This is a genomic window from Streptomyces sp. NPDC059861, from assembly GCF_042731435.1.
Classification (GTDB): Bacteria; Actinomycetota; Actinomycetes; order Streptomycetales; family Streptomycetaceae; genus Streptomyces.
The window spans coordinates 55728-166726 of record NZ_JBHWJQ010000004.1 but is presented as its reverse complement, the minus strand read 5'-3'; the positions used below and the strand labels follow the sequence as shown (position 1 = coordinate 166726).

Annotated in this window: 108 protein-coding genes and 1 pseudogene (2 of these 109 cut by a window edge); 66 read left to right on the top strand and 43 right to left on the bottom strand. The window is 72.1% G+C overall.

Features of this window, described 5'->3' with window-relative positions:
• The 9 genes from ACFV6X_RS05345 to ACFV6X_RS05305 all read right to left on the bottom strand — a co-directional run.
• A protein-coding gene (locus ACFV6X_RS05345) for a hypothetical protein (protein ID WP_385377943.1) crosses the window boundary here: on the bottom strand, positions 1-361 show its 5' portion. Its footprint begins 290 nt before the window's first position; the window shows 361 of its 651 coding nt (coding positions 1-361); its start codon is at positions 359-361; its stop codon lies beyond the left edge, outside the window.
• 100 nt (positions 362-461) lie between these two features.
• Positions 462-2060 (bottom strand): polyamine aminopropyltransferase, encoded by a 1599-nt coding sequence (locus tag ACFV6X_RS05340; protein ID WP_385377940.1) that lies wholly within the window; start codon positions 2058-2060, stop codon positions 462-464.
• 10 nt (positions 2061-2070) lie between these two features.
• Positions 2071-2508 carry a DUF350 domain-containing protein gene (locus ACFV6X_RS05335; RefSeq protein ID WP_365450312.1) on the bottom strand — a complete coding sequence of 146 codons (438 nt, stop codon included), beginning with the start codon at positions 2506-2508 and terminating at the stop codon, positions 2071-2073.
• A gap of 79 nt (positions 2509-2587) precedes the next feature.
• Entirely contained in the window at positions 2588-2989 is a 402-nt protein-coding gene (locus tag ACFV6X_RS05330; RefSeq protein WP_385377936.1) for a DUF4247 domain-containing protein, read from the bottom strand.
• Positions 2986-3480, bottom strand: a complete 495-nt coding sequence (locus tag ACFV6X_RS05325) for a DUF2617 family protein (RefSeq protein WP_385377935.1) — start codon at positions 3478-3480, stop codon at positions 2986-2988. Before ACFV6X_RS05325 ends, ACFV6X_RS05330 begins: the two co-directional genes overlap by 4 nt.
• 180 nt (positions 3481-3660) lie before the next feature.
• Complete coding sequence (locus ACFV6X_RS05320) at positions 3661-3978, bottom strand: hypothetical protein (RefSeq protein ID WP_385377932.1); 318 nt, start codon at positions 3976-3978, stop codon at positions 3661-3663.
• An 82-nt stretch (positions 3979-4060) separates the two neighbouring features.
• Positions 4061-4666 carry a hypothetical protein gene (locus ACFV6X_RS05315; RefSeq protein WP_385377930.1) on the bottom strand — a complete coding sequence of 202 codons (606 nt, stop codon included), beginning with the start codon at positions 4664-4666 and terminating at the stop codon, positions 4061-4063.
• A 139-nt stretch (positions 4667-4805) separates the two neighbouring features.
• A complete protein-coding gene (locus ACFV6X_RS05310) occupies positions 4806-5270 on the bottom strand; it encodes an SRPBCC family protein (protein ID WP_385377927.1) in 465 nt (154 codons plus the stop codon).
• A 133-nt stretch (positions 5271-5403) separates the two neighbouring features.
• Positions 5404-5646 (bottom strand): DUF6411 family protein, encoded by a 243-nt coding sequence (locus ACFV6X_RS05305; RefSeq protein ID WP_385377924.1) that lies wholly within the window; start codon positions 5644-5646, stop codon positions 5404-5406.
• Positions 5647-5870: 224 nt separating this feature from the next.
• On the opposite strand from ACFV6X_RS05305, the gene ACFV6X_RS05300 reads away from it, so the two are divergent.
• Positions 5871-6161, top strand: a complete 291-nt coding sequence (locus tag ACFV6X_RS05300; RefSeq protein ID WP_385377921.1) for a zinc-ribbon domain-containing protein — start codon at positions 5871-5873, stop codon at positions 6159-6161.
• A 14-nt stretch (positions 6162-6175) separates the two neighbouring features.
• On the opposite strand, the gene ACFV6X_RS05295 is transcribed toward ACFV6X_RS05300, so the two are convergent.
• Positions 6176-6568 carry a nuclear transport factor 2 family protein gene (locus ACFV6X_RS05295; protein ID WP_385377918.1) on the bottom strand — a complete coding sequence of 131 codons (393 nt, stop codon included), beginning with the start codon at positions 6566-6568 and terminating at the stop codon, positions 6176-6178.
• Between the two features lie 145 nt (positions 6569-6713).
• Here ACFV6X_RS05295 and ACFV6X_RS05290 point away from each other — a divergent pair, with 145 nt between their 5' ends.
• The 8 genes from ACFV6X_RS05290 to ACFV6X_RS05255 all read left to right on the top strand — a co-directional run bounded on the left by ACFV6X_RS05290 (position 6714) and on the right by ACFV6X_RS05255 (position 14717).
• Positions 6714-7277 carry a PadR family transcriptional regulator gene (locus ACFV6X_RS05290; protein ID WP_385377915.1) on the top strand — a complete coding sequence of 188 codons (564 nt, stop codon included), beginning with the start codon at positions 6714-6716 and terminating at the stop codon, positions 7275-7277.
• 372 nt (positions 7278-7649) lie between these two features.
• On the top strand, positions 7650-8105 hold the full coding sequence (locus ACFV6X_RS05285; RefSeq protein ID WP_385377913.1) for a hypothetical protein: 456 nt from the start codon (positions 7650-7652) through the stop codon (positions 8103-8105).
• 37 nt (positions 8106-8142) lie between these two features.
• Positions 8143-8394, top strand: coding sequence for a hypothetical protein (locus tag ACFV6X_RS05280; protein WP_385377910.1), 252 nt, complete (start codon positions 8143-8145; stop codon positions 8392-8394).
• A gap of 88 nt (positions 8395-8482) precedes the next feature.
• Entirely contained in the window at positions 8483-9331 is an 849-nt protein-coding gene (locus tag ACFV6X_RS05275) for an aldo/keto reductase (protein ID WP_385377907.1), read from the top strand.
• A gap of 127 nt (positions 9332-9458) precedes the next feature.
• Positions 9459-12164, top strand: a complete 2706-nt coding sequence (locus tag ACFV6X_RS05270; protein WP_385377905.1) for a LuxR C-terminal-related transcriptional regulator — start codon at positions 9459-9461, stop codon at positions 12162-12164.
• An 87-nt stretch (positions 12165-12251) separates the two neighbouring features.
• Complete coding sequence (locus ACFV6X_RS05265) at positions 12252-13883, top strand: MFS transporter (protein ID WP_385377902.1); 1632 nt, start codon at positions 12252-12254, stop codon at positions 13881-13883.
• The gene (locus ACFV6X_RS05260) at positions 13883-14404 is read left to right on the top strand and encodes a hypothetical protein (RefSeq protein WP_385377900.1); all 522 of its coding nucleotides are present in this window, start codon (positions 13883-13885) and stop codon (positions 14402-14404) included. The genes ACFV6X_RS05265 and ACFV6X_RS05260 overlap by 1 nt, the downstream gene beginning before the upstream one ends.
• A gap of 115 nt (positions 14405-14519) precedes the next feature.
• A complete protein-coding gene (locus tag ACFV6X_RS05255) occupies positions 14520-14717 on the top strand; it encodes a hypothetical protein (protein WP_365450287.1) in 198 nt (65 codons plus the stop codon).
• A 3-nt stretch (positions 14718-14720) separates the two neighbouring features.
• Here the strand turns inward: ACFV6X_RS05255 and ACFV6X_RS05250 are convergent, their stop codons facing one another.
• A complete protein-coding gene (locus tag ACFV6X_RS05250; RefSeq protein WP_385377897.1) occupies positions 14721-16130 on the bottom strand; it encodes a DUF2252 domain-containing protein in 1410 nt (469 codons plus the stop codon).
• Positions 16127-16675, bottom strand: a complete 549-nt coding sequence (locus ACFV6X_RS05245; protein ID WP_365450283.1) for a potassium channel family protein — start codon at positions 16673-16675, stop codon at positions 16127-16129. Before ACFV6X_RS05245 ends, ACFV6X_RS05250 begins: the two co-directional genes overlap by 4 nt.
• A gap of 202 nt (positions 16676-16877) precedes the next feature.
• On the opposite strand from ACFV6X_RS05245, the gene ACFV6X_RS05240 reads away from it, so the two are divergent.
• The 10 genes from ACFV6X_RS05240 (at position 16878) to ACFV6X_RS05195 (ending at position 26249) form a co-directional block, all read left to right on the top strand.
• The gene (locus ACFV6X_RS05240; RefSeq protein ID WP_385377894.1) at positions 16878-17537 is read left to right on the top strand and encodes an HdeD family acid-resistance protein; all 660 of its coding nucleotides are present in this window, start codon (positions 16878-16880) and stop codon (positions 17535-17537) included.
• 12 nt (positions 17538-17549) lie between these two features.
• Entirely contained in the window at positions 17550-18884 is a 1335-nt protein-coding gene (locus ACFV6X_RS05235) for a hypothetical protein (RefSeq protein ID WP_385377891.1), read from the top strand.
• 109 nt (positions 18885-18993) lie between these two features.
• On the top strand, positions 18994-19458 hold the full coding sequence (locus ACFV6X_RS05230) for an SHOCT domain-containing protein (RefSeq protein ID WP_385377888.1): 465 nt from the start codon (positions 18994-18996) through the stop codon (positions 19456-19458).
• A gap of 47 nt (positions 19459-19505) precedes the next feature.
• Entirely contained in the window at positions 19506-19967 is a 462-nt protein-coding gene (locus ACFV6X_RS05225) for a hypothetical protein (protein ID WP_385377886.1), read from the top strand.
• 322 nt (positions 19968-20289) lie between these two features.
• A complete protein-coding gene (locus ACFV6X_RS05220; RefSeq protein ID WP_385377883.1) occupies positions 20290-21258 on the top strand; it encodes a RimK family alpha-L-glutamate ligase in 969 nt (322 codons plus the stop codon).
• Positions 21259-21328: 70 nt separating this feature from the next.
• A complete protein-coding gene (locus ACFV6X_RS05215) occupies positions 21329-21733 on the top strand; it encodes a luciferase family protein (RefSeq protein ID WP_385377880.1) in 405 nt (134 codons plus the stop codon).
• A gap of 148 nt (positions 21734-21881) precedes the next feature.
• Positions 21882-24251, top strand: a complete 2370-nt coding sequence (locus tag ACFV6X_RS05210) for a glycoside hydrolase family 65 protein (RefSeq protein ID WP_385377877.1) — start codon at positions 21882-21884, stop codon at positions 24249-24251.
• Positions 24252-24392: 141 nt separating this feature from the next.
• Positions 24393-25283 (top strand): NAD(P)-dependent oxidoreductase, encoded by an 891-nt coding sequence (locus ACFV6X_RS05205; protein WP_385377875.1) that lies wholly within the window; start codon positions 24393-24395, stop codon positions 25281-25283.
• A 61-nt stretch (positions 25284-25344) separates the two neighbouring features.
• Positions 25345-25767, top strand: coding sequence for a PPOX class F420-dependent oxidoreductase (locus tag ACFV6X_RS05200; RefSeq protein WP_385377872.1), 423 nt, complete (start codon positions 25345-25347; stop codon positions 25765-25767).
• Between the two features lie 26 nt (positions 25768-25793).
• Positions 25794-26249: an RpiB/LacA/LacB family sugar-phosphate isomerase gene (locus tag ACFV6X_RS05195; RefSeq protein WP_385377870.1), complete on the top strand. Its 456-nt coding sequence runs from the start codon at positions 25794-25796 to the stop codon at positions 26247-26249.
• A gap of 110 nt (positions 26250-26359) precedes the next feature.
• On the opposite strand, the gene ACFV6X_RS05190 is transcribed toward ACFV6X_RS05195, so the two are convergent.
• A complete protein-coding gene (locus tag ACFV6X_RS05190) occupies positions 26360-26725 on the bottom strand; it encodes a DUF6479 family protein (protein WP_365455026.1) in 366 nt (121 codons plus the stop codon).
• 99 nt (positions 26726-26824) lie between these two features.
• Between ACFV6X_RS05190 and ACFV6X_RS05185 the strand changes: the two genes are divergently transcribed.
• Complete coding sequence (locus ACFV6X_RS05185) at positions 26825-27199, top strand: ferredoxin (RefSeq protein WP_385377867.1); 375 nt, start codon at positions 26825-26827, stop codon at positions 27197-27199.
• Positions 27200-27328: 129 nt separating this feature from the next.
• Positions 27329-28507, top strand: coding sequence for an acyl-CoA dehydrogenase family protein (locus ACFV6X_RS05180; RefSeq protein WP_385377864.1), 1179 nt, complete (start codon positions 27329-27331; stop codon positions 28505-28507).
• Positions 28508-28529: 22 nt separating this feature from the next.
• Here the strand turns inward: ACFV6X_RS05180 and ACFV6X_RS05175 are convergent, their stop codons facing one another.
• Both ACFV6X_RS05175 and ACFV6X_RS05170 read right to left on the bottom strand, forming a co-directional pair.
• On the bottom strand, positions 28530-29288 hold the full coding sequence (locus tag ACFV6X_RS05175) for an SDR family oxidoreductase (RefSeq protein WP_385377861.1): 759 nt from the start codon (positions 29286-29288) through the stop codon (positions 28530-28532).
• Between the two features lie 49 nt (positions 29289-29337).
• The gene (locus tag ACFV6X_RS05170; RefSeq protein WP_385377858.1) at positions 29338-30024 is read right to left on the bottom strand and encodes an SDR family oxidoreductase; all 687 of its coding nucleotides are present in this window, start codon (positions 30022-30024) and stop codon (positions 29338-29340) included.
• A gap of 434 nt (positions 30025-30458) precedes the next feature.
• Here ACFV6X_RS05170 and ACFV6X_RS05165 point away from each other — a divergent pair, with 434 nt between their 5' ends.
• The 3 genes from ACFV6X_RS05165 (at position 30459) to ACFV6X_RS05155 (ending at position 35169) form a co-directional block, all read left to right on the top strand.
• The gene (locus tag ACFV6X_RS05165; protein ID WP_385378148.1) at positions 30459-31256 is read left to right on the top strand and encodes an oxygenase MpaB family protein; all 798 of its coding nucleotides are present in this window, start codon (positions 30459-30461) and stop codon (positions 31254-31256) included.
• Positions 31257-31318: 62 nt separating this feature from the next.
• Positions 31319-33535, top strand: coding sequence for a tetratricopeptide repeat protein (locus ACFV6X_RS05160; protein ID WP_385377855.1), 2217 nt, complete (start codon positions 31319-31321; stop codon positions 33533-33535).
• A 56-nt stretch (positions 33536-33591) separates the two neighbouring features.
• The gene (locus ACFV6X_RS05155) at positions 33592-35169 is read left to right on the top strand and encodes a phytoene desaturase family protein (protein ID WP_385377852.1); all 1578 of its coding nucleotides are present in this window, start codon (positions 33592-33594) and stop codon (positions 35167-35169) included.
• Between the two features lie 261 nt (positions 35170-35430).
• Here the strand turns inward: ACFV6X_RS05155 and ACFV6X_RS05150 are convergent, their stop codons facing one another.
• Positions 35431-37209: a serine hydrolase gene (locus ACFV6X_RS05150; protein ID WP_385377849.1), complete on the bottom strand. Its 1779-nt coding sequence runs from the start codon at positions 37207-37209 to the stop codon at positions 35431-35433.
• Positions 37210-37391: 182 nt separating this feature from the next.
• Between ACFV6X_RS05150 and ACFV6X_RS05145 the strand changes: the two genes are divergently transcribed.
• Both ACFV6X_RS05145 and ACFV6X_RS05140 read left to right on the top strand, forming a co-directional pair.
• Positions 37392-38504: an NAD(P)H-dependent flavin oxidoreductase gene (locus ACFV6X_RS05145; protein WP_385377847.1), complete on the top strand. Its 1113-nt coding sequence runs from the start codon at positions 37392-37394 to the stop codon at positions 38502-38504.
• Positions 38501-40048 (top strand): acyl-CoA synthetase, encoded by a 1548-nt coding sequence (locus ACFV6X_RS05140; RefSeq protein ID WP_385377844.1) that lies wholly within the window; start codon positions 38501-38503, stop codon positions 40046-40048. The genes ACFV6X_RS05145 and ACFV6X_RS05140 overlap by 4 nt, the downstream gene beginning before the upstream one ends.
• Positions 40049-40253: 205 nt before the next feature.
• Here the strand turns inward: ACFV6X_RS05140 and ACFV6X_RS05135 are convergent, their stop codons facing one another.
• The gene (locus ACFV6X_RS05135) at positions 40254-42662 is read right to left on the bottom strand and encodes a penicillin acylase family protein (RefSeq protein ID WP_385377841.1); all 2409 of its coding nucleotides are present in this window, start codon (positions 42660-42662) and stop codon (positions 40254-40256) included.
• Positions 42663-42772: 110 nt separating this feature from the next.
• Here ACFV6X_RS05135 and ACFV6X_RS05130 point away from each other — a divergent pair, with 110 nt between their 5' ends.
• Entirely contained in the window at positions 42773-44305 is a 1533-nt protein-coding gene (locus ACFV6X_RS05130) for an acyl-CoA synthetase (protein ID WP_385377838.1), read from the top strand.
• On the opposite strand, the gene paaK is transcribed toward ACFV6X_RS05130, so the two are convergent.
• A complete protein-coding gene (gene paaK, locus ACFV6X_RS05125) occupies positions 44274-45569 on the bottom strand; it encodes a phenylacetate--CoA ligase PaaK (RefSeq protein ID WP_385377835.1) in 1296 nt (431 codons plus the stop codon). The genes ACFV6X_RS05130 and paaK overlap by 32 nt on opposite strands.
• 170 nt (positions 45570-45739) lie before the next feature.
• On the opposite strand from paaK, the gene ACFV6X_RS05120 reads away from it, so the two are divergent.
• Entirely contained in the window at positions 45740-46582 is an 843-nt protein-coding gene (locus tag ACFV6X_RS05120) for an alpha/beta fold hydrolase (RefSeq protein WP_385377833.1), read from the top strand.
• On the opposite strand, the gene ACFV6X_RS05115 is transcribed toward ACFV6X_RS05120, so the two are convergent.
• A complete protein-coding gene (locus tag ACFV6X_RS05115) occupies positions 46579-48183 on the bottom strand; it encodes an acyl-CoA synthetase (protein WP_385377830.1) in 1605 nt (534 codons plus the stop codon). The two genes, ACFV6X_RS05120 and ACFV6X_RS05115, sit on opposite strands and share 4 nt — an antisense overlap.
• 185 nt (positions 48184-48368) lie before the next feature.
• Between ACFV6X_RS05115 and ACFV6X_RS05110 the strand changes: the two genes are divergently transcribed.
• From ACFV6X_RS05110 to ACFV6X_RS05075, 8 genes are all read left to right on the top strand, one after another.
• Positions 48369-49169 carry a crotonase/enoyl-CoA hydratase family protein gene (locus ACFV6X_RS05110; RefSeq protein WP_385377827.1) on the top strand — a complete coding sequence of 267 codons (801 nt, stop codon included), beginning with the start codon at positions 48369-48371 and terminating at the stop codon, positions 49167-49169.
• 18 nt (positions 49170-49187) lie between these two features.
• Positions 49188-50138, top strand: a complete 951-nt coding sequence (locus ACFV6X_RS05105) for a Zn-ribbon domain-containing OB-fold protein (RefSeq protein ID WP_385377825.1) — start codon at positions 49188-49190, stop codon at positions 50136-50138.
• Positions 50135-51184 carry a thiolase domain-containing protein gene (locus ACFV6X_RS05100; RefSeq protein ID WP_385377822.1) on the top strand — a complete coding sequence of 350 codons (1050 nt, stop codon included), beginning with the start codon at positions 50135-50137 and terminating at the stop codon, positions 51182-51184. Before ACFV6X_RS05105 ends, ACFV6X_RS05100 begins: the two co-directional genes overlap by 4 nt.
• Complete coding sequence (locus ACFV6X_RS05095) at positions 51181-52347, top strand: thiolase domain-containing protein (RefSeq protein ID WP_385377819.1); 1167 nt, start codon at positions 51181-51183, stop codon at positions 52345-52347. The genes ACFV6X_RS05100 and ACFV6X_RS05095 overlap by 4 nt, the downstream gene beginning before the upstream one ends.
• Before the next feature lie 82 nt (positions 52348-52429).
• A complete protein-coding gene (locus ACFV6X_RS05090; protein ID WP_365457125.1) occupies positions 52430-52672 on the top strand; it encodes a DUF397 domain-containing protein in 243 nt (80 codons plus the stop codon).
• Positions 52673-52826: 154 nt separating this feature from the next.
• A complete protein-coding gene (locus ACFV6X_RS05085) occupies positions 52827-53723 on the top strand; it encodes a universal stress protein (RefSeq protein ID WP_385377816.1) in 897 nt (298 codons plus the stop codon).
• A 69-nt stretch (positions 53724-53792) separates the two neighbouring features.
• On the top strand, positions 53793-54392 hold the full coding sequence (locus ACFV6X_RS05080; RefSeq protein WP_385377813.1) for a CGNR zinc finger domain-containing protein: 600 nt from the start codon (positions 53793-53795) through the stop codon (positions 54390-54392).
• Between the two features lie 192 nt (positions 54393-54584).
• On the top strand, positions 54585-55082 hold the full coding sequence (locus tag ACFV6X_RS05075; protein WP_385377810.1) for a hypothetical protein: 498 nt from the start codon (positions 54585-54587) through the stop codon (positions 55080-55082).
• Here ACFV6X_RS05075 and ACFV6X_RS05070 read toward each other — a convergent pair.
• Both ACFV6X_RS05070 and ACFV6X_RS05065 read right to left on the bottom strand, forming a co-directional pair.
• Complete coding sequence (locus tag ACFV6X_RS05070) at positions 55021-57060, bottom strand: N-acetylmuramoyl-L-alanine amidase (protein WP_385377807.1); 2040 nt, start codon at positions 57058-57060, stop codon at positions 55021-55023. The genes ACFV6X_RS05075 and ACFV6X_RS05070 overlap by 62 nt on opposite strands.
• Positions 57061-57327: 267 nt before the next feature.
• Positions 57328-58509 carry an aminoglycoside phosphotransferase family protein gene (locus ACFV6X_RS05065; RefSeq protein WP_385377803.1) on the bottom strand — a complete coding sequence of 394 codons (1182 nt, stop codon included), beginning with the start codon at positions 58507-58509 and terminating at the stop codon, positions 57328-57330.
• Positions 58510-58754: 245 nt separating this feature from the next.
• Between ACFV6X_RS05065 and ACFV6X_RS05060 the strand changes: the two genes are divergently transcribed.
• On the top strand, positions 58755-60245 hold the full coding sequence (locus tag ACFV6X_RS05060; protein WP_385377799.1) for a hypothetical protein: 1491 nt from the start codon (positions 58755-58757) through the stop codon (positions 60243-60245).
• A gap of 47 nt (positions 60246-60292) precedes the next feature.
• Here ACFV6X_RS05060 and ACFV6X_RS05055 read toward each other — a convergent pair whose 3' ends face one another.
• A complete protein-coding gene (locus tag ACFV6X_RS05055) occupies positions 60293-61738 on the bottom strand; it encodes a PP2C family protein-serine/threonine phosphatase (RefSeq protein ID WP_385377796.1) in 1446 nt (481 codons plus the stop codon).
• Positions 61739-62085: 347 nt separating this feature from the next.
• Between ACFV6X_RS05055 and ACFV6X_RS05050 the strand changes: the two genes are divergently transcribed.
• Entirely contained in the window at positions 62086-62499 is a 414-nt protein-coding gene (locus ACFV6X_RS05050) for an SsgA family sporulation/cell division regulator (protein WP_385377793.1), read from the top strand.
• A gap of 24 nt (positions 62500-62523) precedes the next feature.
• On the opposite strand, the gene ACFV6X_RS05045 is transcribed toward ACFV6X_RS05050, so the two are convergent.
• From ACFV6X_RS05045 to ACFV6X_RS05035, 3 genes are all read right to left on the bottom strand, one after another.
• Positions 62524-63549 carry a Gfo/Idh/MocA family protein gene (locus ACFV6X_RS05045; protein WP_385377790.1) on the bottom strand — a complete coding sequence of 342 codons (1026 nt, stop codon included), beginning with the start codon at positions 63547-63549 and terminating at the stop codon, positions 62524-62526.
• A gap of 61 nt (positions 63550-63610) precedes the next feature.
• Complete coding sequence (locus ACFV6X_RS05040) at positions 63611-64705, bottom strand: chemotaxis protein (RefSeq protein WP_385377787.1); 1095 nt, start codon at positions 64703-64705, stop codon at positions 63611-63613.
• 52 nt (positions 64706-64757) lie between these two features.
• Positions 64758-66371: an alpha/beta hydrolase gene (locus ACFV6X_RS05035; protein ID WP_385377784.1), complete on the bottom strand. Its 1614-nt coding sequence runs from the start codon at positions 66369-66371 to the stop codon at positions 64758-64760.
• A 302-nt stretch (positions 66372-66673) separates the two neighbouring features.
• Between ACFV6X_RS05035 and ACFV6X_RS05030 the strand changes: the two genes are divergently transcribed.
• Positions 66674-67333 carry a chaplin family protein gene (locus ACFV6X_RS05030; RefSeq protein ID WP_385377781.1) on the top strand — a complete coding sequence of 220 codons (660 nt, stop codon included), beginning with the start codon at positions 66674-66676 and terminating at the stop codon, positions 67331-67333.
• 475 nt (positions 67334-67808) lie between these two features.
• Here the strand turns inward: ACFV6X_RS05030 and ACFV6X_RS05025 are convergent, their stop codons facing one another.
• Positions 67809-68291, bottom strand: coding sequence for a nucleoside deaminase (locus ACFV6X_RS05025; protein WP_385377778.1), 483 nt, complete (start codon positions 68289-68291; stop codon positions 67809-67811).
• Positions 68292-68440: 149 nt separating this feature from the next.
• Here ACFV6X_RS05025 and ACFV6X_RS05020 point away from each other — a divergent pair, with 149 nt between their 5' ends.
• Positions 68441-69208, top strand: a complete 768-nt coding sequence (locus ACFV6X_RS05020; protein ID WP_385378145.1) for an ArsR/SmtB family transcription factor — start codon at positions 68441-68443, stop codon at positions 69206-69208.
• 79 nt (positions 69209-69287) lie between these two features.
• Here the strand turns inward: ACFV6X_RS05020 and ACFV6X_RS05015 are convergent, their stop codons facing one another.
• Positions 69288-69728, bottom strand: coding sequence for an SPW repeat protein (locus ACFV6X_RS05015; protein ID WP_385377775.1), 441 nt, complete (start codon positions 69726-69728; stop codon positions 69288-69290).
• Positions 69729-69841: 113 nt separating this feature from the next.
• Here ACFV6X_RS05015 and ACFV6X_RS05010 point away from each other — a divergent pair, with 113 nt between their 5' ends.
• The 4 genes from ACFV6X_RS05010 (at position 69842) to ssuE (ending at position 71804) form a co-directional block, all read left to right on the top strand.
• A complete protein-coding gene (locus ACFV6X_RS05010) occupies positions 69842-70351 on the top strand; it encodes a MarR family winged helix-turn-helix transcriptional regulator (protein ID WP_385378142.1) in 510 nt (169 codons plus the stop codon).
• Between the two features lie 165 nt (positions 70352-70516).
• The gene (locus ACFV6X_RS05005) at positions 70517-70684 is read left to right on the top strand and encodes a hypothetical protein (RefSeq protein WP_385377773.1); all 168 of its coding nucleotides are present in this window, start codon (positions 70517-70519) and stop codon (positions 70682-70684) included.
• Positions 70685-70942: 258 nt separating this feature from the next.
• The gene (locus ACFV6X_RS05000; RefSeq protein ID WP_353693630.1) at positions 70943-71026 is read left to right on the top strand and encodes a putative leader peptide; all 84 of its coding nucleotides are present in this window, start codon (positions 70943-70945) and stop codon (positions 71024-71026) included.
• A gap of 223 nt (positions 71027-71249) precedes the next feature.
• The gene (ssuE, locus tag ACFV6X_RS04995) at positions 71250-71804 is read left to right on the top strand and encodes an NADPH-dependent FMN reductase (RefSeq protein WP_385377769.1); all 555 of its coding nucleotides are present in this window, start codon (positions 71250-71252) and stop codon (positions 71802-71804) included.
• 91 nt (positions 71805-71895) lie between these two features.
• Here the strand turns inward: ssuE and ACFV6X_RS04990 are convergent, their stop codons facing one another.
• Positions 71896-72927 carry an acyl-CoA dehydrogenase family protein gene (locus ACFV6X_RS04990; RefSeq protein WP_385377766.1) on the bottom strand — a complete coding sequence of 344 codons (1032 nt, stop codon included), beginning with the start codon at positions 72925-72927 and terminating at the stop codon, positions 71896-71898.
• Between the two features lie 139 nt (positions 72928-73066).
• Here ACFV6X_RS04990 and polX point away from each other — a divergent pair, with 139 nt between their 5' ends.
• The 3 genes from polX to ACFV6X_RS04975 all read left to right on the top strand — a co-directional run bounded on the left by polX (position 73067) and on the right by ACFV6X_RS04975 (position 77277).
• Positions 73067-74821 (top strand): DNA polymerase/3'-5' exonuclease PolX, encoded by a 1755-nt coding sequence (gene polX, locus ACFV6X_RS04985; protein ID WP_385377763.1) that lies wholly within the window; start codon positions 73067-73069, stop codon positions 74819-74821.
• Positions 74822-75123: 302 nt separating this feature from the next.
• Positions 75124-75840, top strand: a complete 717-nt coding sequence (locus ACFV6X_RS04980) for a chitinase (protein ID WP_385377760.1) — start codon at positions 75124-75126, stop codon at positions 75838-75840.
• Positions 75841-75903: 63 nt separating this feature from the next.
• Positions 75904-77277 carry a phospholipase gene (locus tag ACFV6X_RS04975; protein WP_385377758.1) on the top strand — a complete coding sequence of 458 codons (1374 nt, stop codon included), beginning with the start codon at positions 75904-75906 and terminating at the stop codon, positions 77275-77277.
• 42 nt (positions 77278-77319) lie between these two features.
• On the opposite strand, the pseudogene ACFV6X_RS04970 reads toward ACFV6X_RS04975, so the two are convergent.
• Positions 77320-77984, bottom strand: a pseudogene (locus ACFV6X_RS04970) (sphingomyelin phosphodiesterase); the annotation flags it as partial.
• Between the two features lie 357 nt (positions 77985-78341).
• Between ACFV6X_RS04970 and ACFV6X_RS04965 the strand changes: the two are divergent.
• Positions 78342-79172, top strand: a complete 831-nt coding sequence (locus ACFV6X_RS04965; protein WP_385377755.1) for an alpha/beta fold hydrolase — start codon at positions 78342-78344, stop codon at positions 79170-79172.
• Between the two features lie 46 nt (positions 79173-79218).
• Here the strand turns inward: ACFV6X_RS04965 and ACFV6X_RS04960 are convergent, their stop codons facing one another.
• Complete coding sequence (locus ACFV6X_RS04960) at positions 79219-79788, bottom strand: antibiotic biosynthesis monooxygenase (protein ID WP_385377752.1); 570 nt, start codon at positions 79786-79788, stop codon at positions 79219-79221.
• Between the two features lie 73 nt (positions 79789-79861).
• Here ACFV6X_RS04960 and ACFV6X_RS04955 point away from each other — a divergent pair, with 73 nt between their 5' ends.
• The 6 genes from ACFV6X_RS04955 to ACFV6X_RS04930 all read left to right on the top strand — a co-directional run bounded on the left by ACFV6X_RS04955 (position 79862) and on the right by ACFV6X_RS04930 (position 87165).
• On the top strand, positions 79862-80386 hold the full coding sequence (locus ACFV6X_RS04955) for a (2Fe-2S)-binding protein (protein ID WP_385377749.1): 525 nt from the start codon (positions 79862-79864) through the stop codon (positions 80384-80386).
• A 10-nt stretch (positions 80387-80396) separates the two neighbouring features.
• Positions 80397-81419 (top strand): FAD binding domain-containing protein, encoded by a 1023-nt coding sequence (locus ACFV6X_RS04950; protein ID WP_385377745.1) that lies wholly within the window; start codon positions 80397-80399, stop codon positions 81417-81419.
• A complete protein-coding gene (locus ACFV6X_RS04945) occupies positions 81416-83650 on the top strand; it encodes a xanthine dehydrogenase family protein molybdopterin-binding subunit (protein ID WP_385377742.1) in 2235 nt (744 codons plus the stop codon). The genes ACFV6X_RS04950 and ACFV6X_RS04945 overlap by 4 nt, the downstream gene beginning before the upstream one ends.
• A 73-nt stretch (positions 83651-83723) precedes the next feature.
• Positions 83724-85493, top strand: coding sequence for a SpoIIE family protein phosphatase (locus ACFV6X_RS04940; protein ID WP_385377739.1), 1770 nt, complete (start codon positions 83724-83726; stop codon positions 85491-85493).
• A 137-nt stretch (positions 85494-85630) separates the two neighbouring features.
• Complete coding sequence (locus tag ACFV6X_RS04935; protein WP_385377736.1) at positions 85631-86023, top strand: VOC family protein; 393 nt, start codon at positions 85631-85633, stop codon at positions 86021-86023.
• Positions 86024-86091: 68 nt separating this feature from the next.
• On the top strand, positions 86092-87165 hold the full coding sequence (locus tag ACFV6X_RS04930) for an adenosine deaminase (RefSeq protein WP_385377734.1): 1074 nt from the start codon (positions 86092-86094) through the stop codon (positions 87163-87165).
• Here the strand turns inward: ACFV6X_RS04930 and ACFV6X_RS04925 are convergent.
• Both ACFV6X_RS04925 and ACFV6X_RS04920 read right to left on the bottom strand, forming a co-directional pair.
• Positions 87153-87662 (bottom strand): DinB family protein, encoded by a 510-nt coding sequence (locus tag ACFV6X_RS04925; protein ID WP_385377731.1) that lies wholly within the window; start codon positions 87660-87662, stop codon positions 87153-87155. The genes ACFV6X_RS04930 and ACFV6X_RS04925 overlap by 13 nt on opposite strands.
• Positions 87663-87804: 142 nt before the next feature.
• Complete coding sequence (locus ACFV6X_RS04920) at positions 87805-88692, bottom strand: LysR substrate-binding domain-containing protein (RefSeq protein WP_385377728.1); 888 nt, start codon at positions 88690-88692, stop codon at positions 87805-87807.
• A 115-nt stretch (positions 88693-88807) separates the two neighbouring features.
• Between ACFV6X_RS04920 and mgrA the strand changes: the two genes are divergently transcribed.
• Entirely contained in the window at positions 88808-89797 is a 990-nt protein-coding gene (gene mgrA, locus ACFV6X_RS04915) for an L-glyceraldehyde 3-phosphate reductase (protein ID WP_385377724.1), read from the top strand.
• A gap of 200 nt (positions 89798-89997) precedes the next feature.
• Here the strand turns inward: mgrA and ACFV6X_RS04910 are convergent, their stop codons facing one another.
• Positions 89998-90285: a DUF1905 domain-containing protein gene (locus ACFV6X_RS04910; RefSeq protein ID WP_385377721.1), complete on the bottom strand. Its 288-nt coding sequence runs from the start codon at positions 90283-90285 to the stop codon at positions 89998-90000.
• A 305-nt stretch (positions 90286-90590) separates the two neighbouring features.
• Here ACFV6X_RS04910 and ACFV6X_RS04905 point away from each other — a divergent pair, with 305 nt between their 5' ends.
• The 4 genes from ACFV6X_RS04905 to ACFV6X_RS04890 all read left to right on the top strand — a co-directional run bounded on the left by ACFV6X_RS04905 (position 90591) and on the right by ACFV6X_RS04890 (position 95162).
• The gene (locus ACFV6X_RS04905; protein ID WP_385377718.1) at positions 90591-91001 is read left to right on the top strand and encodes a hypothetical protein; all 411 of its coding nucleotides are present in this window, start codon (positions 90591-90593) and stop codon (positions 90999-91001) included.
• Positions 91002-91094: 93 nt separating this feature from the next.
• The gene (locus ACFV6X_RS04900; RefSeq protein WP_385377715.1) at positions 91095-93008 is read left to right on the top strand and encodes a glycoside hydrolase family 5 protein; all 1914 of its coding nucleotides are present in this window, start codon (positions 91095-91097) and stop codon (positions 93006-93008) included.
• A gap of 102 nt (positions 93009-93110) precedes the next feature.
• The gene (locus ACFV6X_RS04895) at positions 93111-93710 is read left to right on the top strand and encodes a hypothetical protein (RefSeq protein WP_385377712.1); all 600 of its coding nucleotides are present in this window, start codon (positions 93111-93113) and stop codon (positions 93708-93710) included.
• A 210-nt stretch (positions 93711-93920) separates the two neighbouring features.
• Positions 93921-95162: an IS701 family transposase gene (locus tag ACFV6X_RS04890; protein ID WP_385378139.1), complete on the top strand. Its 1242-nt coding sequence runs from the start codon at positions 93921-93923 to the stop codon at positions 95160-95162.
• Between the two features lie 21 nt (positions 95163-95183).
• On the opposite strand, the gene ACFV6X_RS04885 is transcribed toward ACFV6X_RS04890, so the two are convergent.
• Positions 95184-96488 (bottom strand): streptophobe family protein, encoded by a 1305-nt coding sequence (locus ACFV6X_RS04885; RefSeq protein ID WP_385377709.1) that lies wholly within the window; start codon positions 96486-96488, stop codon positions 95184-95186.
• Between the two features lie 278 nt (positions 96489-96766).
• Between ACFV6X_RS04885 and ACFV6X_RS04880 the strand changes: the two genes are divergently transcribed.
• The gene (locus ACFV6X_RS04880; RefSeq protein WP_385377706.1) at positions 96767-97225 is read left to right on the top strand and encodes an ATP-binding protein; all 459 of its coding nucleotides are present in this window, start codon (positions 96767-96769) and stop codon (positions 97223-97225) included.
• Between the two features lie 80 nt (positions 97226-97305).
• Here the strand turns inward: ACFV6X_RS04880 and ACFV6X_RS04875 are convergent, their stop codons facing one another.
• Positions 97306-98193, bottom strand: a complete 888-nt coding sequence (locus ACFV6X_RS04875; protein ID WP_385378135.1) for an RNA polymerase sigma factor SigF — start codon at positions 98191-98193, stop codon at positions 97306-97308.
• A gap of 359 nt (positions 98194-98552) precedes the next feature.
• Here ACFV6X_RS04875 and ACFV6X_RS04870 point away from each other — a divergent pair, with 359 nt between their 5' ends.
• On the top strand, positions 98553-98987 hold the full coding sequence (locus ACFV6X_RS04870; RefSeq protein WP_385377703.1) for a helix-turn-helix domain-containing protein: 435 nt from the start codon (positions 98553-98555) through the stop codon (positions 98985-98987).
• A 15-nt stretch (positions 98988-99002) separates the two neighbouring features.
• Here ACFV6X_RS04870 and ACFV6X_RS04865 read toward each other — a convergent pair whose 3' ends face one another.
• The 3 genes from ACFV6X_RS04865 to ACFV6X_RS04855 all read right to left on the bottom strand — a co-directional run bounded on the left by ACFV6X_RS04865 (position 99003) and on the right by ACFV6X_RS04855 (position 101639).
• Positions 99003-99605, bottom strand: a complete 603-nt coding sequence (locus ACFV6X_RS04865) for a ClpP family protease (protein ID WP_385377700.1) — start codon at positions 99603-99605, stop codon at positions 99003-99005.
• A gap of 2 nt (positions 99606-99607) precedes the next feature.
• Complete coding sequence (locus tag ACFV6X_RS04860; RefSeq protein ID WP_385377697.1) at positions 99608-100249, bottom strand: ATP-dependent Clp protease proteolytic subunit; 642 nt, start codon at positions 100247-100249, stop codon at positions 99608-99610.
• A 175-nt stretch (positions 100250-100424) separates the two neighbouring features.
• Positions 100425-101639 (bottom strand): epoxide hydrolase family protein, encoded by a 1215-nt coding sequence (locus ACFV6X_RS04855; protein WP_385377694.1) that lies wholly within the window; start codon positions 101637-101639, stop codon positions 100425-100427.
• A 122-nt stretch (positions 101640-101761) separates the two neighbouring features.
• Between ACFV6X_RS04855 and ACFV6X_RS04850 the strand changes: the two genes are divergently transcribed.
• Entirely contained in the window at positions 101762-102244 is a 483-nt protein-coding gene (locus ACFV6X_RS04850) for a VOC family protein (RefSeq protein WP_385377691.1), read from the top strand.
• Between the two features lie 73 nt (positions 102245-102317).
• Here the strand turns inward: ACFV6X_RS04850 and ACFV6X_RS04845 are convergent, their stop codons facing one another.
• Together ACFV6X_RS04845 and ACFV6X_RS04840 are read right to left on the bottom strand one after the other, a co-directional pair.
• Complete coding sequence (locus ACFV6X_RS04845; protein ID WP_385377688.1) at positions 102318-103193, bottom strand: aminoglycoside phosphotransferase family protein; 876 nt, start codon at positions 103191-103193, stop codon at positions 102318-102320.
• A gap of 110 nt (positions 103194-103303) precedes the next feature.
• On the bottom strand, positions 103304-104206 hold the full coding sequence (locus ACFV6X_RS04840) for an SGNH/GDSL hydrolase family protein (protein ID WP_385377686.1): 903 nt from the start codon (positions 104204-104206) through the stop codon (positions 103304-103306).
• Positions 104207-104368: 162 nt separating this feature from the next.
• Between ACFV6X_RS04840 and ACFV6X_RS04835 the strand changes: the two genes are divergently transcribed.
• Positions 104369-105568: an esterase-like activity of phytase family protein gene (locus ACFV6X_RS04835; RefSeq protein ID WP_385377683.1), complete on the top strand. Its 1200-nt coding sequence runs from the start codon at positions 104369-104371 to the stop codon at positions 105566-105568.
• A gap of 39 nt (positions 105569-105607) precedes the next feature.
• Here the strand turns inward: ACFV6X_RS04835 and ACFV6X_RS04830 are convergent, their stop codons facing one another.
• Positions 105608-106609 carry a zinc-binding alcohol dehydrogenase family protein gene (locus tag ACFV6X_RS04830; RefSeq protein WP_385378132.1) on the bottom strand — a complete coding sequence of 334 codons (1002 nt, stop codon included), beginning with the start codon at positions 106607-106609 and terminating at the stop codon, positions 105608-105610.
• A gap of 190 nt (positions 106610-106799) precedes the next feature.
• On the opposite strand from ACFV6X_RS04830, the gene ACFV6X_RS04825 reads away from it, so the two are divergent.
• Together ACFV6X_RS04825 and ACFV6X_RS04820 are read left to right on the top strand one after the other, a co-directional pair.
• Positions 106800-107600: a VOC family protein gene (locus ACFV6X_RS04825; protein WP_385377680.1), complete on the top strand. Its 801-nt coding sequence runs from the start codon at positions 106800-106802 to the stop codon at positions 107598-107600.
• A 36-nt stretch (positions 107601-107636) separates the two neighbouring features.
• Positions 107637-108338 carry a ribonuclease H gene (locus ACFV6X_RS04820; protein ID WP_385377677.1) on the top strand — a complete coding sequence of 234 codons (702 nt, stop codon included), beginning with the start codon at positions 107637-107639 and terminating at the stop codon, positions 108336-108338.
• Between the two features lie 68 nt (positions 108339-108406).
• Here ACFV6X_RS04820 and ACFV6X_RS04815 read toward each other — a convergent pair whose 3' ends face one another.
• The gene (locus ACFV6X_RS04815) at positions 108407-108823 is read right to left on the bottom strand and encodes a hypothetical protein (RefSeq protein ID WP_385377674.1); all 417 of its coding nucleotides are present in this window, start codon (positions 108821-108823) and stop codon (positions 108407-108409) included.
• 417 nt (positions 108824-109240) lie between these two features.
• The gene (locus ACFV6X_RS04810; RefSeq protein WP_385377671.1) at positions 109241-109924 is read right to left on the bottom strand and encodes a CAP domain-containing protein; all 684 of its coding nucleotides are present in this window, start codon (positions 109922-109924) and stop codon (positions 109241-109243) included.
• 545 nt (positions 109925-110469) lie between these two features.
• Between ACFV6X_RS04810 and ACFV6X_RS04805 the strand changes: the two genes are divergently transcribed.
• Positions 110470-110999 carry the 5' end (the start) of a M1 family metallopeptidase gene (locus ACFV6X_RS04805; protein WP_385377668.1) on the top strand. The gene runs 1045 nt beyond the window's last position, so the window shows 530 of its 1575 coding nt (coding positions 1-530); the start codon lies at positions 110470-110472; the stop codon falls past the right edge of the window.

The following is a 110999-nucleotide window of genomic DNA, read 5'->3' as shown; positions in this document are numbered from 1 at the left end:
GGTGCCCCAGGGGACCTCGCCGGCCGGTGGTGAAACGCAGGTGCAGCGCCGCCGCCGCCACGCTCCACTCGGCCCCGGCGACCTGCACACGGACCGGGACGACCTGGACGTCGTCGAAGGTGTAGGTGGCGGCGACGAACCGCGCGATCTCCGGGGAGGGCGCCAGCAGGACCCGGGGCCCGTCCGGACGTTCGAGCATCACGTCGCTGAACGGCCCGAACGGGGACCCGGGCCAGTGCCCGAGCACGACCCGGGTGCCGGACGAGGTCCCGAGCCCCGCGATCCAGCCGTCGAAGCGCAGCCGTACCCGCCGTGTGGGCTCGGCCCTCGGGCGAGCCGGAGCCTGACCGCCGCCGTCCATGCGCCACCTCCCGGCACGCCGAGTACCCGCGCCCAGGCCGACCGCTCCTCGGCAGCCGTCCGACTCGGCGTTCCGGCCCTGTGGCCGGTCGTGGGCCCGATCAGTAGTTCTGCCACTCGTGCCGTGTGTACTCCAGCACCGCGGGATCCATCAGGGTGCTCGCCCGGACGTCCTGGGGGCGGCGGTCGACGGGGAAGACGGAGGCGGCTTCCAGCACGGCGTCGTCCAGGAACCGCAGCCGTGGCGTGTCCCTGGCAAGTTCCAGCACGGGTGCCGGCCCGTCGGGGCCGGGGGAGGCGAGGACGTAACCCCAGTTGCCGAAGCTGGGCACGTCGACCTGGTACTCGGTGGTGCGGTACCCGGCCTTCTCGACGGTGGTGGCGATGGACCAGTACGACTTGGGGGCGAAGAACGGGGACCCGCCCTGCACCACCACCCGGCTGTCGGGCTTCAGCGCGTGCCGGAGCAGGTGGTAGAACTCGACGCTGTAGAGCTTGGCCAGCGCTGCGGTGTCCGGGTCCGGGAAGTCGATGACCACCGCGTCATGGCGCCGGCCGGCGTCCCGCAGCCAGTTGAAGGCGTCGGCGTGGACGACGGTGACACGGGGGTCGGCGAACGCGCCGCCGTTGAGGTCGGACAGCGGCCCGAAGGTGCGGGCGAGCCGGGTCATCGCCGGGTCGAGGTCGACCAGAGTGACCTCCTCGACGTCCTGGTAGCGCAGCACCTCGCGCAGGGCGAGACCGTCGCCGCCACCGAGGATCAGGACCGAGGAGCGCCTGCCCGACAGCGCCGGATGGACGAGCGCCTCGTGGTAGCGGTACTCGTCGACGGACGAGAACTGCAGGTCCCCGTTGAGGAACAGCCGTGTGTCGGCACGGCCCGTGAACGCGGTGGACCGGGTGATGACGATGTCCTGGTACGGCGTGGTCTCGGCGTGGATGATCGGGTCCCGGTACAGCTGCTGACGTGCCGTCACCTCGATGTCGTCGGCCAGCACGTAGACCGTGCCGAGCACGGCGAGCACGGCGCCGGCCCCGGCCAGGAGCGACAGGCGCACGGCGCGCCGGGTCTCCCGGCGGAAGATCCACAGCACCACCACGACCCCGGCCACGGCGTTGACCGCGCCCACCACCAGGGCTCCCCTGAGCTGCCCGAAGGTGGGCAGGAGCAGCAGCGGGAAGCACAGTCCGCCGACGAGCGCCCCGACGTAGTCCGCGGCGAACATGTCGGCGACCGCGCTGCCCGCCTCCTGCCGTCTGATCCGCTGGAGCAGCGTCATCAGCAGCGGGATCTCCGCCCCGATGAGCAGGCCGACGACGAACGACACGGTCACCATCGCCGGCATGTAGATCCGCAGCCAGGCGAACGTGACGTACAGGACGAGCACGGACAGGCCGCCGACGAGCGCCAGCGCGCCCTCCAGCAGCGCGAAGGCACCGACCGCGCGCCGCTGCAGGGGCTTGGCGGCCAGCGAGCCGATCCCCATGGCGAAGACCATGACGGAGATGACCACGGAGGTCTGCGTCACGGAGTTGCCGATGAGGTAACTGCCCAGCGCGGTCAGCGCCAGTTCGTAGACCAGACCGCAGGCGGCACAGACGAACACCGCGAGCAGCAGCAGGAAACGCGCCGCCCGCGAGTGTCCCGCGGGCGCGGGCGCGACGGCCGGATCGGCGCGATCCAGGGCGGTGGTACTCACGGTGCCGGATTCAGGAGACCGCTGCGCCGACCATGAAGGCCGTACCGATGTACATGGCCGTCTGGACCCAGGCGGCGGGATGCGGGCGTCCGTCCTGGTCGTCCAGGACGGTGTGGCCGAGGCGCCCCGGCGTCAGCAGCCCGACCACGCACGCGATCAGGGTCATCACGACGACGCCTGCCAGGCCGTACAGCAGGGTGCTGAACAGGCCGTACCCGAGGCCCTGTTCGGACTCGCTGGCCCGGATGGACTGGTCGATGACGAGGCCGATCGCCACCGTCTGGCCGGCGAGGAGGACCGCCGCTCCCCGGTTGCGCTCCGTCCACACCACATGGACCAGCTTGCCGGGGGTGACGAGGTCGAGGGCGATGAACCCGACCGCCATCACCACGAAGCCGACCAGACCGTAGAGCAGGGCAGTGCCTGCGGACTCGAAGATCTCTGCCACGGGGTGCCTTTCGGGGACTGCGGACAGGTGTACTGCGGTGGCTTGTGGTGCGTGCGGTGGTGGCGGTCGGTGCGGCGGCTCACTTGCCGGAGCCGGGGCCTCCGCCACGGAACGAGTCGCTGTCGGGATCCGGCCACACCGAGCTCAGGTGCGGCCGCCAGCGGTGATAGCCGCTGCGGTAGTCGTCCATCTCGATCCGGCTGCCGCCCGCGTAGGGGCTGACGGCGACGATGTCGTCCCGGTAGCGCAGGAAGACCATGGAGCCGCTGGTGGTGCGGTCCTGGGCCGAGGTGTGCTTGTCTATCTCGCCCGCGACGGTGGTCACCGGGTCGGCCCTGTCGACGTACCCCCCGCCGCCTGCCCGGTACTCGTTGCGGATCCAGCTCGCCGGCACGGCGTTGCCGCCGGAGCCGCCGTCGGAACAGGCGGCGAGCGCCGCGGTGGCGAGGATCAGGACGCCGAGGCGTCGGGCGGTCTTCAACGGACCTCCAGCCGGGTGTGCGTCGCCACGATCGTGCGGCTCTGCGGATACGTGTGCCAGGTACGCCAGGTCGGTCCAGTGCCCTGCCACTCGACGGTCAGCGCGGTGACCGCTTCCGGGGAGCCGGGGAAGATCCCGCACAGCGCGTGCGGATGTGCCTCCGTCCGGCCGAGGATGCTCGCCACCCGCGAGCCGAACGCGCCCGCGGGAAAGCGCATCACGCGCGTGCCGAAGTGGTAGTTCCAGCCGTCGGCCTCGTGCTCCGCCGTGTCCGGCAGGCCTCCCTCGACGCCGGGCAGACAGGCCACGGTCTCCCCGACCGGCCCCGCGAAGACCTGGTGCGAGGCCCCCAGCAGCCTGAGCTGCACATCGAGTCCCCCGACCGTCAGGTCCCGCACCGCGAGCGCGGGGTACGGGGGATGGCCGAGCGCGAACGACAACTGGTCGGCGTCGGTGTCGAGATACGGCGCGGCCAGGGCTATGCCGCTCATCCGGCACAGCCCCGGCACTTGACCCACGCCCCCGCGACGGAGCGCGCACACCGCAACCTCAACGAAGTTCCCCCGAGTTGGACCATGCAGAATGCCGCCGAGTATGACACACGCGTAGTCGGCCGCGACGTGGGGTCGGGGGAGCGGCGAGGGGGCCGTGGCCGCACCCCGTCAGGTGTGTCAGGCCGTCAGGGGGTCCTTGCCCGCCGCCGGCCGGCCGACGCCGTCCGTCACCGTGCGTCCAAGGACCGCGCTGGTGTGGAAGAGCACGTCGGGACCGCCGTGGTGACCGGTGAAGTAGGCGCCGTCACCGAGGAAGGCGAGGCTCGTGCGGTCGAGGATCCATTCATTGCGGATGGCAGAACCGCGCTCCTCGAACGTGATGCCGATGCCGGGACGGCCGGCCGCGTCGACGGTGTCGCCGCTGACGGTGACGCCGGGAACGGCATGATCGCGCGGGGCCCGGTCTCCCGGAGCGTGCCCAGCCGGCACGCGCATGGCACTGGCGAAGCTCGCCTGGCTCGTGGAGTCGGGCGAGCTTCATCCGGACTGAGAGACCTGTGGCGGCGAGCCGCCGGTCTCAGCGTGTCCCGGTCCAGTTGTGCGCCACGTCCACCACGACGCGGTCGCTCAGCACCAGCACCCGGAAGGGCAGCCGCGCCCGCAGGCCGAGGCCGATCTGGGTGTCGCCCTCGAAGCTGCCGGCGAACCGGGCGTCCCGGAAGGTGCGGTAACCGGTGAGGTCCACGCCCGGCAGGGGGCGGCCCGCGCGGGCCGGGTACGTCGGCGCGCCGGTCTCGGGGTCGTAGGCGGGTGCGGTGACCCGTACCTCGAGGATCGCTCCGCCGGACACCGGTATGACGGTGCCCGATCCGTCCTGGTGGAGCCGGTCGACGTAGCCGACCCAGTAGCCGAGCCCGCTGGTGCCCGCGCCGGGGACGTCGACGACCATCCGGTCGTAGCAGGCCTGACGGCCGGTCCTGACGTTCGTCACCGACTCCGTCGTGCCGGCCGCACGGGACTCGACCGTGCTGCCCCAGCCGGTCGGGCACGCCGTCGCCGCCGTACGGGCCGCCGGGGCGGCCTGGGCCGGGGTGACCGCCACCACCGACGTCGCGCCGACCAGTGCGAGCGTCACCCACACCGTCCCCTTCGTGGGCCTCTTCACAGTCCCTTTTCGCGCCATTGCATCCCCCAAGGTGTGGATGTTTCCGATATCTCCTATGACACCCGGGACCCCAGGAAGGTTGCGCAGGCGAAGACCCCCGAGGGTGCCCGCGCGCGACAGGCGCCGGGCTCGCTCTCGGGGGTCGGGCCGGTCGGGGTCAGGAGGGGCCGGGCTTGACGCGCCCGCGCCAGGCTCCGCTCTCACCGCCGCGGTGCTCTATGTAGTCCTTGAAGCGCCGCATGTCGCCCTTCACGCGCCGGTCGATGACCCCGGCCATGTCCGCGGTCTTCTCCACAACGCCCGTGGGCTCGACGTCCAGGACCAGTTCCACGCGGGTGTGCGAGTCGTCCACGCGCTGGAACCGGACGGTGCCCTTCTGGCGGGTGTCACCCGACGTGGTGCGCCAGGTGATCCGCTCGTCGGCGAGCTGGTCGACGATCTCGGTGTCGAACTCCCGGCGTACGCCGCCGATCTTCGTGACCCAGTGGTTGTGGGTGTCGTCGAGCTGCCTGATCTCCTCGACGCCCTCCATGAAGTTGGGGAACTCCTCGAACTGCGTCCACTGGTTGTAGGCGGTGTGCAGGGGGACCTCGACCTCCACTGCTTCCTTGACCGTGCTCATGTCCGACCTCCTTGGCGATCGTGGGCGACAGGCCGCCGGCCTGCCGTGCGGATCTCGGCACGTGCGGCGAGTACCCGATCTGGCCGGGTTGACAGCACCGGCCGGGACATCGCTGTGTTCGGCTGCCTCCGGGTCAGAACGGCATACGGCCACGCGCCCGGCGGCCCGCCGAACCGCTGCGGCCGAGGGCCCGGGAACTGGACCGGAAAGGCTTGCTGAAGAGCCGGCCCAGCACGCCGGGCGCCTTCGAACCGGCACGCGACCCGAAACCGAGGGTGCGTTGTGCGCCGTTCTGCGGATGCCTGGAGAGACGGGGAAGGAGGAAGGCGAGGACGACGAGCACCAAGCAGGCGAATATCACGCCGACGATCATCATGAGACTCCCTGGTCACGGTTGCGGATACCGGAACCGCATTCCCCGGTCCACCATGAACACGCACCGTGTCCTGAGGGTCAGGACCGTGCCGCCGGACTCGCGATCGCCGTCCGCACCGCCATTTGGCCCAGTGCGCCGGTGTGTACGAGGCTGTGTTCCGTGAGCGCTCCGCGCCGCTCGCCGGCTCGCAGCCGGCAGTCGCCGCCCCGGGAAGGAACGACCGAATGATCATCTTCGGCACCAAGGGATACCTGTACCAGATCGCGATACTGACGCTGCTGTGCGGACGGTGCGGCAATCCCGCCGCGCACACCCTGAGGAAGCGCGTCACGAAGTTCACGTTGTTCTTCGTGCCGCTGTTCCCGTTCTCGACCAAGTACGCGACCCAGTGCACGTTCTGCGGTGCGGAACAGCGCGTGACCAAGGAGCAGGCGGAGCAGTTGCAGGCGCAGGCGGCGGGCGGGCAGGGCGGTCAGCCGTACGGGCAGCCGCAGCAGCAGCCGTACCAGTCCTGAGGCCGGACTCCGCGTCAGGTCCCGGCCGCCTCCCGGGCGATGGCGTCGAAGCGGGCGCCCATGGCCTCGGCCAGGGCGTTGGCGGCCGACAGCGGGCGGACCATGACCATGAGTTCCTCGATCTTCCCGGCCTCGTCCACGCGCAGGAAGTCACAGCCCTGGAGCTGCTTCCCGCCGACCGTCGCGGTGAAGACGAGGGCGTGGTCGCGGGCGCCGGGGGCGCCGATCTCCCGCTCGTAGGCGAAGTCCTCGAAGACCTCGGCGACGGCGCGCAGGATCGCGGCGGTGATGGCCTTGCCGGTGTACGGCTTGAAGACGACGGGGCTGGTGAAGACCACGTCGTCGGCCAGCAGGGCCGCCACGGCGTCCATGTCCTTGCGTTCGACCGCCTGACGGAAGGGGTGCATAGGGCTCACCTCGGGCACTCGGGTAGTCGACGGGATAGTCAACGAATTGAATAGGTGGCTGCGAGGCTACGGGTGCGCCGACCGGCTTGTCCAGGGTCCGTGTGGTCAACTCGTTGACTAGTCAACGCGGTGCTAGCTTGGCGCGATGGCATTGCGCAACGCGGTGATGGCCGCACTTCTGGAGGGCGAGGCGACCGGGTACGACCTCGCGAAGGGGTTCGACGCGTCCGTCGCCAACTTCTGGATGGCCACGCCTCAGCAGCTCTACCGGGAGCTGGAACGCATGGAGAGCGAGGGTCTCGTCGCCGCCCGGGTGGTGGAGCAGGAGCGGCGCCCCAACAAGCGGCTCTTCTCCCTCACCGAGGCCGGCCTCGCCGCCGTCCGGGCCTACGTCGCCGAGCCCCCCGCCCGCCCGACCGCGATCCGGGACGAGCTGCTGGTCAAGGTGCAGTGCGCGGACGTCGGCGACCTGGACGCCGTGCGCGCGGCGGTCACCGAGCGCCGGGAGTGGGCCGCCGCCAAGCTCGCCCGTTACGAACGGACCCGGGAGCGGCTCCTGGACGGGCGCACGGAGGACGAGTACTTCGCGCGGGCCGAGCGGATCGGGCCGTATCTCACGCTGCTGCGCGGCATGTCCTTCGAGCGGGAGAATCTGCGCTGGAGCGAGCTGGCGCTGCGGCGGCTGGAGCAGCGCGCGGCGGCGCGCTGAGCCGAGGGGTTCGGCACCGCCGCGAGGGGAACCCGGCCCGGCACATGGTGTCGAGGGCTCCGGCCGGACGGCGAGGGAACGCGATGGGGCGGCGGCTGGACCGGATCGCCGCCCCCCAGGACGCCCGAACGCCGTACGGGCGCGACGGTGACCGCCCGGAGCGGGTCGACACGCGCCCGGCCGAGGGCGTCGGGCGCCGCCCGCGCCCGGCGCCGGTGCCGCACTTCCCCCGGGACGCGCCGGCAACGCCGTCCGGGACGGGGCGGATCGCCGGCGTGCGGGGCCGAATGCCCCACGCCGGCCGCTTCTGCCCCGTCACGCGGCGGCGGTGGCCGGCGAGGACGCACGACCGGAAGGGACGGAAGACCGCTGATGAGGATCGGCCTGGCACTGCGCGAACTGCACGACGCCGAGGTGGAGCTGGTGCGCACCCTGCTGCGGACGGCGGAGCACCACAGGTCCGCCCAAGACGTCCACCACCTCGCCCTCGACCTGGCCGCCTGGTCCCGCCGCCATCTGCGCGAACTGGCCGCCGTCGGCGGACGCTACGGCGTCGACCTCGTCCAGGACCAGGAGCCCGCGCACGGGCGGCACGCCCAGGACGCCGAGCCGGACGCGGGCTTGCTCCTGCTGCGCGACCTGCGTGAGGTGCACGTCCGGGCGTCGGAGGTCTCCCTCGACTGGGAGCTGGTCGCCCAGGCGGCCCAGGCGAGCGCCGACGAACGGCTGCTGGACCTCGTACGGCAGTGTCACCCCGACACCCTGCGCCAGCTGCGCTGGGCGAACGCCCACCTCAAGGACAACGCGCCGCAGGTGCTGGGCGGTTGAGGCGCCCGCTCCTCGCTGGTGCACCCGGTGCACCAGGATGTCGACGACCAGGGGAGTGGGCGGTCCGAAGCTCAGCAGCACGCCGTCCTCCAGGGTGACGACGCGGCGGTTCATGCCGGCCGGCGTCTTCCGGATGCCCGGGACGTCCACGGGTGGCACGTCCGGCGGCGGGAGGCCCGGCAGCAGCACCACAGGCGGCACCGGCACGACGACCACCTCCGGCGGCAGTCTCGCCTCCACGGTCGGTACCGGGGCCGTCCTCGCCACGCTGCTCACGGCCACCCGCTGATACGTCCACCGGCGCGCCCGCGGCCGGGCCGGTGCGGCACGACCCGGTTGGTAGCGTTCGCCCTCGGACGAGGGGGGGCGGACCGCGCATGGCGGCGAACATCTTCCACATCGGCGGGGAACTGACCGTGGGACGGCTGGGCTTCGGGGCGATGCACCTGCCGACGGAGCCCGCGGCTGAGCGCCGGACCGGGCTCGCCGTGGCCCGCAGGGCGGTCGAACTGGGAATCACCCTGATCGACACCGCCCACCTCTACGGTGGCGGAGCCAACGAGGAACTCCTGGCCGAGGCGCTGCACCCCTACCCGCACGACCTGCTCGTCACCACCAAGGTCGGCGTCGCCCGCACCGGACCGGGCGGGGAATGGCGCCTCGACGGCCGTCCGGCCGTCCTGCGCGACCAGGTGGACCAGGCCCTGCGCCGACTGCGCGTCGAACGGCTGGAACTGCTCCAGCTGCACCGCGTCGACCCGGACACCCCACTGGCCGAACAACTCGGCACGCTGAGGGAGTTGCAGACCGAGGGCAAGGTCGGTCGGATCGGACTCTCCGAGGTCACCGTCGACCACCTCGACCAGGCACGCGCCGTCGTCGACGTCGTCAGCGTGCAGAACCGGTACAGCCTGCTCGACCGGGAGCACGAGCCGGTGCTCCGGGCCTGCGAGGCGGCGGGCATCGCCTTCCTGCCATGGCGGCCGGTCGCGCACGGCACGTCCGGCGCACACGCGGAGATCGCCGCCGTGGCGGACGACCTGGGCGCCACACCGACCCAGGTCGCCCTCGCCTGGCTGCTCGCCCACTCACGTGTGATCTGCCCCATCCCCGGCACCGCCCGCGTCGACCACCTGGAGGAGAACGTCGCCGCGGCCGAGCTCGACCTGTCGCCGGCCCAGCTCGCCCGCCTGGACGGCATGAGCGCACCGGGCTCAGTGGCATGAGCGCACCGGCCTGACGCAGGCGCGCGGGTCACCGGCCCGGCTGGGCATGCGGGTGCGCCCGAACGCTGGGATCATGAAGGGGCTAGCGCTGCCCCCGACCACCTGACGAACGACGGTGGTGAGCGCCGTGACGGTGAGGAACGACAACGACGAGGAGCCGGCGTCCTGGCGCGTCGATCCGGCGGGAGTGCCGTATCTGCGCACCCGGCTGGCCCCGCCCGCGAGGCCCGCCACCTTCTTGCGCCGGGAGCGCCTGACCAGGAGCCTCGACCAGGCCTTGTCGGCGCCGCTGACCATGGTCAACGGGGCGGCGGGCGGAGGAAAGACCCTCCTGGTGGCCGACTGGGCCGCCGGCCTCGGACACCCCCTTGCCTGGCTGACCTGCGACGCCGCCGACCGGGCTCCCGGCGTCTTCTGGGCGTACGTACTGGAGGCGCTGCACGGCGCCGGCATGCCGGTGACCTCTGAGGTCGGCAGCCCGGCGGAGGCCGGCAGCGTGGACGGCGGGCTGCTGGCCCGGCTCGCCGCCGGACTCGCCGACCGGGACCGCCCCGTGGTGCTCGTCCTCGACGAGTACGACCGCGTGACCACCCCCGAGGTCGCGGAGCAGCTGCGCTTCGTCCTCGACCACGCCGGCCGCGGGCTCCGGCTGGTCCTCGTCACCCGCGCCGAGCCACTGCTGCCGCTGCACCGGTATCGCGCGTCGGGCCGGATGACGGAGATCCGGAACGCGGATCTCGCCTTCACCCCCGAGGAGGCCGCAAAACTGCTGACGCTGCACGGGCTGTCCCTGCCCCCGAGCGCGGTGCGGGCGCTGGTGGGGCGCACCCAGGGCTGGGCCGCGGGTCTGCGGCTGTGCGCGCTGGCCGCCGGGCAGAGCCCGGATCCGGAGACGTATCTCAAGGAGTTCGAGGCCGGTCGCAGCACGGTGGCGGACTTCCTGCTGGCCGAGGTGCTGGAACAGCAGACCGCCGAGACACAGGACCTGCTGCTGCGGGTCGCGGTCCTCGACCGGTTCTGCCCCGACCTGGTGAACGCGTTGACGTCGCGGACCGACGCGGAACACCAGCTGGCGGCGCTGCACCGCGAGAACGCGTTCCTCCAGCGGCTGGGCCGGTCCTGGTACTGCCTGCACCCTTTGTTCGCGGAGATCCTCAGGGCTCATCTGCGGGAGCGGGCGCCGGGGCTGGAGCCGGAACTGCGACGCCGGGCGGCGCGCTGGCTCCGCGGGTCGGGGGCCCTGCCGGAAGCGCTCGCCCAGGGCGCCGCCGCGGACGACTGGGAGTTCACCGCCCGGGCCCTGGTGGACGACCTGGCGATCGGGCAGCTCTTCACCGGCCTGCGCTCGCAGAATCTCTCCGACCTGTTCGGGCGGATGAGCCCGGAGGCAGCCGGTCCGGCCGCGGACCTCGTCCGCGCGGCCCGCGAGCTGGCCCACAGCGATCTCCGGCACGGTCTGCTCCACCTGGACCAGGCGGGGCAGGCCCTGGACCGGGACGACCGGGACGACCGGGACGACCGGGACGACCGGGACGACCGGGACGACCGGGACCGGGGCGCGGCTCGGCTGAGCTGCGCCCTGCTGGAGGTCCTGGCCGCGCGGCTGACCGGTTCCCCGCCCAGAGCGGAACGGGCGGTGCGGGCGGCGGAAGCGGCCGGACAGGACGTTCCCGCGCGGCTTCTGGACGCGCATCCCGAGTTCACCGCGCTGCTGCTGACGCACCTCGGCTCCGCCAGGCTGTGGGCCGGCCGGTTCGACGCCGCGCGCGCCGCCCTGAACGCCGTCGCCGGGTGCCCGGGCGGCGCGCCGACGGCGCCGGCCCGCCTGGAAGCGTCGAACCATCTCGCGCTGATCGACTACCTCACGGGCTGGCACGGCCGGGCGGAGCGCAAGGCACAGGCCGCGGCGGCCGAGGCGGAACGCCACGGCCTGCCGAAGGAGGCCGGCTCCGGCATCGGTCGGCTGGTCCTGGCCGCCGTGGCCGTCGACCGCGACGAACTGGGCAGAGCCGAGGCGCTCCTCAAGGAGGCCGGCGACCCCGACCGCGGGTTCCGCGATCCGGTGACGGAGGCGGGCCACGCCGTCATCCGGGGTCGTCTGCTGCTGGCCAAGGGAGACGCACGGGCCGCACGGGAGACGGCGCAGGCCGCCGTCCCCGCCGCCGTGACCTCGCCCTGGGCCGAGGAGCAGGTCGCCCTGATCGCCTCCGCCGCCCACCTGGCCGAGGGACGCCCCGAGTCGGCTCTGCGGGACCTCGAACGCGCGTCGGACCGCCGGACGGTCTGCGCCGTCGAGAGGGCACGCGCACATCTCACGGCGGGCCGACCAGACGAGGCCCGGTCCCTTCTGGACAACCTGCCGGGCGACGACCGGCCCGGTCCGGCGGTGACCGTGCGGGCCACCCTGGTGCGGGCCCAGACCGCCCACCAGGCCGGGGACACCGGCACCGCCCGGCGCCTGGTCGCCCGCGCACTCCTCGACGCCCGGCGCGAGCAGCTGCGGAGGCCGTTCCTGGAGGCCGGCCCCTGGGTCCGCCCCCTGCTCGGCGCGGAACCGCTGCGCGAGCTGACCTACGGCTGGCTGACCCCGGGCCCCCGCTCGGGGCCCTCCGCACGGGAGGTGCCCGCGGCGCTCGTCGTCGAGGAGCTGAGCGCTCGCGAGCGCGACGTGCTGCGACGACTGGCCCGGATGATGTCGACGGAGGAGATCGCCGCGGACCTCCAGGTCTCGGTGAACACGGTGAAGACCCACCTCAAGAGCGCCTACCGCAAGCTCGGGGTCAACCGGCGCGGCGACGCGGTGCGCCGGGCCCGCGAACTGCGGCTGCTGTGAACTCGGGGACCGGCCGAGCGCCCTCCCCGCTCCACCTCGCCCGTGGAGGGTGAGGCGCCCGTCCTCACCGACTGCTGCGATGAACCCGTGAAGCACTGGCGCGCGCTGATCGTCCTCGGTACGGCACAGTTCCTGATGGTGCTGGACACCGCCGTGATGAACGTCTCCATCAGCCGGCTGGTCGAGGACTTCGACACCGAGGTCACCGCCATCCAGGCCGTCATCACGCTGTACGCCCTGGTCATGGCCGCCTTCATGGTCGTCGGAGGCCGGCTGGGGGACATCCTGGGCCGCAGGCGCGTCTTCCTCATCGGGATGGTCGTCTACGGCACCGGATCGGCGCTGACCGCCGTGGCACCCACCCTGGGAGTCCTGGCTCTGGGCTGGTCCGTGATCGAAGGGCTCGGCGCGGCCATGGTGCTGCCGTCCATGGCCGCGCTCGTTGCCGAGTCCTACCGGGGACGCGACCGTCCCGTCGCCTACGGCGTCATCGGCGGGCTGGCCGGCGCGGGGATCGCGGTGGGCCCGCTGCTCGGCGGATGGGTGACGACGTACCTCACCTGGCGGCTGGTCTTCGCCGGCGAGGTCGTCGTCGTTGTGGCCGTGCTGTGTTTCCACCGGGCGATCCCGAAGACCGCTCCCAGTGGGCGACGACCCCGGCTGGACCTCCTCGGCGCGGCGCTGTCGGCGGCCGGGCTCGGGTTGTGCGTGCTCGGTGTGCTGCAGAGCGGCACCTGGGGATGGGTGCAGCCCCGCAATCCCCCGTTCACCGTGCTGGGCTTCGCGCCCACTTTCTTCGTGATCGCGGCCGGAGCGGTCGTCCTCGCCCTCTTCCGTGCCTGGGAGGGGCACCGGGCCGCCCGCGGCGACGACCCGCTGGTGCACCTGTCCCTGCTCGGGCGGCCACCGCTGAGGTCGGGGCTGATGGTGTTGCTGAGCCAGAACCTCATCCTGCTCGGCCTGTTCTTCGCCATCCCGCTGTACTTGCAGGTGGTGCAGGGCTTCGACGCCTTCGAGACGGGGCTGCGCCTGCTGCCGGTCTCGGTCACCATGCTGGTGACCTCGCTCGGGGCCGCCCGGCTCGGTCGGAGGCTGGGCGCCCGCACGGTGGTCCGGCTGGCTCTGCTGTCGCTGCTGGTGGCCGTCGTATGGCTGCTGGCCACCATCGACCCGGTCATCGACGACGCCCAGTTCTTCGGGGCCATGGCCGTCCTGGGCGTCGGCATGGGCCTGCTCGCCTCGCAGCTGGGCAACGTCGTGCAGTCCGGCGTGGGAGAGGAGGAGCGCAGCGAGGTCGGAGGCCTGCAGTTCACCGCCCAGAACCTGGGTTCCGCGTTCGGCACGGCCCTCATCGGCTCCCTCCTCGTGGGCGCTTTGGCCCAGGCCTTCATGAGTCACGTCGAGGACGACCCCCGTCTGTCGGACCAGGCCCGCCAGGAGACCGGCGTCGCCCTGGAAGCCGGAGTCAGCTTCGTCCCGGCCGACGAGGTGCGCTCGGCCGCCGAACGGGCCGGGTTCCCTCCGGCCGAGGTCGAGGCCCTCACCGGCTCCTACGCGCAGGCGCAGCTCGGCGGCCTGCGGGCGGCCGTCCTCGCGGTCGGCGGCGTCACACTGGCGAGCTTCCTGGTCACGCGGCATCTGCCGACCGCCGGGACTGCCCGGAGGAAGGTGGAACCGACGCCCGCGACCGGGGGGCCGGAGCCGGAACGGAGCCCTTGATGTCCAGGACCCCTCACAGCCCCGACCGGGCCGGGGATGCGGGCGAGCGGCGGGCGCACGCCGACTACACGGGCGGTGTCTACGGTTCGATGCTCGCCGCCTCCGTGGTGGTCGGCGCCGGCACCCTCGGCTCGTTCCCGAGGGTGGAGCTCGTGGTGCTTCTGCTGCTCACGGGCGTGGTGTTCTGGATCGCCCACGTGTACGCCCAGTTGTTCGGGGCGCGTCTGGCGCAGCAGCGCCTGGACCGCCGGGTGATCCGGCACGTCTGCCGTGACGAGTGGCCGATCGTCAAGGCCGCCGTCCCACCCGCCGTGGCGGTGGCGGTCAGCCCGCTGTTGGGCCTGGACGAGCAGGGCGCCGTGTGGCTGTCGCTCGGTGTCGCCGTGGCCGGGCAGGTGGGCTGGTCGGTGGCGGCGGCGCTCCGGACCGGTGCGAGCACGCGCCTGGTGGCCGGGGCCGCGCTGGTGAACCTGGTGATCGGCATGCTGATCGTCACGTTCAAACTCGTGGTGACTCACTGATCCCGGTGGTTCGCCGGGTCACCTGTACGGGGTGAGGCCGCACGGGACCCAGGGGTGGACGATCGCAGGGTGGCCGCAGCCGGCCCGGTGGAAGTCGCCCGCGGGAGAGCAGCCCATGCGCTATGAGTTCCGCGTCGACGGCGAGGTGTCGCAGACGCTGACAGAAGCCTTCCCCGAACTGGAGCACGTGGTGATGTCCGGCCAGACGGTCCTCTACGGGCCGATCCTGGACGAGGCGCACCTGTACGGGCTGCTGACCCGCTTCCAGTCGCTGGGGCTGACCGTGCTGGAGATGCGCCGGCTTGCGGAATGACGCTCAGGCGTCCTCGGCCGTGACACGGCCGGACCGTGCGGCGGCCCGCAGCTCCTCGAAGTCCCGCTCGTTGCGGTCGGCGTAGGACCGGGCGAACTCGGCGAGCGCGCGGTCGAAGCGGTCACTGCCGCCCAGGTAGGCGGCGATGGCGACGGGATCCCCCGAACGCGCGTGGGCACGTGCCAGCGCGCCCCCGCACAGTCCGCCGAAGACCGCCAGCAGGGCCGGGTCCATGGTGTCCGGACGGGCGATCCCCTTCCAGTCACGCAGCTGGCGCACGTAGAAGTCCCGGCCCTGTCCGTCGAGGCCGATCGTGTGCGTCCACCCGAGGAAGATGTCGCTGGACGTCTGGATGAGGCGCTGCCCGGCCACGACCCGTCGGCCCTGGTTGTCGTACGGCCGGCCGCCCGTGTACGGGGCGAGCACCGACTCGGAGGCCTCCTTCGCCTGGAGCACCAGGGGGTCGTCGTCGTCCCGGCCGAGCAGGAGCGCGATCCAGCACCGGGTGCCGACACTGCCGACCCCCACCACCTTGCGGGCCAGGTCCACCAGCCGGTAGTGGCGCAGCAGGTGCCGGCGCTCGGAGGACAGACTGCGGGCATACGCGTCCAGCAGCGCGCTCAGCTCATGGGCCTGGGCCTCCTCGCCCGTGCCGGGCGCCAGGTCGCGCAGGGGCGTGATGAGCGGCGGGTCCGGTGTGATGCGCCGGCCCTGTGCCGTGGCCCGGGTGAGCTGCTCGAAGGCCTGGAGGTGGGTGCGCGTACGCGCCTTGGCCGTGGCCCGGGCGGTGCGCCGCCGGGCCTCCCTGCCCAGCGGCGCGTCCAGCAGCGCGCGCAGATGCTCGACGTCGTCCTGCGCGTACCAGACGTCCAGCGTCCCCATGCCGGCGAACGCACGCATCCGCTTGCGGTACGCCCGGACGCAGGCGGCCACCGCGCGATTCTGCTCACGGTCGGAGAACCCGTTGGCCCGCGCGGCGATCACGAGACTCGCCGCCAGGCGTTTCACATCCCATTCGAACGGCCCGGCCAGGGTCTCGTCGAAGTCGTTGATGTCGAAGACCAGATGCCGCTCGGGCGAGGCGAGCAGCCGGAAGTTCAGCAGGTGGGCGTCTCCGCACAGCTGCACGATCAGCCCGGTGTTCGGCAGCGGCCCGAGGTCCATGGCCATGATCGCCGCCGCGCCGCGGTAGAAGCGGAACGGGGATTCGAGCATGCGGCCGTACCGGACCGGCACCAGTTCCGGGACCCGGGTGGCGGACTGCTGCTCCAGGACACCGACGGGATCGGGCCGTTGCCGATCCGCCTCGAACCAGCCGTGGCACGAACGCGAGGCGCGGGTGCGTGCCCTTCTGCCGGCCGCGACCCGCTCGGCCACGGTCAGGGGAACGGGCAAGGAGGTCGGTACGGTCACGGTCGTTCTCCTCCCGCGTTGTCCGGCGCACGGTCGCGCCGCTGCTGGAGCCCGGCCTGCACCGCGCCCGCCAGCACCCGCGCGGCGACGCCCACCAGCAGCAGCCCGCCGGCCATCTGCAGCATCGTCAGCACACGGCCGGCCTGGGAGCGGGCGGTGATGTCGCCGTAGCCCACGGTGGCGAACGTGGTCAGGGCGAAGTACAGGGCGTCCGTCTTGGTCAGCGGCTCGCTGAAGGCGGCCGGATAGGTGCGGCCCAGCAGGTAGTAGGCGCTGGCGAAGAGCAGCAGGAACAGCGGCACGGTGGCGGACAGCGCCTCCACGGCCTTCAGGCGCGGATGCGGCGAGCGCATGATCGTGCCGACCTCCCAGGAGAAGACCACCACGACGGCCAGCAGGCCGCCCACGAGCCACGCCACGCTGCCCCCGCCGACGCCGTCCATGGGCAACAGGAAGTAGGCGGTCACCAGACCGGCCGCGATGACGGTCCCCCGCACGAACGCCAGGACCGTCACCCGCCGATCGGGACGCGACGGCTTGCTCATCCTCGCTCCGTTCCGCCGCGAACCGGTGCAGCGTTCCGCAACCACTCCACCGCCACGGCGCCGCCCTCGGATCACCCGTCGTGGGTGATCCGAGCGCCGGCGGCGGGCGTGACGCTGGCCCGGTGGGCACGACAGATGGGCATCGCACCCCGTTCCGTCGGCGGTTCGGAAGTGCCCCGGCCGGACCGCGCGAGGAGGAGCCATGACCGATCCGCGTGGTCCGGCGTCACAGGCACCGGGACCATCGACCGACAGGACGGGTACCGCCTCGCCGGGAAGCGACCCCGCGGAACTGCTGGAGCAGCTGGGCGGCTCCTGGACGTGGCTGCTGGGCTCGGCGCTGGCGACGCTGGTGCCGGGGATCATCGTCCTGGTCTGGCCGGACGGGACGCTGCATGTCCTGGCTGTGGTCATCGGGTTGTATCTGCTGGTGATCGGGGCTTTCCGGTTCGTCGCCGTGTTCGCCCAGGAGCGCGGCGAGCGGCTGACCGGGCTGCTGCTAGCGGTGCTGTACGTGCTGGCCGGGGTGCTGTGCCTGAGGAACCCGCTGCAGACGATCGCCGCGCTGTCGCTGATCGTCGGGATCGTCTGGCTCGTGACCGGCATGCTGACCGCCTACGCGGCCCTCGCCACCAAGGCCCTGCCGCACCGTGGCGTCGTCCTCGCCGCCGGGGCGCTCGGTGTCGTCGCGGGCGTCGTCGTGCTGTCTCTGCCGACCGAGTCCGCCGTCGCCCTGACCCGGCTGCTCGGGCTGTGGCTGGTGCTGCTCGGTCTGGTCGAGCTGGCGGTGGCCTTCGCCTGGCGGGCCGCGCTGCGCAGGGCGGGCGCGGACCACCGCGCGGACCCGCCGACAGCGGCGTGAGGAGGAGGTTCCATGGACGCGCCCCCCGCACCCTCACCTTCCGGCGGCGACGCGGAGAACCGGGTCACCCTGACCGCTGAGGAGCAGGCCGAATACCGCCGGCTCCGTCGTGCCGCCGGCGTGCGCCACCGCAGAGCGCGCTACGCCGGTGCGTCGGTCCTGCTCCTGTTCGCCCTGCTGCTGGCCCCGCTGGCCGTGGTCGCGGCCTGGGTGGACAGCGAGGTCTCCGACACCGACCGGTATGTGCAGACCGTGGCGCCGCTCGGCTCGGATCCGGCCGTGCAGTCGGCCGTCACCGACCGGCTGACCGACCGTGTGGTGGCCGAGGTGAACGTCGAAGCCGTGACGCAGTGGCTGGGCAAGGCGCTCTCGGACGCCGGGGCACCGCCGGCCGTCACGGACCGCACCGGGGCGCTGACCGGACCACTGCGCGCCGCCGTCACCGACGTCGTGCACCGGGTCGTGAACCGTGTGATCACCAGCGACGTCTTCGAGCAGGCGTGGGTGGCCGCCAACCGGCGCGCCCACACGGCGGTGGAGAACGTCCTCACCGGCAGTCAGGCCGGGGCCGTGCGCGCCGAGCAGGACAAGGTGGTCCTGGACCTCGGGACCGTTGTCGACGAGGTCAAGAAGCGGCTCGTCGACGCGGGCTTCGAGAGGGCCACGGCCATCCCGGCCCCGGACCGGCAGATCACCCTGTTCGAGGCCGACAAACTGCCCCAGGCGCAGGCGGGCCTGCGGCTGCTGGACATAGTCGGACTGTGGCTGCCCGTGCTCACCGTCGTGCTCGCCGCCCTGGCCGTGTGGACGGCCCCGGCACACCGGGTGATGCTGCTGGTCACGGCCGTCGGCGTGGCCGTGATGATGGTGATCCTGCTGGTCGCGCTGGCCGTCGTGCGCCGCGTCTACCTGGACGCCGTACCCCCCTCGACGCTGCCCGCCGACGCCGCCCAGACGATCTACGACACCATCGTCCGCTTCCTGCGCGACAGCACGCGCACCCTGCTCGTCGTCGCCGTGATCACGGCGCTCGCCGCCTACCTGTACGGGCCGGGGCGCGCGGCCCGCGGGGTGCGCCACCTGGCGGCGCGCGGCACCACCGCGACCGGCCACGCGCTGCGGCGCTGGGGACTGCGCACCGGCGCGGCCGGGCAGTGGCTGGAAACCCACCGCTCCTGGACCACCGGCATCGTCATCGCGGGCGGTGTCCTCGCCCTCGTCCTCTGGAACCACCCCACGGTCGGCGCCGTGGCGCTGGTCCTCGGCCTGGTCCTCCTGGTCCTGGTCGTCCTTGCGGTGCTCGCCGCGGCCGGCGGCCCGGGCAGGAGCGCGCCCCGGGCGCCCTGAGTCCTGCGCGCCGACTCACCCCCGCCGGGTGAGGCCGCCCCGCGCCGCCGCGCGCACGCTGGATCAGCGGGCGACGCCCGTCGTGCCCTGCTCCGAACGGAGATGACGGATGAGCACTCAGATCTACCTCGCCTACGACTATCCGCTGCTGAGCATGTTCTGGACCCTGCTCTGGTTCTTCCTGTGGATCATGTGGTTCATCCTGCTCTTCCGCATCATCGGCGACATCTTCCGCGACGACGGCCTCAGCGGCTGGGGCAAGACCGGCTGGCTGGTGCTCGTCATCGTGCTGCCGTTCGTCGGCGTGTTCATCTACCTCATCGCCCGCGGCAAGGGCATGGGGGGCAGGGAGATCAAGCACGCCCGGGCGCAGCAGCAGGCCTTCGACTCCTACATCCGTGAGACGGCGGGCGGCGGCAGTCGCGGCACGAGCGCCGACGAACTCGCCAAGCTGTCCGAGATCCGCGCCCGCGGTGACATCACGGACGAGGAGTTCCGCCGCGCCAAGGAACTCGTCCTGGCCGACTACGGGCCGCCCGCCGGCACCGGCACCGGCACCGAGCCCCGGCAGTGAGCAGCACACGACAAACACCACGGCACGACAGGAAGACGAGGCAGAACATGACCGCCACACACACGCCAGGCGCACATACGCCAGGCACGCACACGGCGCGGCACGAGTGGGCCGCGGGCCTGATGGTCTTCGGCGCCATCCTGCTGATGCTCGCCGGAATACTGGCCGTCTTCCGCGGCATCATGGCGATCGCCCAGAACGACGTCTTCGTCACCACGCCGAGCTACGTCTTCCAGTTCGACCTCACCGGTTGGGGCTGGATCCACCTCGTCCTCGGCGCGGTCGCCGTGGTCGTCAGCGTCGGCCTGTTCCAGGCGGCGACGTGGGCGCGGGTGGCCGGCGTGGTGATCGCCGGGCTGATCGTCATCGCCAACTTCCTCTCGCTGCCGTACTCCCCGGTGTGGTCGGTCCTGATCATCGCGTTCTCCGGGTTCGTCATCTGGGCGCTGTGCGTCGCCCGGAAGGAGGACTTCGGCGACCCGCTCGACCGCGCGCCGCGTGACGTGTGAGGCCGGAGGGAACCCCCACCGGCGCGAACCCCCGACCCGGTGTCCGGCAGCGGCGGTTGGCGCGGCCCGCAGGGCGCACGCGAAGGGGCGGACGGCGCAGACACCGGAGCAGGCGGCGGGCGTGTGTGCGCCCTGTTATGCGGTTCCGCCCTGCGCCTACAGTGTGGCGCCCCGGTCCGCGCCGGGTGTCCGGCACGCGCGGCCCCCGCAGTGAGGGCCGCCGACGACCGCCCGCGCGACCGGGACCACCCGTGAGTTCGCTCGGACCGCGCGACCGAGTGTGCGCGGCACCCGTGCGCGTCGAGAACCACTGGAGGCCGCCGTGTCCCGCCCGTGCATCGCCCTGATCACCGACCCCACCTCGCCCGAGGGCTGCGCCGAGTACCTCAGCCGCGCGGTGGAACTCCTCACCGGTGCCGCCCCGGTCCCCATCGACTCCCGGCACTTCGCGACCGGCGGCACCGGGCGCGGCCTCCCGGCCGGGGACGGCTTACGGCTGCACGTCCCCGACGAGCAGCTCGACCTCGTGCCCGACATCATCGTGCTCTACGAGATCCCCCCGCACCGCCGCCGCGAACTCGTGGCCTTCCAGCGCCTCCTGGAACACCACGACGTGGTGACCCTCGGCACCGGCGTCGCCGCCTGGCGGACCGCCACCGAGAAGGACCTCACCGTGGAGCGCTTCCGGCGGGACGGCATCGCCCACATGGAGACCGTCGTGCTGTCCCGGCCCGGCGTGACCGAGGCGCTCGCCGCCTTCGACAAGCTGGGACGGGACACCTGGGCCAGGCCCGTCGTGGGCACCGGCGGCGGCGACACCTTCCACCTCACCACCGAGGACGGGGTGGAGCGGGCCACCGCCTTCTACGCCGACCGCGGCACCGACTGGCTGCTGTCGCGGGACGCGGGCAACATCACCGCCGACGGCTCACGCCACCAGTTCCGTGTCTTCGTCCTGGGCGGCCGCGTCATCCACGCCCGCGAGCACCTCCAGCCCGAGCCCGACACCCCCTGCAACACCTGCCAGGGCGCCACCGCCCTGCCCATCGCCCCGCCCGACCTCCCGCCGCGCCTCGCCGAGCTGGCCGTCGCGGCCACCGCGTCGGTCGGGCTGCCCTTCGCCGGGGTCGACCTCGCCATCGAGAACGGCGGGGTCGTCTTCGAGGTGAACGTCCAGCCCGCCTTCATCGACGGCGAGGTCGAGACGGCGGCCGTGCCGTACGTCCAGGCCCACCTGAACGCCCTGGCGGCGGCCCGCAGGGCGCGTCCGGCACGGCGGCTGCCCGCGTGAGATCCTCACGCCTGGGTTACGAAGTGTCCAACCACTGGTATCCGTGGGGTGATGCGGTGACGATGGGGACATGACTCTGGCCCAGCGCGCCCTGGAGCAACTGGAATCGTGGCCCGACCTCACGGCGGGACCGGCCAGTTGTGGAACGGGGCGGGCAGTTCGCTCCACCCGCAGCGAGATCGCCCACTTCCACACGGCCCACGACGTGGACCTCAACCTCACGAGCCGGGCCGTCGGGCGGTTCGCCCAGGACCTCACCGTCTCCACCGCGATCCGGCTGGTGCCCGGCTCCCGCTGGGTGACCGTCCACCTCGACTGCGACACGGACGTCGACCTGCTGCTGAGCCTGGTGAGCGTCGCGCTGCACGCCCAGGACCAGCCCCCGGGCGAGCCCGCCCCGTCCGCCGGGTGCAACTTCCACCGGGTCACGGTGCTGCGCCGCGACCCGGCCGGCGTGGCGCAACCGGCCTCCTAGGCCCTGGGGCCCCTTCGGCGCGGTTCCCGCTCGTCACCGGCGTGGGCCGCGCACCAGGGCAGCGCGTCGGGGAGACACTGCTTCCGCACGGTGCCGAGACAGCCGTACCCCGTCTCGGCGAGCCGCCCGCTGCGGGAGGAGCACCGAGGTGACGGGCTGGACCTGGGAGTACGAGGGCTACGAGCCGGCCGACGAGCGGCTGCGCGAGTCGCTGTGCACACTCGGCAACGGCTACTTCGCCACCCGCGGAGCACTCCCCGAGTGTTCCGCCGACGATGTGCACTACCCAGGGACCTATGTGGCCGGCTGCTACAACCGGCTCAGCTCCGACGTGGCCGGCCGTAGGGTCGAGAACGAGGACATGGTCAACCTGCCCAACTGGCTGCAACTGCGCTTCCGGCTGCGCGGCCGGCCCTGGCTCACCCCGGACACCGCCACCGTCCTCGAACACCGCATGGTGCTGCACCTGTCCTCGGGGGTACTGGAGCGGCTGACCCGATTCGGCCTCGGCAACGGGCGGGCCCTGACGGTGCGCCAGCAGCGGCTGGTGCACATGGGCGACCCGCATCTGGCGGCGCTGCGCACCGAGTTCACCGCCGACGGCTTCTCCGGCGAGCTGCACGTCGAGGCCGGCCTCGACGGTGGCGTACGCAACGCCGGAGTCGCCCGCTACCGGGACCTGGACGGCCGGCACCTCACCCACGAGCACGCGGGCATCGCCGAGCACGACACGGTGTGGCTGCGCTGCCGCACCCGCACCTCCGACATCCGCGTCGGCATGGCGTCCCGCCTCACCGCCGACGCGCCCGTCACCGTCCGGCACGCCCGTCCGCGCACCACCCAGCGGATCCGGCTGCACCTGGTGCCCGGCCGCACCGCCACCGTCGACAAGACCGTCGCCCTGCACACCTCGCGCGACCCGGCGATCAGCGACCCGCTGTACGCCGCCGTGGCCCGGGTCGGCCGTGCCCCCGGCTTCGACGACCTGCTGCGCGGCCACCGCACCGCCTGGTCCCAGTTGTGGCGCCGCGCCGACCTCGACGTCGGCGGCGAGGCCGGCGGCGTCCTGCGGCTGCACCTGTTCCATGTGCTCCAGACGCTCTCCCCGCACACCGCCGACCTCGACGTCGGCGTCCCCGCGCGCGGACTGCACGGCGAGGCCTACCGCGGCCATGTCTTCTGGGACGAGCTGTTCGTCCTGCCCTTCCTCAACCTGCACTTCCCCGAGGTCTCCCGGGCCCTGCTGCGCTACCGCCACCGCCGCCTCGAACAGGCCTGCACCGCCGCTCTGAACGTCGGCCGTCGGGGCGCGATGTACCCCTGGCAGAGCGGCAGCGACGGCCGTGAGGAGGCCCAGCAGCTGCACCTCAACCCGCGCTCGGGCCGCTGGCTGCCGGACAACTCCCGGCTCCAGCACCATGTCGGCTCGGCGATCGCGTACAACGTGTGGCAGTACTGCGAGACCAGCGGCGACATCGAGTTCCGGCACACCAAGGCCGCCGAGATGCTGCTCCAGATCGCCCGCTTCTGGGCCGACGCGGCACGCTACGACACGGCTCTCGGCCGGTACCGCATCCTGGGCGTGGTCGGCCCCGACGAGTACCACGACGCCTACCCCGGCGCCGCGCAGCCCGGCCTGGACGACAACGCCTACACCAACGTCACCGCCTCCTGGGTGCTCACCCGCACGCTGGAGCTGCTGAGCGGCCTGCCCGAGCCACGGCGCCGCGAACTCGCCGAGCGCACCGGTCTGGACGACGCCGAACTCGACCAGTGGGAGGAGGTCTCCCGCACCCTGCACGTGCCCTTCCACGAGGGCGTCATCAGCCAGTTCGAAGGCTTCGGCGCCCTCGCCGAGCTCGACTGGCACCGGTACCGCGAGGAGTACGGCGACATCCGCCGGCTGGACCGGATCCTGGAGGCCGAGGACGACACGGTCAACCGCTACCAGGCCTCCAAGCAGGCTGACGTGCTGATGCTCGGCTACCTGTTCTCACCGGCCGAACTGCAGGGCCTGTTCGCCCGGTTGGGGCTGCGCCTGGACGAGGAGACCTGGCGGCGCACCGTCGACTACTACCTCCACCGCACCAGTCACGGCTCCACCCTCAGCGGCTTGGTGCACGGCTGGATCCTCACCCGGGCCCGGCGCGCCGAGGCCTGGCAGTTCGTGCAGGAGGCCCTGCGCGGCGACATCGCCGACGTGCAGGGCGGCACCACCGGCGAGGGCATCCACCTCGGCGCCATGGCCGGCACCCTCGACCTCGTCCAGCGCGGCCTGACCGGCCTGGAGACCCGCGAGGGCGCCTTGTGGCTGAACCCGGTTCCGCTGCCGGAGCTGTCGTCCTACGGCTTCTCCCTGCGGTATCACGGCAACTGGGGCGTCCGCGTCCGCCTGCGCCACGGCCGTCTGGAGATCACCGTGCCGTCGTCCGACGCCACCGCTGTCGACGTACGCCTGCCGGACCGGGCGGTGCGCCTGGAGCCGGGGGAGACGGGGCGGCTGGTGCTGCCCGAGTGACCGCAGTGAGACAGCCACAGCCATGTGGCTCCCCGGCCCCGCGGGGTACCCGGCCACACGCGACGTGACCAAGGGGTGGCACTTTCGGGGACCCCAGCCCCAGCAGGGCACCGATCACCGCACCGACAGGGAAGTTGACGCATGACCGACACACTCACCGTGAGCGTCCTGGGCACCGGCATCATGGGCGCCGCGATGGCCCGGAACATCGCCGGGGCAGGACACACCGTCCGCGCCTGGAACCGCAGCCGCGCCAAGGCCGAACCGCTCGCCGCCGTCGGCGCGCACGTCGCCGGCACCCCGGCGGAAGCCGTCGAGGGCGCCGACGTCGTCCTCACCATCCTGTACGACGGGGCCACCGCCCTCGACGTGATGCGCCAGGCCGCCCCCGCCCTGCGCGCCGGCACCGCCTGGGCGCAGTCGACGACCGCGGGCCTGGAGTCCGTCACGGAACTGGCCGCCTTCGCGCGGGAGCACGGTCTGGTCTTCTACGACGCCCCCGTCCTCGGCACCCGTCAGCCCGCGGAGGACGGCGCGCTGCTGGTGCTCGCCGCCGGTCCCGGCCAGGGCCGGGAAGCGGTGACGCCGGTCTTCGACGCGGTCGGCGCCCGCACGGTGTGGACCGGGGAGGACGGCGCCGCCGGCACCGCGACCCGGCTGAAGCTGGTCGCCAACAGCTGGGTTCTCGCCGCCACCAACGCGGCCGGCGAGACGCTCGCCCTGGCCCGGGCGCTCGGGGTGGACCCCCAGCACTTCTTCGACGCCATCGCCGGCGGCCCGCTCGACATGGGCTACCTGCGCGTCAAGAGCGCGATGATCCTCGACGGGAGGCTGTCCCCGCCCCAGTTCGCGGTGACCACGGCCGCCAAGGACGCCCGCCTGATCGTCGAGGCGGGGGAGCGCAACGGCGTGCGGCTCGATGTCGCCGCCGCCGGTGCGCGGCGGCTGGCCCGCGCCGCCGAGCAGGGCCACGGCGACGAGGACATGGCCGCCGCCTACTTCGCCAGCTTCGAGAAGACGCCCCCCGCCTGACCGCCCCCCGGCGTCACCTTCAGCCCGATGCCGCCACCTGCGATCGAGGAGAGAGAGCCGTATGTCCAAGCCCCCGTTGCCGCCCGAGGCCGACGCCCTGCTGGCCCGCGCCAACCCCTGCGTGATGGCCACCCTGCGCTCCGACGGCACGCCCGTCTCCACGCCCACCTGGTACCTGTGGGAGGACGGGCGGGTGCTGATCAATCTGGACGAGGGCCGGGTGCGGCTGAAGCACCTGAGGCGCGACCCGCGTGTCACGCTCACGGTCCTGGACTCGGACGACTGGTACACCCATGTCACCGTCGTAGGGCGCGGCACCGAGACGTACGAGGACGAGGGGCTGGCCGACATCGACCGGCTCTCCCGGCGCTACAGCGGCAAGGCCTACCCGGACCGGGTGCGCGGCCGGGTCAGCGCCTGGATCGAGGTCGAGCGCTGGCACGGCTGGGGGGCGCTGAAGGACAGCGACCAGGCCTCCACCTGAGCCGGACCTGACGTAGGCTCCGAGACATGCGGATCTCCGTTTCCTCGGACATGGACGAGCCCGTCGCCCGGCTGCTCGTCACGGAACTGCGTGACCGTGGGCACGAGGTGCTCACCCACGGTGCGCTGCGCCCCGGCGACGACCCGCAGTGGGCGGCGTGCTCGTCGGCGGCCGCCCGCGACGTGGCCGACGGGACGTCGGCGATGGCCGTGGTGTGCTGCTGGACCGGGACCGGCGCGTCCATCGCGGCGAACAAGGTGCCGGGCGTACGGGCGGCGCTGTGCGGGGACGCCTACTCGGCCGAGGGCGCCCGCCGGTGGAACGACGCCAACGTGCTGGCGCTGAGCCTGCGGCTGACCTCCGGGCCGGTGCTGAAGGAGATCCTGGACGCCTGGTTCGCCGGAGAACTCAGCGAGGACGCCGAGGACCGGGGGAACGTGGCCCGCGTCGAGCAGCTGGACGAAATCCGGGCCCTGCCCTGACGCGTCTCGGCGGTCGCGAGGCGACTCGCGACCGCTGATGACGCCGTCGCCGTCCGGGAACGGCTGCTCTGGTTCTCGCCGCGGCGGTCAGTGCGTTCTCGCCGCGGCGGTCAGTGCGCGCCGAGCCCGCCTCCGCCGAACGAGCCCGTCGTACCCCTGCCCCAGCGGGGCCGGTCCGTGGAGGTACTGGGCTTGGTCCGCATGTTGGTCAGCTCGTACGGAGTGAGCGGGCGGCCCCCCTTGGGCATCACGGGCACGTCGTCGGGCTCCCGGATCTGCCGGACCTCGTGGACCGCGCCCTCCGGTGGCAGGTGCGGCTGCTCGTCGGCGCGTGGGCGCGGGGGCTCACCGAACTTGATCCGGTTACCGAGCCAGAAGCTTCCCCCCAGCACCCCGACAACGGCGATGGCGACCACGAACAGGACGAGGCTGAGCAGTCCACTCGGCGCTGCCAGCTGCATGGAGGCGTTGTTCATATCGCATGAATACCCTCAAATCGGACATCAAATCCGATCGCCGGGCCCCGCCCTCACGCGTATGTGTTTGGCCGGTGCCCCCATGGCTACCCGCGCGGTGTGACTTCGACGACTTCGCAGCAGGAGGTCTTCCGGTTCCTGGAAGACCGTTTCGCCTGTGCGCAGGCGTGCACCGACTGTGCCCGGGCGTGCGCGCTGCGTGCGAGCCTGGTGGACCCCGACGGTACCGAGGACCAGGAACTCCTGCGCCGCAAGGGGATCATGTGCGCCGAGGTATGCGACGCGACCTGCCGGATGCTGTCCGAGCAGACACTCATCGACGAGGACGGACTGCGGGTCCAGCTGGAGTGGTGCCGCACCGTGTGCCTGGAGTCGGCGCACGTCTTCGACGGCCACCCCGCCGCCGAGGGCGCCGCGGAGGCGTGCCGCGCCTGTGCCCGGGCGTGCACGGAGTTCCTGGGCACGCTGGGCTGAGCCGGCCTTCCCGCAGCCTCCGGGCCGGGCCGCGGTGACTTCCCGTACCGCCGCCATTCCCAATTTCTGAAACACGTTCTACGGTGGGCGCCGTCAGGCAGGACCGGCCCTGGGGAGCCTGGAGGCGCCGTGCACCTTCAATACACGCCCGAGCAGCAGCGGCTGCGCACCGAACTGCGTGCCTACTTCGCCGAGTTGGTGCCGGACAACGCGCATGTGCGGCACGCCGAGCCCGCCGCGCAGAAGCGCTTCTACCGCGACACCATCCGCCGGCTCGGCGCCGACGGCCTGCTCGGCGTGGGCTGGCCCGAGGAGTACGGCGGGCGCGGGCTCACCGCCATGGAGCAGTTCATCTTCTTCGACGAGGCCGCCCAGGCGGGCGTCCCGCTGCCGCTGATGGCGCTGAACACCGTCGGGCCGACGATCATGCAGTACGGCACCGAGGAGCAGAAGGCGTACTTCCTGCCGAAGATCCTCGCCGGCGAGATCGACTTCGCGATCGGCTACAGCGAGCCCGACGCGGGCACCGACCTCGCCGCCCTCAAGACGCGCGCGGTACGCGAGGGCGACGAGTACGTGGTCAACGGCCACAAGATCTGGACCACCAACGGCGACACGGCCGACTGGGTCTGGCTGGCCGTGCGCACCGACCCGGACGCACCGCCGCACCGGGGCATCACCATGCTCCTCGTGCCGACCACCGACCCCGGCTACTCCTGCACCCTCATCAACACCCTCGCCGGCCACGACACCACGGCCAGCTACTACGAGAACATCCGCGTCCCCGTCTCCCGCCGGGTCGGCGAGGAGAACCAGGGCTGGCGGCTGATCACCAACCAGCTCAACCACGAACGTGTCACTCTCGCCGCGCACGGCACCATGGCGATCCGTGCCCTGCACGACGTCCGGCGCTGGGCGAGCCGCACCAAGCTGACCGACGGCCGCCGCGTCATCGACCTGCCCTGGGTACGCCGCCGCCTCGCCCGGACCCACACCCGCCTGGACGCCCTGAAGCTCCTCAACTGGCAGATGGTCAGTGCCGTCCAGTACGGCACGCTCACCCCGCAGGACGCCTCCGCCGTCAAGGTCTACGGCTCCGAGGCACGCCGCGACGCCTACACCTGGCTCATGGAAGTCGTGGGCGCCACCGGCGCGTTGCAGGAGGGATCCGCCGGCGCGGTGCTGCACGGTGAACTGGAGCGCGGCTACCGCTCCGCGGTGATCTTCACCTTCGGCGGCGGCAACAACGAGATCCAGCGCGAGATCATCTCGTGGATCGGCCTGGGCATGCCCCGGGTACGCCGTTGACCCGCCGGCCCTCCCCACGCCCTCAGCCGACGAACTGCTGCCCGCCGTCGATGTCGTAGGTCGCGCCGGTGAGTGCCGTGTTGGTCATCAGGTGCACGGCGAGCGCCGCGACGTCGGCCGGTACGACGACACGGCCGATCGGCAGCTTGGCCCGCAGTTCCTCGCGGCGCGCGTCGAGTCCCTCGCCGAGGAGCCTGGCGGACAGCGGCGTGTCCACGAACCCGGCGGCGATCAGGTTGACCCGGACCGGCGCGAGTTCGAGCGCGAGGCCGGCGGTGAGCGCGGGCAGTGCCGCGGTGACCGCGGGCGCGATCCCGAGGCCGGCACGGATCTGCCGGGCGCCCGTGCCGCCCAGGAGCACCAGTGTGCCGCCCGGTCGTACCGTACCGGCGGCGTGGCGCGCGACCTCGATGGCGAGCACCATGTGCCCCGTGATCGCCTCGCGTGCCTCCTCGTCGTCCATGTCCAGCAGACTCCCGTAGGAGGGATGTCCCGCCGTGACCATCACGTGGTCGACCGGACGGGGAAGTTCCTCGAAGAACTGCCGCAGCCGCGCCGGGTCGCCCGCGTCGAAGACACTGGTGCCGACCGCTTCGACCTCCTCCGCCGCCGCGCGCAGCCGCTCGGGGTTCCGGCCGGTGAGAATCACCGCGGCGCCCTCGGCACGGGCGTGCGCCGCGGTCGCCAGCCCGATGCCCGCGCTCCCGCCGATCACGACCAGGGTCTGCCCGGCCAGGGCCGGCTCCCGCAGGTCGTGGCCCCCCGGTGGCCCGACACTCATGAGTCCTCCTCCGCCGCGGCGGCACGGACGCGTCGTGACACGGCTCCGCTCACCGTTCGAGGGGTTGCGACAGGGCCTGCTTGACCTGCCTGGCCCGCTCGTCGGCGAGGACCTCGACGCGGTCGTTCGCCACGGCTTCCAGGGTCTGCTCCGCGACATCGACCGCGCTGATCTTCGGCGCGTCCGTGAAGGAGCTGAGATCCGTCTCCACGAATCCGACGTGGACTCCGACCACGAGCGTCCCCTGTGCGCGCAGGCCCTCCCGCAGCGAGCCCGTCAAAGACCACTGGGCGGCCTTGGAGGCCGCGTAGCCGGGGTACTCCGGCCGCGAGGCCCAGGAGGCGGCCGAGAGCATGTTCACCAGCGCGCCGCCGCCGTTGCGGGCCAGGACGGGGGCGAAGGCGCGGGAGACCTGCCAGGTACCGAAGTAGTTGATCTCCATCGCCTGACGGGCGTCGTCGAGGGAGCCGGTCAGGAGCCCGGTGCTGAAACCGCCCACGCCCGCGTTGTTGATCACGATGGTGGCGTCGCCCGCGGCGTCGGCCGCGGCCGCGACCTCCTCCGGCTTGGTGACGTCCAGGCGCAGCGGCGTGACGTCGGCGTCGTCCACGCTCGCCGGATCGCGCGCGGCGGCGTAGACCTTGGCCGCTCCGTGGTCGATCAACGCGCGCGTGAACGCTTGACCGATGCCGCGGTTGGCGCCCGTCACCAGGGCGATCGAACCTCTGATCTCCATCGCGCTTCCTTCCTGCCGGCACCTGCCGCACCTGGCGGACGAACGGGGAAAGCGATGCCTTCGCGATCGGCTCCACCCGGCTCGCGGCGGGCAGGACACCCCGGGACTCCCGTGTGACGAGCGTGCGGGAGACCTCGTCGCCGGCGCGCCGTGGAGCCGTCTCCTCACTGCCAGCCTGCACCGGATGCCGTGGCTTTGCATGTGGCGGGCACGGGCGAGTCGGTCGCGGCCGTGCCGCGGCGGGCCTGCCCCGAAGGCGCGAGCTGGGGGAGAGTGGAGAGGCCATGGCACGACCACGGATTCCAGGCGAGGTGAGCCCGTTGGCAGCACGGAGGTTCGGTGACGCCGCCAGGGACCGCACGGCCGTCCCGGAGCCGTCCGCCCGGGTGGCGGGTGATCCGGGGCTGTTCACTCCCGCTTCCGTGACCTGGCAGATGCACGGCGACCCGATGATGTGGATCGCCGGCATCCGCGCGCTCCACCTCCAGGCCCTGCATCCGCGCGCGGTGCGCGGCGTCCTGCAGAACAGCGACTTCCGGCGCGACGCCTGGGGCCGCCTGATGCGCACCGCGAACTTCGTCGGCACCACGACGTACGGCACCACCGGCGCCGCCGAGCGGGCGGGCGCCCGCGTCCGGAAGATCCACAGCATGCTGTGGGCCACCGACCCCGAGACCGGCGAGCGGTACCCGATAGACGACCCCGGCCTCCTGCTGTGGGTGCACTGCGCCGAGATCGACTCGTATCTGCACGTGCTGCGCCGCTCCGGCTACCCGCTCACCGACACCCAGGCCGACCGCTACGTTCGCGAACAGCGGGTCAGCGCCCGCCTGGTCGGCCTCGACCCCGGCGCCGTACCGGCCGACCGGGCCCAGTTGACCGCCTACTTCGACGAGGTGCGGCCGGAACTCGCCGCCGGACCCGAGGCCAGGGACGTCGACGCCTTCCTGCGCCGCCCGCCGGCACCCACCGCGCTGGTGCCCCTGCGCGAGCTGCTGTGGAGCCGGGTCGCCGGCCTCGCGTACGCCTCACTGCCGTCGTACGCCCACGAGTTGTACGGCCGTCCCGCCCCCGCACCCGATGTCGTCACCCGCCGCCTGCGCCGCACCGGAACCCTGCTGCGCACCGTCCCCGCACATGTGCGATGGCAACTTCCGCCCCGGCCCATCCTGCGCGCCATGGCCCGACTCGGCCCGGCCGCCCGCCCCGCGCCGTACAAACTCGAACCGTAGGTGGCCATACTGGTCCTGCCAGGGGAGGGCGGGGCTCACAGCGACGGGGGCGACGGCACGCGATGGGGGAGACCAGGCTGATTCAGGGCCGGTACCGGCTGCTGGATCCGATCGGGCGCGGCGGCATGGGCGAGGTGTGGCGGGCACGCGACGAGTCGCTCGGCCGGCATGTCGCCGTGAAGTGCCTCAAGCCCCTCGGGCCGCTCCACGACCAGTCCTTCACCCGCGTGCTGCGGGAGAGGTTCCGCCGCGAGGCCCGGGTCGCCGCCGCGCTCCAGCACCGCGGGGTGACCGTCGTCCACGACTTCGGCGAGGCCGACGGGGTGCTGTACCTGGTGATGGAGCTGCTCCAGGGCCGCAACCTCAGCCAGGTCCTGGAGGACAACAAGCACCATCCGCTGCCGGTCCCGGACATCGTCGACATCGCCGAGCAGGTCTCCGCCGCCCTCGCCTACACCCACCGGCAGGGCATCGTGCACCGGGACCTGAAGCCCGCCAACATGGTGCGGCTGACCGACGGCACGGTGAAGATCTGCGACTTCGGCATCGCCCGCCTCGGCGCCGACATCGGCTTCACCTCCCGGCTGACCGGCACCGGTGTCGCCATGGGCACCCCGCACTACATGTCGCCGGAGCAGATCGGCGGGGACGAGGTGGACCAGCGCAGCGACCTGTACTCACTGGGGTGCGTGCTGTACGAACTCGCCACGGGGGTACCGCCGTTCGACCTGGGCGACGCGTGGGCGATCCTCGTCGGCCACCGCGACACGCCGCCCGAGCCGCCGCGCAGCCACCGCGCCGACCTGCCCGCCTACCTGGAGCAGATCATCCTGGACCTGCTCGCCAAGCTGCCGGAACAGCGGCCGCGCGACGCCACCGAGCTGGGCCGAAGAATCAGCGCGGCCCGGACCGTCCCCGCGTACGTCCCGACCGTGGTCGCCGTCGAGCCGTCCGCCCCCGAGGCGCGGCTGCCGTCCTGGACGGACGGCATGACCACGGGCCACAAGGCGGCCGGCGCCGCGCTGCGCACCCCGCTGCCGGATGCCGGCGACGGGCTCACCGGCGAGTGGATCGCCCGCCCCGCCACCGTCCCCGCACCCGTTCCGGTGCCGGACACCCCGCCCGACCCGCCCGAGGAGGCGCTCACCACCCTGGCCGGACGCCACAACGCGGGCCTGAGCCTGGCGCGCCTCGGGCGCTGGGCCGAGGCGGGCGAGGTGCATCGCGCGGTCGCCGCCGAACGCGAGCACCTCCTCGGCGCCGACCACCCCGACACCCTCGCGAGCCGCTACGAGGTCGCCTTCACGCTCAGTCGCACCGGCCGCGCGGCCGACGCCCTGCGTGAGTACACGCACGTGGCCCGGGCCCGCGAGCGGCTGCTCGGCGCCGACCACCCGGACACGCTCGCGGCCCGGCAGGAGATGGCGTACGTGCTGGGCCAGTTGGGGCGGCCCCTGGAGGCGCACCAGGTGTACACGTCGGTGCTCGCCGTGCGCGAGCGCACCGTGGGCGCCGACCACCCCGACACGCTGCGCTGCCGTCACAACCTCGCCTTCAACCTCAGCAGACTCGGCCGTCTGGAGGACTCGTACCGGCTGGCCTCCGAGGTGGCCGAGGCACGCGCCCGGGTCCTCGGGGCCGGACATCCCGACACGCTCGTCACCCGCTACGAAGTAGCGTACGTACTGGGCCAGTTGGGTCGCTGGCCGGAAGCGCTGGACACCTACCGGGAGGTCGCCGAGGCCCGCGGCCGGGCACTCGGCAACGACCATCCCGACACCCTCGCCGCCCGCCACGAGATCGGCATCAGCCTCGGCCGCCTGAACCGTGGCGCGGAGGCGCTCGAGGTGTACCGCGACCTGGTCGACGACCGCACCCGCCTCCACGGCCCCGACCACCCCGAGACCCTGCGCGCCCGGCACGGCCTCGGCGTCAACCTCGGCCGCCTCGGCCGCTGGGAGGAGGCCCTCGCCGAGTCCCGTGACGTGTGCGCGCTCCGGGACCGCGTCCTCGGCCCCGACCACCCCGACACCCTGATCAGCCGCCGCGAGGTCGCCGTCGGCCTCGGCTGGCTGGGCCGCTGGGCCGACGCGCTCACCGAGTACCGCGCGGTCGCCGACGCCCGCGAACGCGTCCTGGGCGCCGGCCACCCCGACACCCTCGCCGGCCGCAACGACGAGGCACACTGCCTGGAACAGCTCGGCCGGGGGCAGGAGGCGGTGGAGCTGTCTCGCAGGGTGGCGGAGCTGCGCCGGCAGGGGGACCCCCACAGAGCCTGACCGACGGGGCCGGACCCGCTCTGGCCGGGCGGGATCATCGCGTGTTACGAAGAACCATGCCTGCTCACGAGGGATCCCGCGCGTACGACGCCGTCATCGTCGGAGGCGGCCACAACGGCCTGGTCGCCGCCGCCTACCTGGCCCGCGCCGGACGGTCGGTACTGGTGCTGGAACGACTGGACCACACCGGCGGCGCCGCCGTCTCCGCCCGACCCTTCGCGGGCGTCGAGGCCCGCCTCTCGCGCTACTCCTACCTGGTCAGCCTGCTCCCGCAGAAGATCGTGCGGGATCTCGGCCTGGACTTCCGGCTGCGCACCCGCACCATCTCGTCGTACACCCCCGTCGAACGCGACGGCCGGCCGACGGGACTGCTCGTCGGAGGCGGCGAGGAGCGGACCCGGGAAGCCTTCGCGCGACTCACGGGCGGGGACCGCGAGTACGAAGCCTGGCAGCGCTTCTACGGCATGACCGGCCGCGTCGCCCAGCGGGTCTTCCCCACGCTGACGGAGCCGCTGCCCACGCGGGACGAGCTGCGCCGGCGCATCGACGACGAGGACGCCTGGCGGATGCTCTTCGAGGAGCCGATCGGTGTCGCCGTCGAGGACCGGTTCGCCGACGACCTGGTACGCGGAGTGGTCCTGACGGACGCGCTGATCGGGACGTTCGCCGACGCGCACGACGCGGAGCTGCGCCAGAACCGGTGCTTCCTCTACCACGTGATCGGCGGCGGCACCGGCGACTGGGACGTCCCCGTCGGCGGCATGGGCGCCCTGACAGGCGCGCTCACCACCGCCGCCCGGGAGGCGGGCGCCGTCATCGCCACCGGCCACGAAGTCCTGCGGATCGACACCGACGGCCGCACCGCCGAGGTGGCCTACCGCACGCACGACGGCGAGGGTGTCGCCGTCGCCCGGCACGTCCTCGTGGGCGCCTCGCCGCAGGAGCTTGCCGTCCTCACCGGTGACAGCCCGCCCGCCCCCGCCGAGGGCGCCCAGCTCAAGGTCAACATGCTGTTGAAGCGGCTGCCGAGACTGCGCGACACCTCGGTCGACCCGCGCGAGGCGTTCGCCGGCACCTTCCACATCGCCGAGGGGTACGAGCAGCTGGCCACCGCCCACGCCCAGGCCGCCGCCGGCGAGCTGCCCGGCGCCCCGCCCTCCGAGATCTACTGCCACTCCCTGACCGACCCGTCGATCCTCGCCCCGGAGCTGGTCGAACAGGGCTACCAGACCCTCACCCTGTTCGGTCTGCACACCCCGGCCCGGTTGTTCGCGGCGGACAACGACGCCGCCCGCGACGCCCTGCTGAAGCCGACCCTCGCCCAGCTCGACGCCCACCTCGCCGAGCCCCTCGCCGACTGCCTGGCCACGGACGCCGACGGGCGGCCGTGCATCGAGGCCAAGACGCCGCTCGACCTGGAACGCGACCTGCGGCTGCCCGGCGGCAACATCTTCCACCGCGAACTGTCCTGGCCGTACGCCCAGGAGGGCACCGGCCGGTGGGGAGTGGAGACCCGGCACCCCAACGTGCTGCTGTGCGGCGCGGGCGCCGTGCGCGGCGGCGGGGTGAGCGGGGTGCCGGGGCACAACGCGGCGATGGCGGTGCTGGAGGGCGGCGACGTCTCGCCCCGATGACCTTGGGAAACGGCTTGATGCCCGTCGCGGGGCGGGCCATCCTCGTACGCAGGGTGACGCGCCGCCGAGCGGCCCGGCCGCACCGAAGGCGCATGCCCGGCCGAGGAGGCGCCGGGCGGACCACCGACGGCGCCCGGTATCCCGGCGGGAGACCGGCGGCGTGGTGCCCGTACGGCTGCGGGACGGGCACCACGCCGCCCTGGCTGCGCAGGGGCACCTCGCCGCCCTGGGTGCGCAGGGGCACCCCCTTCTCCCGTCTCCTCAGTCGGCCGAAGGCGTCCACCCGGTCGGGGTGATCCGTGCCGCGTCCGCGGGGCGGGTTTCGTCGAAGAGGACGGTGCCGGGTGCCTCGACGCGCAGGCCGTCGACATAGGCGCCGCGGCCGACGTAGAGCTGGTCGGTGGTGTACCGCCAGCGCAGGGTGAGTCGCGGGGCGGCCGGGAGGGGCGCCGTGAGCCGGTGCCAGGTGCGGCCCGACCAGCCGGTGACCCGCCCGGCCGGGTGCTCCTCGGGCTCCCCACCACGCCGGTTGGTGGTGAACGGGACCGGCTGCCAGGCCGTGCCGCCGTCCGTCGAGGACTCCAGGACCAGACCGTCGGCCGCCGGTTCGGTGTCCCACCACAGGGCGCCGCGCAGCCGCGCCCCGCCCATGGACGTGTCGAGCGCGGGCAGCGTGAGCGTCGCGGTCGTGGAGCTCGCCATCCCCGAGAACCAGGCGGTGCGGCCGCGCGCCGGACGGACGGGCACGGCACGCGCCAGATTGTTCGCCGCGGCCACCCGGGGCGCGGAACCGGAGCGCCAACTGCGGACCGGGTGGACCGAGTTGCCGAGCACCACCAGGAACGAGTCGGTCGTCGGGTCGAGGACGAGGCAGGTGCCGGTGAAGCCGGTGTGCCCGGCGGTGCGCGGAGTGGCCATCGCGCCCATGTACCAGTGCTGGTAGAGCTCGAAGCCGAGGCCGTGCTCGTCGCCGGGAAAGGCGGTGTTGAAGTCGGTGAACATCAGCTCCACCGACTCCGGCCGCAGGATGCGCGCCCGCCCGTAGACGCCCCCGTTGAGCAGGGTTCGGCCGAGCACGGCGAGGTCCCAGGCGCAGGAGAAGACCCCGGCGTGCCCGGCGACCCCGCCGAGGCTGTACGCGTTCTCGTCGTGCACCTCGCCCCACACCAGGCCCCGGTCCAGCCCCGACCACGGCTTGCGGGCGTCCTCGGTCGCCGCGATCCGGGGTCTCCAGGAGGCCGGCGGATTGAAGCGAGTGCGGTGCATCCCGAGTGGAGCGGTGATCTCCTCGCGGAGCAGTGCGTCCAGCCGGCGCCCCGTGATCCTCTCCAGCACCAGCTGAAGCGAGATCAGGTTGAGGTCCGAGTACAGATACCTGGTCCCGGGCGCGTTGAGCGGCGCCTCGTTCCAGATGAGCCGCAGCTTCTCCTCGTACGTCGGCGCGCTGTACAGCGGAATCCACGCCCGGAAGCCCGAGGTGTGCGTCAGCAGGTGCCGCACGGTGACGTCCTGCTTGCCCGCGCCCGCGAACTCCGGCAGATACGAGGCGACCGTCGCCTCCAACTCCAGCGCGCCGCGCTCGATCTGCTGCACGGCGAGGATCGACGTGAACAGCTTGGACACCGAGGCCAGGTCGAAGACGGTGTCCCCGGCCATCGGAATCCGCTCCTCGGCCGGGAACTCGACCGCGGTGTCGGTCTTCTCGTCGTACGCCGCGTACCGCACCGCCATCCCGATGGGCTCGTGCAACGCCACCGTCCCGCCCCGCCCGGCGAGCAGCACGGCCCCCGCGTACCACGGGTGCTTGGGGGAGGGGCCGAGGAAGGTCTCGGCGTCGCTGACGAGCCGGCGCAGATGCGAGCCGAGCAGCCCGGCGCGCTCGGGCGAGCCGTGCCGCAACGTCGGACGACCGGTGCCGGCGGGCGCGGCGGCCGCGGCCGGTCCCGCCGGGAAGGGCGTGAGAGCGAGCGCCCCGCCCAAGGCCAGTGCCCGGAAACCCAGTTGACGACGGCTGAATCCACCGGCCATCTCTTCGCCCATCGAGGACCCTCCCGTACCCGGCTGAAAGTATCTTTCGAGGACCACCGTGCGGGGTGAAACTTTCCTGTCAGTTGCGGGGGTGTGTCAATGGGGCGTGCGTTCAGCGGGTGAACCGAACACCTATCTGACGCCGTGTCAGAAAAGCTCTTCCGTCGTCCGGAGGACTGCGGCATCCTGCGCCCATGCAGACGGAGCTGAGCAACCAACTGGGCATCGAGCACGCCCTCTTCGGCTTCACGCCGTTCCCCGCCGTCGTCGCGGCCATCAGCCGGGCCGGCGGTTTCGGGGTGCTCGGCGCGGTCCGCTACACCGCCCCCGGCGACCTCGAGCGCGACCTCGACTGGATCGAGGCACACGCCGAGGGCCGGCCCTACGGGCTGGACGTCGTGATGCCCGCGACCAAGGTCGAGGGCGTCAGCGAGGCCGACGTGGAGGCGATGATCCCGCAGGGGCACCGGCGGTTCGTCGAGGAGACCCTCGCCAAGTACGGCGTACCCGAACTCCCCGACGGCGAGGTGCCCGGGTGGCGCATCACCGGCTGGATGGAGCAGGTCGCCCGCACCCAGCTCGACGTCGCCTTCGACTACCCGATCCGGCTGCTGGCCAACGCCCTCGGCTCACCGCCCCCCGACGTCGTGCGCCGGGCCCACGACCGGGGCGTCCTGGTCGCCGCGCTCGCGGGCAGCGCCCGGCACGCGCGCAAGCACAGGGACGCCGGTATCGACGTCGTCGTGGCCCAGGGGTACGAGGCCGGCGGCCACACCGGCGAGATCGCCTCCATGGTGCTCACCCCCGAGGTCGTGGAAGCCGTCGACCCGCTGCCGGTGCTCGCCGCCGGCGGCATCGGCAGCGGTGGACAGGTGGCCGCCGCGCTGGCGCTCGGCGCGCAGGGCGTGTGGACGGGCTCCATCTGGCTGACCACCACCGAGGCCGACCTCCACTCCCCGGCCCTGACCCGCAAACTCCTCGCGGCCGGCTCCGGCGACACCGTCCGCTCCCGCGCCCTGACCGGCAAACCCGCCCGCCAGTTGCGCACCGAGTGGACCGACGCCTGGGACGACCCCGCCGGACCGGGCACCCTGCCCATGCCCCTCCAGGGCCTCCTCGTCGCCGAGGCCGTCTCCCGCATCCAGAAGTACGAGGTCGACCCCCTGCTCGGCACGCCCGTCGGCCAGATCGTCGGCCGGATGACGAGCGAGCGCAGTGTCCAGGCCGTCTTCGACGACCTCACCCGCGGCTTCGAGCGGGCCGTCGACCGCATCAACCGCATCGCCGGAAGGAGCGGCCAGTCGTGAATCCCCCCACCGGTTTCTGGGCCCAGGCCACCGCCGACCCCGGGCGCGTCGTCCTCGTGGCGCCCGACGGCGAGCAGTGGACCGCCGGACGCCTGCACACCGCCGCCAACCGCCTGGTGCACGGCCTGCGCGCTGCCGGCCTGGAACGCGGCGACGCCTTCGCGGTGGTGCTGCCGAACGGGCCCGAGTTCCTCACCGCGTATCTGGCCGCCACCCAGGCCGGGTTCTATCTGGTCCCCGTCAACCACCACCTGGTCGGCCCCGAGATCGCCTGGATCGTCGCCGACTGCGGCGCCAAGGTCCTCATCGCCCACGAACGGTTCGCCGATGCCGCCCGTCAGGCCGCCGACGAGGCGAACCTGCCGGCCGGCCGGCGGTACGCCGTCGGCGCACCGGAGGGCTTCCGGCCGTACGCCGAACTCCTCGACGGGCAAGCGGAGACACCGCCCGAGGGCCGCACCCTCGGGTGGGTGATGAACTACACCTCGGGCACGACCGGCCGACCCCGCGGCATCCGCCGCCCCCTGCCCGGCAAGCCCCCCGAGGAGTCCTACCTCGGCGGCTTTCTCGGCATCTTCGGCATCAAGCCGTACGACGGCAACGTCCACCTGGTCTGCTCGCCGCTGTACCACACGGCTGTGCTCCAGTTCGCCGGCGCCTCGCTGCACATCGGTCACCGCCTGGTCGTCATGGACAAGTGGACGCCCGAGGAGATGCTCCGCCTGATCGACACTCACGGGTGCACACACACCCACATGGTCCCCACCCAGTTCCACCGGCTGCTGGCACTCCCGCAGGACATCAGGCAGTCGTACGACGTCTCCTCCATGCGGCACGCCATCCACGGCGCCGCCCCCTGCCCGGACCACGTCAAACGCGCCATGATCGACTGGTGGGGGCGCTGCGTCGAGGAGTACTACGCGGCCAGCGAGGGCGGCGGCGCCTTCGCCACCGCCGAGGACTGGCTGAAGAAGCCCGGCACCGTCGGCAAGGCCTGGCCCATCAGCGAACTCGCCGTCTTCGACGACGACGGCAAACGGCTGCCGCCCGGTGAACTCGGCACCGTCTACATGAAGATGAGCACCGGCGGCTTCGCTTACCACAAGGACGACGACAAGACCCGGAAGAACCGCATCGGCGACTTCTTCACCGTCGGGGACCTCGGCTGCCTCGACGAGGACGGCTACCTGTTCCTGCGGGACCGCAAGATCGACCTGATCATCTCCGGCGGCGTCAACATCTACCCGGCGGAGATCGAGTCCGTCCTGCTCGCCCACCCCGCCGTCGCCGACGCCGCCGCCTTCGGCATCCCGCACGACGACTGGGGCGAGGAGGTGAAGGCGGTCGTCGAACCGGCCCCCGGGCACGCACCGGGACCGGCCCTCGCCGCCGCCCTTCTCGACCACTGCGTCGCCCGGCTCGCCGGGTACAAGCGCCCGCAGAGCCTCGACTTCATCGCCGAGATGCCGCGCGACCCCAACGGCAAGCTGTACAAGCGGCGGCTGCGCGAGCCCTACTGGGAGGGGCGGACCCGGGCCATGTGACGCACTTGCTCGCGCCGGCCGGTCCCACCGGCCGTGCGCGCGGCGCGGACGTCTGGTCACCGTGGCCGGCGCGTACACCCTGGAACGCGTGGGCCGCCGCGGCCCCGCCGAAGTGGTGCTGCGACGGCTCATGTACGGGCCGGTGGCGGGCCGCGCCCGCTGAACCGGGGGTGCCGCCCGCCCGGGCGGCACCCCACCGGCTCCGTCAGCGGCGCTCGCGCACCACCACGACCCGGAGCGCGGGGGAGGACCGGATGTCCTTCTCGCAGAACCGGGACGTCACCCACTTCTCACCGGAGAACAGCCGCGTCTGGTCGGCCAGATGGGCCGAGTGCGGGTTCGAGGACTGGGAGTACGACAGCAGGGTCCGGGCCACCGGGCAGGGGCTCCCGTCCCAGCCGACGGCCTGGATGTAGCTGGAGCCGGTCGACACCTCCGTGTAGCCGCTCGCCGGGTCCCACACCGGCTCGACCTTGTTCCACACGCCCAGCGACTCGGTACCGCCGGGCACCGCGATCCGCTGTCCCTTCCGCACGACCACCTGATGCTCACCGAGCCGGGAGTCCAGCGTGATGCCCGCCGCCCGCAGTTCGGCCGCGGTGTCCGCGAGGGCGGTCGCGAAGCCGGGGGCCGTGGTGTCCAGGGTGTGCGGGGTGCGGACCGGATCCGCGGCGGAGAACGGCACCTTCCACAGCCGGGCCGCCGGGACCGTGGCCGTCAGCTTCCGCCAGAACCGGTCGAAGAGGAGCGCGCCCCGGCTGGAGGTGTCCATGGTGCGGTCCCAGCCGGCCAGCACCCGGCACGCCTCGGAGACGTCGACGGCCTTTCCGTCACTGCCGGCCGCCGTGCCGCCCGGCAGCGCGGCACACGCCTTCGCCGCGTCGGCCGCCGCGAGGTCCCCGGCGGGCACCCTGTCGGCGAACTGCTGCGCCTGGAGGTCCCGTACGGTCAGACGGCCGCGCCCGGCCATCGCCGCCACGTCCTCCAGCGCGCCGCGGGTGCGCATGCTGCGGGCGGTGCCGACGTTCCCGAAGACCCGCTCGTAGCCCGTCAGCGGCCGCTCGGCGTTGGCCAGCCAGGCGCTGTCGTTGGAGTTCTCGGCGTACGGCGCGTCCTTCAGCACCGGCATCCTCGCCGGGCCGAAGATCCCCGGCTGCACGGCGTCGGCGTCCCGGCCGAGCGCGCAGTCGCCGCGCGAGCCGTCCAGCACCGCGAGTCCCGACGAGGGGTAGGTGACCTGGCCGAGCGGCGTGGAGCAGCGCCCGGCCAGCTCGTCCGTGACGCGCGGCAGGACCTGGGACTGGGTGAAGAGTGAGTGGCCCCTGGAGTCGGCGGCGATCGTGTTCACCCACGGCAGGCCCTGGGTGCGCCGCAGGGCCGCGAGGACGTCGTCCGTGCCGCGTGCCCGGCTGAAGCCGAGGGCGGTGTCGGAGGCGCGGAGATTGACCGCGTTGGGGTCGTTCAGCGCGTACGCCGTCGTAGTCGTCCACGGCAGCGGCACCGAGGCGCCGAGCGAGGTGACCACCGGGCCGTAGCGGGTCCACCACTGCGTCCGCGTCACCGGCGGCCCGTCCTCGACGGCCACGGTGACGTGACGTTGCGTCATCCGTTCGCGCCGGCCGTCGACGACGTAGACCGTCGGGTAGACCGGATCCAGGGTCAGCTGGTGCAGGTTGAGGGTCACCCCGGTGGCCACGGTGTGGCTCCACGCCACGTGCGCGTTGTGGCCTATGGAGATCGTCGCCGTGCCGAGCAGCGATCCGCCGGAGACGTCGAGGTGGCCGGGGATCGTCTGCTGCGACTGCCAGAAGCGGCGGCCGCCCTGCCACGGGTAGTGCGGATTGCCGAGCAGCAGCCCGCGTCGGTCGGCCGTGGTGGCGCCGCTGAAGGCGACCGCGTTGGAGCCCATGTCCGCGCTCTCGGCGGCGAACAGCTCGCGGGCGGCCCGCGCGGTGCGCTCGGCGTCCGGCGCCACTTCGGTGGTCGTCGTCGGCGGCCGGGCGGCCGTGATGCCGTCCACGCCCCGGCCCTGGCCGCCGAGCACCGCCAGCGCGTAGCCGCGGGTGGCGACGTCCAGGGTGGTGACCGGCCGTACCCAGGCGGCGTTGCGGCAGGCCGGGTCGGTGATGCGGTTCCGCTTCAGCCAGGCGTTGTAGCCGGCCGCGAACCCCCGCATCAGGTCCTTCGCGGCCCGGCTCGGCCCGGCCGGCTCCGGCGTGGCGAGCAGCCGCTCCACCGTGCCCGCCTCGCGGACCCCGCGGAAGTACAGGTCGCCGGCGAGGTTCCGGGCCGCCGACGAGAGCGCCGGGTCGGACGGCGCGTCGGCGCCGAAGTACCGAGCCCGTTCGCCGCGTACGGTCACGAAGCCGTCGGCGAGCGTGCACACCTGGTCGGCGGCCTGCGCCCAGCCGGTGCCGAAGCCGAGGTCCGCGTAGCTGCCCGCGAGGATGTGCGGAATGCCGTACTCGGTGTAGCGGATGACGGCCGACAGGCCGCCGTGCGAAGGGCGTTGTTCCGGACGGCCCTGCGCCGGCGAGGCCGCCGCGGGCAGCGCGGTGGCGGCGGTGAGCAGGGCGACGGCCGTGAGGGTGAATCGTCTCAGGCGGATGCGCATGGTGCCTCCCAACGTCATTGAGGGAAGGAGCGGTTGAGCGTACCAACTGGTATGTCCGCCGCGGCCCCGTCTCTTGACCTCTTCCGGACGCGGACCGAGGATCATCTGTCATGACGCCCGGACACGGCAGCACGGTCGACGGGGTGCTGCGTCGCAGCGCCCGCCGCACCCCGGCGCGCGTCGCGGTGGAGTACCGCGACCGCCGCTGGACGTACGAGGAACTGGACGACGCCGTCTCCCGCGCGGCGGGCGTCCTGCTCGGCGAGGGCCTCGCCCCCGGCGACCGGGTCGGCGCCTACGGCCACAACTCCGACGCCTACCTCATCGGCTTCCTCGCCTGCGCCCGCGCCGGCCTCGTACACGTGCCGGTCAACCAGAACCTGACCGGCGACGACCTGGCCTACATCGTCGAGCAGTCGGGCAGCGGACTGGTGCTCGCCGACCCGGACCTGACCGGCCGGCTCCCCGAGGGCGTACGGACGCTGCCGCTGCGGGACGCCGGTGACTCCCTGCTCGCCCGGCTGCCGTCCACGACGCCCTACGACGGTCCGGAGGCGCGTGCCGAGGACCTGACGCAGCTGCTCTACACCTCGGGCACGACGGCGCTGCCCAAGGGCGCGATGATGACGCACCGCGCGCTGGTGCACGAGTACCTCAGCGCGATCACCGCCCTCGACCTCGGCGCGGGCGACCGGCCGGCGCACGCGCTGCCGCTCTACCACTCGGCGCAGATGCACGTCTTCCTGCTGCCCTACCTCGCGGTCGGCGCGACGAACATCATTTTGGACGCGCCGGACGGCGACCGCCTCTTCGACCTGATCGAAGCCGGGCGCGTGGACAGCCTGTTCGCGCCGCCCACCGTGTGGATCGGCCTGTCGAACCGGGCCGACTTCGCCACCCGCGACCTGAGCGGGCTGTGCAAGGCGTACTACGGGGCGTCCATCATGCCGGTGCCCGTCCTGGAACGGCTGCGTGAGCGGTTGCCCCACCTGGCGTTCTACAACTGCTTCGGCCAGAGCGAGATCGGCCCCCTGGCGACGGTCCTCGGACCGGCCGAGCACAAGGGCCGACTGGACTCCTGCGGCCGGCCGGTGCTCTTCGTGGACGCCCGGGTCGTCGGCGAGGACGGCGAGGACGCCCCCGACGGCACACCCGGCGAGATCGTCTACCGCTCCCCGCAGTTGTGCGAGGGCTACTGGGGCAAGCCGGAGGAGACCGCCGAGGTCTTCCGGGACGGCTGGTTCCACTCCGGCGACCTCGCGGTCCGGGACGCGCACGGCTACTTCACGATCGTCGACCGGGTGAAGGACGTCATCAACTCCGGTGGCGTCCTGGTCGCCTCACGGCAGGTCGAGGACGCCCTCTACACCCATGAAGCCGTCGCCGAGGTGGCCGTCGTCGGCCTGCCCGACGAGAAGTGGATCGAGGCGATCACCGCCGTCGTCGTCCCGCGCGGCGAGGTGACGCAGGAGGAACTGATCGCCCACGCGCGGGAGAAACTGCCCGCGTTCAAGGCGCCGAAGCGGGTGGTGCTCGTGGACGCGCTGCCGCGCAACGCCAGCGGCAAGATCCTCAAACGGGAGCTGCGGGACCGGTTCGGCGGCCGCCGGGTCAGCTCGGACGCAGATCCACGATCCGCCTGATCTTCCCCACGGACCGCTCCAGGGACTCCGGGTCGACGATCTCCACCGTCACGGACACGCCGATGCCGTCCTTCACGGCCGCCGTGATGGCGCGCGCCGCGTCGTCGCGCGTGCCCGCGGTCGCGTCGGGGCGGGCCTCCGCGCGGACGGTGAGGGCGTCGAGCCGGCCGTCGCGGGTGAGGCGCAGCTGGAAGTGCGGGGCCACGCCCGGGGTGCGGAGCACGATCTCCTCGATCTGGGTGGGAAAGAGGTTCACGCCGCGCAGGATCACCATGTCGTCGCTGCGGCCGGTGATCTTCTCCATCCGGCGGAAGGTACGGGCGGTGCCCTGAAGCAGCCGCGTCAGGTCCCGGGTGCGGTAGCGGATCACGGGCATCGCCTCCTTGGTGAGGGAGGTGAAGACCAGCTCGCCCCGCTCGCCGTCGGGCAGCACCTCGCCGGTGACCGGGTCGACGATCTCCGGATAGAAGTGGTCCTCGTGCACATGCAGACCGTCCTTGGTCTCCACGCACTCCTGGGCGACGCCCGGGCCGATCACCTCGGACAGCCCGTATATGTCCACGGCGTCGATCGCGAACCGCTCCTCGATCTCCCGCCGCATCCCCTCCGTCCACGGCTCGGCCCCGAAGATCCCCACCCGCAGCGAGGTGCCCCTCGGGTCGACGCCCTGGCGCTCGAACTCGTCGAGCAGCGTGAGCATGTAGGACGGCGTCACCATGATGACACCGGGCCTCAGATCCTGGATCAGCTGGACCTGACGGGCCGTCATGCCGCCGGACGCGGGAATCACCGTACAGCCGAGCCGCTCGGCGCCGTGGTGCGCGCCGAGACCGCCGGTGAACAGCCCGTACCCGTACGCCACGTGGACCGTGTCGCCGGGGCGGGCGCCGGCCGCGCGCATCGAGCGCGCCACCATGTCGGCCCACATCGACAGGTCGCCGTCCGTGTACCCGACGACCGTCGGGCGGCCTGTCGTGCCGCTCGACGCGTGGATGCGGCTGATGCGCTCCCGGGGCACGGCGAACATCCCGTACGGGTAGTGCTCGCGCAGGTCGGCCTTGGTGGTGAAGGGGAAGCGGGCCAGGTCGGCGAGGGAGCGGCAGTCGTCCGGGTGGACGCCCGCCTTGTCGAAGGACTCCCGGTAGTGGGGGACGTTGTCGTAGGCGTGCCGCAGCTGCGCCCGCAGCCGCTCCAGCTGCACCGCCCGCAGTTCCTCCGGGCCCAGCCGTTCCCCCGCGTCCAGCAGGTCCGTCGTGTCCGCCATGGGACCTCTCCTTACCAACCGCAGCAATCCGGGCGACCGATCATTCGGTCGTGGTGTCGTGGATCAGTAATCCAGCCCACCGCGGCCGAAGGCAAGGCCCCGTCCCGCACTTTCTCCGGCGGCCGGAAGTCTGTTGCGCGGGCTCGCCCCGGGCGCCGAGGATGATCCCCATGCCCTCCTTCCTCGCCCCTGACGGGACCCGGCTCGCCTACCATCTGCGCGGTGACGGCGTCCCGTTGGTGGTCCTGCCCGGTGGTCCCATGCGGCACTCCGCGTACCTCGGTGACCTGGGCGGTCTCGCCGCCCACCGCCGACTGGTCCTGCTCGACCTGCGCGGCACCGGCGCCTCGCAGAGACCGGCCGACCCGGCGACGTACCGCTGCGACCGTCTCGTGGACGACGTGGAGGCGCTGCGGGTGCACCTGGGCCTGGAGCGCATGGACCTGCTCGGCCACTCGGCGGGCGGCAGCCTCGCCATGCTGTACGCCGCCCGCCGTCCCGACCGGGTGGCACGGCTCGCGCTGATCACCGCCACGCCGTGGGCGCTGGACATGCCGGCGACGACCGAGGACCGGCTGGCCGCCGCGCGGCTGCGCGAGGACGAGCCGTGGTTCGCGGCCGCCTTCCCGGCGTTCGAGAGGTGGCTGCGGCAGGGCGGGGACTTCGACCCGAGGTTCATCCCGTTCTTCTACGGGCGCTGGGACGAGGCCGCCGCCGCGCACGCAGCGCGGGACGAGGAGGAGAGCAACGAGGAGGCCGCGGAGCGCTACGGCTCCGAGGGTGCCTACGACCCACCCGCGACCCGCGCCGCCCTGGCCACGCTGAGCGCCCCGGTCCTCGTGTACGCCGGCGAACTCGACGGCGGCCCGCGGCCCGCCCTCGCCCACCGTACGGCCGGGGTCTTCCCCAACGCCGAGGTGGCCGTCCAGCCGGGCGCGGGGCACTATCCGTGGGTGGACGACGCGAAGTGGTTCGTCCGGCGCACCGCGGAGTTCTTCTCCAGCGGCTCCTAACCGTCCGCCGCCACCGCCACCTCCCGCGCCCACCGGTAGTCCGCCTTGCCGCTGGGGGAGCGGCGGATGGCGTCCGTGACGATCAGCTGCCGGGGGATCTTGTAGCCGGCGAGGCGGTCGCGGCAGTGGGTCTGGATGTCCGCCAGGGTGGGCTTCGGGGCGCCCTCGCGGACCTGGACGACCGCCGCGACGTGGTTGCCCCACTTCGCGTCCGGCACCCCGGCCACCAGGGCGTCGTAGACGTCCGGATGAGCCTTCAGGGCCTGCTCGACCTCCTCCGGGTACACCTTCTCGCCCCCCGTGTTGATGCACTGCGAGCCCCGGCCGAGGACGGTGACCACGCCCTCCTCGTCGACGGTGGCCATGTCGCCGAGCAGCACCCACCGCTCGCCGTCCTTCTCGAAGAAGGTCTCGGCGGTCTTCGCCGGGTCGTTGTAGTAGCCGAGCGGCACATGGCCGCACTGGGCGACCCGGCCCACCTCGCCGGCGGCCACCGCCTCCCGCGTCGCCGGATCGACCACCCGCGTGCGGGAGTTGACACGGATGCGGAAGCCCCGCTCGGGGCCGGAGTCGTCCGTCGCCGTGCCGTTGAAGCCGGACTCGGAGGAGCCGAAGTTGTTCAGCAGCATCACGTGCGGGACGAGCGCCAGGAACTGCTGCCGGACCGTCTCCGACATGATCGCGCCGGAGGACGACACGCTGAACAGGGAGGAGCAGTCCGTGCCCTTGAGGGGGCCGGAGAGGGCGTCGATCAGTGGGCGAAGCATCGCGTCACCGACCAGGGACACGCTGGTGACCTTCTCCCGCTCGACGGTCCGCAGCACCTCCTCGGGTGTGAACTTGCGGTGCAGCACCACCCGTTGTCCGAAGTTGAAGCCGATGAACGCCGTGAGCGTGGACGTGCCGTGCATCAGCGGGGGAGTGGGGAAGAACGTGAGCCCCGATCCGCCGGCCGCGACCCGCTCGGCCAGCTCCCGCGGCGTCTTCACCGGCTCCCCCGTCGGCGCCCCGCCGCCGAGGCCCGAGAAGAAGAGATCCTTCTGACGCCACATCACGCCCTTCGGCATCCCCGTCGTGCCGCCGGTGTAGATGATGAACTGGTCGTCCCCCGAGCGCGCCGTGAAACCCCGCTCCGGCGAACCGCCGCTCTCGGCCTGCGCGAACGGCACGCCGAGCGAGCCCTGCGCCCCGACCCGCACCAGATGGCGCACCTTCTCCGCTCTGGGCAGCGCCGCCGCCACCCGTTCCGTGAACTCCCCGTCGAAGACCAGGGCCACCAGGTCGGCGTCCCGGTAGAGATAGACCAGCTCCTCCTCGACGTAGCGGTAGTTGACGTTCACCGGCACGATCCGCGCCTTCAGGCAGCCGAGCACGGTCTGGAGGTACTCGACGCCGTTGTACAGATGCAGCCCGAGGTGCTCGCCGGGGCGGACGCCGCGCTCCAGCAGGTGGTGACCGATCCGGTTGGCGGCCGCGTCCAGCTGGGCGTACGTCAGCCGGCGTTCCGCGCCCGTGCCGGGGTGGTCGAGGTACACCAGTGCCTCGCGGTCCGGCACCACGTCCACGACCGACTCGAACAGGTCGGCAAGGTTGTACTCCACCGCTCCTCCTGACCTCGCTGCCCTCGGTTGCCGGTCATCAGAGCAAAGGGCGGCACAAGTGTGAAGGGTCCGCGCGACAGGAATCTGACTGTCTGTCAGAAAACTCTTGAAGCCCCGGCGCGCCTGCTGCAACCTGTTCTCGTTCCTGCGGACGTGCCCGAGGCGGCAGGACGGGGAGGACAACCATGGGTGGCACCGAACACCTCACCGTGCAGCGCGAAGGCGCGACGCTGGTGCTGACGCTCAACCGGCCCGAGGCCAGGAACGCGCTCTCGCTGCCGATGCTCGTCGGCCTCCACGATGGCTGGACGGAGGCCGACGAGGACGACGCGATCCGCTCGATCGTGCTGACCGGCGCCGGCGGCGCCTTCTGCGCGGGCATGGACCTCAAGGCCCTGGCCGGCAAGGCAATGACGGGCGAGCAGTACCGGGACCGGCTCAAGGCCGACCCCGACCTGCACTGGAAGGCCATGCTGCGCCACCACCGCCCCCGCAAGCCGGTGATCGCCGCCGTCGAGGGCCCCTGCGTCGCCGGCGGCACCGAGATCCTCCAGGGCACCGACATCCGCGTGGCGGGCGAGTCCGCGACCTTCGGCCTGTTCGAGGTCCGGCGCGGGCTCTTCCCGATCGGCGGCTCCACGGTCCGGCTGCCACGCCAGATCCCCCGTACCCACGCCCTGGAGATGCTGCTCACCGGACGGCCGTACAGCGCCCGGGAGGCGGCGGACATCGGCCTCGTCGGCCACGTCGTCCCCGACGGCACCGCACTCGGAAGGGCGTTGGAGACAGCCGAGCAGATCAACGCCTGCGGCCCCCTCGCCGTCGAGGCCGTCAAGGCGTCGGTGTACGAGAGCGCCGACATGACCGAGACCGACGGCCTGGCCGCCGAACTCCGGCGCGGCTGGCCAATTTTCGACACCGCCGATGCCAAGGAGGGCGCCCGCGCCTTCGCGGAGAAACGCCCGCCCGACTACAAGCGCGCCTGACTTCGAAGGAGCCCCGGCATGCCCGAAGTCCTCAAAGCCCCCCTGGTCGTCGAGTTCCCCTTCACCCGTTCCCTCGGCCCCGTCCAGAGCGCCTTCCTGACCGGCCTGCGCGAACGCGTCGTCCTCGGCGTGCGCACCCACGACGGCCGCACCCTCGTCCCACCGGTCGAGTACGACCCCGTCACGGCCGACGAACTGCGCGACCTCGTCGAAGTCGCCCCCACCGGCACGGTCACCACCTGGGCCTGGAACCCCGCCCCCCGCCGGGGCCAGCCCCTCGGCACCCCCTTCGCCTGGGCCCTGGTCCGCCTCGACGGCGCCGACACCGCCCTGCTCCACGCCCTCGACGCGACCGGCCCCGACGCGGTCCGCACCGGCATGCGGGTCCGCGTCCGCTGGGCGGACGAACGCACCGGTGCCATCACCGACATCGCCTGCTTCGAGCCGTACGACGGCGAGGGCGAACGGCCGGGCGGCCACACCGGCGTGTTCCAGGACCCCGTCACCGGCATCGTCGCCCACGCCCGGCTCGACTACAGCTACAGCCCGGGGCGCGCCCAGGCCGCCTACATCAAGGCGCTCTCCGACCGGCGGACCGTCGGCGAACGCTGCCCGTCCTGCCGCAAGGTGTACGTGCCGCCCCGAGGCGCCTGCCCCACCTGCGGCGTCGGCACCGCCGAACAGGTCGAGGTCGGCCCCCGCGGCACGGTCACCACCTTCTGCATCGTCAACATCAAGGCCACGCACACGGCGAATCTGGACATCGAAGTCCCCTACGTCTACGCCCACATCGCCCTCGACGGCGCCGACCTCGCCCTGCACGCACGCATCGGCGGCATCCCGTACGACCAGGTCCGGATGGGCCTGCGGGTCGAACCCGTGTGGACGGAGGGCGCCCGCTACCCCGACCACTACCGGCCGACCGGCGAGCCGGACGCGGACTACGACACCTACAAGGAGCTGTTGTGACCCGAGAGATCGCCGTGGTCGCCTTCGCGCAGACCGTCCACCGGCGCACCAGCGACGAGCTCTCCGAGGTCGAGATGCTCATGCCGGTCCTGCACCAGGTGCTGGACCGCACCGGCCTGAAGACCGCCGACATCGGCTTCACCTGCTCCGGCTCCAGCGACTACCTCGCCGGCCGCGCCTTCTCCTTCACCCTCGCCCTCGACGGCGTGGGCGCCTGGCCGCCGATCTCCGAGTCGCACGTCGAGATGGACGGCGCCTGGGCGCTGTACGAGGCCTGGACCAAGCTGCTCACCGGCGAGGCGGACACCGCCCTCGTCTACGCGTACGGCAAGTCCTCGCCGGGATCGGTGCGGGACGTCCTCACCCGCCAGCTCGACCCGTACTACGTCGCCCCCCTCTGGCCCGACTCCGTCGCCCTCGCCGCCCTCCAGGCCCAGGCGCTGATGGATGCCGGCGAGACCGACGAGCCCGCCCTCGCCGCCGTGGCCGCCCGCAGCCGCGCGGCGGCCGAGGACAACCCCCATGCCCAGCTGCGGGGGCCGGTGCCGCACGGCGACTACGTCGTCCGGCCGCTGCGCACCGGCGACTGCCCGCCCATCGGCGACGGCGCCGCCGCCGTGATCCTCGCCGCCGGGGAGCGCGCCCGCGAGCTGTGCGCGCGCCCCGCCTGGATCCGCGGCATCGACCACCGGATCGAGGCGCACGGCCTCGGCGTCCGGGACCTCACCGACTCGCCGTCCACCCGCCTGGCCGCCGAGCGCGCCGGCGCCTTCGAGCGGCCCGTCGACACCGCCGAACTGCACGCGCCCTTCACCGCGCAGGAGATCGTCCTGCGCAAGGCGCTGCGGCTCGGCGACGCCGTGGCGGTCAACCCGTCCGGCGGCGCGCTCGCCGCCCACCCGATCATGGCCGCCGGCCTGATCCGCGTCGGCGAGGCGGCCGGCCGCATCCACCGGGGCGGCTCCGACCGGGCCCTCGCCCACGCCACGTCCGGCCCCTGCCTCCAGCAGAACCTGGTCGCCGTACTCGAAGGGGATCCCCGATGAGCAAGGAGCCCGTGGCCGTCGTAGGCGTCGGCCAGACCAAGCACGTGGCGGCACGCCGGGACGTCTCCCTCGCCGGGCTCGTCCGGGAGGCGGCCCGAGCGGCCCTCGACGACGCCGAGTTGACCTGGGCCGACATCGACGCCGTGGTCATCGGCAAGGCGCCCGACTTCTTCGAGGGCGTGATGATGCCGGAGCTCTACCTCGCGGACGCGCTGGGCGCGGTCGGCAAACCGATGCTGCGCGTGCACACCGCCGGGTCGGTCGGCGGCTCCACCGCCCTGGTCGCGGCCCAGCTCGTCGCCGCCCGCGTCCACACCACCGTCCTCACCCTCGCCTTCGAGAAACAGTCCGAGTCCAACGCCATGTGGGGCCTGTCCCTGCCCATCCCGTTCCAGCAGCCGCTGCTGGCCGGAGCGGGCGGCTTCTTCGCCCCGCACGTGCGCGCGTACATGCGGCGCAGCGGCGCGCCCGACACGATCGGCTCGCTCGTGGCGTACAAGGACCGGCGCAACGCCCTGAGGAATCCGTACGCCCATCTCCACGAGAGCGACGTCACCCTGGAGAAGGTCCAGGCCTCGCCGATGCTCTGGGACCCGATCCGCTACTCGGAGACCTGCCCGTCCTCCGACGGCGCCTGCGCCATGATCCTCACCGGCCGGTCCGGAGCCGCCCGCGCGCCCCGCCCGCCCGCCTGGATGCTCGGCGGCGCGATGCGCAGTGAGCCCACCCTCTTCGCCGGAAAGGACTTCGTCTCGCCACGGGCAGGCCAGGACTGCGCCGCCGACGTCTACCGGCAGGCCGGGATCGCCGACCCCCGCCGGGACATCGACGCCGCCGAGATCTACGTGCCGTTCTCCTGGTACGAGCCCATGTGGCTGGAGAACCTCGGCTTCGCCGCCGAGGGCGAGGGCTGGAAGCTCACCGAGTCCGGGGTGACCGAACTGGACGGTGACCTGCCGGTCAACATGTCCGGCGGCGTGCTGTCCACCAACCCCATCGGCGCCTCCGGAATGATCCGCTTCGCGGAGGCGGCCCTCCAGGTGCGCGGGCTGGCGGGCGACCACCAGGTCGACGGCGCCCGCAAGGTGCTCGGGCACGCCTACGGAGGCGGCTCGCAGTTCTTCTCCATGTGGCTGGTGGGAGCGCGGCCGCCGGACGCCTGAAAGGTCCCCCTCACGTGGCCTGTCGGCTCCGGGGACCGATCGCTAGGCTGGCCGCGGACGACGAGTCGGGAGGAGCACGGACGTGGCCGAGACCACCATCCAGCAGCAGCCGCTCAAGGGCTGGGACAAGCCGGAACTGGATCTGAGCAACGCCGAATGGCAGTCCAGCAGCCGGGGCCGGGGGGATGTCCAGATCGCCTTTGTCGAGGGTTTCATCGCCATGCGCAACAGCGGCCGCCCGGAGAGCCCCTCCCTGATCTTCACTCCCGCCGAGTGGGGCGCGTTCATGTCGGGCGCCCGGGAGGGCGAGTTCGACCTGACATGACCTTCGCCGGCGTGAGCCGGGTGACCGGCCCGGAGGGAGGCGTGTTCCGACCGGTTTTGCGGACGTGCGGGCCTGAAGAACATCCCGGGGCCGGGGCCTGAGCGAGGCCGGCCCCGGGAAGCGGGGGGTTCGCCACTGCGGAGGTGAGGAACCCATGAGCACCCTGCCGGTCATCGCGGCGTTCGACGGTTCGGACGACAGCCTGCGGGCCCTGGACTGGGCTCTCGACGCCGCCCGCGGACGCGGCGCCCCGCTGCGGGTGGTGCATGTGCGGCAGTACGCCGCCCGGATGCCCGCCGACGTCGAGGTCGCCCGGCTCCCGGAGACCGAGGACGATCCGGTGCTCGCCCGGGCCCGCGCCCACGTCGCCGGCGCGCCGGACGTGGAGTACGTAGGGCCCGAGGGCACCCCGTCCGCCGTCCTCCCCGAACTGGGCGCCGACGCCCAGCTGTTGGTCCTCGGCTCGCGGGGCCGCGGTGGCTTCGCGAGTCTGCTGCTCGGGTCCAACGGCCTCGCCGCGGCCCGGGACGCCGCCTGCCCGGTCGTCGTCGTGCCCCGACCCGGCCGCGAGGTCGACGACGCGCCGCCGCGGGAGCCCGGCCCCCGGGTGGTCGTCGGCCTCAACGTCGACGGCCCGGACGACGCCACACTCACCTTCGCCTTCGAGGAGGCCGCCCGGCGCGCCGCCCGCCTCCAGGTGGTCGCCGCCTACCCGTGGCCGCTTCAGCTCTGGGCGGGCGCGGCGGGCGAGCTGCTGCCGACCGGCATCGACCAGGACGCCGTCGAGGGCGAGACACGCACCCTCGCGGAGGGCTTCCTCGCCCCGCACCGCCGGAACCACCCCGCCGTCAGGACGGAACCGTACGTGGCGCCCGGCGACGCCGCCGCCCAGCTCGTCGCGCACTCGCAGGGCGCCGACCTGGTCGTCGTGGGCCGCCACCGCCGCCGCCTGCTCGCCCCCGCCCGCATGATGGGCTCGGTCACCCACGCCGTGCTGCTGCACGCGGCGAGCCCCGTCGCGGTGGTGCCGCCCGCGCCCCCGGAGGAGTAGCCGCACCGTGGGCTGGAGGAACAGCCGCACGGCAGGCTAATGGGCACCGGCGCCCGTATCATTAGCGCCATGCGGGACCAGACCAGCAGGGCCGCCCGGCTCGCGCTCGACCTCGCCCTGACCGTCCGGCACGACGGGCACGGCGGCGTCGCCGACGACCTGACCGGCACCGAAGGGCTCACCGCCTGGGTGCGCGCCCACCCCGACGCCGTACCGGACGCCGGCGCCTACACCGCCGACACCGGGACACTGACCGCCGTCCGCGAGCTGCGCGCCGCCGTCCGCGCCCTGTTCGCCCGCGCCGTACGCCCCGCCGCGCCGAGCCCCGCCGACGCGGCCCGTCTGCTGCCCGCCGCCGAGGCCCTGGCCCGACTCAACGCCGCGGCCGCCCGCACCCCCACCGTCCCGGTCCTGCTCTGGCCCGAGGACGCCGAACCCGTCGTGCGCCACCACCCCGCGCACGGCGAGATCGAGCTGACCGCCCTGCTCGCGCAGGCAGCGGTCGCCTTCCTCGCGAGCCCCGACCGACAGCGGCTGCGCGCCTGCCAGGCGCCGCGCTGTGTGCGCTACTTCCTGAAGGAACATCCGCGTCAGGAGTGGTGCAAACCGTCCTGCGGCAACCGCGCCCGCGTCGCCCGCCACCACGAACGGCACAAGAAGCCCGCCTAGGCGCTCCGCGGGAGGCGGCACGTCGCGCCGTCGGACGTCCGCGGAACGTCTTGGCTGCTCGCGCCACGCGGCAGAGCCGCATGTCGATGCGGCCCCGCGTTCCCATCAGGGCGCTGCCGAGCCGTCCGTCGCCCCCGGAACGGACGCCCGCCCTCCCGGCGCCGACGACCTGCGGGCACGTACCATGGCGGCATGTCGTTCCTCCGCCGCCGCAGCGCCACCCCCGCCGGGCCCGACTTCGACGTGCTGGCCATGGACCCGGGCGACTGGCCCGGCAATCTGGGCGCGGGCCTGCTGCCCGCCCCCGACGGCACCTGCCAGGGCGTCTTCCTGCGCTACGACCTGTTCGGCGGCCGCGGCCCCGCGATGATCATCGGCAACCTCCCCGAGGGCTCCCCGGCCCGCGAGGTCGTCGAGGGGCAGGTCCCGTTCGAGGTGGCCCAGCTGCTGCTGGCCCTGGAGAACGACGAGGAGGTGACCGTCGTCGGCACCGAGGACATGCCGGTGATGCAGGGCGACAACCTCCTCATCGTGCGCCGCCTGAAGCTCTCCGAGAGCCGGATCTCCTGCGTGCAGTTCGACCGCAGCGACAACGTGCTGGTCACCATCGCCGCCTGGGACCGCCCGATCACCGATGATCTGTACGCCCTGCTGAAGCCGCTCCCGGCGGAGCTGTTCCAGCAGGGCTGAGCCGCTGGAACGACAGCTTCACGTCGGCCGCCCGGACGAACGCGACCCGGTGGCCGAACTGGATCTCGTAGTACATGTCCTTGCCCACGACCACCCGGTGCCCGTCGGTGGCGAAGGTGACCGCGTAGTAGTACTCGCCGGGCACCTTGTCGCCGACGACGTACTTCTGCCCCTTGAGCAGCTTGTACGGCAGCGGGGACACCGACTGGGCGGGCACTCCCGCCGGGTAGGCGGACGCCTCCGGGTAGGCGCGGCCGTACACCGGGACGCTGTCCAGCCCGCTCCTCGGCGTGATGACCAGGCCCTTCGCGGGCACCGCGGTCGGGGCCTTCGGCGGGTTCCGGAACCACGCCTTCTGACCCAGGTACCAGATCGCCGTCCACTCGCCCTCGCGTCCGGCCACGGCGTACTGCTGTCCGGTGGAGACCCGTGAGCCGAGGTCGTTGACGCCTGTCGTCGAGTCGCCGCCGCCCGGCCGGAGACCGATGTCCTTGATCAGCGGGTAGGTCTCGCCGGGTCCCGAGTACAGCCGCACCGCGCTCGAACCGTGCGTCGCGCACGGCTCGCCCGGCGTGGTGCAGCCCGTGTACTCCGGCCGGTTCGCGGCGTAGTCCGGCAGGATCGTCACCATGCCGCTGCCCGCGCGGGCGGTGGGGCCGAAGGGGCGGCCCAGCAGCGTGAAGTAGTGCCGCCAGTCCCAGTACGGGCCGGGGTCCGTGTGCATGCCGGGGATCGTCGCCGTGGTCGTGCCGGGCACGGTGTCGTGGCCGAGGATGTGCTGCCGGTCCAGCGGGATGCCGTACTTCTTGGCGAGGTACTTCACCAGCCGGGCCGACGAGCGGTACATCGCCTCCGTGTACCAGGCGTCCGGCGAGGTCAGGAAGCCCTCGTGCTCGAGCCCGATCGACTTGGCGTTGACGTACCAGTTGCCCGCGTGCCAGGCCACGTCCTTCGCCTTGACGTGCTGCGCGATGTGGCCGTCCGTGGAGCGCAGCGAGTAGTTCCAGGACACGTAGGTCGGGTCCTGCACCATGTCGAGGACGCCCTCCCAGGCGCCCTCCGTGTCGTGCACCACGATGTAGTCGATGTCCTGCGAGGCCGGGCGCGAGCCCAGGTCGTGGTTGCCGTAGTCGCCCTCGCCGAACTCCTCGTACGGCGCCGGGATCCACTCGCAGGAGACGGTGGCCGGGCATTCGGTGCCCTCGGTGGCCGCCGTGCGCAGGCCCGCCGACCGCAACGGCGCGGTGTCGGGGACGAGTCCGGGCTGCGCGGCGAGGCTGACCCGCTGCCCGGCGTCCGTGCGCCGTTGCAGGCCGGTGCGCAGCACGTCGTACACGTCGTCGGCGTACCTCGCCGCCGTCGCGGCGTCGTCGGCGCCGGAGAAGCGGGCCACCGCCCCGTACCAGCCGGCCGGGTCGTCGCTCAGCGGTTCGCCCAGCTCGCGCTGCGCGGCGGCGAGCAGCGCCGCGCCGCCCGCCACATTGGCCGCCGGGTCGGTGCGCAGGTCCGCGGCGCTGATGCCGGTCAGCTCGGCGGCCTGCGTCAGGGTCCGCAGGCGGGCCGGGAGTTCGGCGCTCTTCGGCGGCATCGCCTCCGGGAGCAGCGCCGGGCGGGCGTCGTCACCGCGTGGGTCCTCGGAGCCCTCGCTGTGATGCGGCGCGGTGGCCAGCGCCGTACGGGCGTCGGTGAGGTGCATCGGGCCGTATCCGCCGGACACGCTCGGCGCGCCGCCGTGCGCGTCCCAGCGGGACTGGAGATAGGAGACACCGAGCAGCACGCTCTGCGGCACGTCGTACGCGGCGGCGGCCCGCTCGAACGCCTGCTGCAACCGGCCGTCCGCACTGTCGTCCGGGCCGGCGTCGGACGGGGCCGCGCCGAGCAGCGGCAGCATCAGCGCCGCTGCGGCGACAACGCCGGCGCCGCGGCGCAGACGCCTCGGTCCGGCGGCTCGTCGGGGGTCGGTGGCGGATCCTCGCAAAGCAGCCTCCTGGCTGGGACGGTTGGGCGCGATGAGCCGTGCGGGGCCGAGCGTGTCAGTGGTACCGGCTCTCCGACGATCCGTCAATCTTGCGACCAAGAAGGCGATTGCCCCGGTCAGCGCGGGGTGCGGGGAGTTTCGCGGCGGCGGCCGACCGGCCTGCGGGGCGTCAGTGGCATACACCAATGGGGCCCGTCCCGGGGCCCGGACGCGACGAGGTCCGCGGTGCGCCGCTGTCCTGGGCACACCGCGGACCGTCATCCCCCTTCAGCGAGTGCCGACCGCCGCGCGCACGGCCCGGCGGGCCAGCTGGCAGTCGTCGTGCAGCCGCCGCAGGAGCAGCCGCTGTTCCTCGCCGGACGGCGCAGCACCCGGGTGGGCCGCTCCCGGTGCCGCAGGGGTCGTGTCGTGCATCGAACGCTGCACGGCCGTCTCGTACGTACGGATCTCACGGGTCAGCACGAGCATCAGATTGACCAGGAACGCGTCCCGCGAGGCCGGCCCCGCGGACTGGGCGATCTGGCTGATGTGCCGCCGCGCGCCCGGCGCGTCGCCGAGCACCGCCCACAGGGTGGCCAGGTCGTATCCCGGCAGGTACCAGCCGGCGTGCTCCCAGTCCACCAGCACCGGTCCCGCCGGTGAGAGCAGGACGTTCGACAGCAGGGCGTCGCCGTGGCAGAACTGGCCCATGCCCTGCCGGCCCGCGGCGAGCGCGATGCCGTGCAGCAACTTCTGCAGGTCGCCCAGGTCCCGGTCGGTGAGCAGACCCAGCTCGTGGTAGCGGGAGATGCGAGCCGCGTAGTCCAGCGGCGCGTCGAACGTGCCCGCGGGGGGCCGCCAGGCGTTCAGCCGGCAGATCGCGCTCAGCGCCTGCCGGATGTCCGCGCGCGGCGGTGCCTCCGACGGGTGCCGCTGGAGGGCCGCCGCCCGTCCCGGCATCCGCTCGATGACCAAGGTGCAGTTGTCCGGGTCCGCCGCGATCAGCCGGGGCGCCCGCACGGGCGGGCGGTGCCGGACGAACGAGCGGTATGCCGCTATTTCGTGGCGGATCCGCTCGGCCCACGCCGGGGACTGGTCGACTAAACACTTGGCGACGGCCGTACTGCGTCCTGTGGTGCCGACCAGCAGCACGGACCGGCCGCTGCGGCGCAGAACCTGCACCGGAGCGAACTCCGGGCAGATCCGGTGCACCGACGCGATCGCCGTGCGCAGCTGGGCGCCCTGGGGGCCGGACAAGTCGAGTCTCCCGCTGAGCGGTTGGGTGCCGAGCCCCGCGGGGCGCCGTGACCGGCCCGCGCCGAGCGCGGGGGCCGTCGGGCGCGGGGGGGCGAGGTAGGGGCCGCCGCCGCCCGGCAGGGGGGGCTCTCCCGGCCTCGAGGAGGCGGGAGCCGCGGGGCGCGGGCGCAGCGGCCGGGGCGGGGCGGACACGGAGGACGATGCTGTGTACATGGGCGAAACAGATCCCTTCGTGTGCCTGCGAAGTCATTGCGCCACCCGCCCCGACCGCCCGGGTGCACCCTGGGGAATGCACCAGCCGTATCAAGCAGGCGACCGGGTCGGGGTGGCGCTTTCCTACCTGACACCCGATGTCCCGTGGCACACCATCTGGCGCACCCTGGCGAACCCTGGCGAATAGTCGCCCGGCAACTCGCCCCGGGCTACTGTCAACTCAGCCGAGTACCTGGGGGCTTGATGTGAGCGGACAACCCAACACCCGCCTGGCGGACCTGTTCGGCCTGGCCGGCTGGTCCAAGGGAGAGCTCGCGAGGCTGGTCAACAAGCAGGCGGCGGCCACGGGCCATCCTCAGCTTGCGACCGACACCTCGCGGGTGCGGCGGTGGATCGACACGGGAGAGATCCCGCGCGATCCGGTGCCGCGGGTGCTGGCGGCTCTGTTCACCGAGCGTCTCGGCCGTGTCGTGACCATGGAGGACCTCGGTCTGGTCCGGCACGGGCGTGCGGGGAAACGGCAGGGCGGCGGGAATGTGGAACATCCCGACGGTGTGCCGTGGGCGCCCGAACGGACCGCTGCGGTCCTCACCGAATTCACGGGAATGGACCTCATGCTCAACCGACGCGGCTTGGTGGGCGCGGGTGCCGTGCTCGCCGCGGGATCCGCACTCAGCAGCGCCATGTACGACTGGCTGCACACCGACCCGGCCCTGGCGGCCGACGCTCCCCAGATCGACGACCCCCTGCACGCCGACCCCGCCGGGTTCGACCGTTACGAGGCCGCCCCCATCGGGTCGCAGGAGATCGAGGAACTGGAGCGCTCGGTCGAGGTGTTCCGCGCCTGGGACGCGGCCCGCGGCGGCGGGCTCCAGCGCAAGGCGGTCGTGGGCCAGCTCAATGAGGTGGGCGGCATGCTCGCCTACCGTCACCCACCCCATCTGCAACGGCGCCTGTGGGGCGTCGCGGCCAATCTCGCCGTCCTCGCGGGCTGGATGTCGCACGACGTCGGCCTGGAACCCACGGCCCAGAAGTACTTCGTCATCGCCGCCCATGCCGCGAGAGAGGGCGGCGACCGGCCCCGGGCCGGGGAGGCGCTCTCCCGGGCGGCCCGCCAGATGGTGCATCTGGGCCGGCCCGACGACGCGCTCGACCTGATGAAGCTCGCCACCTCCGGCTCGGGGGAGGAGGTGCTGCCCCGGACCCAGGCGATGTTCCACACCGTCGAGGCCTGGGCGCAGGCGTCCATGGGCAAGGGCCAGGCGATGCGCCGCACCCTCGGGCAGGCGGAGGACCTGTTCGTCTCCGACAAGGGGGATGTACCCCCGCCCAGCTGGATGCAGCTGTTCAACGAGGCGGACCTGTACGGCATGCAGGCCTTGGCCTACCGCACGCTCGCGGAGCACGAGCCGGGCGCCGCGGCGCACGCCCAGCACTACGCGGACAAGGCGCTGGCGCTGCGGATCGACGCACAACAGCGGTCGAAGATCTTCGACTTCCTGTCCATGGCGTCCGCCTGCTTCATCGCGGACGACCCCGAGCAGGCGGACCGGTTCGCGCGTCTCGCGCTGATGTCCATGGGCCAGAACTCCTCGCGCCGTACCTGGGACCGGCTGCGCCAGATGTACCGGCTCACCGCCCAGTACGCCGAGTACCCGAAGATCCAGCAGTTGCGGGAGGAGATCAAGCTGGCTCTGCCCAAGCAGAAGGGGAGGGGTAACAGCTCACCGGTGTAGGGCGACTGTCTCTGTCCCCCTCGCCTCCCTCTCCCTGTTCCTTCTCCCTATGACGTGACCCTGGCGGACGTGACCCTGGCGATCAGGACGCAGGCGTCGTCCTGGCGTGCGGTCTCGCCGAACTCCTCCACGACCATCCGCAGGCAGTCCTGTGCGGTCCGGGCCTCGGCGAAACGCGGGGCCAGGTCGGTGAGGCGGGGCCCGGCGTCCGTCCCGCTGCTTCCGGGCACCAGCCCGTCGGTGTGCAGCAGGACCAGGTCGCCCTCTTCGAGGGCCTCCTCGGCCTCGCCGTAGGTGGCACCCGAGGTCGCGCCGAGCAGGACGCCGTCCGGTGCGTTCAACCTGCGCCCCGTCCCGTTGCGGAACAGCAGCGGGGCGGGGTGTCCTGCTTGCGCCCAGACCAGGGTGCGGGCCTCGGGGCGGTAGCGGCAGCAGACGGCGCTGCCCAGGGCGGGCTCGACGGTCGTGTCCAGCAGTTGGTTCAGCCACGCCAGCAGCTTGCCGGGCCGGGTGCCCGCCATCGCCATGCCGCGTACGGCACCCAGCAGCATCGCCATGCCCGACGTCACGGCGACGCCGTGGCCGGTGAGGTCGCCGACGCTCAGCAGCGTCTCACCCTCGGGCAGTTCCAGCGCGTCGTACCAGTCGCCGCCGGTCAGCTCGCCGGGCGACGCGGGGAGGCGACGGGCCGCCAGGTCCAGGCTGTGCGGGCCGTCCTGGCGAGGGAGCCGCAGGGAGCCGTGCCACGGCGGCAGCACAGCCTCCTGCGGCTCGACCGCCGGCCCGTGCTCGGACCGTGCGACGTCCCGCGGGCGTCGGAGCGAGTCACGGGTCTCGCTCACCGCCCGCTGGCTGCGCCGCAGTTCGCTGACGTCCCGCAGCACGGCCCACATCGAGGCGGTGCTGCCGTCAGAGCCGAGCACGGGCTCGCCCATCATGTGAACTGTCCGCATCCCGCCGTCCGGCCGTACGATCCGGAACTCGCCGTCGATGCGCTTGGCGTCGACCAGGCAGTCCGTGACCATCGAGGTCAGCTTCGGCCGGTCCGCGTCGAACACCAGCGAGGGCAGCTCGTCCAGGGTGAGCGGGGGAGTGGAGGCGTCGCGGCCGAGGATCTCGTACAGCTCGCCGGACCAACTGGCGTGGTCCGTGAGCAGGTTCCACTCCGCGCTGCCGACCCGGCTGAGCAGCGAGTCGCCGCGGGCCGCGGGCACCGCCGCCGGGGCCCGATCGGCCCGCGCGGTCGCGGTGACCGGGGGCGGGCCGTCGCGCAGCTGGGCCAGATGCGCGTCGAGGTCGTTGAGTTGATGCAGCGCGAGGTCGTAGAGTGCGCGCTGCCAACGGTCCCGCGGTTCCGAGCCGTCACTGCGCGCGTCCCGCCGTACGGCGTCCATGTCGCCCCTGAGCCGTCGCGTCTGCGATATCAGCGCTTCGACCGTGCCGCGTCCTGGCGGCTGGGCGGCTGGGTGGTCCGCAGAGAGATGGGACGGCATGACGCACTCCGATGCGGGGACGGTACGACAAGGCGGTGGTGGGACCGCTACGACTGTCGCACAGCCCGCGACGCCCTGTAAGGGATTTGGCAACACACGATACGGTGGTGCATCTGGCATATGCCAGCGTCTTCACGGAGTACTTGATGCGTAGCCGGGGCCTACGTCTCCCGACGGCCAAGTCGTACGCTGCATACGTGAATTGACGAACTGTCGGGCTCCATGCGTCGCGCTCAAATGGGTGTTCGTCGTATGTGTGTTCCAAGGTGTACGTGAGAGGGCGCAACGCGCTCGTAAGAGAACCGGCATGGAACCGGCCGCCCTCTCGCCGCAGTGGAGACCGAAGCATGGACATCACGCTCCAGCAGCCCGCCTGCGCTCGGCTGATCACGGCGGAGGAACGGGAGCTCCCCGTCCCCGTCACCCTCCGCTACCTGTCCACCGACCCCCTCGCGGTGCACTTCGACTTCCCGCCCGAGTCGTGCCTCGACGGCCGGGCGCTCAGCTGGACCTTCGCCCGGACCCTGCTGGAGGAAGGGGTGCGGGGCCCGGCCGGCAGCGGTGACGTGCACATCTGGCCGTGCGGGCGGGCCCTCACGGTGCTGGAGTTCCACTCGCCGTGCGGACTCGCGCTGCTCCAGTTCGACACCTCGGCGCTGCGCCGCTTCCTGCTGCGCACGTACGCGGTCGTCGCGGCCGGTCAGGAGGACGTCGGCGGGGCCGTCGAGCGGGGGCTGAGCGCCCTGTTCGACGGGGTCTGACCCGGCGGCGGGCCGTGCCGCGGGTCAGCCGTCCTGGCCCGCGTACAGCTCCGGGCGTGCGGCGAGGCCGACGGTCACCCGGCCGCCGCCCTCCAGGGCCCTGACCCCGGCCTCGGCGACGGCGGAGGCCGCGTATCCGTCCCAGGCGCTCGGGCCGGTGACCCGGCCCTGCCGGGTGGCGTCGACCCAGGCCTGCACCTGGCGGTCGTAGGCGTCCGCGAACCGTACGAGGTAGTCCTGCGGCACCTCCTCGCGGGCGCCGCCCTCCGCCGTGACGAGTACGGTGTGGCCCTCCCCGATCCGGGCGCTGCCCGCCTCGCAGACGGCCTCGCAGCGCACCTGGTAGCCGAAGCCGCAGTTCACGAAGACCTCCACGTCGACCACCGCGCCGCCCGCCGTCTCGAACAGCACGAACTGCGGATCGAGCAGGCCCTCGGGGGCGTTCGCGGAGGGCCGGGGACGCAGCACCGTCACGGCGGTCAGCTCCTGGCCGAGCAGCCAGCGCGCCGCGTCGATCTCGTGCGAGACCGAGCTGTTGACCAGCATCGCGCTGGTGAAGCCCGGCGGCGAGGAGACGTTGCGGTGGACGCAGTGCAGCATCAGCGGCCGCCCCAGACGGCCACTGCCCAGCAGCGACTTCAGCTGTCGGTACTCGGTGTCGTAGCGCCGCATGAAGCCGATCTGCGCGAGCCGCCGGCCGAGCCGCGCCTCGGCCTCCACCACCCGCAGCGCCCCCTCCGACTCCGGCACCATGGGCTTCTCGCACAGCACCGGAAGGCCGCGCGCGAAGGCCGCGAGAAGGGCCTCCTCGTGGGCGGGGCCGGGGGAGGCGATCAGTACGGCGTGGACCCCGGGCGCGTCCAGAGCGGCCTCCGCCTCGGAGTGCACCGCGACCCCGTCGATACCGGCCGCCGCCTCCTTCGCCCGTGCCGGGTCCGGGTCGGCGACGGCGGCCACCCTGGCGCCGCTCACCACCCGGTCCAGCCGCCGTACGTGGTCCGCTCCCATGTGTCCCGCGCCCAGCACCGCCACGCCCAGCAGCTCACCCACGTGCGCCCTCCCTTGTCGCCGGCTGTCCCGGCGTAGCGTAGGCACAAGGGCGCGGGCGCCGTCAGTAGCGCAGCACCCCCGCGATGCCGTCGGCGTCGGCCAGGGTGCCGTCCGGGACGAAGCGGACGTCGGCGCCGGTCTCCAGGCACTGCTCCACGATCTCGTCGATGATGTCCTCGCGGGCGTCGAGATCGTCGCCGGAGGCCGGGACGAGGTGGTCGCCGTCGTCGCGTACGGTCACGCGGTAGTTCTCCTCGACGGCGAGCAGCCGCACCCGGGCCTCCCGGGCGTTCTGCCAGACCTCGTCCACACCGGCCGCGAACTCCTTGCGCCCGCGGGCCGATTCGAGTTCCTTCGTCACGGTGTCGATGGTCCTCAGGTCCTCGGCCTCGACGATCGCGCCCACCGCCTGCCACACGGCGTCCGGGGTGCCGTGGGCGAGACCGCCGTGCGCGATGTGCAGGGCCCGCCGCGAGGCGTCCCCGACCTCGTCGAGGCAGGACAGCGCGGCCTGCTCACCGGTCACGTACAGCGGCCGCGGACGGTCCCGCAGGATCGCGCCCACCGCCGTGTCGGCCTCGCGCAGGAAGTGCCGGGTGTCCTCGTCGCGGAACGTGCTCGGCATGTCGCCGACCCGTTCCAGGCGCTCGGGGTCGAAGTTCTCCGCCCTGCGGGTCATCGGGAAGCCGCCGCCGCGCTCCTCGGCGACGCGGCCCCCGCCGCCGTTCCACAGGGTGGCGCGGTCGGCCGAGACCGACAGCACCCAGAACGGCCGCTCGGACACCTGTGCGGAGACCAGGTTGCGGGTGAGGAAGGTGTCGGAGAGCACCACCCGCTCGGGCACGGTACGGGCGAGCGACCACACCTGGTGCTCACCCGGGGCGGCGAAGATCACCAGGCCGTCCTCGGAATGGGTCAGATCGACCTCGCCGAGCGCCTGGTCGAGCTGGGCCGCCACATCGGCACGCCGCTCCCGGGTCACCGCGGGATCGGCCTCCAGCTGCTTCTTGGCCTCGGACACCACATTGCGCAGCCGGACCCGGTCCTGCGCGTTGTACGGCTCCCTGCGGTGCGTCGGCGTCAGCAGGGAGACCGCCGGGTAGGGGCGCGGGCGGCGCAGCTCGGACAGGGTCGTGGGACTGAGTGCGTGCTCCATGACAGAACCATAGGACCGATTCACGTGTCGGGCATTTGGGGCGGGATGATCGTCATGGAGCGGCCCCCTCGCCGTTCTCGGAGCCGCAGGAGCTGCCGTTCGGCGGCAGGGTCCCGTAGAGCAGGAAGTCGTCGACCTTGCCGTGCACGCACTTGGACGACATGTAACCGGTGTGGCCCTCGCCCTTGTTGTCGAGCAGCACGGCCGACGGCCCCAGCCGCTTCGCCGTCTGCACGGCCCAGCGGTACGGCGTCGCCGGGTCGCCGCGGGTGCCCACCAGCAGCATCTTGGGGCCGTCGACGTTCTTCACCTCGTCGCGGATGAAGTCGGTGCCCCTGGGGCGGCCGTAGCACAGCAGGACCTGGGTAAGGCGGAACGGGCCGAAGACCGGGGACGCCGCCTCGTAGGCGGTCCGCAGCCGGCCGAGGTTCCCGGTGATCTGCCGGGCCGTGGGGCGGTCGGGGTCGTCGGCGCAGTTGACCGCCATCAGCGCGGCCGGGAGGTTGTCCAGGGGGACGTTCTCCTGTGCCACGAGCCCGCCGTCGGCCGACGGCGAGTCCTCCCGGCGGCCCTGTCGCGGTCCCGGGGAGGCGAGGCCGCCGGTGGCGAAGGCCTCGACGCCCCGCGTGTCCCCGTCCTCGACCAGCGAGGCCAGGGCGCGCTCCAGCGACGGCCACATCTGCCTGCTGTAGAGCGCCTGGCTCAGCGCGCCGACCAGGTCCTGCCCGGTGAACTCGCCGCTGAACGCGGTCGGGACCGGGTCCTCGTCCATCGACCGGACCAGGCGTACGACCTCCTCGCGCGCCGCCCGCGCGTCCTGGCCGAACGGGCAGGCGATGTCCTTCACGCACCACTCGATGAAGTCGTCCAGCGCGGTCTGCTGCCCCGCGGCGCCCGCCACGCCCTGCTTGGTGAGCGACTCCGTCAGCGTGTCCACGCCGTCGAGCGCCATCCGGCCCACCTTGTCCGGGAACTGGGCCGAGTACACCGCGCCGAGGCGCGATCCGTACGAGAAGCCGAGAAAGTTGAGCTTGTCGTCGCCGAGGGCGTCACGTATGACGTCCAGGTCCCGGGAGACGTTGATCGTGCCTATGTGCGGCAGCACGGGCCCGGAGTGCTTGGCGCACTCCTCGGCCGCCTTCTTCAACTGCCGCAGGACCGCGTTCGGATCGCGCAGCGTCTCGTCGGTCCCGGCCGTGACCTCGGCGCCGGCGTACGGGCTGTCGCCGCAACTGACCGGGGAGGAGCGGCCGACGCCGCGCGGATCGAGGCTCACCACGTCGTAGCCGTCGGTCAGGCCCATGAAGTCGTCACGGCTGTGGGCGAGTTCGCTGACGCCCGGGACGCCGGGACCGCCGAAGTTCAGCAGCAGCGAGCCGCGTTTGTGGCCGCTCGCCCGGTACCGGGCCAGCGCCAGGTCGAGCGTTCCGGCGTCCGGCCGGGCGTAGTCCAGCGGGACGGTGACCTTTCCGCACTGCAGGTCGCGGGGGACCGTCCCGCCCTCGCACTTCTTCCACACGACCTTCTGCCGGTAGAACCGGGTCAGGTCGGGCTGCGCGTCGTCCGCGGGCGTCGCCGGCACGCCGGCGCCCAGCATCGCCAGGCCGATGGCTCCGGCGACCGAGTGGCGTCGTACCGCGCGCCGCGGTGACAGCTTGGCCAGCATCGATGCCTCCAAGGGGCCCCGCAGGGGACCGGTGAACGGCGCCCTCGCTCACGATAAGCGGCCCCCGCAGGGGCCGCCTCCGGGGCCGGTGGGACGCGGGGGCCGTCCTCACCTGTTCGGCTCACACGCCCGGTACGGTCGGTTACAGACTGTGTGCAGGGGTTCGGATGCCTTTACTGCCAGTTCGACAAACGTGTCACTCGGTGGGGTGAAAGGCGGATAAGCCATAACTCGGATGGTTCACCTGCGTTTTATCCGGTGCGGGTGAGTGCCCGCGACCACGTCTGGAAGGCAGGGACCCAATGAAACGGGTTACCCGAAACGGTGTGATCGCCGTCGCCGCCGCGTCCGGCGCGATGGCTGTGACATTTCCGGCGCACGCGGACTCCGCGGCCGACGGAGCCGCGGTCGGCTCGCCAGGGCTGATCTCCGGCAACACCATCCAGCTCCCGGTGCACGTCCCGGTGAACGTGTGCGGGAACACCGTGAACGTGGTGGGGCTCCTGAACCCCGCCGCGGGCAACCGCTGCGCCAACACCGGCGGTGCGACGAAGGGAGGCCCCGGTTCGGGGTCCGCGTCCGGCGGGGGAGCATCCGCCGAGGGCAGCGGAAAGGATTCGCCCGGAGTGCTCTCCGGCAACGGGGTACAGCTCCCGGTGGATCTGCCGGTGAACGTCACCGGCAACAGCGTGAACGTCGTCGGCATCGGCAACGCGGCCGTCGGCAACGAGTCGGAGAACTCCGGCGGCCCGGTCCGCCCCGAGGAGCCGGCGCCGCAACCGTCGGTCCCGCCGAAGACCCTCCCGGCGCCGAAGCCGATGGCCCCGCGTGCCACGGAGCCGACGGTCGGCCTCGCCGAGACCGGCGCGGACGCGACCCTGCCCACGGCGATCGGCGCCTCGGCGCTGGTGCTGGGCGGGGCGGCCCTCTACCGCCGGTTCCGGCCTCGCCCGATGCGCTAGCCCTCCGTTCGCCGACCCGGCCGACCCGGCATGACCCGGCCGATCCCGCGGGTCCTGCGGGTCCTGCGGGTCCTGCGGGTCCTGCGGGGGCCGTTGGGTCTGCGTGGTCTCTTGGGCCGGCCGGGCCGCCTGGGCTCTGCGGGACTCGGGGGGCCGCTGGGCCAGCCGGGCCCGCTCAGCGTGCCTGGCTCCGTGGGCCTGCCCGGGCTACGGGTTCCGTGGAGTCCGCACGGCTTCCTGGGCCCGCTTGCGTTCTGGGCCCCGTGGGCTGACGGGGCCGCATGGCCCCTTCGGGCCCGCACGGCCTCTGGATCCCTGTGGGCTGCTGAGCCCTGCGGGGTCTGCTGCGCCTGCCTGGTTCCGTTGGTCCGGCGCGGTCCGGGCATGCAGGCGGGAGGCCCCATCGGTGGTGATCGCCGATGGGGCCTTGGATCTGGGCCTGGAGCCCGGGATCCGCGTCGGGCGGGTGGTCGGCTCAGTTCCGCGCGCGGTGGAAGCGGCGGTGCAGCTCCCGTATCTCTTCGGTGAGTTCGGGCACCGGCCCCTCCACGGCCACGCCGGGCGCCACGTCGTTCACCGGCAGTGCCCGCACGGGAGGCGCCGGTACGCCCAGCTCCGCCAGCCAGGAGCCGAGTTGCTCGGACGACGCCACGTACACGATGCGGCCGAGGCCCACCCAGGCGTGCGCGGCCGCGCACATCGGGCAGTGCTCGCCGGAGGTGTACACGGTCGCCGCCGCCCGTCGCTCCGGCGACATGCGCTCCGCCGCCCAGCGCGCCAGCTCGAACTCCGGATGCCGGGTGCGGTCGCCGGAGGCCACCCGGTTGTGGTCCTCGGCGAGTACCGCGCCGTCCGCGCCGGCCAGCACCGAGCCGAACGGTTCGTCCCCGGCCTCCAGTGCCTCGGCGGCCAGCTCGACACATCGGTGCAGATACGGCAGCTCGGCTTCGCTCACCATGGCGTTCGGTCTCCCTTCCGTCGGTGACATCGGTGGGTCCAGTCCACACCCGGTCGATGCGTGACCGCCTCCCGGTACGGCTCGCTGTTGACATGCAGGCAATTGGCTGCATAACTTGGAGTGTGCGATCAGAAGACGACGACTTCCGGATGGACAAGGTCTTCAAGGCCCTGGCCGACGAGACCCGCATGCGCCTGCTCGACCGGCTGCGCGAGGAGAACGGGCAGACGCTCGGCGAGCTGTGCGAGCGCATCGAGATGACCCGCCAGTCGGTGACCCAGCATCTGGCCGTCCTGGAGGACGCCAACCTGGTCAGCACGGTGCGACGGGGCCGGACGAAGTTGCACTACCTCAACCCCGTGCCGCTCCACGAGATCCAGGAGCGGTGGATCGACAAGTTCGAGCGCCCGCGCCTGCGCGTGCTCGGCGCCGTGAAGCGACAAGCCGAGGAAGCCATGACCGACAAGCCCACATTCGTGTACGTCACCTACATCGCGAGCACCCCGGAGAAGGTCTGGGACGCGCTCACCGACGCCGACCTCACCGCCGTCTACTGGGGTCACAGCAACGTCTCCGACTGGGTGCCGGGCTCCCGGTGGGAGCACGTCCGCACGGACGGCTCCGGTGTCGCCGACGTGGTCGGCACCGTCGCCGAGAGTGACCGCCCGACGCGGCTGGTCACCACCTGGGCGGCGCCCGAGGACGAGGGCGACGAGGCCAAGCACTCCCGCGTCACCTTCGACATCCGCCCGCACGGCGGCATCGTCCGCCTCACCGTCACCCACGAGGACCTCGCCGACGAGGGCGAGCGCGCCGACGTGGCGTCCGGCTGGGCGGCGGTGCTGTCCAACCTCAAGTCGCTGCTGGAGACCGGGAGTCCGCTGCCGCAGGAGCCCTGGCTGGTACCCGGCCCCTGAGGCATGGGAACGGCCGGTCCGCCAGGCATGGCGGGCCGGCCTCGCTGCTGTTCATCGACTCCCTTCCTGTCGGGGATACCTATGGCTTGGGGACGCTCTTCGCTGCCGTACCGGCGCACACCAGGCCCAGGATCAAGGCGAGGGCGCCGATGATGACGTTGTTCCAGACGACACCCGCGTCCGGGTTCGAGCCGACGATCCACGGCGAGATGATCATCCACACACCCAGTGCGCACATGGCCCAACTGAGGCCGTACATGCGTTCGGGTGCCCGTGTGAACCCGAGTGCCAGCAGGCCGATCGCGATTCCGATGATCAGGTTGTGCATCGCGAGGGCGGGCTGGCCGGTGGCGTAATGGACCACCCAGGGGGACACGGCACAGTACAGACCGAGCAGGAACACCGGTCCGTCCACGAGTGCCACATCGCGGCCGCCGAGCATACGGGCGTAGCGAGCCCGCATTTCATTGGCATCGGGGTGGCTGGTTATGTCACCTCTGGTGGGCTGGACGTTGGCCATAACTCGTCTCCTTCTGACTTCGCTGGCCAGACCACGTCTGGTGCGGTATGCGGTAAGCGCCGCGTTATGTCCATTCTGCCCTTATTTCGCCTTTATGTGTAGAGGTCACTACTCTGATCACCGTGAACAGAACCGATCATGTGCACGGCCCCGGTAACCGGCGGCCCCCCGGGGCCCCCGGGGGCGTCGACCTGCGGTACCTCGCCGTGCAGCTGCGCCGGATGAACGTCGAGATCAACCGCCTGGTCCACGGGTTGGCGGGAAACGGCCTGAACGCGACGGACGTGCAGGCGCTCGCGGCCATCCTGGACACCGACGGGCCGATGACACCGGGGCGGTTGCGCGAGCACCTCGGACTCACCTCAGGATCCGTCTCCGCCTGCGTGGAGCGGCTCGAGCGGGCGGGACTCATTCGCCGGGTCCGGGGCGGCACCGACCGCCGGGTCGTCCATCTGCGCTACGCCTCCGCCGCCCCTTCGACGGCCCACTGGTACTACCGGCCGCTCGCCGAGGCCACCGCTGCCACCCGGGCCCGTTTCTCCGAGGCCGAACTCACCGTCGCGTTGCGCTTCCTGGCGGCGCTCAACGAGGAACTCTCCCTGTACCGGGCCTCCGGCGGCTGACGCCGGGCGGGCCGAAAGCCGAAGCAGGACACCCGCCTGTCACCACCTGTTGCGCGCGGTTCACGCCGATGTACATGATCGCGGGGATCGAGGGCAGGCGAATCGTACGGGAGTTGCCCGTATCCGTCGAGGGTTCGACGGGGGACGTGGGAGGTGTCTGCGGCTATGGGTGCGAAGGTGATGGAGCGATTTCCCGCCGGCGCTCCGCGCGGATCGTGGCCGGCGGAGGAGTACGCCGCCGCACTGCGCGCCGAGGGCGAGTCGGCGACGGTCGTGATGGACCTGAGGCAGGACGCGTTCCTCGTGGTGGTCCCGGCGCGCGACGAGGACTGACCACCGGCGGCTGTGCCACCGGACGCAGGTTCTCGCCGCTCCAGGGATCGGCGATCACGCCGATGGGCATGACGGTGTATCACTCGCCCGCTCCGCACGGAGCGTTCCAGATTCCGCACGGCAGCAGCGGAATGCGATCGATCTCCGGGCCGGTTCAGAGATTTCCTGTCACACGGTCGTGAAATCCATGGGTCCGCGATACGAGACCGGGTGGGTTTTCCTTGACGGTCGCGTTCGGTGGCTGCCACGATCGAGAGCATGATGATGCGACTGGACCTCACGCGGCGACGCCATGTCGACCTCGCGCGCGTCTCCAGCGCATCCTGTTGCGCCGCGGCCTGATCACTGCCGCGCTTCTTCCACCCCACCGCTGTCGTAGGACAGTTGGCCTCTCCCCGGCTTTCGGGGTTTTCCTTCGTGCGACGAACGCGCTTCGCCCTTTCCGGCGACCGGCATTTCCCCCGCACCGCATTCCGCAACAAGAGTTTCCGTATGCCCGCACACCCCGGTACTCCTGACCGTCCGCCACTCCCGGACCCGTCCGACCCGCCCGGAAAGAGAAACCATGGCCACCGTTCTGTCCGTCTCCGGCAGTCCCTCCGCCTCCTCCCGCACCCACCGACTGCTGCGCCACCTCGACCGGCGTCTCGCCGCGCAGGGCCACGACGTCGTCCCGCTCGACATCCGCACCGTCCCGGCCGAGGCCCTGCTGGGCGCCGACGTACGGCACCCGGCGATCGTCCGGGCCACAGAGTTGTTCGCCCGTGCCGACGGGGTCGTGGTCGGCACGCCCGTGTACAAGGCGTCGTACTCCGGGGTCCTCAAGGCGCTCCTCGACCTGCTGCCGCAGTACGCACTGACCGGCAAGACCGTGCTGCCGCTCGCCACCGGTGGCACCGCCGCCCACGTCCTCGCCATCGACTACGCACTGCGTCCGGTGCTGTCCTCGATGGGGGCGGGGCACATCGTGCAGGGCTGGTTCACCCTCGACAAGGACATCACCGTGCACGAGGACGGCACCCTCGCCGTCGCGCCGGCCGCCGCGGAGGCGCTCGGCCAGGTGGTCGACCAGTTCTCGGCCGCCCTGGTCCGCGCCCCGCTGCTGGCGGCGGCGGGCTGAGCGCACCTGCGCGTCCGGGACCGCGCTGGTCGGCAGCCACGACGAGGTCGCCGAGCACCACGCTGCCGCGGCGCGGCAGGTGCCGATCGCCTCATGAGGCCAGGGCCTCCAGGTGCGCGCGGCGTGAGGCGGCGGTCTGGCCCTGGACCAGCAGGAACAGCGCCTCGCGGGCGAGCCGTTGGGCCTTGCCGGTCAGTGCCATCGACCGGCCGCCGCCGGACACCACGGCCGCCGTGGTCGCCGCGCGCATCACCTCGTACGACCGCAGCCTGAGCGCCAGCCGCTCCTCCAGGTGCTCGTCCGGTGCCGCCTCGTCGGCCAGCGCGTAGGCGCGGTCGCGGATCGCGGCGAGGCGGGTGCGCAGCGGGTCCGCGATGTCGTCGTCGAGCAGGCCGAGCGCGGCCTCGGTGACGCCGAAGACCGCGGGCGAGGCGGCCACCGTCTTCGGGCGGTCCCCGGCGGCCCACTGCTCGTACGGCGTCCGCAGCGCGACCGCCTCCTCGGGCAGCCGCAACCCGTCCAGCTCCAGCGACACGGTGCGCGCCGCGGTGAGCGCCACGAGCCGCATCGGCGGCGAGGGGCGCAGCCCCGGCTGCTCCCGCGCCTCGGTGAACGCGAACAGTGCCTCGCCGTTGCCGGTGATCCCGGCGAGCAGCATCACGTCGTTGAGGCCCCAGCCGGTGTACCAGGGCACGGTGCCCTCGAACCGCCACCCGCCCCGCTCCCGTTCCACCCGCACCGGAGTCCGGGGAAAGGCCCGCAGATGCGCGTAGGCGACGCCCGACAGCAGCTCACCCCGGGCCATCGGGCCCAGCAGCCGCTCCCGCACCGGCGCCGCGCCCTTCACCAGCGTCGCGACCGGCGTGTGGTGCTGCGTCTGGACGAACCAGGTCGAGCAGCAGGCCCCCGACAGGATCTCCGCCGTCTCCCGAGCCACCGAGGCGGGTACCGCCGAGCCGCCGTACTCCTCGGGCGCGCCGAGCCCCAGCAGTCCCGACCGTTTGATCGCCTCGATGTGCCCGGCGGGCACCTCCGTCCGGTCCACCGTCTCGGCCTGCGGGGCGAGGAGGTCGTCCGCCAACTGCCGGGCGCGGGTGACGAGCGGGTGCGGTGTGGTGGTCATGGGAAAGATCCTCCGCTGACGTGGCGCGAGGTGTCGATTCCGGGGGCCGCCGTTCGCGCGGCATCCCGGGATCGGGACGGGATCCCAGGCCGGGCGCTCAGCTGAGCGGGGCGCGGGACGCCGTGCCTACCCTGGAGACGTGGCTCGTTCCAACGATGAGGTCGCCGCGCTGTTCGCCGAGTACGCGGACCTGATCTCGATCACCGGCGGAGACGCGTTCCGGGCACGCGTGTACGAGAAGGCCGCCCGGGCGATCGGCGGTCACCACGCCGACGTGTCCAAGCTCGACGTCAAGGGCCTCCAGGAGATCCCCAACGTCGGCAAGTCGATCGCGGAGAAGATAGTCGAGTACCTCGGCACCGGCCAGGTGTCCGCGGTCGAGGAACTGCGGGCGAGAATCCCCGCGGGGGTCCGGCGGCTGACGGCCATCCCGACGCTGGGGCCGAAGAAGGCCATGGCGATCTACGAGGAGCTCGGCATCTCCTCTATCGAGGAACTGGCCGACGCCATCCACGCGGAGCGGCTGCGGGACCTGAAGGGCTTCGGGCCGAGGACCGAGGAGAACATCCTGCACGGCATCGCGCTGTTGCGGTCCTCCGGGGACCGGGTCCTGATCGACGCCGCCACGGACGTGGCCGAGGGCATCGTCGCCCAGCTGTCGCAGGTGCGCGGCTGCCGCAGGTGCGCGTACGCCGGTTCGCTGCGCCGGGGCCGCGAGACCATCGGGGACATCGACGTCCTCGCCGCCGCCGAGGACTCGGAACCGCTGATGCGGGCCTTCACCGAGCTGCCGGAGGCCGGCGAGGTGATCGCGCGCGGCACGACCAAGACGTCCATCCGCACGACCAGGGGCCTCGCCGTCGACCTCCGAGTCGTACCACCGGACTCGTGGGGAGCGGCACTTCAGTACTTCACCGGCTCGAAGGCACACAACATCCGCACCAGGGAGCGGGCCGTACACCAAGGGCTCAAGCTCTCCGAGTACGGGCTGTTCGACGTCGAGAGCGGCGAGAGGATCGTCTCCGGGACGGAGGAGGACGTCTACGCCCGGCTCGGCCTGCCCTGGATCCCGCCGCCGCTGCGCGAGGACCGCGGCGAGATCGAGGCGGGCGTGCGCGGCGAACTGCCGGAGCTGGTCCAGGAGTCCGACCTCCGGGGCGATCTGCACACCCACACGGACCTCACGGACGGTCTCGCCCCGCTGGAGGAGATGGTCGCCGCGGCCGCCGCACGCGGCCATGCCTACTACGCGATCACCGACCACGCGCCCAACCTCTACATGCAGCGCATGACCGACGAGCGGATGCTGGCCCAGCGTGAGCGCGTCCGGGAGCTCGACGAGGAGTACGGGCGGCGCGGCGGGATGCGGTTGCTGCACGGTGTGGAGCTGAACATCGACCCCGACGGCGGTGTGGACTGGCCGGACGAATTCCTGGCCGGCTTCGACCTGTGCGTGGCCTCGGTGCACTCGCACTTCAACCAGGGCCACGACGCGATGACCCAGCGGTTCCTGCGTGCCTGCGAGAACCCGTACGTCAACATCATCGGCCACCCCACCACCCGCCTCGTCGGCAGGCGCCCCGGTGTCGACGTCGACCTGGACGCGCTCTTCGAGGCGTGTGCCCGCACCGGCACGGCCCTGGAGATCAACTCCCACCCCGACCGGCTCGACCTGAACGACGAGCACATCCTGCGGGCCAAGCGGTACGGGGTGAAGTTCGCCATCGACAGCGACGCCCACTCCGTCCTCCATCTAGCCCATCTGCGCTACGGCGTGGGCACGGCACAGCGCGGCTGGCTCACCAAGGACGACGTGATCAACACCTGGCCGCCGACCCGCTTGCGGCGCTTTCTGCGCAAGGGGCGCAAGGGGCGCAAGGGGCACGCAGGCTAGGAGAGGCACTCCTGCCCGCTGGGCGGGCGCGCGTGGCGCGCAGGTGCGAGATCGCCGTCCCCCTGCACGGGGTCACCGGTCTGGTGACCCCGTTCTGCTGCCCCCGTTCTGCTGACCCCTGCTCTGCCGAGCTCCTCCGGCGACCGATCTCAACTCGTCCGATGTCCATGACTGTTTGACTGGTCTACACCCTTGACTGGTACAGACCAACGCGGTTGAGTGTCGGACCAACCCCCCACCACGGCCGCCCCCGAGACGTCCCTCCCCCGGGAGCGGCCGTGTTCCGCAAAGGAGCCGAACCTGTGTCGAGGCGTCGTATCCGTATCTCCGCACTCCTGAGCTCGCTCGCACTCGCGGGCGCGGCCCTGGCCCTCCAGCCGGCCCCCACCGCGTCGGCGGCCGGATTCGTGGTCAGCGAGGCGCAGTTCAACCAGATGTTCCCGGGCCGGAACTCGTTCTACACCTACAGCGGTCTGACCGCGGCCCTCAGCGCGTACCCCGGCTTCGCCAACACGGGCAGCGACACCGTGAAGAAGCAGGAGGCGGCGGCCTTCCTCGCCAACGTCGGCCACGAGACCGGCGGTCTGGTGCACATCGTCGAGCAGAACCAGGCCAACTACCCGCACTACTGCGACTGGGGCCAGCCGTACGGCTGCCCGGCGGGGCAGGCGGCCTACTACGGGCGTGGTCCCATCCAGCTGAGCTGGAACTTCAACTACAAGGCCGCGGGCGACGCGCTCGGCCTGAACCTCCTGGGTGACCCGTGGATGGTGCAGAACAACGCCTCCGTCGCCTGGAAGACAGGCCTTTGGTACTGGAACACCCAGTCCGGTCCCGGCTCCATGACCGGCCACAACGCGATGGTCAACAGCGCCGGCTTCGGGCACACCATCCGCAGCATCAACGGCTCCCTGGAGTGCGACGGCAAGAACCCGGCGCAGGTGCAGAGCCGGGTGAACAACTATCAGCGGTTCACTCAGATCCTCGGGGTTTCACCGGGTGGCAACCTCTACTGCTGACGCGGGTTCGCGAGGCATGGTGTCATGCACCTGACCATAGCTCCGAGAACGAAGGGCATCGTCATGCGTCGCACCCCCCACGCCCTGCTCGCCACGACCGCCGCGCTGGCCGCCGCGGTCGTGGCCCCCTCGCCCCCGGCGGGGGCCGCGGCGGCGGCCCCGGCCTCCGGCACGTACTACGTGCAGAGCGTCACCACCGGCCTCAACGCGGCGGACAACCAGGGCGCCGTCGAGCAGCACAGACCCAAGGGCAACGAGGACCGCCAGCAGTGGAACCTCCGGCCGAGCGGCACCTCGTACGTCCTCGAAAGCACCGACACCGCGGGCAGCTGCCTCGGCCGTGCGGGCGACCAGGCGCGCACCGTCGCCTGCGCGAGCGCCGACGCGGCGTGGGAGATCACGTCCACCGGCACGGACCAGTACACCCTCGAGGCGCCCGGCACCGACCGTCACCTCACGCTCGCCCCCAAGCCCGCCGGCGCCAACTACCCTGCCCCGCTGGCGATCGGCGCCCCGGGGACCCTCGCCTCCTGGTACCTCACCCCCGTCACCCCGTTCACCACCCCCATGCCTCCCCAGGACCAGCGGACCCTGGACCAGGTCACTTTCCTCACCTCGCACAACGCCTACGCCAACGGCGTCGACGGCGGCTTCGCCCCGCCGTTCGTGAACCTGGCCCCGAACCAGTCGCGCGGCATCGACCAGCAACTCGCGGACGGCGTGCGCGGGTTCATGCTCGACATCCACCAGACCCCCGACGGCGCGATCCTCTGCCACAACAGCTGCACCCTGGTCAGCCGACCGGTCGCCCTGTGGGTCGACCTCCAGCGCATCGTGGACTTCCTCCGAGCCCACCCCGACCAGTTCGTCACCGTCTTCCTGGAGGACTACGTCGACCCGGGCGTCCTGCGCTCCGAACTCGCCCGTGTGAGCGGCCTGGACGACGTCCTCCACCGCCCCGACAGGACCGGCGTCCGCGACCACGGCTGGCCCAGGCTCGCCGACCTCATCGCCGCCAACGACCGGCTGCTGATCTTCACCGACCACAGCCGCTCCGCCGACCAGGCCGCGGGCCTGACCCGGGACAGCTTCGGCGTGATGTACCAGCGGGAGTGGACCGTCGAGAACCACTGGTCGATGGGGTCGGGCCTCGGCTCGTCCGACTGGTCCTGCTACAGCCGCTGGTACGACGCGAACACCAATCTCCCGTTGACCCGCGGCGAGCCCGGCTTCCGTCCGCTGTTCGTGATGAACCACTTCCGTGACGTCCCGATCTCCGGCACGGTCCGCACGGACAACACCAAACTGGCCGACCGAGCCCGCCGCTTCTGCCAGCCGGCCGCCCGCAAAAAGCCCAACTTCCTCGCGGTGGACCGCTACGAGCTCGGCGACTCCGCGTCCGCGGTGAACACCCTGAACACCTACACCTATCCGTAGGCCCCGAAGACGTGGGCCCCGGTCACCCGGGGCCCACCTCGCTCAGTACCCGAGCACGGGGTAGTGGTCGGAGAGATCGGTGTACGTGTGGTCGGTGCCCCAGCTCGTCACCGTCCAGGGCGCGCTCTGCTCCTTGACCACCTCGTTCTTCCAGAACGCCGGCCGGGCGTGTCCCGCCCGGTGCAGGACGAAGTCGAGGTCCTCCCGCGGGTCGTCGGGGTAACGGTCCCGGGCGATGGAGTTCTCCGCGGTGTCGAAGGAGTACGGGTGCCCGGTGCGCGCGGTGCCGTCCACCAGCCCGGCGTCCGTGAGCATCGAGGCGTGCTCGGCGCCGTGGGAGTCGACGTTCAGGTCACCGGCGACCAGCACCTGCTCGCCCGCCCGGATGTTCTTGCCGTCCAGGAACGCGTCGATCGTCCGGAACTGCCGGCTGCGCATCGCCGCCGCCTCGCCGGCGCCGCAACCAGGGTCGGTCGACTGGGCGTGTGTGCCGAGGAGGTGCACCCTGGCGCCGTTCACGTTCAGGACGACGTACGCGAAGCCCTTGTTGGGCCACCAGTCCGAGCCGCACGCGTCCTTGTAGACCCACTGCTCCTTGCGCAGGATCGGCCACCTGCTGAGGATCGCGACCCCGCCGCGGCACTCTTCAGCGCGTCCGAGGAGGAGTTGTCGAACGCCTCCTGCACGACCACGACGTCGCGAGCACGACGGCACCGTGAATGCCGCGCGGCGCGGCAAGCGTCACTGGGTCTCCCTGCGGGGTGAAGGGGTGGGGGCGCCGCACATCGAACCACCTGGAGTTACTCCGAGGTGACACCCGCGCACGACAGGGACGGCGGAAGGCGTACGCCGGTGGTCGGGCGCCGGCGCGGGCCCGCGGAGCAGAAAATGAGGTATTGCGGAGGCGGGCGTAACGTGGCTGGCATGGATCCGGCCGCGGCCTTCGGTCCGCGGGTCCAGCGCTTTCCCATGGCTGGGTCCGGCTGCCTCCGTAGTGTGCCGGCCACCCTCGCACGACCCAGCCGCGTCAGCCTTTCCAGGCCTTTCCAGCGGAAGGATCAGCAATGGGCACGGTCACCACCTCCGACGGCACGACCATCTTCTACAAGGACTGGGGTCCGCGAGACGGTCAGCCGATCGTCTTCCACCATGGCTGGCCGCTCACCGCCGACGACTGGGACAACCAGATGTTGTTCTTCCTCTCGCACGGCTATCGCGTGGTAGCCCATGACCGACGCGGGCACGGGCGCTCCAGCCAGTCCGCGACCGGCCACGAGATGGACACCTACGCCGCCGACGTCGCGGCGGTGACCGACGCGCTCGATCTTCAGGGCGCCGTGCACATCGGGCACTCGACCGGTGGCGGCGAGGTCGCCCGCTACGTCGCGCGCGCCAAGCCCGGCCGGGTGGCGAAGGCCGTGCTGGCCGGTGCGGTGCCGCCGGTGATGGTCAAGTCGGACAGCAATCCGGGTGGTACGCCGATCGAGGTCTTCGACGAGTTCCGCGCCGCCCTCGCGGCCAATCGCTCGCAGTTCTACATCGACGTGCCGTCGGGACCGTTCTACGGGTTCAACCGGGACGGCGTGGAAGTCAACCAGGGCATGGTCTACAACTGGTGGCGGCAGGGCATGATGGGCGCGGCCAACGCGCACTACGAGTGCATCAAGGCCTTCTCCGAGACCGACTTCACCGAGGACCTCAAGAAGATCGACGTCCCGGTGCTCGTCGCGCACGGCACCGACGACCAGGTCGTGCCCTACGCGGACGCGGGACCGCTGTCGGCCGAACTCCTGCCGCACGGCACCCTGAAGTCGTACGAGGGCTACCCGCACGGCATGCTCACGACCCATCCGGAGGTCCTCAACCCCGACCTCCTGGAGTTCGTGAAGTCGTAGCCTCCACGCGAGAGGGGGCGGCCCGCCCCGGACGCCCCTCAGGGCTTCAGGCGCCCAGTTCGTCCGGGTAGAGCCACGGCCGCAGGAGCCGGCTCAGCAGCGGCATGACCGCGTAGGTGAGCAGCGGTGCCAGCACGATCGGGAAGACCAGAGTGCGAGCCACCAGCGGCCACGCGCGGAAGTACTCCGCGAAGAGCCCGTCGTAGAGGAGGGCGAAGGGGTAGACCGCGAGGATCGTCACCAGCGACATCTTCCAGCGCGCGGGGGGCCGGACCGTGGTGCCGGGGAGGCTGAACCACGTCTCCAGGCCGGTGGTGGTCAGCTTCGGGTGGGCCGAGCGGCCGAAGGGTTTGACGCGATCCTGCCACCTGGCTCGCTCGGGTGAGGTCATCCAGCGGTCCAGGCTCCGGGTGTCGGCGAAGCGGACCACCGCGTGGTAGCGGTGACTGTCGCCCTCGGGCCTCAGCCAGACCACTCCCCGGTGGCCCGGGAACGCGGCGGCCTCCCGTTCGAGCCCGTGTGCCCACTGCTCGAACTCCTGCTCCCTGCCGGGCACCACCTCCCAGGTGTACACCACGGTCACCGGTTCACGGGTTTCGAGCACATGCTGATCCATGTCGCAAATCTAACTTTTGCAGCCGGTCTGCGCCCGTACGAGAATTAAGGGTGCTTTCTCTGGGAGGTGTGCCATGTCCACTACCGGCCCGGCCGTGACCGAAGCAGGCGTCGCACGGGTGGAGCGCGGACCCGGCCCGGTCCGGGTGACACTGTCGATCAACGGCACCGAGCACGCCCTGGACATCGAGCCGCGGGTGAGCCTGCTGGACGCGCTCCGCGAGCGCCTTGACCTGACGGGTGCGAAGAAGGGCTGTGACCAGGGCACCTGCGGAGCCTGCACGGTATGGGTCGACGGACGGCGGGTGCTGGCCTGCCTCACGCTGGCGATGACCTGCGAGGGCCACGAGATCACCACCGTCGAGGGACTCGCCGCGCACGGCGAACCGCACCCGATGCAGCAGGCCTTCATCGAGCAGGACGCCTTCCAGTGCGGCTACTGCACCCCCGGCCAGATCATGTCCGCCGTCGCACTGATCGCGGAGGGGCACGCCGGGGACGACGCCGAGATCAAGGAGTGGATGAGCGGCAACATCTGCCGCTGCGCCGCCTATCCGCACATCCGGGCCGCGATCCGCTCCGCCCGCGACCAGACGTAGGAGGCCTCTCGTGCGGCCCATCACCTACCTCCGCGCGACCGACACGGCCGCCGCCGTCGCCGCCGTCACCGCGGACCCCACCAGCGACTTCCTCGCCGGGGGCACCACCGAGGTCGACCTGCTCCGCCAGAACGTGCTCAACCCCCGGCGGCTCGTCGACATCAACGAACTCCCCCTGACCGGCATCGAAGGCACCCCGGAAGGCGGGCTGCGGATCGGCGCGCTGGCCCGGATGAGCGAGGTCGCGGCCGCCCCCGCGGTACGCACCGGCTTCCCGCTGATCGCGCAGGCACTGGAGCTGGGGGCGTCCGCGCAACTGCGCAACATGGCTTCCATGGGGGGCAACCTGCTGCAACGCGTGCGCTGTTCGTACTTCCGCGACGCCGAGTCCCCGTGCAACAAGCGCGACCCCGGGACCGGCTGCTCGGCCGTCGAAGGCTTCAGCCGCGGCCACGCGGTACTCGGCACCAGCGAACACTGCATCGCCACCCACCCCTCGGACGTGGCCGTGGCCCTGATCGCGCTGGACGCACGGGTGCACACGCTGGGGCCGGACGGCGAACGGACCTACGAGATCGACGACTTCTTCCTCCTCCCCGGCGACTCCCCGCACCGGGAACACCCCATGCAACACGGTGAGTTGATCACCGGCATCGAGGTGCCCCCCGCACCGCTGGCACGGCACTCCCTCTACCTGAAGGTCCGGGACCGCGAGTCCTACGAGTTCGCGCTCGTCTCGGTCGCGGCCGCGCTGTCCGTCGTGGACGGCACCGTCGCGGACGTACGGATGGCCCTCGGTGGCGTCGCCACCAAGCCCTGGCGGGCCAGACGCGCCGAGGACTTCCTGATCGGCGCCGCCCTGAACCGGGACAACTTCGCCATGGCCGGCCGCGTGGAGATGGCCGACGCCCGGCCCACCTCCATGAACGCCTTCAAGGTCGAACTCGCCCAGCGTGCGATCGTCCGTGCCCTCGACATGCTCAGCGACGGAACCGGGCCCGCGGCCCGGCCCGGGACCGGGAGCCCGTCATGACCGCCACCATCCCGTCCGCCCTCGGACAGCCGCTCGACCGGGTCGACGGCCTGGCCAAGGTCAGCGGAAGCGCCCGCTACTCCACCGAGGTCCCGCTCCCGGACATGGCCTACGCGTGCGTGGTCGGCTCCCGCATCGCCGCCGGGCGGGTCACGGAGATCGACACGAGCGCCGCACTGGCCGAGGAGGGCGTCCTCGCCGTGCTCACGCATCGCACGCTGCCCGAGATCGCCGAGCAGCCGCCGCTCATCCCCTCGCTCGCCGGGACGGCCGCCCCCGGCCAGACCTTCTTCCCGATGCAGGACGACACCGTGCACTACGCGGGCCAGCAGATCGCGATCGTCCTCGCGGACACCTGGGAACGGGCCCAGCACGGGGCGCGGCTGCTGCGCGTCACCTACGAGGAGACCCCGCCGGTGACCACCCTCGACCAGGGCCGCGACCGGTCGTACGTGCCCGAGCGGATCTTCGGCGGCTGGATACCGGGCCACATCGAGCGCGGGGACGTGGAGGCCGCCCTCCAGGACGCCGACGTCCGGGTGGACGGCACCTACACCTACGCCGCGAACAACCACAACCCGATCGAGCCGTCCTGCACCACGGCCCAGTGGGACGGCGACGAACTGCTCCTGTACGACTCCACGCAGGGGGTCAACGCCACCCAGATGACCGTCTCCCGGCTGCTGGGCGTGCCGATGTCGAAGATCCGGGTCATCGGCCACTACGCCGGCGGCAGCTTCGGGTGCAAGGCGATGATCCACGCCCACTCGGCGCTCGCCGCGATGGCGGCCCGTGAGGTCGGCCGGCCCGTCAAACTCGCCCTCACCCGGGAGCAGATGTTCACCTCCGTGGGACACCGCGAGGAGCAGGAGCAGCACGTCACCCTCGGTGCGACGCGTGACGGCAGACTGACCGGGATCCGGCACCACAAGCTCTCCCCGACCTCCCACTTCGACGACTGGGCCGAGCCCTCCGTCGGCACCTCCTCGCAGATCTACGCCTGTCCCGCCTACGAGGGTGAGTACCGGTTGTTCCGCGCCAACACCATGACTCCCACGTTCATGCGGGCGCCGGGCGAGGCGAGCGGGATGTACGCGCTGGAGTGCTCGATGGACGAGCTCGCCCACGAGCTGGGCCTGGACCCCATCGAGCTACGTCTGCGCAACCACACCGACGTCGACGCCATGTCGGGACTGCCCTGGTCCAGCAGCGGCCTGAGGGAGTGCTACGACCGCGGGGCGCGGCGCTTCGGCTGGGCCGGCCGCGATCCCCGGCCGGGCGTCCGCCGGGAGGGGAACTGGCTGATCGGCACCGGCATGGCCACCGCGGTCTACCCGGTCGCCCCGCTCGCCAACCCGCAGCGCGCCCGGGCACGCGTCTACGCCGACGGCACCGCGGTCGTCCAGGCCGCCACCCCCGAGTTCGGCACCGGCGTCGCCACGGTCATGACCCAGGTCGCCGCGGAAGGCCTCGGCATGCGCATGGACCGCTGCCGCTTCGAGTTCGGGGACACCGACCTGCCCAACATCGCCGCCGCGGTGGGATCGTCCGGCGCCGGCATGATCAGCGCGGCCGTGCACAGCGCCGCCACCGCCCTGCGCGGGCAGCTGATCATGAGCGCCGTCGGCGATCCCGGTTCGCCGCTGCACGGCGCCGACCTCGTCGACGTCGTCGTACAGGACGGGATCATGACCGCCGGCACCGCTTCCGAGTCGTACGGCGATCTGCTGCAACGCAACTTCCGGCCGGACGCCGAGGCCGTGGGGCAGTGGAACCCGCCCCACGACATCCCCTACGGGATGATGACCTTCGGCGCCCAGTTCGCCGAGGTCGCCGTCGACGCGGAGCTCGGCCTCGTCCGGGTGCGGCGCATGACCGGTGCCTTCGCGCCCGGCCGGGTGCTCAACGCCAAGACGGCCCGCAGTCAGTTGATGGGCGGCATGCTCTGGGGCCTCGGCCAGGCCCTCCTGGAGGCCAACCACATGCAGCCGGACACCGGCCGCTGGGTCAGCGCGAGCCTCGGGGAGTACCTCGTCCCCGTCAACGCGGACGCTCCAGACGTCGACATCGAGCTCGTCGAGGTCGAGGACGACATCGTCAATCCGCTGGGCGTCAAGGGAGTCGGTGAGATCGGCCAGGTAGGTGTGGCGGCCGCGATCGCCAACGCCGTGCACCACGCCACCGGGCGGCGGGTGCGCAAACTGCCGATCACGATCGAGGACCTGCTGTGAGCGTCGCGCCGGCCGCCCGGAGCCGCGCGGCAGCAGCCGTCCCGGTCACGTCATGGCTGAAGGTCTTACACCCATGGAAGCACCTGACCCCACCGGCGGAGCGGACGGCGCGGGCGACGCGGGCGGCGTGGACGCCGTGGCAGCCCTGGTCGAGGACGTCGGGGGCACCGCGGCTGCGGCCCTGCGCGCCCTGCTGACCCACTCGGTCGTCGGGCTCGCGATCTGGGACACCGACCTGCGGTGCATCTGGGTCAACGACGCCCTCGAACGCATCGACGGGATCGCCCGCGACCAGCGGTTGGGCCGTCGGCCACGCGAGGCCCTGAGCGGCGACGCCGCCGACCTGGAGACCGTCGTAGTCGAGGTGCTGGACACCGGTGTATGCGCCACCGGTCGCGAGTACCGGCCTCCGGCCGTTCCGGGACGGCCGCGCGACCGTGCCTTCTCGGCCTCCTTCGTGCGCCTGAGCGACGCCGAGGGCCCCACGCTGGGTGTGTGCATGGTGATGCTGGTCGTCAAGGACCGGCGATGGGCGGGGAACCACCTGGCCATGATCAGTGAGGCCGGTGCCCGCATCGGGACGACGCTGGACGTCATGCGCACGGCCCAGGAACTGGCCGACTTCGCGGTGCCGTTGCTCGCCGACTACGTGACCGTCGACCTGACGGAGGCGGTGCGGCTCGGTCAGGAGCCCCTGGACCGGCTCGGCCCCTCGCACGGGAGCCTTCCCAAGTTCCGGCGAGCGGGCCGGGCGTCGATCCACGCCGGCGCCCCGGAGTCCCTGTGGACGAAAGGCGAGGTGGTCTACGTCCCCGAGACATCGCCGTTCATGCAGGCCCTGTCCACCGGCCGCGCCGTGCTGCAACCCACGATCGAGCTCTCCCGGGGCACCTGGCTGGACCAGGATCCACGCCGGGCCGCGAAGATCCGGGAGTTCCACATGCACTCCCTGCTGATCGTCCCGATGCACGCCCGCGGCGTGGTCCTGGGCGTCGCGGTCTTCGTGAGGACGGACAACCCGACGCCCTTCGACGAAACCGATCAGCTGCTGGCCGAGGAACTGGTGTCCCGGGCGGCGCTGAGCCTGGACAACGCCCGCCGCTACACCCGCGAGCGGACGGCGGCCGTCGCGCTCCAGCGCAGTCTGCTGCCGCGCCGGCTGCACGGCGGAACAGCCATGGAGGTCGCCGCCCGCTACCTGCCCGCGGCGCCCGGGGACAGCGTCGGCGGTGACTGGTACGACGTCATCGGCCTGCCCGGCGGGCGCCTGGCGCTCGTCGTGGGCGACGTGGTGGGGCACGGTATCGACGCCGCGGCGACGATGGGCCGGCTGCGTACGGCGATCCGCACGCTCGCCGATCTCGATCTGCCTCCGGGTGAGCTGCTGACCAGGCTGGACCGGACGTTCATCCGGCTGACCGAGGACGAGGTCGCCGCCGGCACCGACGTCCCGTCCATGGGCGCCACCTGCGTCTACGCGGTCTACGATCCGGCCACTTCGCTCTGCACGCTGGCGCTGGCCGGGCATCCGCCGCCCGCCGTCGCCCGCCCGGACGGTCGCGTCTCGTACCCCGACCTGCCGCACGGCCCTCCGCTGGGCGTCGACATGCTGCCCTTCCTGTCCGCCGAGATCGAGCTCCCCGTGGGCAGCGTGATCGCCCTGTTCAGCGACGGGCTCGTCGAGGAGCGTCATCAGGACATCGACGTCGGCCTGGAGCGAGTGGCTCGGGTGCTCTCCCGGGGCGCTTCGTCCCTGGAGGAGCTGTGCACCGCGGTGGTCGACACGCTGCCGACCCCGACCCCTGCCGACGACGTCACCCTGCTGCTGGCCCGAGGCCTGTGAGCCCTCGCGCCCGGTGGACCGCGACGGCGGGGTCCCGCTCCGGCATCCACCCGTCACGGACCGGTCCGGCAGCGACTGGCGCCCCTGAGGTTTTACGTATAACCTCTCCCGTCAATCAGCCCTCCCGGAAGGTCCCGATGGCACGCATCGCCCTGGTCACCCTCGTCGTCGACGACTACGACGAGGCCATCCGCTTCTACACCGAGGCCCTCGGCTTCCGGCTCGCCGAGGACGCGCCCCGTCCTGACGGCTCCCGCTGGGTCGTGGTGGAACCCGGGACGGAGGGCGCCGGTACCGCTCTGCTTCTGGCTCGCGCCAAGGGTGAGCGGCAGCAGGCCCGGGTGGGCGACCAGACCGGCGGTCGCGTCGGCTACTTCCTGCACACCGACGACTTCGCCCGCGACCACGCCCGGGCGCTCGCCGCGGGGGTGACCTTCCTGGAGGAGCCGCGACACGAGCCGTACGGCACGGTCGCCGTCTTCCAGGACCTGTACGGCAACCGGTGGGACCTGCTCCAGCCCGCCGCCTGACCGCCGCAGCCCGGAACGCCCGCTCACGCACACTCACTTCGCACGCTCCGTACCAGGAAAGGCGCACCATGACAGCTACGCGCGTAGACATCGGGACCCTCCGTCGCCTCCCCAAGGCCGTCCTGCACGACCACCTCGACGGCGGCCTGCGCCCCGCCACCGTCGTCGAGCTGGCGGAGACGGTCGGCCACACCCTCCCCACCACCGACCCCGACGCGCTCGCCGCCTGGTACTACGACGCCGCCAACTCCGGCGACCTCGTCCGCTACATCGCCACGTTCGAGCACACCCTCGCCGTGATGCAGACCCGCGAGGGCCTGCTGCGCACGGCCGAGGAGTACGTCCTCGACCTCGCGGCCGACGGCGTCGTGTACGGCGAGGTCCGCTACGCGCCGGAGTTGATGGTCGACGGCGGGCTGACCCTGCCCGAGGTCGTCGAGGCCGTGCAGGAGGGCCTCGCGGCGGGCATGGTCAAGGCGGCCGCCGCCGGTACGCCGGTCCGGGTGGGGACGCTGCTGTGCGGCATGCGGATGTTCGACCGGAGCCGGGAGATCGCCGACCTCGTGGTCGCCTTCCGGGACGCCGGCGTCGTCGGCTTCGACATCGCCGGCGCCGAGGACGGCTTCCCGCCCGCCGACCACCTGGCCGCCTTCGAGCACCTGCGCCAGGAGAACGTGCCGTTCACCATCCACGCCGGTGAGGCGCACAGCCTGCGCAGCATCCACCAGGCGCTCCAGACGTGCGGCGCCCAGCGCATCGGCCACGGCGTGCGGATCACCGACGACATCCCCGACCTCGCGGCCGGCAAGGTCGGCCGTCTCGCCGGGTGGGTCCGCGACCGCCGGATCGCACTGGAGATGTGCCCGACCTCCAACCTCCAGACCGGCGCCGCCACCTCGATCGCCGAGCACCCCATCACGGCGCTCAAGGACCTCGGCTTCCGCGTCACGCTCAACACCGACAACCGCCTGGTCTCCGGCACGACGATGACCCGTGAGATGTCCCTGCTGGTCGAGGAGGCGGGCTGGACCGTCGAGGACCTGCGCACCGTCACCGTGAACGCCGTCAAGAGCGCGTTCATACCCTTCGACGAGCGCAACGTCCTCATCCGCGACGTGATCCTGCCGGGCTACGAGGCCTGAACGAGCCCTCGTACGTAGGCGGCCTGTCCGACGTGCTGAAGGTCGTCGGACAGGACGCTCACCAGCCGCGTGCCGAGGCTGACCGGGGGATCCCAGCGCTCGTCGACGACACGTTCGAGGTCCTTGGCGGTCAGCTCGCGCAGGACGCCCAGGGTCCGCTCGTGCACGGCGTCGTAGTAGCCGGTCAGCAGGTCGGGGGAGTCGACCCGTACCTTGGCGACCTTCGCCGGGCTGTGCCCGTACCCCGTGTCGTCACGCGGCAGCCCGAGCGCGAAGCGCTTCTCCCAGTCCTGGGTGAGCCAGATCTGGTCGAGCCCGGCGGCGTCGGCGATGTGGTCGTCCTGCACGCGGCTGAGGTGCCAGATCAGCCAGGTGATGGAGTTGGCGCCGGGTCCGGGGCGGGCGTTGAGGTCGTCGGCCGTGAGGCCTTCGACGGCGGCGTGGACTTCTTCCCGGATGCGGCTGTAACCGTCGCTGAGGATGTCCTTGGCATGCATACGTCCCACCATGGCCCATCACCACGATTCGCACGACGGCGCGTGACCCGGACGAAGGGCGCACCAAGCGGATGCGCGCTGCGGCACGGGTGCGTGCTGCGACATGGGGGCGGTCAGGGTGGCGTGCCTCGGGTCGCGGGGTTCAGGCGTCGGGCTCCGTGTCGAGGAGGGACATCAGGGCCCGGGCCGCCGGGCTCGTCGCCTCCGGGGGTGGCAGCAGGGCGACCGTCTCGTACGCGGCCTCGCCGGTGCCCTTGAGGGGCAGCGCGGCGAGTGAGGCGCGCTTGTGGCGGAAGTGATGCGGTACGACGGCGATGCCCAGGTTCTCGTCCAGCAGGTCCAGCAGACTGTGCACGTCGTTCACCTCGAGGTCCACCGTCCGCCGGACGCCCGCCCTCGCGAACACGGCGTCGGTGGCGCGGCGCGGGCCCCAGTCGGGATGGAAGTCGACGAAGACCTCGCCGCCCAGGTCCTGGGGTGTGACGGCCGCGCCGGCGGCGGCGAGACGGTGCGTCGGATGGCACAGGACGGTCATCGGCTCGTTGGTCAGCGCCACCGAGCGCAGCTGCTCGGTGTCCTCCTCCGTGCGCACCGCGAAGGCCAGGTCCAGGCGTCCCGCGGCGACCTCCTCCATCAGCGCGCCCGAGCCGGCCTGCCGCAGGCAGATCTCCACATCCGGGTGCCGGTGCCGGAACGCCGCGAGCAGCCGCGCCACGTTCACCCCCGCGATGCACTGCTCGGTGCCGAGCGCGAGCATGCCGCGCAGCACGCCCTGCACCGCGGCCACCGCCTCGTGGGCGGACCGCACCTGGGCCAGGATCCGCTCCGCCTCGCCCAGCAGCGCCCGCCCGGCCGGGGTGAGCGTCACCCGTCGGGTGGTCCGCACGAACAGCGGGGTCTGCAACTCGCGCTCCAGTGCCCGGATCGACGCCGACAGGCCCGACTGGGACACCATGAGCCGTTCGGCCGCCCGGGTGAAGTGCTGGTCCTCGGCGACCGCGACGAAGTGCTGGAGATGACGCAGTTCCATGACTGAGAAGTTTAGTCGCTGAATTCCATCGGATTCTTCTGTTGGACCACTGCCCGCAGGTCACGACAGAGTGGAACTGCACCCATCCATCCGTGCCCACCCCTCTGGAGTCGCGTTGTACACGGCACACCCCGACCGCTATGCGGACATGCCCTACCGGCGTACCGGACGCAGCGGCCTCAAGCTTCCCGCACTGTCGCTCGGCCTGTGGCACAACTTCGGTCCTGACCGGCCGGTCCAGACCCAGCGCGCGATCCTGCGCCGTGCCTTCGACCTCGGTATCACCCACTTCGACCTGGCCAACAACTACGGCCCGCCGCCCGGCGCCGCCGAGTCCGCGTTCGGCGAGGCGCTCAAGGCGGACTTCGCGCCCTACCGCGACGAACTGGTGATCTCCACCAAGGCGGGCTACCTGATGTGGCCCGGCCCGTACGGCGAGTGGGGCTCGCGCAAGTACATGCTGTCCTCGCTGGACCAGAGCCTGAACCGGATGGGCCTGGAGTACGTCGACATCTTCTACTCGCACCGCCCGGACCCGGAGACCCCGCTGGAGGAGACGATGGGTGCCCTGCACTCGGCGGTCCAGCAGGGCAAGGCGCTCTACGTCGGCGTCTCCAACTACTCGCCGGAGCAGACCCACGAGGCCGCCCGCATCCTGGGCGAGCTGGGCACCCCGCTCCTGATCCACCAGCCGCGCTACTCCATGCTCTCCCGGCTCCCCGAGGAGGGACTGCTGGACGCGCTGGACGAGCTGGCCGTCGGCTCCATCGCCTACTCGCCGCTGGACCAGGGCCTGCTCACCGGCCGCTACCTCGACGGCATCCCGGAGGACTCGCGGGCCGCGGGCGACAGCCCGTTCCTGAAGTCCGACGCGCTGACCGAGGAGCTGGTGGACCGGCTGCGCGCCCTGAACGACATCGCCAAGTCGCGCGGCCAGACGCTGGCCCAGATGGCGCTGGCCTGGGTGCTGCGCGGCGGCCGGGTGACCTCCGCCCTGGTCGGCGCGAGCAGCCCGCAGCAGCTGGAGGACAGCGTCGCCGCGATCGGCAACCTGGACTTCGACGCGGACGAGCTGTCCCGCATCGACGCGCTCGCCCAGCCCTGATCCGACCGCTTCCCCACCCGTGCCCCGGAGGTGAGCCACCTCCGGGGCACGGGTGTCTTCGTGGCGGTCCCGCTCGCCACGATCGCGTGCCGTACCGGGCGACAGCGAGGCGCCGGGACTGTTCAAGGGCCTGCGTCCGCGGCAGGCTGCGGCGGCACACGCATGTCCAGCCCCGCATCGGCACGGTCCCTGGACATCGCCTAGGCGCTGAGCCGCTCCCGAAGACGCACCGTCACCGTGTCGCCCTCCTCCTTGCCGATCGCCCTGCGCACCTCGGCCTTGACGGGCAGCTTGTGGGTGCCGTCGCCCAGCGCCATGAAAGAGCTCCGGAAAGGATGACCGTCAATGGTCCCGCGGATCTTGACCAGCCCACGGGTGCCGAAGAAAGCGACGGATTCGGGCCAGACGACATACGTCCATCCCCCTTTGCTCGGGCTCTTGCGCAGGACGGCGGTGAATTCCGCTTCGACGTTTCCGGTCGTCCCCATGACTGCCTCCGTTGCCCGTGATCGCGAAATGCTTCACTCCTCGGACCCCGTAAACAGGAAAAACTCATCGCGGAGGCTCCCACTCCGCTACTGAGTCAAGATCCGTACCGTCCGGCCTGCGATCCTCACCCGTCGCGTTCCGGCCAATACGCGCGGTGAATATGCCAGGAGACTGGCCGGAAAGACATGGTGACAGTGATTCAAGAGTGAAGATACTCGAACGTACAGGGACTGTTTCACCGCACAGGAGCCGCACCGAAAGCGGGGCATCACCGCTGGCGGGCAACGCGACGGGGGAGGCGAACGTGCACGACGAATTCCTGTGCCATGTAACGGCGTACGGCACCTGCGGCGGCCGGCGAATCGGCGTACCTCTGGGCACCTACCGGGCACCCACTCTGGCCCTCGCGCTGTGGTGGCTGCGCGATCGCGCCAACTGGATCGCGGAGCGGCTCGATCCCCAGCCCGGTGACGCCCCGTATCCGCCGAACGCGCTGATTCCGGTCGGCGCCGGTGTGGCCGACGTGCCGTCGGTGCTGCGCGCCTGGTGTGCCGACGCGGGCCAGCAGGAGCTGATCGCCGACCAGTTGGCGGCCGGGCGACTGGTCAGGATCGCCACCTGTGACGACACCACGGAGTACGAGCTGCTGGCCGAGTCCATCGACGCCCTGCGGATGCAGCGCACCATCCCGGCCCTCGTCGTTCCCGTCGCCTGACACGTGCCATCGCCGGCTGCCGGGCGCCCGGGGCTGGCTGGACCGCCGACGCACCGTCCACCATGATGACGCTGCCATGACAACATCGTCGGGATGGTGACCGTGCGCGCAGCAATCGTCAGGGCCACACTGGCCGCCGTAGTCCTTCTGCTGCCCCTGGTGCAAGCCCCCCGAGCCGCCGCAGGGCCCGAGGCCGCCGCCTCACCCGAGGCCGCCGCCGACTGGACGGCGCCCCTGAGCACGCGCGGACGCTGGATCGTCGACGCCGACGGCGACCGCTTCAAGCTGCGCTCGGGCAACTGGCACGGCGCCAGCGGCACCTGGAACGGCTCGGGCAGCACGGCCGACGACGCCAACCACCACGCCGGCGAGAACTCCGGCCGGATCCCGCTCGGGCTTGACCGGGCCCCCATGACCGAGATCATCGCCGGCTTCCGGGAGATCGGCGTCAACAGCATCCGGCTGCCCTTCTCCAACGAGATGATCCACGACACCGTCCCCGTCACGGACGACGCGGTCGTCGCCAATCCCTCCCTGCGCGGCATGACCCCGCTCCAGGTGTACGACGCCGTGGTCCGCGAACTGACCGCCGCCGGGCTCGCGGTGATCCTCAACAACCACACGAACACCACTCGCTGGTGTTGCGGCGTCGACGGCAACGAACGCTGGAACACCGGCCAGTCGAACGAGACCTGGGAGCACGACTGGTTGTTCATGGCCCGCCGGTACAAGGACAACAAGCGGGTCGTCGGCGCCGACCTCTACAACGAGGTGCGCCGCGACGTCTGGGACGACCCCAACTGGGGGCTCGGCGACAACCACGACTGGTTCGCCGCCTCGCAGCGCGTCGGCGACCGCATCCTCACGCAGGCCAACCCCGACCTCCTGATCGTCGTCGAGGGCATCAACTGGACCGGCATACCTGTCGACGGATTTCCGCACGAACGCCCCACCCTGGAGCCGGTGCGGGGCCTCTCGCACACCCTGGTCGACTCCGGCAAGCTCGTGTACTCAGCCCACTTCTACGACTACACCGGCCCGAACCACAGCGGCGCCACCGGGGCGGGCGAGACCACCGACCCCCGCTACCGCGACCTGGGCCCGGCCGAGCTGATCGAGGTACTGAACCGCCAGGCCTTCTTCGTCACCGCCGAGCAGGACCGGCACTTCACCGCACCGGTCTGGATCAGCGAGTTCGGCGTCGGGGGCCGGGGCGAGACCGGCGCTCGGCAGCGGGCCTGGTTCGAGAACTTCGTCGACCATCTGATCCGCACCGACGCCGACTTCGCGTACTGGCCGCTCGTCGGCTGGCACGAGGACCGCAGGGGCAACGGCTGGGCGCTGCTCCACTGGGACGCGGCGGGCCGGCGTATGGGCGTGTACGACGGTGACGACTGGCGGGCCGCCGCCTGGGCGAGGCTCGTCGGCGCCTCCGGCCGCACCGGTCCGGTGGCGGCGGTGCCCGAGTGGTCCCAGCTCGGCCCCGACCACGGCGACTCCGTCCAGTCGCGCCGGATGCGCGCCCTGCCCGACTGGGACGCCGGCGCCCGCAAGGCCGCCTGCTCCGACGGCGAGCGGCTGCTCGGCCTCAGCCACACCGGCAACCGGGGACTGTGCTCGGACGTGTCCACCTCGTGGGGCCCGCCCGGAGGACACGAGGTCGTCCGCGACGAGCGGCACGTCACGGCAGGCAACGACTGGGCGTCCGGCTACACCAAGCTCCAGTGCGACGCCGGCCACCACCTGATCGGCTACAGCGTCCGCGGCTCCGCCGTCTCCGCGGCCCTGTGCGCGGCGGCTCCCGCGGGAGAGCTGGGCACGAGTGGCCGTACCGTCTGGTTCGACCGCGGAGACAACCGGGGACCGGCACCCAAGGGCGGTGACTTCGCGGTGGGCCGCTACAAGGGGCAGTGCGCGGACGACGAGTACGCGGCCGGCATCGCGTACACGGGACGCGTGGGTTCGGCACGGACGCCGGCCGCCCTGTACTGCCGCAAGCTGGCCTAGTACTCCAGCTGTAGATCCTGATCTTGCCTGGTGTGAATCAACTGGGCGACCGATCCAGATCATGGAAGGATGCCTGTTTCAGGACAGGGGAAGCGGGGCGGCATGGGACTGGACTACAGCTACGAAATCTTCATGCCTCCTCGGAACGTTGGGAGGGCACTGACCCGGCTGGCCGAGCTCGCCCCCCAAGGCCGCGACACGCCGCCGCTTCGGGTGACCCTGCCGGGCGGAGAGCAGTTGATCGTGCCGTTCACCTCGAAGTTCAAGAGTGAACCGGTCGACTGTTCAGCAGGCGGCACGCTCGAACTGGACACCTCGATCGTCATCGGCGTCGACGACGCGATGCGCGAGTTCTTCCTCCGCGATTCCGACAAGGTCGACGAGCGGGGACGAGTGTCGGTCGGGTACATCTACCTGACTGTCAGGTTCTCGCCCACAAGGCACCCGAACTTCGCGTCGCTGCAGTTCACAGCGGCCACCACGGGCATGAGCCGGACGTTCGTGGAGTCTGCGAGCATCAGGAAGGTGTTCACCGACCTCGCCGCCGCCACCGGCGGTGTGTGCTGCCTACTCGACACCGAGACCAACATCTTCGACATCTGCTGGCTCAACGGCGAGACGTTCAGTGGCGAGACTGTTCCTGGCGCCCGGTTCTCGCGCTTCCAAGATCTCGTCGCCGCCTGGCGCGAGCCGGTGGAGTAGAACGGGACGACGCTCGCACGGGATACGGCATACCTGCCCGATCAACGCTCAACTGGCCGACCGAAGCGCTCAGTCTCTGGGCGAGGCCGGTCCACAGGCGGAGACGGCCACCGTTGATCATCGTCGGTTGTGCGCACAAACGAAGATCAGCCGGTGGCCGTGGGCCACAGCGTTGACCCTGCCCGCTGGCAGGCGATATTCGAGGGCCTGATGGCCAGGGTCGCGGGCCGGTTCGCCCGAGTGGAGCCGCGCCGCCGGGCACGAGCGTTCGTGCTGGGTCTGCTTGCCGACCTGCCGAGGAAGAACTGCTGGACGATCGCCGAGCACGCCGGGGACGAGAGTCCGGCCGGCATGCAGCACCTGCTCAGCCGCGCGTCCTGGGACGCGGACCAAGTACGCGACGACATAAGCGCCTTCGTCGTCGACCACCTCCGGGAGGAGGATGCCGTGCTCGTCGTGGACGAGACCGGCGACCTCAAGAAGGGCACCCACAGCGTCGGAGTCCAGCGCCAGTACACCGGAACCGCGGGCCGGATCGAGAACTCCCAGGTCGCTGTCTACCTCGTCTACTCCTCGACGGCCGGGCACGCCGCCATCGACCGCCGTCTGGACATCCCCCGCTCATGGACCCATGACCCCGACCGCTGCCGCACGGCCGGCATCCCCGACGACCTGAGGTTCGCCACGAAGCCCGCCCTGGCCACCCAGATGATCACCCAGGCCCTGGACGCCGACGTGCCAGCCGCTTGGTTCACTGGCGACGAGGTCTACGGCGGCGACCCTCACCTGAGCGCCGAGCTGGAAAGACGTCAGGTCGGATACGTCCTCGCCATCTCGCGCAAACGGCCGATCACCACGAGCGCAGGCGTTTTCCCGGCCGGCCTGCTGGCCCACGGCCCGCCGAAGAGGGCCTGGCAGCGGCTCTCGGCGGGAGACGGCGCCAAAGGCCACCGCTTCTACGACTGGGCTCAGGTCGACATCGACAGGTCGGCGGGCAGCTCAGGCCATCGGTGGCTGCTCGTCCGACGCAACCGGCGCACCGGTGAATTCGCCTTCTACCGCTGCTACTCGGCCCGCCCGGTTCCGCTGACCACGCTGGTCAAGGTGGCCGGGCGCCGGTGGACCGTGGAGGAGACCTTCCAGGCCGCCAAGGGCCTGGCCGGGCTGGACGAGCACCAGGTCCGCCGCTGGACCTCCTGGCACCGCTGGACCACTCTTGCCATGCTCGCGCACGCCTTCCTCGCGGTCACGGCAGCCATCGAACGGGCTGGTACTACGCCACCGCCGGAGCCCGCCCCGCTGACGTGCAGCGAGATCCGATGCCTCTTCGCAGCATTCATCACGCCGGCCCGCGGCCTCGCGCACCGGCTCCGCTGGTCGGACTGGCGACGACGACACCAAGCCCGTGCCCGCGCCAGCCACTACCAGCGACAGGCCGTCCAACAACCGTGATCAAGATTTACAGCTGGAGTACTAGGCGCGGCCGCCGGGGCCGGGGCCGGGGCCGGGGCCGGGCCGGGGCGCCGGGCCCGGGCGCCGTACCGTCCTGGCCAGCAGCGCGCCGAGGACGCCGGTCACCAGCCCCCACAGCAGGGCGAGCCCCAGCGCGCCCCAGATGCGCGGCCGCAGGAACAGCTCCCCGGCGAGATCGCCGCCCAGGTCGCCGATGCCGAGGACGGACAGGCCGTAGGACGCCGAGACGCGGCCGACCAGGCAGATCATGAGCACGGTGAGCGCCAGCGCGACGGCCATGCGCACGGCGTGCTGCCAGAGCGGCACCCCGGCCGGTGAGCGTGCCGCCGCCACGAACGCGGCCGCGAGCACCAGCACCGCCGCCGCGACCACCAGCCACCATACCCGGCCGTCGTGTTCGGACAGGGTGCCGACGTTCAGGGCCTGGACGTCCTCCGAGCGCAGCACCTGGTCGAGCACATGCGGCATCGGCAGGCTGAACGGCCCCTCCACCCGGCCGTCCCAGGTGGCGCCCAGGCCGAGGGTGAGCCCGAGCCACGCGAGGTTCGGCAGCCCGAGCAGCAGCGTCGCGAAGGTCTCGGCGGGATGCCCACGGGTGCCCGCGGCGACCAGACCGATGATCAGGCCGAGGAGGACATGAACGAGGAGCAGTGCGACCATCGCGTACGCGGCCGGACGCGCCGGCTCCCGCAGGCGCAGCAGGCGGCCCCGCAGCGGAGTGCCACGTGAGACCAGCAGGGCCAGCACCAGCACACCCGCCAGCCACAGCAGGCCGAAGAACAGGGAGAGCGGCACGTCCGTCGCGAAGCCGACCTCCGGCGTGAGACCGAACAGATCGCCGATGTCGCCGATCGCGCCCTCGCCGAGCGAGATCCGGAACGTCTGCCGGGCCTCGAGGGCCAGACCGAGCAGCCCCAGCAGCCACAGCACCGCCACCTTGGCGGCCCACGAGCCCAGTTCCCGGGCACCCGCCGGTGCCCGGTACCGCAGTGGCCGCAGGAAGCCCGCGGCGATCACCAGGGCGCCGGCCAGCGTCACGGACAGCGGGATCACGGTCAGCCCCGCCGTGGTCTCGGCGAGGCCTCCGGCATCTCCGGAGAACTCGACGGCACCTCCCACGGAGGTGACGACGGTCGCCGCGACCACCCGGGGAAACGCCCCGTCGGGCAGATCGGCCGCCCCCGCCGCCCACAGCCCCAGCGTGGCGGTGACCCCCATGGTGACCAGCCCGGCCAGCACCACGGCCACGGCCGGCACCCAGCCGGGACGGGCCAGTGCCTGACCGGAGGGGGTTCGCGCGCTCACCCCGCCACGCTAAGCAGCGCAGGCGCCGGGCGCGCGCCGGGAGGTCCGTCCGCGTGCGCGATCGAGGGTGGAATCGCCCGAAGCGCCAGAAATGTCAGCCCTTTCGGCGGGCCGGTGAAGGTGGGGAGCGTTCGTCCTCCGCGTACACGCCCCCCTAAATCACCCGCAAACGCTCCGGCAGTGTGACGTCTCCGGCACTATGGACTGTGGCGCCCGGCTCGGGGTACGAGGACTGGTGCAGCAGCGTCCGGCATGGCCGGCTTCGGAGAGAGACACGCATGATCGAGCACGGGGACGGGGCCGTCGTACCGACTGGTTTCGACGTGCCCGTGGAGCCACTACGGCGGGCGGCGCACTACACGGGCGAGCCGGGATGCATCGCCGAGGCGCGCTCCCTGGCCGCCCACTTTCTCGGACAGCTCAGGACCGAGTGGTGTGCCGAGATCGACGACCGCGTCGAGGGAGCGGTGCTTCTCGTCGTGAGCGAACTGGTCACCAACGCGGACCGGCACAGCAACGGGCCGTACATCCTGGAGCTGGAGGGTACGGACAGCGCGCTGGTGGTGTCCGTGTACGACAGCAGCGCCGCCCTGCCCAGGCGGTTCCCGCGCGACCCGGCCCGCGTCGGCCGGCACGGTCTGGAGATCGTGCACGCGCTGGCGGCCGAGGTGACCGTCGAGCGGGTTCCGGTGGGCAAGCGGGTACGGGCGCTGGTGCCGCTGGACGACACGGAGTGAGCCCCTGACGCGTGGCCAGGGGCTCACCTCCGGGTCCATCTCCTGCGTCGGTCGGATCCGGCCGCGGTGGACCTGCCCCGTCAGGCGCAGCCCAGTTCCCCGAGCATGCCCCGGCGCAGCCGCACGATGATCCGCTTGAGCAGTCGCGACACATGCATCTGGGAGCAGCCGAGCCGCTCGCCGATCTCGGCCTGCGTGGCCTCCTCGACGAACCTCAGATGCAGGATCTGCCGGTCACGTTCGTCCAGTTCGGCCATCAGCGGGGCGAGCGACTGGAAGTCCTCGACGAGCCGCAGCCCGTGTTCCTCGACGCCGATGAAGTCGGCGAGGACCGACTCGCCGTTCTCGGGGCCGTCACCGGTGAGGGCGGCGTCCAGGGAAGCCGAGTTGTAGCCGTTGGCGGCGATCTGGGCCTCGATCACCTCGTTCTCGGAGATGTTCATCAGCGTGGCGAGTTCCGCCACCGTCGGGTCCCGGTCCAGGCGGCTGGCCAGTTCCTCGCGGGCCTTGGCCAGTTCCACGCGGAGTTCCTGAAGACGGCGGGGCACGTGCACGGCCCAGGTGGTGTCACGGAAGAACCGCTTGATCTCACCGACGATGTAGGGCAGCGCGAACGACGTGAACTCGACCTCGCGGGACAGCTCGAACCGGTCGATGGCCTTGATCAGGCCGATCATCCCCGTCTGGACGATGTCCTCCATGTCGTCGCCGCGGTTGCGGAACCGGCCGGCGGCGAACCGTACCAACGACATGTTCATCTCGATAAGGGTGTTACGCGCGTACTGGTATTCGTGCGTGCCTTCCTCGAGCTCGGTCAGGCGCGCGAAGAACTGACGGGACAGCTCACGCGCGTCGCGTGGAGCCACGGTGCGGGGGTCCACGACTTCCGGCGTTGACCCCTCACCCGTCCTGGCCACGCGGCTGTCCTTGACGGCCTGTGCCTCCGACCCGGTCACGGCGGTGTCCATTACCTCTCCCACGAAAGTCATGGTGCGACGTCTGCCTCTTCGGCTTCTGTTGTCCTCGGTGGTACCCGTCGTCATGCCCCGGTGAGTATCCGGAACCCGACGACGTACACCTGCGTGTACCCGGGCTTTCCCCGCGCATGCCCCGATCTGGGTGATGGCCCGAATCGGGCCCGCAGGCCCGGGATTCGGGAGGCGCAGAGCGCTTCGTGGGAGTCCGCTCGCTCGTGCGACCGCCGTGCGGACCGGGTCAACTCCTCCCTGCGGGACCGGTGTTTTCGATCCGGGTCGTTTCGTCCGATTCCACCGAGGGCGGAACGCCGTGGGCTTCCCCTGACGGGCCACGTACCTAGGCTGAAGTGGTGACCGACCAAGCGCCGAAGAAGCAGACGACGCCGAACGAGGCCCGTGTCATCCCGCTGCGCCCGCAGCCGACGCGAACCGAGGGCGCCCGCCCCGCCGTCGGTGTCCGGCCCGCAGGGCCAAAGCGGCCGGCGGGCAAGGAGCCGCTCTGGCGTGACCTCGTCGGCGACGTGCTGCGGCGGGAGCGGCTGGCGCAGGAGCGGACGTTGAAGGACGTCGCCGACGCCGCCCGGATCTCGATGCCGTATCTGTCGGAGGTGGAGCGCGGCCGCAAGGAGGCCTCCTCGGAGGTGCTCGCGGCCGCCGCCCGCGCCCTCGGGCTCGGCCTGGGCGATCTGCTGGCGCGGGTGCACGGTGACCTCACCCGGCACACGCACGCGCGCGGCCGTGTCACGTCCACCGCGCCCCACAACGGCCTCTGCCTCGCCGCCTGACGCCGTCCCGGCGCCTCAGACCCTCACGAGGCGCCGGCTCAGCACCTCGTCGGCCAGCCCGTACGCCACCGCCTCCTGCGCGGTGAACACCTTGTCGCGGTCCATGTCGGCGCGCAGGGTGGCGAGGTCGTGGTGGGTGTGCCGGGCCAGCACCTCCTCGACCTGGGAGCGGATCCGCACCATCTCCTTGGCCTGCAGGGCGAGATCGGTCACCGTGCCCTGCCGGCCGCCACTGGCCGGCTGCCCGAGCAGCACCCGGGCGTGTTCCAGCACGAACCGCCGCCCCGGGTCCCCGCCGGCCAGCAGCACGGCCGCCGTGGAGGCCGCCTGTCCGACGCAGAACGTCGAGATCGGCGCCTGCACGAACGTCATCGTGTCGTAGATCGCCATCAGCGAGGTGAACGATCCGCCGGGGGAGTTGATGTAGACCGCGATCTCGTTCTCCGGCGCCGCCGACTCCAGGTGCAGCAACTGCGCGATGACGACGTTGGCCACGCCGTCGTCGATCTCGGTGCCGAGGAAGATGATCCGCTCCGACAGCAGCCGGCTGAACACGTCGTAGGACCGCTCGCCCTGCGGGGTGCGCTCGACCACGTTCGGAATCGTGTACGTCCCCATGACTACAGCCCCGTCCGTCGCCGTGCGTCCGCCGGGCGGATGTCGGTGAACGACTCCAGGACCCGGTCCACGATGCCGTACTCCCTGGCCTGCTCGGCCGTGAACCAGCGGTCCCGGTCGCCGTCGCGCGAGATGGTCTCCGGGGTCTGCCCGGTGTGCTCCGCGGTGATCCGCTCGATGGTCCGCTTGGTGAACTCCAGGTTGTCCGCCTGGATCTCGATGTCGGCGGTGGTGCCGCCGATACCGGCCGACGGCTGATGCATCATGATCCGCGCGTTCGGCAGCGCGAACCGCTTGCCGGACGTGCCCACGCCGAGCAGGAACTGCCCCATGCTGGCGGCGAACCCCATCGCGAGCGTGGAGACGTCGTTGGGGATCATCCGCATGGTGTCGTAGATGGCGAGCCCCGCGTGCACCGAGCCGCCGGGGCTGTTGATGAACAGGCTGATGTCGGTGCGCGGATCCTCCGCCGACAGGATCAGCAGCTGGGTGCAGACCCGGTTGGCGGAGACCTCGTCGACCTGGGTGCCCAGCAGCACGATCCGCTGCCCCAGCAACTGGGCGGCCAGATGGTCGTCGAACCGGGTGGGCGGGGTGTCGCCCTCCTCGGCGTGGGGCGGCAGCAGGGCGGTGCTCGGAGACATGCGCGCTCCTCGGGTCGTGGGAGTGGAAGCGGGTGGTGCGTCATCCACTCTCGGCCCGGAACCTCGCCCGTGGCGGCTTTCTCTGCCCGCGGCAGATTCGCCCAGGGCAGAGGCGTGCGGAGACGGAGGCGTGCGGACCGCGCCCGCCCCGCCGGCTGCCCCGGCGGCCCGGGCCTCACCCGCCCTGCATCTCCCGTACCTGCCGGAAGAACGCCCGGACGTCGTCCACCATCAGGTCCGGCTCCTCCATCGCCGCGAAGTGCCCGCCCCGGTCGAACGTCGTCCAGCGCACGATGTTGTCGGTACGCACCGCCCTGTGGCGCAGCGGGATCTGGATCTCGGCCGGGAACAGGGCGACGGCGGTCGGCGCGGTCGACGGCTCCCGCGGCTCGGCCTTGCGCATGCCGTCGTGCGCGTGTGCCCGCTCGTAGTAGATACGGGCCGACGAACCGGCCGTCCCGGTCAGCCAGTACAGCATCACGTTGGTGAGCAGCATGTCCCGGTCGACGGCCTCCTCCGGCAGCTCCCGCGAGTCCGTCCACTCCCGGAACTTCTCGACGATCCAGGCGAGTTGGCCGACAGGCGAATCGGTCAGCCCGTACGACAGGGTCTGCGGCCGGGTGGACTGCAGCGCGGCGTACCCCGTGCCCTCGCGCGACCACACGCTCCAGCGGCGCCACGACGCGAGCGCCTGCTCGCGCTCCTCGGCGCTCAGCCCCGCCAGCTCCTCGCCGGTCGGCTCGGTCGCCGCCTGCGCGCCGGGCAGCAGGTTGAGGTGGACGCCGATCACCCGGCCGGGATGGGCGCGGCCCAGCTCGCGGGAGATCGCCGAGCCCCAGTCACCACCCTGCGCCCCGAACCGCTCGTAGCCGAGCCGGCTCATCAGCTCGGCCCACGCGTCGGCGACCCGGCCCGCCTCCCAGCCGGTGTCCCGTGTCGGCCCGGACAGCCCGAAGCCGGGGATGCTCGGCAGCACGACGTGGAACGCGTCGGCCGGATCCCCGCCGTGCGCGGCCGGGTCGGTCAACGGCCCCACCACGTCCGAGAACTCCACGATCGAGCCCGGCCAGCCGTGCGTCACGATCAGCGGCGTCGCGTCCGGCTCGGGGGAGCGGACGTGCGCGAAGTGGACGTTCGTCCCGTCGATCGTGGTGGTGAACTGCGGCCACTCGTTGAGCCGCGCCTCGGCCGCACGCCAGTCGTAGGTGTGCCGCCAGTACCGGGCCAGCTCGCGCAGATAGTCGCCGGGCACGCCGTACGCCCAGCCGACGCCGGGCAGCCCCTCGGGCCACCGGGTGCGGTCCAGGCGGTCGTGGAGGTCGTCGAGGTCGCTCTGCGGGATGTCGAGGCGGAAGGGCCGGATGCCGTCGGCGGGCGAGGACGTGGTCATGGTCGCGATGCTAGTTCCGCGGGCCGCCGCGGCCCTCGGAAAGAAGGCCGGACGCGACCGATGAGTTACGCCGCCCCCGCCGGTCGACACAGCTGACCGCGTCCCCCGCACAGGAGGTGCCCATGGCCGCCGACGGATTCACCACATGTCTCTGGTTCGAGGACCAGGCCGAGGAAGCAGCCCATTTCTACGTCTCGATCTTCAAGAACTCCAGCATCGGTGCCCTCGCCCGTTACGGCGAGGGCGCCTTCCAGCCCGCCGGGTCGGTGATGACCGTGGAGTTCACGGCCAACGGCCAGAAGTTCGTGGCGCTCAACGGCGGACCGCAGTTCACGTTCAGCGAGGCGATCTCCTTCCAGATCTCCTGCGCGGACCAGGCGGAGGTCGACCACTACTGGGCCAAGCTCACCGAGAACGGCGGCGAGCCCGGACCCTGCGGCTGGCTGAAGGACAAGTACGGCCTCTCCTGGCAGGTCGTCCCGGAGGGACTGACGGAGTTGATCACCGACCCGGACCCGCAGAAGGCCGCCCGTGCCACGCAGGCCATGATGTCGATGGGCAAGCTCGACATCGCCGCCTTGCACAAGGCCCACGCGGGCGAGTGACCTTCATGCCGGGGGAGGGGCCCGCCGCCACGCCGGCGCGACGGCGGGCCCCCTGCGGGAGGAGGTGGCGCGCTCACCCCCGCTCGGCCAGGATCTCCTTGATCACATGCCGTGAGTTCGCGGCGAGCGGCGGATTGGTCTCCCAGTAGTACGGCAGCTGGATCAGCGAGATCGACAACGCCCAGCCCCGCCCGCGCGCCCACTCGGCGTCGTCCGCGCCCACCTGCCGGCGGAAGGTCTCCCGCGCCCCTGCCGGCAGCAGGTTCCACGCCACGATCAGATCGACGGCGGGGTCCCCCACCCCCGCGAGCCCGAAGTCGATCACACCGCTCAGCCGTCCTCCACGGACCAGCACGTTCCCGGGGGAGAGGTCCCCGTGCGCCCACACGGGCGGGCCCGGGTACCGCGGTGCCCGCAGGGCCTCCTCCCACAGCGCGGTCATGGCGTCGGTGTCCACCCGGCCCACCAGCTGCCCGAGGGCCGTCCGCGTCGGCTCGTCCCGGGAGGCCAGCGGCACGCCCCGGGGGTTGGGCGGACCGTCCCCGGCGTCGACCAGGCGCAGCGCGGCGACGAACTCCGCCAGGTCCCCGGCCAGTCGCTCCGGCTCGTCGAGCGCCCCGGCGACGGGATTGCGTCCCTCCAGCCACCGGTACACCGACCAGGGAAACGGGAACCCCCCACCGGGCTCGCCCCGTCCGGCCGGTCGGGGCGTGTCCACCGGCAGGCGTGGCCCCAGTTCGGGCAGCCAGGTCAGCTCGTGCCGCACGTCCCCGACGGCCCCGGGACGGCGCGGCAGCCGCACCACCAGCTCGTCGCCCAGCCGGAACATCCCGTTGTCGGTACCGGACGACTCCAGCCGGCGCAGCGGCAGCTCCGCCCACTGCGGGAACTGGCCGGCGATCAGCCGCCGGACCAGGGGTACGTCCAGGTCGACCTCGTCCTCATGCATCCTGACGGCACACATGACGGCCATCCCACCGGAACCGCCGGGGTCGTGTCGACCCATTTCCACGGCCGGCGGCCGCCGGCCGACGGGCGTGACGGCCGGCCGACGAGACGTCAGCGGGACCGGGCCGCTTCCCCGACCACCCGCGTGATCTCCCGCGCGATCCGCAGGACACCCGGCGAGCGCACCGGGCACGGCTTCGGGGTGGACGTCGTGGGCGCCAGACAGAAGTGCAGGTGGTCGTCGTCACGGTGGAGCGCGGTGCGGTCGGCGCCGGGCCCGGTGCAGTAGTCGGGATGGGCACGCTCGTAGGCGGTGCAGGGCAGGTACTGGGTCCAGGAGTAGCGGGCACCGGGGGCGCTCACCGCCCGGCCCGCGTCGGCGACCAGGTCACCGGTGGCCGCGGCCCGCTCCTCGTACACGGCGTTCACGCGCCGGACCCGGTCGGGCGTGATCGGGTCCGGGCCCTGGAGCACCCAGACGATGCGCGGCCGCCGGTCGCGGCCGGCCGCGTCGATCTGCTCGGCCAGACGCCGCGCGTCGGCGGCGTACCGCTCCAGATAGCCGCTGCGGGCGGCGCCGTACGTGAGGCCGTCCATGCACGGCGTGTAGCCCCAGGCGTTGCCCCAGAACTGCAGGACCACGAAGTCCGGCCGCAGCGACCGCACCAGGGCCGCCGCCTTGTCCGCGTCCGGCACCAGGGAACGCTCGCCGGTGCCCTCCAGGTAGTCGCACAACGTGGTGCCGGAGTAGGGGGCGCTCGTGTACTTCGCCCGCACGTCCCGGCGGAGTTCCCGGCCGAGCACCTCGTGGTTCTCCGTCGCCAGCGAGTCCCCGAGATACAGCACGGCCGGCGCCTTCACGGGAACGCGCGGCGCACGCTCCCGGGTGGTGCTCGGCGCGTCGGGCACGGAGGGCGCGGGCGGTGCCGCCTGCGGTACGGACGCGGGATCCCCGCAGGCGCCGAGCAGCACGGCACCGGCCAGCAGTACCCCCGCCACCCACCGTCCGCCCATACGGCAACTCCCGCCCCGCCACCGACAAGGCCACCCAGGCAAGCACAGCTCGGCGGCAGGGGGAAGACACGCGCCGGACAGCGGAGCCGCGACCGCGCACGTGTCCGGTTTCGTCTTCCCGCGTTGGCGCACTGGTCATACGGTCTCTCTACGGTGCCCGCCATGAGAAGACCTTCGATCTTGCTCAGCGCCGCCCTTCTGACCGCGGCGCTGGCCTCCCCGGCGGCGGCCGAGAACGGCTCCGCCGACGGCGACTTCGGGCGGGCCACGCTCACCGGGTTCGCCTCGCTGCCGGCCGAGACCTTCGTCCCGGGCAGTGAACCGTCCGGCGCGCTCATCGGTGACGGCCCCTTCAACGGCATCGCGGCACCCTTCGCCGATCAGCCCGTCCAGGGCTTCAGCGGCATCGTCGACCGCCACGACGGCACCTTCGACGCCCTGTCCGACAACGGATACGGCAACAAGGCCAACAGCGCCGACTACCTGCTGCGCGTCCACCGCATCAAGCCGGACGTGAGGACCGGCAAGGTCCGGGTGCTCGGCGGGTTCGACCTGAGCGACCCGTACCGCAAGGTCCCGTTCGCGCTCACCCGTGCCGACCGGGTGCTGACCGGCGCCGACTTCGACGTCGAGTCGATCGTGCGGGTCGCCGACGGCTCGTACTGGATGGGCGACGAGTTCGGCCCGTTCCTGCTGCACTTCGACGCCGAGGGGCGGCTCCTCCAGGCGCCCGTCGCGCTGAACGGCGTACAGGCCCCGGAGAGCCCCTGCCTCGACGGTGCCCAGCCGACCATCGGCGGCAGCAAGGGCTTCGAGGGCCTGGTCCGCTCGGTCGACGGCCGGCGTCTCCACCCGCTGCTGGAAGGGACCGTCACCGGCGACACACCCGGCGACCTGCGTTTCAGTGAGTTCGATCTACGCGAGCGCGCCTACACGGGCAAGCGGTTGGTCTACCGCCTGGAGTCGACCGCGCACGCGATCGGCGACGCCGTCGCCGTCGACCGGCACCGTTTCCTGGTCATCGAGCGCGACGGCGGCCAGGGTGACGCGGCCCGGTTCAAGCGGATCTACCTCGCCGACAGCCGTGACCACGACCGCGACGGCGTGATGGACAAGACGCTGGTGGCCGACCTGCTGGACATCGCCGACCCCAAGGGGCTCGGCGGCTTCGGCGAGACGTTCCGCTTCCCGTTCACCACGATCGAGGACGTCGTCCTGCTCGACGACCGCACGCTGGCCGTGCTGAACGACAACAACTTCCCGTTCTCGACCGGCCGTACGCCGGGCAAGGCCGACGACAACGAGTTCATCACCATCCGGCTGACGGACCGCCTGCACGCCGACCGACGCGCGTTCCGCTGACCCGCCTCCGGCCCGGACCGGCCGCCCCGTGCGGCCGGTCTACCCGTCGTTCACCAGCACCGCCGCTCCGTCGAACCGTCCCGCCTTCAGATCGGCCAGTGCCTGGTCCGCCCGCGCCATCGGGTAGGTGTGCGTGGTCGCCCGCACCCCGTGCCGCGCGGCCAGAGCCAAGAACTCGCGGGCGTCCGCGCGCGTGTTGGAGGTGACGCTGCGCAGCTCCTTCTCGTAGAACAGCTCGCTCTCGTAGCGCAGCGGCGGGATGTCCGTCAGATGGATCCCGGCGACGGACAGGACCCCGCCGCGGTCCAGTGCCCGCAGCGCCACCGGGACCAGGTCTCCGACGGGGGCGAACAGGATCGCACCGTCCAGCGGCTCCGGCGGCGGCTCGCGCACGTCCCGCGCCGACGCCGCCCCCAGTTCCAACGCCAGCCGCCGCGCCGCCGCACCCCTCGTCAGGACATGGACCCGGGCACCCTCCGCGATCGCGATCTGCGCGCACAGATGGGCGCTGCCCCCGAAGCCGTACAGACCGAGCCGCCCACCCGGCGGCAGCGAGACCCGCCGCAGGGCCCGGTGGCCGATGATGCCGGCGCAGAGCAGCGGCGCCGCCGCCACGTCGTCCAGACCGGGCGGCAGCCGGTGCGCGAACGCGGCCGGCACGGTCGTGTACCCCGCGTATCCGCCGTCGGCGTCCCAGCCGGTGTACCGCGAGCCCGGGCACAGGTTCTCGGCGCCGCGCGCACAGTAGGCGCAGGTGCCGTCGGTCCGGCGCAGCCAGGCCACGCCCACCCGGTCCCCGGCCACGAAGCCGCGCACCCCCGCACCGGCCCCGGCCACCACACCGGCCACCTCGTGACCCGGCACGACCCCCGGCCGGTGCACGGGCAGGTCCCCCTCGGTGACGTGCAGGTCGGTGCGGCACACCCCGCACGCCCGCACCCGCACGAGCAACTCGTCCTCGCCGGGCGCCGGCACCGGCCTGTCCACCAGCCGCAGGCCGCCCGCCTCCACCGGGCCCGGCGTCACCGACCACGCCCGCATCGTCTTGTCCACCACCGTCATGACGTGCCCCGCTTCCCCGTCAGAGCCCCCTGCGGCCGCCGTCTCCGCCCCCGGCCACCGAGATCCCCTTCCAGTCTGGGACGCGAGCGCGCATCCGGCGCGCAGGCGGCCTTCCCGATGACTAGCGTGAAGAACCGGACAAACCAACCGAACCGGAAGGGCCGCAGCCATGGCTGGAAAACCCGAGGGAACCCCTGTCTGGGCCGACGCGATGTTCAGTGACGTCGAAGGGGCGAAGACCTTCTACGCCGACGTCCTGGGCTGGACCTTCAACGAGGCGTCGTCGGAGTTCGGCAACTACACGCAGGCGTACTCCAGCGGCAAGGCCGTCGCCGCCGTCGTACCACCGATGCCCGGCCAGGAGGGCCAGTCGCAGTGGTGTCTGTACTTCGCGTCGCCGGACGCGGCCGCGACGGCCGGCCGGATCCGGGAGAACGGCGGCCAGGTGCTGATGGACCCGATGCAGGTCGACGACTTCGGCAGCATGTGCCTGGCCAGGGACCCGAGCGGGGTCGTCTTCGGGGTGTGGCAGCCGGGCACGCACGAGGGGTTCGAGGCTCCCATGGACCAGCCGGGCGCCTACTGCTGGGCGGAGGTCTTCACCCGTGAACCCGAGAAGTCGGACACCTTCTTCTCCGCCGTCTTCCCGTACACGGCGCAGCAGATGGAGGACGACGGGGTCGACTTCCGGATCTTCAACCTGGAGGGCGCCCCCGTCCTGGGCCGGATGAAGATGACCGACGAGTTCCCGCCCGAGGTGCCGCACTACATCAACGTCTATTTCGCCGTCGCCGACTGCGACGACGCCGTCGCCCGGGCCACCAGGCTCGGTGGCGTGCTGCGGTTCGGGCCGACGGACAGCCCGTTCGGCCGGTTCGCCGCCCTCAGCGATCCGCAGGGCGCGAACTTCTCGGTGATCGACACCACGACGACCGTCGGGGAGATGCCGGACCTGGGTGACGTGTCCTGAGCGAATCCGTTATCAGGGGCCCGGCCCGCTCATGGCATGATCGGACGCATGCGTGAACGAGTGGTGGCCGCGTGCGACGGGGCTTCTAAGGGGAACCCCGGACCGGCGGGCTGGGCCTGGGTCGTCGCCGACGAGAGCGAGACCCCCACGCGCTGGGAAGCGGGGCCGCTGGGCAAGGCCACCAACAACGTCGCCGAACTGACCGCGCTGGAGCGCCTGCTGACGGCGACGGACCCGGACGTCCCGCTGGAGATCCGGATGGACTCCCAGTACGCCATGAAGGCCGTCACCACCTGGCTGCCCGCCTGGAAGCGCAACGGCTGGAAGACCTCCGGGGGCAAACCGGTCGCGAACCAGGACCTCGTCGTGCGTATCGACGCACTCCTCGACGGACGTGCCGTCGAGTTCCGCTACGTCCCCGCCCACCAGGTCGACGGCGACCCGCTGAACGACTTCGCCGACCGCGCCGCCAGCCAGGCCGCCACCGCGCAGGAGCCCGCGGGCAGCGGGCTCGGCTCACCGGAGCCGCCGGCCTCGCCGGACACCCCGCCGACCGCCGCGCGCCGCAGGCCGTCGCCGGCCAAGGCGGCGCGCAAGGGCGGTGGTTCCGCCCGCACGATCAAGGCGAAGTTCCCCGGCCGCTGTGTGTGCGGCCGCCCCTACGCGGCAGGCGACCAGATCGCCAAGAACGCCCAGGGCTGGGGCCACCCGGAGTGCCGGACCGCGGACTCCGCGTAACACTCCGGAACGCCGCGATGCGCGGCTCCGGAAGGGAGTCGCGCATCACGCCGGGAACACTCCGACTGTCAGTGGCCGCCCCCGCCGCCACCGCCGCCGTGACCGCCGCCGCCACCGCCGTGGCCTCCGCCACCGCCGCCGTGACCGCCGCCGCCACCGCCGTGGCCGCCGCCGTCGCCATGGCCGCCGTTGCCGTGGCCGCCGTTGCCGTTGCCGTGGCCGCCGTTGCCGTAGCCGTTGCCGTCGCCGTTGCCCCAGCCGCCGCCGTTGCCCCAGTCGTCGTCATCGTCGTCGTAACCGCGGTAGTTGCCGTTACCCCAGTCGTCATCGTCGTCCCACGAGTCGTTGTCGTAGGAGTTGCTGTAGGTGTGCCCGGTCGGGACAGCGGCGGAAGCCGTGCCCGCTGCGCCGATCGCTGCGCCGCCCGCCATCAGAACGGTGGTGGCAGACGCCGCGATGAGACGCCTCGCGCGAAGTGATCGCATGGTTGTACCTTTCCTTCCATCGTCTCGCGCAGTACCCAGCACGAGATGGATGGCCGCACCCAGCCGGTGAAGCGAGCGGCACGGTCATGGGCATCGCCGCAAGAATGGTGAAGCACCTCTCGGCCGCCGGCGCCGATTGTCAGCTTCCGCACTGTGTCAGGCGGGTGGCGCTACGGTCGCGGTCCTCGTTGTGCAGGAACCTTGCCGACCGGGGTGTGCCCCGGTTTGCGGCTTTCATCACAGACGTTAGTCGCGCACGCGTACCGCGGCATCTTGAAACGGGCTATTTTTTGAAATTGTTCAAATTGCATGCATAGCCCTACAAGTGCCCGTATTGGGCTGCATTTATGGGGCCGTTCGCAGCCCACACCTCTGCCGCCCCGGGAACCGGTCCCGGGGCGGCAGAGGGTGCGTGCTTCAGCGGGCGGTGCCGAAGTCCTGCGTCCAGTAGTCGCCGGGCTGCGCGAGCCCGACCCCTATCTCCTTGAAGGCGCAGTTCAGAATGTTCTTCTTGTGGCCGGGGCTGGACATCCAGCCGTCCATGACCTGCTCGGGAGAGCTGTAGCCGTAGGCAACGTTCTCGCCGTACGTCCTCCAGTCGTATCCGGCCTTGGTGATGCGCTGGCCCGGGTCCGAGCCGTCGGAGCCCGTGTGCGACATGTTCCGGTGGCTCGCCATGTCGGCACTGTGGTCCTGGGCGGCGTCCGTGAGCTTGGCGTTCAGCTTCACCGCGGAGCAACCGGCCTTGCTGCGCTCGCTGTTCACCAGGGCCACGACGCGCTTGGCGGCGGTGGACGCGGAGGCCGGGGCGCCGGAGTCGCCGGGCGGCGTGGCGGCGGGCGCGCCACCCCCGGGCGCCGTCGTGCCCGGCGCGGTGTTGCCCTGCGGCGCGGTGTTGCCGCCCTGGGGAACGGTCGCTCCCTGTTGTTGGGCGGCGTTCCTCCAGTGCTGCCACTGGCCGTGGGGCCTGGGGTTCTCACTGGCCTCGGCGCTTCCGTCGTTCAGGCAGGCCATGGCGGCCGACGGTACTGCCAGTGCGGTGAGGGCGACGGCGGCGACGGCTATGTGCCGATGGCGCGTCTTCCTGCGGTGCTTCCTCATGGGACCTCGCTCGGTCGTCGCGGGTCGCCTCCGGGGCAGGCACGGCGTGGCGCTGTGCCTGACCTGCGGTGACGCCTTGTGGGGTCGTCATTGTTAAAAGGGGCGTGAGAAGGGGGCAACGAGCATCACTACTACCCGGCCTCGTAGGCGCCGAAGGCTCTTGAACAGGGCGCGCGGGTGTGCACACCCGGCTCACCGCACAGGTGGCGATGCCTGACGCTCCGTCAAGGCCACGTGTGCGCCGGGCGGGTGGTGCGAAAGGGGCGAGCCGGTCTCATGCGGCCGTATCGTGGGTGCCGTTTGTCTGTTTCCGTCTGGCAAGTCCGCGTATATCGCCCGGGGCTTGTGTACTACCGAGCCACGTTGACACGTCACGGCTGCGTGAGGGATGTCACTGTGTGCCGCTGCAACCATTTGCGGAGAGCCCTGTAGCCCGCACGGATGTAAGGCGCGCGCATATCAGCCGATCTGCTGACATCTTGCTGGCATAGTGCGCCCATGACGATCAGGACTGCCGGTCGCCGGGACACTCGACGGTTGCACCCGTGAAGAGGCTGTTCGCGCGCCCCCAGGAGGAACCGGCCGGGAAGCGGCGACGCCGCGGGGCTTTGACCCTCGCCCTCGCCCTCACGGGCGCCGTCGGCATCACCGCCGTCGCCGCGCTCACCGGCGGGTTCCCCTTCGGCGATCAGCGGCCGGTCGCGCAGCGCGGCGCCTCCGCCGCCGGCCCGTCCGGCGTTACGCCGGGCCCGGCTCCGGCGCCCGGCGCCCCGGGCGCCGGCGATCCGCTCATGCCGCTCGACGGCAATGGCGGCTACACCGTCCGCCGCTACACGCTCGCCTTCGACTGGCGCGCCCCGCGCACCCCCTTCGCCGCCCGGACCACGGTCAGTGCCACCGCCACCCAGGCGCTGTCCCGCTTCGACCTCGACTTCGCCGGCAACACGCTGCACGCGGTCACCGTCGACGGCGCACCGGCCAGAACCGAACGCGACGGCGACGAACTCGTCGTGACCCCGGCCAAGCCGATCCCCCAGGGCGCCGCCTTCACCGTGCAGGTCGCCTACACCGCCGA

Coding starts and splice junctions, on each gene's coding strand:
- ACFV6X_RS05005 (WP_385377773.1), top strand. CDS start 70,517: ATGGGTGCGAAGGTGATGGAGCGATTTCCCGCCGGCGCTCCGCGCGGA.
- ACFV6X_RS04840 (WP_385377686.1), bottom strand. CDS start 104,206: ATGGGCGGACGGTGGGTGGCGGGGGTACTGCTGGCCGGTGCCGTGCTG.
- ACFV6X_RS05310 (WP_385377927.1), bottom strand. CDS start 5,270: ATGAGCACGGTCAAGGAAGCAGTGGAGGTCGAGGTCCCCCTGCACACC.
- ACFV6X_RS05190 (WP_365455026.1), bottom strand. CDS start 26,725: ATGAACAACGCCTCCATGCAGCTGGCAGCGCCGAGTGGACTGCTCAGC.
- ACFV6X_RS04925 (WP_385377731.1), bottom strand. CDS start 87,662: ATGCATGCCAAGGACATCCTCAGCGACGGTTACAGCCGCATCCGGGAA.
- ACFV6X_RS04895 (WP_385377712.1), top strand. CDS start 93,111: ATGGGACTGGACTACAGCTACGAAATCTTCATGCCTCCTCGGAACGTT.
- ACFV6X_RS05000 (WP_353693630.1), top strand. CDS start 70,943: ATGATGATGCGACTGGACCTCACGCGGCGACGCCATGTCGACCTCGCG.
- ACFV6X_RS04865 (WP_385377700.1), bottom strand. CDS start 99,605: ATGGGGACGTACACGATTCCGAACGTGGTCGAGCGCACCCCGCAGGGC.
- ACFV6X_RS05110 (WP_385377827.1), top strand. CDS start 48,369: ATGGGTGGCACCGAACACCTCACCGTGCAGCGCGAAGGCGCGACGCTG.
- ACFV6X_RS05305 (WP_385377924.1), bottom strand. CDS start 5,646: ATGATGATCGTCGGCGTGATATTCGCCTGCTTGGTGCTCGTCGTCCTC.
- ACFV6X_RS05275 (WP_385377907.1), top strand. CDS start 8,483: ATGGCGGCGAACATCTTCCACATCGGCGGGGAACTGACCGTGGGACGG.
- ACFV6X_RS05285 (WP_385377913.1), top strand. CDS start 7,650: ATGAGGATCGGCCTGGCACTGCGCGAACTGCACGACGCCGAGGTGGAG.
- ACFV6X_RS04945 (WP_385377742.1), top strand. CDS start 81,416: ATGACCGCCACCATCCCGTCCGCCCTCGGACAGCCGCTCGACCGGGTC.
- ACFV6X_RS05300 (WP_385377921.1), top strand. CDS start 5,871: ATGATCATCTTCGGCACCAAGGGATACCTGTACCAGATCGCGATACTG.
- ACFV6X_RS05295 (WP_385377918.1), bottom strand. CDS start 6,568: ATGCACCCCTTCCGTCAGGCGGTCGAACGCAAGGACATGGACGCCGTG.
- ACFV6X_RS04960 (WP_385377752.1), bottom strand. CDS start 79,788: ATGGATCAGCATGTGCTCGAAACCCGTGAACCGGTGACCGTGGTGTAC.
- ACFV6X_RS04875 (WP_385378135.1), bottom strand. CDS start 98,193: ATGGACACCGCCGTGACCGGGTCGGAGGCACAGGCCGTCAAGGACAGC.
- ACFV6X_RS05155 (WP_385377852.1), top strand. CDS start 33,592: ATGCCTGCTCACGAGGGATCCCGCGCGTACGACGCCGTCATCGTCGGA.
- ACFV6X_RS04880 (WP_385377706.1), top strand. CDS start 96,767: ATGATCGAGCACGGGGACGGGGCCGTCGTACCGACTGGTTTCGACGTG.
- ACFV6X_RS05320 (WP_385377932.1), bottom strand. CDS start 3,978: ATGCGCGTGCCGGCTGGGCACGCTCCGGGAGACCGGGCCCCGCGCGAT.
- ACFV6X_RS05225 (WP_385377886.1), top strand. CDS start 19,506: ATGACCGCCACACACACGCCAGGCGCACATACGCCAGGCACGCACACG.
- ACFV6X_RS05105 (WP_385377825.1), top strand. CDS start 49,188: ATGCCCGAAGTCCTCAAAGCCCCCCTGGTCGTCGAGTTCCCCTTCACC.
- ACFV6X_RS04850 (WP_385377691.1), top strand. CDS start 101,762: ATGGCCGCCGACGGATTCACCACATGTCTCTGGTTCGAGGACCAGGCC.
- ACFV6X_RS05290 (WP_385377915.1), top strand. CDS start 6,714: ATGGCATTGCGCAACGCGGTGATGGCCGCACTTCTGGAGGGCGAGGCG.
- ACFV6X_RS05260 (WP_385377900.1), top strand. CDS start 13,883: ATGTCCAGGACCCCTCACAGCCCCGACCGGGCCGGGGATGCGGGCGAG.
- ACFV6X_RS04965 (WP_385377755.1), top strand. CDS start 78,342: ATGGGCACGGTCACCACCTCCGACGGCACGACCATCTTCTACAAGGAC.
- ACFV6X_RS05315 (WP_385377930.1), bottom strand. CDS start 4,666: ATGGCGCGAAAAGGGACTGTGAAGAGGCCCACGAAGGGGACGGTGTGG.
- ACFV6X_RS04810 (WP_385377671.1), bottom strand. CDS start 109,924: ATGAGGAAGCACCGCAGGAAGACGCGCCATCGGCACATAGCCGTCGCC.
- ACFV6X_RS04930 (WP_385377734.1), top strand. CDS start 86,092: ATGACAGCTACGCGCGTAGACATCGGGACCCTCCGTCGCCTCCCCAAG.
- ACFV6X_RS05175 (WP_385377861.1), bottom strand. CDS start 29,288: ATGAGTGTCGGGCCACCGGGGGGCCACGACCTGCGGGAGCCGGCCCTG.
- ACFV6X_RS04845 (WP_385377688.1), bottom strand. CDS start 103,193: ATGCATGAGGACGAGGTCGACCTGGACGTACCCCTGGTCCGGCGGCTG.
- ACFV6X_RS05150 (WP_385377849.1), bottom strand. CDS start 37,209: ATGGGCGAAGAGATGGCCGGTGGATTCAGCCGTCGTCAACTGGGTTTC.
- ACFV6X_RS05080 (WP_385377813.1), top strand. CDS start 53,793: ATGCGGGACCAGACCAGCAGGGCCGCCCGGCTCGCGCTCGACCTCGCC.
- ACFV6X_RS05170 (WP_385377858.1), bottom strand. CDS start 30,024: ATGGAGATCAGAGGTTCGATCGCCCTGGTGACGGGCGCCAACCGCGGC.
- ACFV6X_RS04830 (WP_385378132.1), bottom strand. CDS start 106,609: ATGCGGGCGTGGTCGGTGACGCCGGGCCCGGTGGAGGCGGGCGGCCTG.
- ACFV6X_RS04910 (WP_385377721.1), bottom strand. CDS start 90,285: ATGGGGACGACCGGAAACGTCGAAGCGGAATTCACCGCCGTCCTGCGC.
- ACFV6X_RS05235 (WP_385377891.1), top strand. CDS start 17,550: ATGGACGCGCCCCCCGCACCCTCACCTTCCGGCGGCGACGCGGAGAAC.
- ACFV6X_RS04835 (WP_385377683.1), top strand. CDS start 104,369: ATGAGAAGACCTTCGATCTTGCTCAGCGCCGCCCTTCTGACCGCGGCG.
- ACFV6X_RS05025 (WP_385377778.1), bottom strand. CDS start 68,291: ATGGTGAGCGAAGCCGAGCTGCCGTATCTGCACCGATGTGTCGAGCTG.
- ACFV6X_RS05195 (WP_385377870.1), top strand. CDS start 25,794: ATGCGGATCTCCGTTTCCTCGGACATGGACGAGCCCGTCGCCCGGCTG.
- ACFV6X_RS04940 (WP_385377739.1), top strand. CDS start 83,724: ATGGAAGCACCTGACCCCACCGGCGGAGCGGACGGCGCGGGCGACGCG.
- ACFV6X_RS05040 (WP_385377787.1), bottom strand. CDS start 64,705: ATGGAGCACGCACTCAGTCCCACGACCCTGTCCGAGCTGCGCCGCCCG.
- ACFV6X_RS04975 (WP_385377758.1), top strand. CDS start 75,904: ATGCGTCGCACCCCCCACGCCCTGCTCGCCACGACCGCCGCGCTGGCC.
- ACFV6X_RS05085 (WP_385377816.1), top strand. CDS start 52,827: ATGAGCACCCTGCCGGTCATCGCGGCGTTCGACGGTTCGGACGACAGC.
- ACFV6X_RS04890 (WP_385378139.1), top strand. CDS start 93,921: ATGGCCAGGGTCGCGGGCCGGTTCGCCCGAGTGGAGCCGCGCCGCCGG.
- ACFV6X_RS04900 (WP_385377715.1), top strand. CDS start 91,095: ATGGTGACCGTGCGCGCAGCAATCGTCAGGGCCACACTGGCCGCCGTA.
- ACFV6X_RS05215 (WP_385377880.1), top strand. CDS start 21,329: ATGACTCTGGCCCAGCGCGCCCTGGAGCAACTGGAATCGTGGCCCGAC.
- ssuE (WP_385377769.1), top strand. CDS start 71,250: ATGGCCACCGTTCTGTCCGTCTCCGGCAGTCCCTCCGCCTCCTCCCGC.
- ACFV6X_RS05230 (WP_385377888.1), top strand. CDS start 18,994: ATGAGCACTCAGATCTACCTCGCCTACGACTATCCGCTGCTGAGCATG.
- ACFV6X_RS05030 (WP_385377781.1), top strand. CDS start 66,674: ATGAAACGGGTTACCCGAAACGGTGTGATCGCCGTCGCCGCCGCGTCC.
- paaK (WP_385377835.1), bottom strand. CDS start 45,569: ATGGCGGACACGACGGACCTGCTGGACGCGGGGGAACGGCTGGGCCCG.
- ACFV6X_RS05200 (WP_385377872.1), top strand. CDS start 25,345: ATGTCCAAGCCCCCGTTGCCGCCCGAGGCCGACGCCCTGCTGGCCCGC.
- ACFV6X_RS04990 (WP_385377766.1), bottom strand. CDS start 72,927: ATGACCACCACACCGCACCCGCTCGTCACCCGCGCCCGGCAGTTGGCG.
- ACFV6X_RS04920 (WP_385377728.1), bottom strand. CDS start 88,692: ATGGAACTGCGTCATCTCCAGCACTTCGTCGCGGTCGCCGAGGACCAG.
- ACFV6X_RS05015 (WP_385377775.1), bottom strand. CDS start 69,728: ATGGCCAACGTCCAGCCCACCAGAGGTGACATAACCAGCCACCCCGAT.
- ACFV6X_RS05160 (WP_385377855.1), top strand. CDS start 31,319: ATGGGGGAGACCAGGCTGATTCAGGGCCGGTACCGGCTGCTGGATCCG.
- ACFV6X_RS04815 (WP_385377674.1), bottom strand. CDS start 108,823: ATGCGATCACTTCGCGCGAGGCGTCTCATCGCGGCGTCTGCCACCACC.
- ACFV6X_RS05050 (WP_385377793.1), top strand. CDS start 62,086: ATGGACATCACGCTCCAGCAGCCCGCCTGCGCTCGGCTGATCACGGCG.
- ACFV6X_RS05205 (WP_385377875.1), top strand. CDS start 24,393: ATGACCGACACACTCACCGTGAGCGTCCTGGGCACCGGCATCATGGGC.
- ACFV6X_RS05240 (WP_385377894.1), top strand. CDS start 16,878: ATGACCGATCCGCGTGGTCCGGCGTCACAGGCACCGGGACCATCGACC.
- ACFV6X_RS04820 (WP_385377677.1), top strand. CDS start 107,637: ATGATCGGACGCATGCGTGAACGAGTGGTGGCCGCGTGCGACGGGGCT.
- ACFV6X_RS05280 (WP_385377910.1), top strand. CDS start 8,143: ATGTCGACGACCAGGGGAGTGGGCGGTCCGAAGCTCAGCAGCACGCCG.
- ACFV6X_RS04860 (WP_385377697.1), bottom strand. CDS start 100,249: ATGTCTCCGAGCACCGCCCTGCTGCCGCCCCACGCCGAGGAGGGCGAC.
- ACFV6X_RS05245 (WP_365450283.1), bottom strand. CDS start 16,675: ATGAGCAAGCCGTCGCGTCCCGATCGGCGGGTGACGGTCCTGGCGTTC.
- ACFV6X_RS05145 (WP_385377847.1), top strand. CDS start 37,392: ATGCAGACGGAGCTGAGCAACCAACTGGGCATCGAGCACGCCCTCTTC.
- ACFV6X_RS05255 (WP_365450287.1), top strand. CDS start 14,520: ATGCGCTATGAGTTCCGCGTCGACGGCGAGGTGTCGCAGACGCTGACA.
- ACFV6X_RS05065 (WP_385377803.1), bottom strand. CDS start 58,509: ATGTACACAGCATCGTCCTCCGTGTCCGCCCCGCCCCGGCCGCTGCGC.
- ACFV6X_RS05035 (WP_385377784.1), bottom strand. CDS start 66,371: ATGCTGGCCAAGCTGTCACCGCGGCGCGCGGTACGACGCCACTCGGTC.
- ACFV6X_RS04955 (WP_385377749.1), top strand. CDS start 79,862: ATGTCCACTACCGGCCCGGCCGTGACCGAAGCAGGCGTCGCACGGGTG.
- ACFV6X_RS05325 (WP_385377935.1), bottom strand. CDS start 3,480: ATGAGCGGCATAGCCCTGGCCGCGCCGTATCTCGACACCGACGCCGAC.
- ACFV6X_RS05130 (WP_385377838.1), top strand. CDS start 42,773: ATGACGCCCGGACACGGCAGCACGGTCGACGGGGTGCTGCGTCGCAGC.
- ACFV6X_RS05165 (WP_385378148.1), top strand. CDS start 30,459: ATGCACGGCGACCCGATGATGTGGATCGCCGGCATCCGCGCGCTCCAC.
- ACFV6X_RS04855 (WP_385377694.1), bottom strand. CDS start 101,639: ATGACCACGTCCTCGCCCGCCGACGGCATCCGGCCCTTCCGCCTCGAC.
- ACFV6X_RS05120 (WP_385377833.1), top strand. CDS start 45,740: ATGCCCTCCTTCCTCGCCCCTGACGGGACCCGGCTCGCCTACCATCTG.
- ACFV6X_RS04935 (WP_385377736.1), top strand. CDS start 85,631: ATGGCACGCATCGCCCTGGTCACCCTCGTCGTCGACGACTACGACGAG.
- ACFV6X_RS04825 (WP_385377680.1), top strand. CDS start 106,800: ATGGCTGGAAAACCCGAGGGAACCCCTGTCTGGGCCGACGCGATGTTC.
- ACFV6X_RS05075 (WP_385377810.1), top strand. CDS start 54,585: ATGTCGTTCCTCCGCCGCCGCAGCGCCACCCCCGCCGGGCCCGACTTC.
- ACFV6X_RS05095 (WP_385377819.1), top strand. CDS start 51,181: ATGAGCAAGGAGCCCGTGGCCGTCGTAGGCGTCGGCCAGACCAAGCAC.
- ACFV6X_RS05055 (WP_385377796.1), bottom strand. CDS start 61,738: ATGCCGTCCCATCTCTCTGCGGACCACCCAGCCGCCCAGCCGCCAGGA.
- ACFV6X_RS05020 (WP_385378145.1), top strand. CDS start 68,441: ATGGACAAGGTCTTCAAGGCCCTGGCCGACGAGACCCGCATGCGCCTG.
- ACFV6X_RS05135 (WP_385377841.1), bottom strand. CDS start 42,662: ATGCGCATCCGCCTGAGACGATTCACCCTCACGGCCGTCGCCCTGCTC.